We start from the raw sequence: 111,454 nt of genomic DNA, 5'->3' as shown, positions 1-111,454 counted from the left end.
CGTGGAGCTATTACTGGCGCACGCTGGTGGCCGGCCTGTCGGACAGGTACCGCTGCATCGTGCCGGACCACATTGGCATGGGCCTGTCGGACAAGCCGGACGACAGCCGCTATGAGTACACGCTGCAGTCGCGCGTGGACGATCTTGATGCGCTGCTGAAGCACCTGGGCATCACCGGCCCGGTGACCCTGGCCGTGCACGACTGGGGCGGCATGATCGGCTTCGGCTGGGCGCTGTCGCACCACGAGCAGGTGAAGCGCCTGGTCGTGCTCAACACCGCTGCCTTCCCGATGCCGGCGGCGAAGAAGATGCCGTGGCAGATCGCGCTGGGTCGCCACTGGAAGATCGGCGAGTGGATCATCCGCAGCTTCAATGCGTTCTCGTCCGGGGCCTCTTGGCTTGGCGTGGAGCGCAGGATGCCGGCCGATGTGCGCCGCGCCTACGTGTCGCCGTACAACAGCTGGGCCAACCGCATCAGCACCATCCGCTTCATGCAGGACATCCCGCTGTCGCCGGCCGACAAGGCCTGGTCGCTACTGGAGCGTGCCGGCAAGGCATTGCCTTCGTTCGCCGACCGCCCGGCCTTCCTCGGCTGGGGCCTGCGTGACTTCGTGTTCGACCATCATTTCCTGAAGGGTTTCCAGGCCGCACTGCCGCAGGCCCAGGTGCATGCCTTCGAGGACGCCGGCCACTATGTGCTGGAAGACAAGCACGAAGTGCTGGTACCGGAGATCCGCGCGTTCCTGGACAAGAACCCGATCTGAGAGGTGTGCCGACCAACGGTCGGCACCCACAAGTGGAAGGTATGGGTGGGTGCCGACCGTTGGTCGGCACACCGGATTATGCGGCGACCGGTGCCTGCGGCGGCGAGGACGGGCTGTTGCCGTTGTCGTCCGGATGATCGTCGTCATTGTCGGCGTCATCGCGCCAACGCCAGTTGGCCGGCGTCAGCGGATCCAGGCCATAGGCAATGCGCGCCTTGTCGCACTGCGGGCTGGCCTTGCCGTATTCCCACGATGCATCCACCTCACGGCACACGCTGGGCCGGTTGGGGTGGATCGTGCAGCGTGAATACACGCCGATCTGCGCATCCAGCGCGACGCAGCGCACCGGCTTGGAATGGGTGCCGCGCATGCACAGGCGGTGCGGATCCAGCACCTCGGTGAGCTGATGCGGCACGCCGCCGGGGGTGACCTCGTCCGATTCCATCCAGTGGAAGGCCACGCGGTACTGGGTGCAGCAGGCGCCGCAGGTCATGCAGGGATGTTGCATGGGCAAGCCGCCTCGGGCGGCAGTCGGAATCAGGAACGAGGGAGCGGATTTTCCACGAAGTGGGCCGCCGCGCAAGAAATTCCGTAAGCGGCGACAATGAACGGATGAACCGACCCTGCAATATCGCCGCACGGCTGCCTGAACTGGCGCGTGAACGCCCCGACCAGATCGCCATCCGCTGCCCCGGCCGCCGCGGCGCCGGCAACGGCATGGCCGCCTACAATGTCACCCTCGATTACCGTCAGGTGGACGCCCGCAGTGATGCCATGGCCGCCGGCCTGGCCGGTTACGGGATTGGCCGCGGCGTGCGCACGGTGGTGATGGTGCGGCCTTCTCCGGAGTTCTTCCTGCTGATGTTCGCGCTGTTCAAGCTGGGCGCAGTGCCGGTGCTGGTCGATCCGGGCATCGACCGGCGCGCACTGAAGCAGTGCCTGGACGAGGCGCAGCCGCAGGCCTTCATCGGCATTCCGCTGGCGCATGTGGCGAGGCTGGTGCTGCGCTGGGCGCCGTCGGCCACCCGGCTGGTGACGGTCGGCCGCCGCCTCGGCTGGGGCGGCACCACGCTGGCCACGCTGGAGCGCGCTGGCGCCAGCGCTGGGCCGATGCTGGCCGACACCGATGGCGAGGACATGGCGGCGATCCTGTTCACCAGCGGCTCCACCGGCGTGCCCAAGGGCGTGGTCTACCGCCACCGCCACTTCGTCGGCCAGATCCAGTTGCTGGGCAGTGCCTTCGGCATGGAAGCGGGTGGGGTGGACCTGCCGACCTTCCCACCGTTCGCGCTGTTCGACCCGGCGTTGGGCCTGACTTCAGTGATCCCGGACATGGACCCGACGCGGCCGGCGCAGGCCGACCCGGGACGCCTGCACGATGCGATCCAGCGCTTCGGCGTGACCCAGCTGTTCGGCTCGCCAGCGCTGATGCGGGTGCTGGCCCGGCACGGGCGGCCACTGCCGACGGTGACCCGGGTGACCTCGGCCGGGGCACCGGTGCCGCCGGACGTGGTCGCCACCATCCGCAGCCTGCTGCCGGCCGATGCGCAGTTCTGGACCCCCTATGGCGCCACCGAGTGCCTGCCGGTGGCGGTGGTCGAAGGCCGCGAACTGGAGCGCACCCGTGCGGCGACCGAGGCCGGTGCCGGCACCTGCGTGGGCAGCGTGGTGGCCCCCAACGAGGTGCGCATCATCGCCATCGACGACGCACCGCTGCCGGACTGGTCGCAGGCGCGCGTGCTGGCGGTGGGTGAAGTGGGGGAAATCACCGTGGCCGGGCCGACCGCCACCGACAGCTACTTCAACCGACCGCAGGCCACCGCGGCGGCGAAGATCCGCGAGACGCTGGCCGACGGCAGCACCCGCGTGGTGCATCGCATGGGCGACGTCGGTTATTTCGATGTGCAGGGCCGCCTGTGGTTCTGCGGGCGCAAGACGCAACGCGTGGAAACCGCGCGCGGGCCGCTGTACACCGAGCAGGTCGAGCCGGTGTTCAACACCGTGGCCGGCGTGGCGCGCACGGCACTGGTCGGCGTCGGCGCCGCCGGCGCGCAGGTGCCGGTGCTGTGCGTGGAGCTGCAGCGCGGCCAGTCCGACAGCCCGGCGCTGCAGGAAGCGCTGCGTGCGCACGCAGCCGCCCGCCTGCCGGAGGCCGGCCTGCAGCACTTCCTGGTGCATCCGGCGTTCCCCGTCGATATCCGTCACAACGCCAAGATCGGCCGCGAAAAGCTCGCCGTCTGGGCCAGCGCCGAACTGGAGAAGCGCGCATGAAGATCCTGGTCACCGGTGGCGGTGGTTTCCTTGGGCAGGCGCTGTGCCGCGGGCTGGTCGAGCGTGGCCACCAGGTGCTGGCGTTCAACCGCAGTCATTACCCGGAACTGCAGGCGATGGGCGTGGGCCAGATCCGCGGTGATCTGGCCGATGCGCAGGCGGTGCTGCATGCGGTGGCCGGCGTCGATGCGGTGTTCCACAACGGCGCCAAGGCCGGCGCATGGGGCAGCTATGACAGCTACCACCAGGCCAACGTGGTCGGCACCGACAACGTCCTCGCTGCGTGCCGCGCGCATGGCATCACCCGGCTGGTCTACACCTCCACGCCCAGCGTGACCCATCGTGCCACCCATCCGGTGGAAGGCCTGGGGGCTGACGAGGTGCCGTACGGCGAAGATTTCCAGGCGCCGTATGCGGCCACCAAGGCGATCGCCGAACAGCGCGTGCTGGCCGCCAACGATGCAGCGTTGGCGACGGTGGCGCTGCGTCCGCGCCTGATCTGGGGCCCCGGTGACCAGCAGCTGGTGCCCAGGCTCGCCGAGCGTGCGCGGCAGGGACGCCTGCGCCTGGTCGGCGAAGGCAACAACAAGGTCGATACCACCTACATCGACAACGCCGCGCTGGCGCACTTCCTCGCCTTTGACGCCCTGGCACCGGGCGCTGCGTGTGCGGGCAAGGCCTACTTCATCTCCAACGGCGAGCCGTTGCCGATGCGCGAGCTGGTGAACAAGCTGTTGGCTGCGGTGGGTGCGCCATCCGTGGACAAGGCGATCAGCTTCAAGACCGCCTACCGCATCGGCGCCGTCTGCGAGCGGCTGTGGCCGCTGCTGCGCCTGCGCGGCGAGCCGCCGCTGACCCGCTTCCTGGCCGAGCAGCTGTGCACGCCGCACTGGTACAGCATGGAACCGGCGCGCCGTGACTTCGGCTACGTGCCGCAGGTCAGCATCGAAGAAGGGCTGCGCAGGCTGAAGGCTTCATCTGCTGCATAGATCGCCATCACTGGTTGCACACCGCAGGATCGGGAGGATGGACCCACGCCATCCAAGGCTCGACCACCCGCGAGGAGCGCCATGCTGCACTACGCCATCATCTTCTTTGTCATCGCCATCATCGCCGCCGTTCTGGGTTTCTCCGGAATTGCCGGCGCCGCAACGAACATCGCCTGGATCCTGTTCGTGGTGTTCCTGATCCTTGCGGTGATCTCGATGTTCCGCAAGCGAGGCTAGCTGGTAGTGCCGGCCGCTGGCCGGTATCGCTTTCCGCAGAGTCGAGCCATGCTCGACTCTGCGGGCGATAACAACGCTATACAGCGCTCTGCAGTTCGCGATCGGCTTCATGGCGCTCCAGCGCCAGCTCGATGAGGCGGGTGATCAGCGTGGTGTAGTCCACGCCGCTGGCACCCCACAGCTTCGGGTACATGCTGATGCGGGTGAAGCCGGGCAGCGTGTTGACCTCGTTGATGATGATGTCGCCGCCCGCGGTGAGGAACACATCCACGCGCGCCATGCCGGCACACTCCAGCGCCTGGTAGGCCCGCAGCGCGGTCTGCTGGATCCGCGCCTGGGTTGCGGCATCGATATCCGCGGGTACCACCACTTCGGCACCATCGGCGTTGATGTACTTGGTGGCGTAGGCGTAGAACTCGTCGTGCACCACCACCTCGCCGCACAGGCTGGCCTGCGGATGTTCGTTGCCCAGCACCGCGCACTCGATCTCGCGGCCGATCACCGCCGATTCCACCAGCACTTTGTGGTCGTAGCGCAGCGCCAAGGCCAGCGCTTCGGCAAAGCCCGCCGCATCCTTGACCTTGCTCACGCCTACCGACGAGCCTTGGTTGGCCGGCTTCACGAACAGCGGCAGGCCAAGCTGGGCGATCACCGCATCGACATCCACTTCCGCCACCTGCTGGCGGCGGATGCACAGCCACGGCGCCACCTGCAGCCCGGCGTCGCGCAGCAGGCGCTTGGTCACGTCCTTGTCCATCGCCACTGCCGAGCCCAGTACCGGCGAACCGACGAAGGGCAGGTTGGCCATGCGCAGCAGGCCCTGCAGCGCGCCGTCCTCGCCCAGCGGCCCGTGCACGATCGGCAGCACCACATCGATCTGCGCCAAGGCGCTGGCCGCATCGCACGGCTGCAGCTGCCCCTGCTCGGCGCCCGGGCGCACCACCAGCGACGTGCCGGACCGATGCAGCGCGATGCGCGAGGGATCTTCGGCATTGATCAGGAACGTCTCCGGCTGGCTCAGGTGCCACTGCCCCTGCTTGTCGATGCCGACCAGCACCGGCTCGAAGCGCTCGCGATCGAGCGCATCGAGGATGTTCTTCGCCGACTGCAGTGAAACTTCGTGCTCGGAAGACTTGCCCCCGAAGATGATGCCGACCCGGGTCCGTGCCATGGGGAATGCGATGTCCTGTGCGTTGCGTGACCCCATAGCATGAACCTTCATCGGCCTTCCGCGTGAGGCACAGATGAACCAGAAATCCATCCACGCATGGCGATCTACCGTGTCGACCAAGGTCGACACCCACCAACAACAGCAGGAACCTGTCGAACGCGGGGTGGGTCCGGTTGCGGGGGCGTGAGCCGCATGGGCCCGAGGCATGCCTCGGGCGGGTTGGGCAGGATGCCCAACCCCGGTCTTGCCGTGTGCGCAGGACAGCGCACACGAGCAAGCGGCGACCGAGCTTACATGGGTGAGGGCGCTTTGCTTGCGAAGCACTGCTTCGCAAGCGCCCGAACGCACAGCCGCCCGCGGCTGGGCCGGGCCCCGGAGGGGGACTTGCAGCGTCCCCCGCAACCGGACCCACCCCGCCATCCCACGGACAGCCCGCTTTTGATGTTGATCTTGCCGGCCAGCGGCCGGTGCCTCTGCGGGTGCCGGGCGGCAGCCCGGCCCAAGCCCCCCACCCACGCAGGTAGAATGCGCCCATGGCTCTTTCCCTGCTCAAGTCCCTCAAGCCGGTCGCTGGCCGCGCCCTGCAGATCGCCCTGAACCGCGCGCTGGCGCTGGATCCGGATACCCGCCATGCCCTGGCCAGCCTCGATGGCCGGCACATCGATCTGACCCTGGAAGCGCCGTCGCTGGCGATGCGCATCAGCGTCGACGGCGACCAGCTGCGGGTCGGCCCGGTGGATGCGCAGGAAGCCGACCTGGCCGTGCGCAGCAGCCTGGCCGGCGTACTGGCGCAGCTGCCGCTGCTGGCCAACGCACGGCGCGGCGAGTCCAATAACAAGGGCCGTGTACGCGTGGCCGGTGACGCCGAACTGGCGCGGCGCCTGCAGCAGCTGGCCAAGGGCTTCGATCCTGACTGGCAGCAGCCGTTCGTCAGCGTATTCGGCGAGGTACTGGGCGTGCAGGTCGCCAACACCCTGCGCAGCGCCCTGCAGCACGCGCGCCAGGGTGCGATCGACCTGGCCCACAGCGCCGCCGAATTCATCACCGAGGAATCGCGCGACGTGGTGCCGCGTGCCGAGCTGGATGCCTTCCATGATGATGTGGACGTGCTGCGCGATGACGTCGAGCGTCTTGGCGCGCGCGTGCAGCGCCTGCGGGGTGCCGCATGAAGGCCGTGCTGCGGGCGAGCCGCATCGGCCGGGTGATCCTGCGTTACCGCCTTGACGACCTGCTGCAGGGCACGCCGGCCGAGCGTTGGCTGCGCCTGGCCAAGCCGTTCGTGCCGCGTGCCTCGGCCGACATCGCCGCACAGTCGCGCGGTGCACGCCTGCGCCTGGCGCTGCAGGACCTCGGCCCGATCTTCGTCAAGTTCGGCCAGATCCTGTCCACCCGCCGCGACCTGGTGCCGCCGGACGTGGCCAACGAACTGACCCTGCTGCAGGACCGGGTCAAGCCGTTCGACGGTGACACCGCGCGTCGCATTGTCGAGGAAGCGCTTGGCCTGCCGGTCAGCGAGGCGTTCGCCAGCTTCGATACCGAACCACTGGCCTCGGCTTCGATCGCGCAGGTGCATGCGGCCACGCTGGCCGATGGCCGGCAGGTGGTGGTCAAGGTGCTGCGCCCGGGCATCGAGAAGCAGATCGATGCCGACATCGCCCTGCTCAACTCGCTGGCCGCGCTGGTCGAGCGTACCCATCCGCGTGCCGACAAGATCCGACCGCGCGAAGTGGTGGCCGAAGTCGAGAACACCCTGGCCGCCGAGCTGGACCTGCAGCGCGAAGGCGCCAATGCCAGCGTGCTGCGCCGCTTCTGGGAGAACAGCGACGACCTGTACGTGCCGGAAGTGATCTGGAGCCATACCGCCGAACGCGCGCTGACCCTGGAGCGCGTGTGGGGCATCCCGTCCGACGACATCGCCGCGCTCGACAAGGCGGGCATCGACCGCAAGGCACTGGCTGCCAAGGGCGTGCGGGTCTTCTACACCCAGGTGTTCCGCGACAACTTCTTCCATGCCGATGCGCACGCCGGCAACATCTGGGTCGACACCGATCCGGCCCGCCGCGCCAACCCGCGATTCATCGCGCTGGACTTCGGCATCATGGGCCAGCTGTCGCAGGAGGATCAGTACTACCTGGCCGAGAACTTCATGGCCATCTTCAACCGCGACTACCGCCGCATCGCCGAACTGCATGTGCAGGCGCGCTGGATGCCGGACAACGTGCGCATCGATGATCTGGAAGCGGCTGTGCGTTCGGTGTGCGAGCCGTACTTCACCCGCCCGCTGTCGCAGATCTCGCTGGCCGAAGTGCTGATGAAGCTGTTCCGCGTGGCGCAGCGCTACCAGCTGACCCTGCAGCCGCAGCTGATCCTGCTGCAGAAGACCCTGCTGAACATCGAAGGTGTCGGCCGCCAGCTGGATCCGCAGATCGATATCTGGGCGGTGGCCAAGCCGGTGCTGGCGAAGATCCTGCGCGAGCGCTACAGCCCACGCCGGGTGGTGCGCGAGATCGGCAAGCGGTTGCCGGAAATCATGACCCACGCACCGGACATGCCGCGCCTCGTACACGCCTGGCTGACCCAGCAGGTGGAGGGGCGCCACGAGCTGGCGATGCGCTCGCGCGATCTGGTTGCGCTGGATGCCAGCGTGCAGCGCCTGCAGAAGCGCGCGGTCGGCGCGATCACCGGCGTCGGCCTGCTGGCCATCGCCGCGCTGATGTACGTGCTGCAGCCGCCGGGCTGGTACTGGGGCGACCTGCCGATGTGGAGCTGGGTGTCCGGTGCCGTCGGCGCGCTGGCGCTGGCGCGCGCGTGGTGGAGATAGACCCGGTGCTGCAGACGCTGAAGAACGAACTGATGCACTTCGGTGCTGAAAACGACGCGCATGAAACCGAGCGCGCTCGGCGCATGCTGAACATCACGCCGGATACCGGTGAATTCCTGTCGGTGCTGGTGCGTTTCGGCACCGCACGCCGGGTACTGGAAATCGGCACCTCCAATGGCTACTCCACGCTGTGGCTGGCCGAAGCCGCCGCCGCCATCGACGGCCACGTGACCACGCTGGAAGTCGCCGAGGACAAGGTGGCGATGGCGCGATCCACGTTCGCGCGCAGCGGCTTGGCCGCGCACATCACCCTGGTGCATGGCGATGCCGGGCAGTGGTTGGCAGAGGCCGGCGAAGGCTGCATCGACCTGCTGTTCCTGGATTCGGACCGCGGGCAGTACGCCGGCTGGTGGCCGCAGCTGCGCCGCGTGCTGCGGCCAGGGGGCCTGCTGGTGGTGGACAACGCCACGTCGCACGCGGAAGAGATGAAACCCTTGTGCCTGCTGCTGGATGCCGATCCGGACTTCAGCACCAGCGTGGTGCCGGTGGGCAACGGCGAATTGCTGGCCGTGCGCAACGGCTGACCGCCGCGCCACACACCCGGGGTCAGATCCCTTTTCCGCAGGAAAAGGGATCTGACCCCGATCAGGGCGCCCGTATAATCCCGCGGTGAGTACCGAACCTGACACCCTCGCCGCGGTCGAGACTGAAACCGCGCCCCTGCAGCTGCTGCACCTGGATGAGCGCCTGGCCGTGGTCAACAAGCCTGCCGGGCTGATGGTCCACGACAGCAAGCTGGCCCGTGGCGAAGATGATTTCCTGGCCGACCGCCTGCGTGAGCAGCTGGGGCGGCCGATCTTCCTCGTGCACCGCCTGGACCGGGCCACCAGTGGCTGCCTGCTGCTGGCCTTCGACCGCGAAACTGCAAGTTCGCTGGGCAAGGCACTGATGGGTGGCGAAGTGGCCAAGGACTACCTGACAGTCTGCCGAGGCTGGCCGGCCGAGCTGTCCTGGCGGGTGGACCATGATCTGGACGGCGGGCCGGGCAAGCCGGTGAAGAAGCCGGCGATCACCGATTTCCAGCGCCTGGCCACTGGCGAGCTGTCGGTGCCGGTGGGCGAATTCAGCAGCTCGCGCTACGCGCTGCTGCGCTGCCAGCCGCAGACCGGACGCTTCCGGCAGATCCGCCGTCACCTCAAGCACCTCTCGCATCACATGATCGGCGATACCAGCCACGGCGATGGGCGCCATAACCGCATCTTCCGCATGCAGGGCGTGCACCGCATGCTGCTGCACGCCGAGCGCCTGCGTTTTCCGCATCCGGAGGGCGGCAACGTGGATGTCAGTGCGCCGCTGGACCGCCAGTTCCAGAAGGCACTGGACCTGTTCGGCTGGCAGGTGGACGACGCCTGATGCTGCTGCGGTAAGCCGAGCGTGGGCTCGGCTCTACAGCCAGCGGCCGGGCATGGCCCGGCGCACCCTGCTATTTCTTTTCCGGCTCGTTGACGATCGCTTCCAGGTCTTTCTGCAGGTCCGCAAATAGCGGCTGCATGCGCGCCTGGATGGCCACCATCACGTTCTGCATCAGTGCCGGGGTCTTGTCCAGCAGGCTCTGGCCTGCCGCGCTCTCGTAGAACTCGGCCATCGCCAGCACGTCTTCCTTGCTGAACGTCTTCTTGTACAGGTCCACGTACATCGGCCGCAGCTGCTGCCACGACATGGCCTGGCGCAGGGTCTGGCTGGTCCGCGCCTGGATCCGCTTCAGCTGTTCCTGCTGCTGGGCGGTGAGCTGGCGCTGTGCGGCCACCTGCTGGAACTGCTGCTGCTGCATGGCTTCGATCTGCGGCACCATGGTGTCGATCATGCTCTGCGCGCGCGAGGCCGACAGCAGGCGGTTGATGTCGCCGTCGGTCGGCGGGGCGGCCAGGGCCGGGACGCTGGCCGTGGCCAGTGCCAGCAGCAGGGCGGCGCGGCGCAGCAGGGACGGCAGGGAGGGTGCGAAGCGGGTCATGCGGGCTTCCTGCGGTACATGGGACCGCCAGCATACCTGCAGCCCAGGCGAAGGCGGCGTGTTCGGCGCCTGATCGGCGGCATACGGGGCGCGATGGCGCACTCCACCACGTGGCTGCCGCTACAATGCGCGGATGGGCAGTGGACCGGTCACCATCAGCGCGCAGCTTGAAATCCCCGACGGCGAGATCGTCGAGCGGTTCGTGCGCGCCAGTGGCGCCGGCGGCCAGAACGTCAACAAGGTGTCCACTGCGGTGGAACTGCGTTTCGACGTGGCCAACTCGCCCTCGTTGCCCGAACCGTTGCGCGCGCGGCTGTTGGCGCGGCGTGACCGGCGCATGACCGGCGAAGGCGTGCTGGTCATCGACGCGCAACGTTTCCGCACCCAGGATCGCAATCGCGAGGATGCGCGCGAGCGGCTGGCGGCCTTCATCCAGGCCGGGCTGAGCGTGCCCAAACCGCGCAAGGCCACCAAGCCGACCCTCGGGTCGAAACTGCGTCGTCTGGACGCCAAACGCGGGCGCGCGCAGATCAAGCGCGGGCGCTCATCACGTGACTGGGAGTGATTGCTTGAACAACCCGACTTCGTTGCTGCCGGCCGTGCCGCCGCAGATGCCGCAGGTCAAACCCAACGCCTTCCTGCGCTGGCTGGCGCGCTGCACCCTGCGCATGGGGGGCTGGAAGGTGACCGGCACCCTGCCTGACATCCCCAGGCTGGTCTTCATCATCGCCCCGCATTCGTCCAACTGGGACGGGCTGTGGGGCATGGCGGCGAAGATCGCGCTGGGCATGAAGGTGAAGGTGCTGGGCAAGGCGTCGCTGTTCTGGTGGCCGCTGGGCCCGTTGCTGCACCGGCTGGGCGTGATTCCGCTCGATCGCAGCTCGCCACAGGGCACGGTGGGCCAGGCGGTGGACCTGCTGCGCAACAACGAGAAGATGTGGTTCGCCATCACCCCCGAGGGCACCCGCAAGGCGGTGAAGGACTGGAAGGCCGGCTTCCTGAAGATCGCCCGGATGGCCGACGTGCCGATCCTGACTGCGTATTTCCACTATCCGGAAAAGACCATCGGCATCGGTCCGTTGTTCACCCCGAGCGGCGACGATGTGGCCGACATGGCTGCCATCCGCGAGTTCTACCGGCCCTGGATCGGCAAGACCCGCGGCACGGTCTGAGCCGGCCGCAGGACGCCGCATAGACGCCACGTCCGGCACATGCCGGGCGAGCGCGACAGGAGTAGGGTGGAGGGCTGGTATCCATACCGTCTGCCCAAGGAGCGTTTTTACATGTCGCGTACCGTAGTCCTGGCCGCCGCCATCAGCCTGGCGCTGGCGGCCTGTTCCGGCAAGGAGTCCACCCCCGTGTCCGATGCCCAGAAGACCCCGGCCCAGCAGCCGGCCGAAGCCTCCACCAATCCGCTGCTGAGTGCCAGCACGCTGCCGTTCCAGGCCCCGCCGTTCGACAAGATCAAGGACAGCGACTACCTGCCGGCGTTCGAAGAAGGCATGCGCCAGCACCTGGCCGACGTGCGCAAGATCGCCGACAGCAGCGAGCCGGCCACCTTCGACAACACCATCGTGGCGATGGAGCGCAGCGGCGAGACCCTGACCCGCGTGTCGCGCATCTTCTTCGGCCTGGTCCAGGCCGACACCAACGATGCGCGCCAGAAGATCCAGGAAGAAGTGGCGCCGAAGCTGGCCGCGCACCAGGATGAGATCAACCTCGATCCGAAGCTGTTCGCGCGCGTGAAGTCGCTGTACGACCAGCGTGACACGCTGGAGCTGGACCCGGTTCAGAAGCGCCTGGTCGAGCACTATTACGATGGCCTGGTGCGCGCCGGTGCGCAGCTGTCCGACGCTGACAAGGCGACCCTGCGCAAGCTCAACGTGGAAGAGACCACGCTCTCCACCCAGTTCCACACCCGCCTGGTGGCCGCGACCGCCGCTGCGGCTGTTGTCGTTGACGACAAGGCCAAGCTGGCCGGCCTGGACGAGGGCGCGATCAACAATGCTGCGGCCGCCGCCAAGGACCGCAAGCTGGATGGCAAATTCCTGCTGCCGCTGCAGAACACCACCCAGCAGCCGGTGCTCGGCTCGCTGAGCGATCGCGACCAGCGTGCCGCCGTGCTGAAGGCCTCTGAAACCCGCGCCGAGCGCGGTGATGCCAACGACACCCGGGAGACCGTGCAGCGCCTGGCCCAGCTGCGTGCGCAGAAGGCCAAGCTGCTCGGCTTCGACACCTTCGCCGACTACCAGCTGGGCGACCAGATGGCCAAGACTCCGGCGGCCGCGCTCAAGCTGCTGACCGACACCGTGCCGGCCGCCACCGCCAAGGCGCGCGCCGAGGCCGGTGAGATCCAGAAGGTCATCGACGCGCAGAAGGGCGGATTCCAGGTCGCCGCTTCGGACTGGGACTTCTACGCCGAGCAGGTGCGCAAGGCCAAGTACGATCTGGACGAGTCGCAGATCAAGCCGTACTTCGAACTGGACAACGTGCTGCAGAACGGCGTCTTCTACGCCGCCACCCAGCTGTACGGCATCACCTTCAAGCCGCGCACCGACATTCCGACCTACAACCCGGACATGAAGGTGTACGAAGTGTTCGACAAGGACGGCACCTCGCTGGCGCTGTTCTACACCGACTACTTCAAGCGTGACAGCAAGTCCGGTGGCGCCTGGATGGACGTGTTCGTCGAACAGGACGGCCTGACCGGTGCCAAGCCGGTGGTCTACAACGTCTGCAACTTCACCAAGCCAGCTGCCGGCCAGCCGGCGCTGATCAGCTTCGACGACGTCACCACGATGTTCCATGAGTTCGGCCATGCGCTGCACGGCATGTTCTCGAACGTGAAGTACCCGTCGATCGCCGGCACCGCCACCTCGCGTGACTTCGTCGAGTTCCCGTCGCAGTTCAACGAGCACTGGGCACTGGACCCGAAGGTGTTCGCCAACTACGCCAAGCACTACAAGACCGGCGAGGCGATGCCGCAGGAACTGGTCGACAAGATTCTCAAGGCGCGCAGCTTCAACCAGGGCTATGCGACCACCGAGTACCTGTCGGCCGCGCTGCTCGACCTGGCTTGGCACACGCAGAAGGCCGATGCGCCGCTGCAGGATGTCGGTGCCTTTGAAGCCAGCGCGCTGAAGAAGTTCAAGGTCGACCTGCCGCAGGTGCCGCCGCGTTACCGCACCACCTACTTCGACCACATCTGGGGTGGTGGTTACTCGGCCGGTTACTACGCCTACTTCTGGGCCGAAGTGCTGGACCATGACGCCTACCAGTGGTTCACCGAACACGGTGGCCTGACGGCGGCCAACGGCCAGGAGTTCCGCGACAAGATCCTCTCGCGCGGCAACAGCGTGGAGCTGTCGACCCTGTACCGCGATTTCCGCGGCAAGGACCCGTCGGTGGAACCGCTGCTGAAGTTCCGCGGGCTGAAGTAAGAAACAGAAAGCGGCGGGGGCAACCCCGCCGTTTTTCTTTGTGTAGAGTCGAGCCCATGCTCGGCTGGCTTTTTCTGGAGACGCAGCCGAGCATGGGCTCGGCTCTACACAAGCGGATCACGTCCCCACGTGCACCCGGTTGGCCTGCTCGGCCAGGCCCAGGTGATCGAGCGCGATATCCAGCGCCAGCACATAACTCTGCGCGCCATACCCAGCAGCAATGCCCAGGCGCTGGCCGACACCGGCCGGCAGGCACGGTTCGGCCACTGCGCCGTCGTCATGCACCTCTACATACGCGTTGTGCAGATAGGGCAGCAGCCGCTGCAGGCGCAGACTGTTGGCACACGCACCCGGATCGAGCAGCGTCACCTCGCCACGGCTGTGGTCGGCCACGCGCAGCGCATCGAGCAGTTCCTGTTCCGAACCGCAGGCGCGGATCGCCACGCTGGTGCCGGCGTCGATCGCGCGATGCACCAGCGACTTCAGGACCGGTGCCGGCAGCGGCATCGCGGTGCGGATCAGGGCGCCGGCCGCTTCCGGGCCGCGGATGATGAAGATCGACATGACTCAGCTCTCCTGCGCCAGGCGGCGGCCGACAATGGCCAGCGACAACGGGTAACCGGCCTGCTGGCTGCGCTGGTCGACCACCACGGCGGCGGGGCCGTGCTGCAGGCGCAGGCGTGCATCCAGACCAGGTTCGCTGGGCGCCTGCAACTCGATGTACTGCGCCGGTAGCCGTTCCAGCGCCGCCTGCAGCGCGCCACCTTCGGCCTGCCATTGCGCCTCGTCGGCGGCACCGACATCCAGCAGTACCCAGTCGGCCGAGCGCGCCTGCGGTTGGCAGAGGCACTGGCGTACCTCGGACAGGCTGGCACAGTCACTGCAGAGCACGCGATGGCCGGCCAGCTGTGCCGGCAGTTGGGGACGCGGTGCCGACGAAGAGGCGTGGCGGATCACCAGGAGGGTCATACAACACCTTGCGGAATGCGCCGTGTGGCGCGGTGGGCACACGATGCGCGTGCTGCCCGTAAAGGTGCGATGCCGGCGGCCGGACCGGGGCGTAAAACCTGCGTAACCCTTCATGTAGAGCCGAGCCTACGCTCGGCTGCTCTGCGCCCCAGTCGGGCAACCTCGACCCTACAAAGAACAAGCCGAGCGTAGGCTCGGCTCTACAGGAGCGCGGCGCGGGAACCTCTTGCGCCCGGATGTGGTCTGATGCAGCCACCACCCAACCGGAGCCTGTCATGGATGCTGTTGCCCGCCCCCCCTTTTCCCAACGCGCCGTGGCCTGGCTGAAGAAGGAGGCATTGCCGCTGCTGGTGATGCTCGGCCTGCTCGCCGCCGCCCGCGATACCCTGGCCAACCATTACGTGGTGCCGAGTGGTTCGATGCAGCCGACCCTGCAGCCCGGCGACCGGGTGGTGGTGGACATGCGCGCCTACGGTCTGCGTCTGCCGTTCACCAACACGGAACTGATGGCGACCGGCACCCCGCAGCGTGGCGAGGTGGCGGTCTTCGACTCACCGGCCGACGGCACCCGCCTGATCAAGCGCGTCGCGGCGGTGGCCGGTGACCATGTGCAGATGCGCGAGGGCCATCTGAGCATCAACGGGCAGCCGCTGCAGATGGCCGACCTGCAGGACGTGGAAGCCTTCGGCGAGCGACGCGCCCGCCTTGATCTGGACATGGGCGGCGGTCCGGACATCGCCGACCTGGTGGTGCCGGCCGGCAAGGTGCTGGTGCTGGGTGACCACCGCGGCAACAGCTTCGATGGCCGCTTCTTCGGCTTCGTCGACGCCGACAAGCTCTACGGCCGCGCGGTGGCGGTGTACTACCGCCGGGGCGACGGCTTCGAGTGGCAGCGCCTGTAAGCTGAATTGATACTTCTCGTATATCAATCATGACCTATCAGGTTATGGATCGACTGGATAGACGGGCCTAGTCTGAGGCCCGTTCCCTCCCACGCTTGGCCGCCCCTACCGGCCCATCGATCCCATGACTGGCGAAACCGCGGCGGCCATCGAACGCCGCCCCCCCACTGTCGATCCCAGCGCCGAGACCCGCATTCAGCAGGGCACACCGGCCTTTCGTCGCACCGCGCTGGCGCTGTTCCTGGCCGGCTTTTCCACCTTCGGCCTGCTGTACACGGTGCAGCCGCTGCTGCCTGAGTTCAGCCGTCACTTCGGCGTGTCCGCCGCCGGCAGCGCGATGTCGTTGTCGCTGACCACCGGCACGCTGGCGGTGGCAATGCTGTTGGCCGGCCTGCTGTCCGACGCGGTCGGCCGCCGCCCGTTGATGATCGTCGCGTTGCTGGCCTCGGCCATGCTGTCGCTGAGCTCGGCGCTGGTCGATGACTGGACCACGCTGCTGGTATTGCGCACGCTGCTCGGCCTGGCGCTGAGCGGCGTGCCGGCGGTGGCGATGACCTACCTGGTCGAGGAAATGGACAGCCGCGCGCTGGGACTGGCGATGGGCTTGTACATCGGCGGCAACGCCATCGGTGGCATGAGCGGACGCCTGCTGGCCGGCATCATCGCCGACCACTGGGGCTGGCGCTGGGGTATCGGCGTGGTCTCGATCATCGCGGTGGCCAGTACCGTGCTGCTGTGGCTTCAGCTGCCGCCGTCGCGCCACTTCCATCCCCGTCGTGACGGCCTGCGCCGGTTGCCGTCGCGCTGGCGCCTGCTGTTCGCCGACCCGGGCCTGCCGTGGCTGTTCGCCACCTCGTTCGTGCTGATGGGCGTGTTCGTCACCCTCTACAACTACCTGGGCTACCACCTGCTGGCGCCACCGTACCACCTCAGCCAGACCGTGGTCGGCCTGATCTTCAGCGTCTATCTGGTGGGCACCTTCAGTTCGGCGTGGATGGGCCAGCAGGCAACGCGCTACGGGCGCGGCCGCATCCTGTCGATCTCGTTCGCGTTGATCGGCGCCGGCATCGCACTGCTGGCAATGCCGTGGCTGAGTGCGATGGCACTGGGTATCGCGCTGGTCACGTTCGGCTTCTTCGGCGGCCACTCGGTGGCCAGCAGCTGGGTTGGCAGCCGCGCCGGTACGATGCGCGCCGAAGCCTCGGCGATGTATCTGTTTGCCTATTACCTGGGTTCGAGTGTGCTTGGTGGTTTAGGCGGCCTGGCTTATGCGGCGTGGGACTGGCTGGGTGTGTGCCTGTTCGCCGCCGTGCTGACCCTGATCGGCGGTGGCATTGTCTGGGCGCTGCAGCAGCGCGCCCCGCAGCCGGTGACGGCGTGAACCAACGTGTACGGTAGTGCCGGCCGCTGGCCGGCATGCCGGCCCCTGTGGGGTTGCCGGCCAGCGGCCGGCACTACCCGGGTGGAGTGCACGCCTACCCCTCGGCGAACGCTCCGCGCAGCAGCGTGGCGAAATTGCGGATCAGCGGCGTTACCCGTTCGCGGTGCCAGGCCAGCTGCACTTCCGAATGCGCGCCAGCATCGGCCAGTGCCACGAAGCGCGATCCTTCCACGCGTATGTGATCGCATGAAGACGGCAGGATCGCCGCACCCAGGCCCGCAGCGGCCAGGCTGATCAAGGTCGATGCTTCACCGGCTTCCTGCACGATGCGCGGCGTGAAGCCCGCCGCTGCGCACAACGCGATCATGTGGTCGTGGATGCCCGCGCCGGCGCTGCGGCGGAACGCTACGAACGGCTCCTGCGCGAAGTCGCGCAGCGACAGCGTGCCCTGCTTCGACAGCCTGCGCAGGGCAGGGTGGTCGGCGTGCACGATCAGCGCCAGCGGGTCGACGAACAGGCTGTGCGCCACCAGTTCCGGCGGCAGCGCGCGCTTGCGGATGATGCCCACGTCCAGTGAACCGTCGAGCAGCGCGTCAATCTGCTGCAGCGTGTTCATCTCGCTCAGCTGCAGCCGCACCTGCGGGTACTGCTGACGGTAGCGCAGGATCGAACGCGGAATCTGCGGTGACAGTGGCGTGGCGCGAGTCAGACCGATATGCAGTTCACCCTGCTCACCACGCTGTGCACGCTGTACCTCGTCCACGGCCGTTTCCACCTGCTGCACGATGGCGCGTGCACGTTCCTGCAGCAGCTCGCCCGCAGGCGTCAGCTGCACGCGGCGATGGCTGCGCACGAACAGGCGCGCGCCAATCAGTTCTTCCAGCTGGCGGATCTGCTGGCTGAGCGGCGGCTGTGACATGCCCAGCCGCTCCGCCGCCTGGCCGAAGTGCAGCGTATCGGCGACAGCGAGGAAGTAGCGCAGGTGGCGCAGTTCAATGGACATGGGGCCAGTTTATTCATCGTCAGCCGGAAATGAATCAGAGATGGGATCCGATCCCGTGCCGACCAACGGTCGGCACCCACCAACAGCAGCTGGCACCAACAGCAGCGACCAACTGTCGAAGGCGGGGTGGGTCCGGTTGCGGGGGTCACTTCAGGACGGGTTTACGGCGTCCCCCGCAACCGGACTCACCCCGCCATCCCACGGATAGCCGGCTTTTGCTGTTGCTTCGGCTTCGGCGGGTGCAGGGCGCAGCCCTGCCGAACACCCCTCACCGCTCCGAATGCCCGCTCTGATCGTAATCGCGCGGGCTGAACAACTCCGGCTGGATCAGCTCGATGAACGCCCGCGCCTGCGCCGACAACGCCTTGCCCCGGCGCACGATCACCCCGTAGCTGCGCTCGGGGAACCAGCGCTTCATCGATCGCGCCGCCAGCCGCTCGTGGTCGGCCTCGTTCAGGCACAGCGCCGGCACGATGGAAATGCCCATGCCCATCGCCACGTACTGCTTGATCACTTCCCAGCCCCCCACCTCCAGCGCCACGGTGTAGGCGATGCGGTGGCGCTGGAACACCTGGTCCACCAGCCGGTAGGTGATCTGCCGCTTCGGCGGCAGCACCAGCGGATAGCGCGCAATATCGGCCAGCTCCAGCTCGCCGCCCTTGGCCAGCGGATGATCGTGCGGTGCGATCAGCACCTGCTCGAAGCGGTAGGCCGGGGCGTAGGTCAGGTCGGCCGGCACATCGGTCATCGAACCGATCGCCAGGTCGGCGGCATCCTCGCGCAGCAGGTCGGTGCCGTCGGCGCTGATCGCGTTGTGCAGGGTCAGGCGCACGTCCGGATGGTGCAGGCGGAAGCGTTCGACGATCTTCGGCAGCAGGTACAGGATGGTCGAACTGTTGGCGGCGATGTTGAGCTCGCCCGCGTCCAGGCCGCGCACCTTGTCGCGGAAGCGCGCCTCCAGCCCGTCCAGGTTCTCCACCAGCGGCTGTGCCATCTCGTACAGCAGCTGGCCCTCGCGGCTGGGCACCAGGCGCCGCCCGCTGCGCTCGAACAATGGCACCCCCAGCTCCCGTTCCAACGCCTGCAACTGCAGGCTGATGGCCGGCTGGCTGACGAAAAGTGCCTCAGCCGCCCGTGAGACCGAGCCCAGGCGCACGGTCTGGCAGAACGCGCGCAGCGGCTTCAGCCGGTCGGATTTGTAGGAAAAACGCGGACTTGGCGCGGTGCGTGTGCTCATCGTGTAACGAGTATTAGCACAACTTATGTAAAACATTGCAAAAACTGTTTTGCCAAATACTGAGGCCCGGCGGCACCGTGGAGACGTTCCCCCACCGCTGGAGTCGCCTCATGTCCGCCGTCGCTTCCGCCGTTCCCACCCCCGCCACCAAGGCCACCCCCGGCATCGCCCTGGCGACCCGCGTGGCCGGCCAGGACACCGTGCTGCCGGCGCCGCTGCTGGCCCTGCTGGTGTCGCTGCACCGCGCGGTGGAACCGGGCCGGCAGGCGAGGCTGCAGGCCCGCCGTGAACGCCAGGCGTTCTTCGACCAGGGCGGCCTGCCGGACTTCCGTGAAGACACCACTGCGATCCGCAGCGGCGACTGGCGCGTTGCGCCGCTGCCGGCCGCGCTGCAGGACCGCCGCGTCGAGATCACCGGCCCGACCGACCCGAAGATGGTCATCAACGCGCTGAACTCCGGCGCCAAGGTGTTCATGGCCGACTTCGAGGATTCGACCTCGCCGACCTGGCGCAACCTGCTGGCCGGACAGCAGTCGCTGGCCGCCGCGGTGCGTGGCGACTTGGAATACACCGCCCCCAATGGCAAGCACTACACGCTGCGCCCGTACGACGAGCAGGCGGTGCTGATCGTGCGCCCGCGTGGCTGGCACCTGGACGAGAAGCACGTGCGCATCGACGGCCAGTTCCTCGCCGGTGGCCTGTTCGACGCAGCGGTGTTCGCCTTCCACAACGCCCGCACCCTGCAGGCGAAGGATCGTGGCCCGTACTTCTACCTGCCCAAGCTGCAGAGCATGGAAGAGGCGGCGCTGTGGGAAACCGCGCTGTCGCACATCGAAGGGATGCTCGGCCTGCCGCACGGCCAGATCAAGGTGACCGTGCTGATCGAAACGCTGCCGGCGGTGTTCGAGATGGACGAGATCCTGCACGCACTGCGTGACCGCATCGTCGGCCTGAACTGCGGGCGCTGGGATTACATCTTCTCGTACCTGAAGACCTTCCGCCGCCACGCCGACCGCGTGCTGCCCGAACGCGGTCAGGTGACCATGACCCAGCCATTCCTGAAGGCGTATTCGGAACTGCTGATCCAGACCTGCCACCGCCGCGGTGCGCATGCGATGGGCGGCATGGCCGCGCAGATCCCGATCAACAACGATGCCGCTGCCAACGAGCAGGCGATGGCCCGCGTGCGCGCCGACAAGCTGCGTGAAGTCAGCGCCGGCCACGACGGCACCTGGGTCGCGCACCCGGCGCTGATTCCGGTGGCGATGGCGATCTTCGACGAGCACATGCCCGGTGCGAACCAGCACAGCGTGCTGCGCCAGGATGTGCGCGTCGGCCGCGACGAACTGATCGCGCGGCCGCCGGGCACCATCACCCGCGCCGGTTTCGAAGGCAACGTGGAAGTCTGCGTGCGCTACCTGGCCGCCTGGCTGGATGGCAACGGCTGTGTGCCGATCCATCACCTGATGGAGGACGCGGCCACCGCCGAGATCAGCCGCAGCCAACTGTGGCAGTGGCTGCATACGCCGGGCCAGCAGCTGGACGATGGCACCGCGATCGACCTGGCCCTGCTGGATTCCACCCTGGCGCAGCTGCCAGCACGGCTGGGCGATACCGCCGCGCTGCCCGGTGGCGCGCGCATCAGCGAGGCCATCGCCCTGCTCGGCGAACTGAGCCGCAGCGACGAACTGACCGATTTCCTGACCCTGCCGGCTTACGCGCGCATCGATTGACCGACTGCCCGCAAACCCGCCGTTTCCCTCCCCGCTGCACGCACGAACCGAACTGGAGAAAGACATGAGCAAGCTGCCCACTGCCGAACAGATCCAGCACGACTGGGATACCCACCCGCGTTGGGAAGGCATCCAGCGCAACTACAGCGCCGCCGACGTGGTGCGCCTGCGCGGCACCGTCCACATCGAGCATTCGCTGGCCCGCCTGGGTGCCGAGAAGCTGTGGGCGTCGCTGCATGAGCGCGAGTTCGTCAACGCGCTGGGTGCACTGACCGGCAACCAGGCCATGCAGCAGGTCAAGGCCGGCCTGAAGGCGATCTACCTGTCCGGTTGGCAGGTGGCGGCCGACGCAAACCTGGCTGGCCAGATGTATCCGGACCAGTCGCTGTACCCGGCCGATTCGGTGCCGGCGGTGGTCAAGCGCATCAACAACACGCTGCTGCGCGCCGACCAGCTGCACCACGCCGAAGGCAAGGATGACATCGACTTCCTGCAGCCGATCGTGGCCGATGCCGAGGCCGGCTTCGGCGGCGTGCTCAACGCCTTTGAACTGATGAAGGCGATGATCGAGGCCGGCGCCGCCGGCGTGCACTTCGAGGACCAGCTGGCCTCGGTGAAGAAGTGCGGGCACATGGGCGGCAAGGTGCTGGTGCCGACCCGCGAGGCGATCGAGAAGCTCAACGCCGCACGCCTGGCCGCCGACGTGATGGGCGTGCCGACCCTGCTGGTCGCGCGCACCGATGCCGAAGCTGCGGATCTGCTGACCAGTGACATCGACGGCAACGACAAGCCGTTCACCACCGGTGAGCGCACCGTCGAAGGCTTCTACAAGACCCGCAACGGCCTGGACCAGGCGATCAGCCGCGGCCTGGCCTATGCGCCCTACGCCGACCTGGTGTGGTGCGAGACCGGCAAGCCGGACCTGGAATTCGCGCGCAAGTTCGCCGAGGCGATCCATGCGAAGTTCCCGGGCAAGCTGCTGGCCTACAACTGCTCGCCCAGCTTCAACTGGAAGAAGAACCTGGATGACGCCACGATTGCGAAGTTCCAGCGCGAGCTGGGCAGCTACGGCTACAAGTTCCAGTTCATCACCCTGGCCGGATTCCATGCGCTGAACTACGGCATGTTCAATCTGGCCCACGGCTACGCACGCCGCCAGATGAGCGCGTTCGTGGAACTGCAGGAAGCCGAGTTCGAAGCGGCCGAGCGCGGCTTCACTGCGGTCAAGCACCAGCGTGAGGTGGGTACCGGCTATTTCGATGCGGTGACCCAGGCGATTCAGCAGGGCCAGTCGTCGACCACCGCGCTGACCGGCTCGACCGAGGAAGAGCAGTTCCATGGCGGGCGCAGCGAACGCGCCGCGTGATCCGGTAGTGCCGGCCGCTGGCCGGCAACCCATCGATGTTTCCGAAGCCCATGCAGTTGCCGGCCAGCGGCCGGCACTACCGGGCACCGGGTGATCAGGGTGGCCAGGGAAGGGCCAGACAACGCCGGCCGGTCGGGGGACCTGCCGGCGTTGTTGTATCGATGCAAGGGGCAGCCAGCGGGCAGCGTCAATCAGGCGCACCCCGGGTTCCGGCAACTTGGCCGAAACCCTGTGAAACCCGGCATCGAATTGATACAGCAGGGGTTTTGCCCGGGCGCCCGTGACCAGAACGGGCCACCACCGATCTTCACATCAATCAAGATCGGCAGAGCGGTCAAAATGAGATAGGGCGCACACTTTAAAGCGGTGCTATGCTCCGCGGCTCACCAGGGGACGCTGGCGGCGGGTGCAGGGAATGACCGGCAGGGGTGCGGCCGAGAACAGTGATGTGACGACAGGTATCGCCCGGGTGGCGATGGCCGAGATCGTGCACGCGCTGTTGTCAGATGCCGAGGTGGCATTGTTTGCCAGATTCGCCCGCGCATGCAAGCTCCGTGCCGGACAGTGGCTGTTCCAGCGTGGTCACCGCGGCGAGCGCATGTATGTGATCCTCGAAGGCCAGATCGAACTGGACTTCGGCGAGGACCTGGTGATCAAGACACTCGGGCAGCATGAGTTCTTCGGAGAACTGGGCCTGCTGGTCGGCGACCACCTGCGCAGCGCGAGCGCGCGCGCGCTGGTCGACTGCGATGTGCTGGAACTGGGGCCGGCTGATTTCCACCGGCTGGTCGAATCCAATCCGGGCCTGGTGGCCTATTTCCTGCGCCGCACGATCATGCGCGTGCTGGCCAACGAACAGGCCCTGATCAGCCAGCTGCGCCGGCGCAACCACGATCTGGAAACCGCGCTGGACAACCTCTACATCACCACCCACCAGCTGACCCACACCCGCGAGCTGGTGCGTACCGATGAACTGACCGGCCTGCACAACCGCCGTGGCCTCACCCTGTACCTGCAGGAGTGCCGCGAGCGTGCCGAGGGGCCGCCACAGGCGCTGCTGCTGATCGACTGCGACCGCTTCAAGCAGATCAACGACCGCCACGGCCACCAGGCCGGCGACCGCGTGCTGCAGAGCATGGGCAACATCCTGCGCTCGATGGCTGGCGAACAGGATCTGGCCTGCCGGCTTGGCGGCGATGAGTTCTGCCTGATGCTGCGCCGTGGCAACCGCGAGATCGTGCAGCACGCTGCCGAGTTCATCCTCAGCGCGGTGCACGGCCTGCTCGAGCGCAGTCACGGCACGCCGCATGTAAGCCTGGTCAGCATCGGAGCCAGCCTGTTGGATGCCGACGCGGGCTGGAGTGAGTGGTATGCCAGCGCCGATCGGGCGCTGTACCGGGCCAAGCGTGATGGCGGCAACTGCCTGCGCTGGGTGGATGATCCGGACGGCCAATAGGGAGATGCAGGCGATGAATGGCGACAACGGAACGTCAGCCCCGCATAGCCCACAGCTACGCGCCCTGCTGTTCACTGATCTGTGTGATTCGCTGCAGCTGGTCGAGCGGATCGGCGACGTGGCGGCGGCGAGCCTGTTCCAGGAACACGACCGCCTGGTGCTGGTGCTGCAGCACCGCTGGAATGGCCAGCTGATCGATCGTTCGGACGGCCTGTTCATGCTGTTCGAGCGCGCCATCGATGCCCTGGGCTTCGCCCTGGACTACCAGCGTGAACTGCATGCGCTGGGCCAGCAGCGTGCGATTGAACTGCGCGCGCGTGCCGGCCTGCATGTGGGCGACGTGCTGACCTGGGAAAACAGTGCCGAGGCAGTCCGCGCCGGCGCCAAGTCGATGGAAGTGGAAGGCCTGGCCAAGCCGATGGCGGCGCGCCTGATGATGCTGGCCCGGCCCGGCCAGATCCTGTTGTCGGCGGTAGCCGAATCGCTGACCCGCCGTGCCACCGATGCGTTGGGCGAGCGCGGCACGCGCCTGTTGTGGAAGTCACACGGGCGCTGGCGCTTCAAGGGCGTGCCGGTGGTACAGGAAGTGATCGAAGTGGGCGAGATCGGCTCCGCACCGCTGCGCATGCCGCGTGCCAATGCCAAGGCCCGCCGCGACCTGCCGTTGTGGCGGCAGCCGCTGGTGCTGGCCGCCGAAGGCCTGGTGCTGGCGGTGGCGGTGCTGGGCGGCTGGCTGCTGCTGCGGCCGGAACCGGCGATCGCGTTCGCCGAGCGCGACTGGGTGGTGCTCGGTGATGTCGACAACCTCACCGGCGACTCGATCTTCGACGACTCGATGCGGCACGCGATCCGGATCGCGCTGGAGCAATCGCGCTACGTGAACGTGCTGTCGGAGGGCAAGATCCGCGAAAGCCTGGAAATGGCGCGGCTCTCGGGCGATACCCGGCTCAGCCGCGATACCGCGGCCAACGTGGCGGTGCGGGAAGGCGCGCGCGCCGTGCTGCTGCCGACGGTGCGGCAGAAGATCGGTGGCTACGAGCTGGCCATCGATGTCGCCGCACCCGGCAGCGGCCAGGTGATCCAGACGTTCACCGCCACCGTGGATCGATCCGACCAGATGGTGTTCGCGGTGGACGACGTGGTCGGGCGCCTGCGTCGCGGACTGGGCGAATCGGTGGCGAGCCTGGAACAGTCGTTGCCGCTGCCGCGGGCATCGACCCAGGACCTGCGCGCACTGCGAGCATTCGCGCTGGCGGAGAGTGCACTGGGCCAGCGTCGCTTCGAGGAGGCGCGCAACCTGTACCAGGCGGCGATCGATATCGATCCCGGTTTCGCCCTGGCCTACATGGGCGTGGCCAAACTGCATGCGCGCGTCGAGGAAGGGCGGCGTGCACGCGAAGCCATGCAGCATGCGCTGGACCTGCAGGATCGGCTGCCGCCACGCGAGCGGCTGTACCTGAAGGCCTGGATGGCCGAGCTGGAGCCGGGTGGCTGGGCGCTGGAGCAATGGCGCACGTTGGCCAAGGTCTATCCGGATTCGTTCGCGGGGCTGTCCAACACGTCCTGGTACCTGCTGCAGGCCAACCAGTTCAGCGAGGCCGAACCCTATGCGCGTGCGGCCGCAGTACCGCAGGATCCGCTGCGGCTGTATCCGCTGGTCCATCTGGTGCGGATACAGATCGCTGCCAACCAACCGCAGCTCGCTGCCGAAACGCTGGCCCAGGCGCAGGTCCTGCGCGGTCGCGATGATGCCGATGAGACCGGCGTGGATGTGCTGGTGGCGCAGGGACAGTACGCGAAGGCCGCGCAGCTGTTGCCGCAGATCCACGCCAGTGATGGACTGCAGGAGCGGATGAAGCTGCGTGCGCAGTTGTTGCTGGCTGCTGCGCAGCGCGATTGCGCGGCCATGCAGCAGGCGATACGCGAAGATGCAGCGGCGCCGACGCTGATCGACCTGCAGGTGCAGCAGCGCCTGCAGCACGCCAGCGTGGCGGCGCTGTGCCCGAGCGCTGACCGTGCCGGGCTGCAGGCCATTGCGGCGCTGCTGCAGCCGATGCTGCAGGAGCGTGATGATCCCATGCTGCATGCCCGTGGCCTGCAATGGCTGGCACTGGTCCACCTGGCGCAGCGGCAGGGCCAGTTCGAACTGGCCAGGCGCTGGCTGGACGAGCAGCGGCCCCTGCTGCGCAGCCTGCGCAGTCCGGTCGCGGACCGCTGGCTGCGCATCGTCAGCGCCATGGACGAACTGCAGATGCAGCGGCCCGAGGCTGCCCGCACCCTGATCGAGCCGATGCTCGATGGCAGCGAGCCGGTGCAGGCACACGTCGTGCTGCTGCTCGCGGTGCGCGCACAGGGCAATGAAGCCGCGGTACGCCGCCAGCAGGCCTGGCTGGCCCAACATCGCGGCCAGGCCATTGCCGAGGTCACCGCCATGCAGGTCTGGCAACCGCTGAACGTGCATGACGTCTCCACGTGGGCTACGCCGGCCACGGCCGGCGCGCCCTGATGGCGGGTCAGCCGTCGATGCGCTCGCCGACCTTGCCGGCTTCGAAGCAGAACACCACGGTCATGGCCGCCACCGACCCGGACAGGTGGGCCTGCAGCCCGTCACGCACCTGGCTCAGCTCTTCGACCGAGGCCAGGGTGCCGATCTTCATGCAGTCGTTCTCGCCAACGGCACCGTCCAGCCCGATCGAGGCCAGCGCCTTGGCAGGCGACGCGGTGAAGTGGCTGCGGAAGTCGTCATTGCCGATCAGGTGGTCCAGCAGGAGGCTGGCGTCTGCGGCGGAAAGGCGGGGATGGGTGCTCATGGGGATCGTCCGTAGGTGGAGTGTCTCGTATCGGCCGCGACAGCCTGCCATTGAGGGCCGCGCTGTGCACATCGCTAAAGTTGGCCGCGCCGCGGTCGTTGCTGCTATGCCGGTTGTGCGGCAGAAGGAAGGAAACCCATGCGCCTGCGCCGCTGCGCCAGCCTGATGTTCGAGCCCCGCGAGGCGGTCACCCTGGACCTGCGCGCGATGCTGGCCGGCCACGCCGAGATGGACAGCCAGATCAGCTGGGTGGCGCTGGCCGCGCATCTGGACCAGCCACTGCCGGTGGATGCCGAGGAGCGCCAGCTGCTGGGCGAGCTCAGCGCGCACCGCTGGAGCGAACCGCCCGCCGATGCCTCCCCGGCGATGCTGGCCCGCCTGGTCGAGCAGGGCCTGCTGCTGACCGACCCGCCGAGCGAGGTGGGGCACCAGCTGCGCGACGAGGCGCTGCGGCGCAGCCAGTGGTGGCCGCTGGCTGCACTGGCCCATCGCCATGCACGCTGGCAGGCCGTGGACAGCGTGGAGGACATGCGCCGGCAGGGGTTGGACACCGCTGCCGGCCTGCGCCAGCGCCTCGGGCCGCCGCCGCCGGTGGTGCAGCCCATGCAGGGCGACTACCAGCCGCTGCCGCGCAGCGAAGAGGCCGCGTTCGACGCACTGCTGGCGCGCCGCACCACCTGCCGCAATTTCGACCCGCAGCGCGCGCTGCCGCTGCCGTTGCTGGCCCAGGTGCTGCAACGCACGCTGATGGCGCACGCGGTGCAGAAGGTCGAGCGCGATACCGAGTTCCTGAAGAAGAACGTGCCTTCCGGTGGCGGCCTGCATCCCACCGAAGGCTTCCTGCTGGTGCAGAACGTGGAAGGACTGGCACCGGGCCTGTACCACTACCACCCGGTGCAGCACGCCGTGCTGCCGCTGCCCTCGCCGCCGCCTGATGCATTGCCCGCGCTGGCACGGCGGATGCTGTCCGGTCAGGCGTGGTTCGCCGATGCACCGGCGCTGCTGGTGCTGGCGCCGCGCTATGACCGCTGCTTCTGGAAGTACCGCAACCACGCCAAGGCGCATCGTGCGGTGACGCTGGATGTCGGCCACATCTCGCAGCTGCTGTACCTGTGCGCGACCGAGCGCGGCCTGGCCGCCTTCGTCACCGCAGCCATCAACGATGCCGATGTCGATCGCGCCTTCGGCTTCGATGGCATCGGCCAGAGCGCGATGGCCATCTGCGGCCTGGGCTGGCGCAGTGCCACATTGGACACGGCCGAATTCGATCCCGCTGGTCGGGTGACGGCGGGCGACGACCGCTGAGCGACCGTCGCCCCGGCGTTCACGCCGCTTCGAAGTCCACCAGCACCGCGCCGTCGTTGACCTGGTCACCGGCCTTGGCGCGGTAGCCCTTCACCGTGCCGTCGGCCGGCGCCTGCAGGGTGTGCTCCATCTTCATTGCTTCCAGCACCACCAGCGGCGTGCCGCGCTTGACCTCGGTACCGGCGGCGACCAGCGTGGCCACGATCTTCCCGGGCATCGGTGCCAGCAGGCTGCCGGCATCGGCCACGGCGTGGTCCGATTCGCTCACCGGATCATGCAGGGTGAAACGGTGCTGGCCGTCGGTGCCGAACAGGTACAGCTGGTCACCCTCGCGCAGCAGCTGCAGTGTCCAGCGGCGCCCGCCCAGCTGTACCGCCAGCCCGCGCACATCGGCGGTGCCGATCACCTGCACGGGTGCCGCGTCATCGCACTGCACGCGCCAGCCATCGGCCTGCGCCCACACCTTCAGCGTGTGCCGGCATTCGCCCTGCTGCAGCGGCAGCACGCGCGGCGCGGGCGCGCCAAGGCGCCAGCCGTCCTGCGCCTGCCACGGCGAATGCGGGTCGCGCGCGTCGCTGGCTGCACCTGCAGTAGTGGCCACGGCGGCCACCGCCGCCAGCAGCCACAGCGCATCATCGCTGTCACCCACCCGGGCCAATGCGGCCTGCTCGCGCTCGATCAGCGCGGTATCCAGCTTGGCGTGGGTAAACGAATCGGTGTTCACCAGGCGGCGCAGGAAGCCGGCATTGGTGGTCACGCCCACTACCTGGCAGTCGGCCAGGGCCTGGCTCATGCGGCGCAGCGCGGCGTCGCGGTCCACGTCCCAGACGATCAGCTTGGCAATCATGGGATCGTAGTACGGCGTGATGCTGTCGCCTTCCTCGACACCGGTATCCACGCGCACATGAGTCGACGGCGCCGGCAGGCGCAGGCGGCGCAGGAGGCCGGTGGACGGCAGGAAACCACGGTCGGCGTCTTCGGCATACAGCCGCGCCTCGATGGCGTGGCCGTGGATCGCCAGCTGCTCCTGGCGCAGCGGCAGCGGCTGGCCCGAGGCTACGCGCAGCTGCCACTCCACCAGGTCGGTGCCGGTGATGTACTCGGTGACCGGATGCTCGACCTGCAGGCGGGTGTTCATTTCCATGAAGTAGAAATCGCCGTCAGGGCCGGCGATGAACTCCACCGTGCCGGCACCGACGTAGCCCACCGCGCGCGCGGCATCGACCGCGGCCTTGCCCATCGCAGCACGACGTTCGGGGCTCATGCCGGGGGCGGGCGCTTCTTCCAGCACCTTCTGGTGGCGGCGCTGCACTGAGCAGTCGCGCTCGAACAGGTAGACCGCATCACCGTGGCTGTCGCCGAACACCTGGATCTCGATATGGCGCGGGCGCTCGACGTACTTCTCGACCAGCACATGGTGGTTGCCGAATGCCGAGGCGGCCTCGCGCTGGCAGCTGGCCAGTGCATCGACGAAGTCCTCGCTGCGTTCGACCTTGCGCATGCCCTTGCCACCGCCACCGGCGCTGGCCTTGATCAGTACCGGGTAGCCGATGGCATCGGCCTGCGCGCGCAGGAACGCCGGCTCCTGCTGGTCGCCGTGGTAGCCCGGCGTCAGTGGCACACCGGCCTTGGCCATCAACGCCTTGGCCGCGCTCTTGTCACCCATCGCGCGGATCGCGCTGGCCGGCGGCCCGATGAAGGTGACGCCGGCGGCGGCGCAGGCATCGGCGAAGTCGGCATTCTCGGACAGGAAGCCGTAACCGGGGTGGATCGCCTGCGCGCCGGTCAGGCGTGCGGCGTCGAGCAGGGCGTCGCCGCGCAGGTAGCTCTCACGCGCGGCGGCCGGGCCGATGTGGATGGCCTCGTCGGCCAGGCGTACGTGGCGTGCATTGCGGTCGGCATCGGAATACACCGCCACGGTGGCGATGCCGAGGCGGCGGCAGGTGGCGATGACGCGGCAGGCGATTTCGCCGCGGTTGGCGATCAGGACTTTGGTGAACATGGCAACAGGCTCGGTCATGGCACGGGTTACATGCGGAACACGCCGAAGCGCGTCTGCTGCGGGGCGGCGTTGAGGCTGGCCGACAGCGCCAGCGCCAGCACCCGGCGGGTGTCGGCCGGATCGATCACGCCGTCGTCCCACAGGCGCGCGCTGGCGTAGTACGGGTGGCCCTGCTGCTCGAACTGGTCGCGGATCGGCGCCTTGAACGCGTCTTCCTCCGCTGCCGGCCACTGGCCGCCCTTGGCCTCGATGCCATCGCGCTTGACCGTGGCCAGCACGCTGGCGGCCTGTTCGCCACCCATCACGCCGATGCGCGCGTTCGGCCACATCCACAGGAAGTTGGGCGAATAGGCGCGGCCGCACATGCCGTAGTTGCCCGCACCGAACGAGCCACCGATCACCACGGTGAACTTGGGTACCTTGGCGCAGGCCACCGCCATCACCAGCTTGGCCCCGTCCTTGGCGATGCCGCCCTGTTCGTACTTGCGGCCGACCATGAAGCCGGTGATGTTCTGCAGGAACACCAGCGGGATGTTGCGCTGGGTGCACAGCTCGATGAAGTGCGCGCCCTTCAGTGCCGACTCGGAGAACAGGATGCCGTTGTTGGCGATGATGCCGATCGGGTAGCCGTTCAGATGGGCGAAGCCGGTGACCAGCGTTGCGCCGTAGCGCGGCTTGAATTCGTCGAAGCGCGAGCCGTCCACCAGTCGCGCGATCACTTCGCGTACGTCGTAGGGCTTGCGCGTATCGGCCGGGATCACGCCGTACAGTTCGTGCGCTGGCAGCAGCGGTTCTTCGCTGGCCTGCACCGCCATCGCCGGTTCCGGCTTGCGCCAGTTGAGCTGGGCGATGATCGCGCGCACCCGTGCCAGCGCCTGCAGGTCGTTGTCGGCCATGTGGTCAGCCACGCCGGAGATGCGCGTGTGCACATCGGCACCACCCAGTTCCTCGGCCGTCACCACTTCGCCGGTGGCCGCCTTCACCAGCGGCGGGCCGCCGAGGAAGATCGTGCCCTGCTCGCGCACGATCACCGTCTCGTCGCTCATCGCGGGCACATAGGCACCACCAGCGGTGCAGCTGCCCATCACGCAGGCGATCTGCGGAATGCCCTGCGCCGACAGGTTGGCCTGGTTGTAGAAGATGCGGCCGAAATGGTCGCGGTCGGGAAAGACTTCGTCCTGCAGCGGCAGGAACGCGCCACCGGAATCGACCAGGTAGATGCACGGCAGGTGGTTCTGCTCGGCGATCTCCTGCGCGCGCAGGTGCTTCTTCACCGTCATCGGGTAGTAGGTGCCGCCCTTGACCGTGGCATCGTTGGCCACGATCACGCATTCCACGCCGCTCACGCGGCCGATGCCGGCCACTACGCCAGCGGCCGGCACGGCGTCTTCGTACATGCCGTGCGCGGCCAGCGGCGCGATTTCCAGGAACGCGCTGCCCGGGTCGAGCAGGGCGTCGATGCGGTCGCGCACCAGCAGCTTGCCGCGCGCGGTGTGCTTGGCGCGTGCGGCTTCGCTGCCACCCAGCGCGGTGCGGGCGAGGGTGGCATGCAGGTCGTCGACCACGGCCTGCATGGCCGCGCGGTTGCTTTCAAACGTTTCGCTGCCCGGTTGCAGCTGGGTGCTCAATACGGTCATCGCAGTGGCCTTACAGGGTGCGCTGGAACAGTTCGCGGCCGATCAGCATGCGGCGGATCTCGGACGTGCCGGCGCCGATCTCATACAGCTTGGCATCGCGCCACAAGCGGCCGGTCGGGTATTCGTTGATGTAGCCGTTGCCGCCCAGGATCTGGATCGCCTGACCGGTCAGCCAGGTGGCCTTCTCGGCGGCGTACAGGATGGCACCGGCGGCGTCCTGGCGGGTGGTGCGGCCCTGGTCGCAGGCGCGTGCCACGGCATAGACATACGCGCGGCAGGCACCCAGGCCCACGTACATGTCGGCGATCTTGGCCTGGATCAGCTGGAAGCTGCCGATCGGCTCGCCGAACTGGTGGCGCTCGTGCACATACGGCATCACCACGTCCATGGCCGCGGCCATCAGGCCCAGCGGGCCACCGGACAGCACCACGCGCTCGTAGTCCAGGCCGGACATCAGCACGCGCACGCCACCGCCAACCTGGCCCAGCACGTTCTCTTCAGGAATCTCGCAATCCTGGAACACCAGCTCGCAGGTGGGCGAAGAACGCATGCCCAGCTTGTCCAGCTTCTGCGCGGTGGAAAAGCCCTTCATGCCCTTCTCGACCAGGAACGCGGTGATGCCCTTGGCGCCGGCCTCCATGTCGGTCTTGGCATAGACCACCAGCACGTCGGCATCCGGGCCGTTGGTGATCCACATCTTGTTGCCGTTGAGCACGTAGCGGTCGCCGCGCTTGTCCGCGCGCAGCTTCATCGACACCACGTCCGAACCGGCCCCCGGCTCGCTCATCGCCAGCGCGCCGACCAGGCTGCCGTTGCACAGTCCGGGCAGGAAGCGCTGCTTCTGTTCTTCGTTGCCGTTCTTGCGCAGCTGGTTCACGCACAGGTTGGAGTGCGCGCCATAGGACAGGCCGATGCCGCCGGAGGCACGCGAGATTTCCTCCATCGCCACCACGTGGGCCAGGTAGCCCATGCCGGTGCCACCGTATGCTTCTTCCACGGTGAGGCCGAGCAGGCCCTGTTCGCCCAGCTTCGGCCACAGCGCCAGCGGGAACTGGTTGCTGGCATCGGCCTCGGCGGCCAGCGGCGCGACCTCGGCGGCGGCAAAATGGGCCACGCTCTGGCGCAGCAGGTCGATGTCTTCGCCAAGATCGAAGTTCAGGGATGGCACGTGCATTGTGGTGGCTCCACGGCGGGATGGCAGGAATGGACGCACCCGGCGGGGGAGTGGGCGGCGGTCTGCAGGACCGTCACCCACACGGGCGATGGCCCCAGCGTAGCGGGGTTCGGGTAAGAAGTGAATACGAATTCAAAAATTGAAACTAGAATCAGAACATGGCCTATAAACGCTCTGCATTGATGGAAGAACGCCTGGCGGGCGCCCGTGAACGGATCCTGCTGGCCACCCGCGCGCTGGTCGCCACTGGCGGCTGGCGCAATGCCCCGGTGACTGCGGTGGCAACCCAGGCGGGGGTGTCCACCGGCCTGATCTACCGGCATTTCCCGTCCAAGGCAGAGCTGTTCGTGGAAGTCCTCAATGCCGCCGTGGCCCACGAGGTCGCGATCATGGAGCGGATCGCCAGTGGCCCGGAGGCGGCCAGCGAGCGGCTGCGGCTGGCGATCACTGCCTTCGTCCGCCGTGCCCTGGCCGGGCCGGGGCTCGCGCACGCCTTCATCGTCGAACCGGTCGACCCGGATGTGGAAGCCGAGCGCATGCGCGGTCGTCGCGCCTTCGGCGACGTGTTCCTGCGGCTGGTGGAGGAGGGCGTGGCGGCCGGTGAGCTGCCGGCGCAGGACGCGCATGTGGCCGCTGCGTGCCTGGTCGGCGCCTTCACCGAAGCGATGGTCGGCCCGACCGCACCCAGCCGCGAAGCGCACCGCGACGAAGACGCGCTGGTGGATGCGATCTGCAGCTTCTGCCTGCGCGCGATCGGCGCCCCGGCAATCCGGTAGCGCCGGGCCATGCCCGGCGGCTGTTGCCATCCTCGACCGTTGTTGCCGCGCTTCGCGCTCGCCGGGCACGGCCCGGCGCTACCCGCATGCGGCCACGGCCGCATGCTGCGCCGCATCAGCAGTGACGCCTGTTGTCGCACGCAAAGTGCGTTCTATACTCGGCCCATCACGCAGTCGCTCAGCCGTGGTCCAACGACTATCAGCCAGGGGTAACGAAGAGTGCGGAATTACGATCTGGAGTTCCTGAAACGCTTCTCCATGGTGATCGCGCTGCTGGCGACCATCACCCTCGGCCTCATCCTCCTTGCCGCCTACATCCACACCCGGATTCCGCCCGAGGTGTCGCCGACCGCGGCCAAACGCACCGAACAGCGCATCTCGCCGACCGGTGCAGTCTACGCCGGCAGCACCGGCGCCGCCGCGCAGGCTGCCGCCAAGGCCGCCGCGCTGGCCAAGGCCGCGTCGCAGGTGGCCTACGGCGGCACCAAGGATGGCAAGGTGATCTTCGACAACCTGTGCACCGCCTGCCACACCACCGGCGTGGGCATGGCACCGACGCTGGACCATTCGCACTGGGACAAGCGCATCGCGCAGGGCAAGGACACGCTCTACAAGCACGCCATCGAGGGCTATACCGGCCCCGACGGCGGCATCATGCCGCCCAAGGGCGGCAACCCGGCACTGACCGAAGAACAGATCCATGCCACCGTGGACTGGATGCTGGGCAACCTGAAATAGCCGCCGCAACGCGCCGCTTCCTGTAGAGCCGAGCCCACGCTCGGCTGCTCTGCGCACGGTGTGGCCAGGCGCAGCCGAGCGTGGGCTCGGCTCTACCACCTACTGAGCTTTGCCCACCGAGGCCTGATCGCTCATATGCCCCCGCTGCGCAGGCGGCGTTTCGCATTTCAGGGTTAGTCTGTGCGCCTCTTCCATGGAGTCGCCCGTCGATGCGCCGCCGTTCCCTCGCCCTTGCCCTGTCCCTGCTGCTGCCGGCCAGCGCCTTTGCCCAGGCCCAGCCGCAGGTCGCGCCGGTCGCGGCGCCCGCCGCGCGCAGCAGCGCCACCGTGGTGCTGACCGCCGCGCCGGCCGACTGGCGCGCGCTGGATGGTCAGCGGGTGCGCATCGCCGCACCGCTGACCCTGGCCGGTACCGACGGCCTGGAGCGCTTCGGCCAGCTCACCGTAGCCTTCGATGGTCGCCTCTGGCAGCCGACCGAAGTGGCCGCGCCGGGTACTGCCGGCTATGAGCAGGTGATGGCCGACAACCAGCGCCGCCGCCTGGTGCTGGAAGATGGCAGTGATGCCCGAGACCCCGCCAGCGTGGCGTACCTGCCGGGCAGCCCCGTGCTGCGCACCGGCATGCAGCTGCGCGACGTGCAGGGCATCGTGCGCATGGACGCGCAGGGCCATCCGCGCCTGCAGGTCGAAGGTGTGCTGAAACTGCCGGAACTCAGGCGCCCGGCGGTGCCGACGGTGCCGGGCAGCCTGCACGTGGCCGCCTTCAACCTGGAGAACTTCTTCAACGGTGATGGCCAGGGCGGCGGCTTCCCGACCCTGCGCGGCGCCCGCACGCTGGACGAGCACAAGGCGCAGGTGGCCAAGCTGGTCGCCACGGTCAACGCGCTGGGCGCCGACGTCGCCGCGCTGATGGAGCTGGAGAACGACGGCTACGGCCCGCAGTCGGCCATCGCCGAACTGGTCGATGCGCTCAACCGTGACCGCGGCGCGCAGGGCGACTGGCGCTTCGTCGATGCCGGCAACGGCCCCGGCGACAACCCGATCCGGGTCGGCATCATCTACCGCAGCTCACGCCTGCAGCCGGTCGGCACGCCGGCTACGTTGACCGGCGGCCCATTCGTCGAGCACAGCCGCGTGCCGCTGGCGCAGGCCTTCCAGGGCAAGCAGGGCGCGCCGTTCGTGGTGGTGGCCAATCACTTCAAGTCGAAGGGCTGCCGCGACGCCAGCGGCGCCGACGCCGATCGCAACGACAACCAGGGCTGCTGGAACGCCACCCGCATGACCTCGGCGCAGCAGCTGCATGCCTGGCTGCAGACGGATCCGACCGGTACCGGTACAAAGGACGCGGTGCTGCTCGGCGATTTCAATGCCTACGCGATGGAAGACCCGATCCGCACCCTGCACGACCTGGGCTGGCAGGACGCGTTCAAGGTCGCCAAGGCCGAGCATCCCTACAGCTACGTCTACAACGGCTACACCGGCCGCCTCGACCACGCGCTGCTGAGCCCGGGCATGGCCAGGCGCCTGCGCGGTGCCGCCGAATGGCACAGCAATGCCGATGAGCAGGACGCCAGCGGTTATCAGGGCCGCAACGTGCAGGGCCCGTGGCGCAGCTCCGACCACGACCCGCTGCTGCTGGGTTTCGACAGATAGGGTTCGCCGGGGATCTGCTCTGGGAGCGACCTTGATCGGCACGGATCCTGCTGTTGCTTTTTATCCTCCAGTCCGCCTTCAAGCGAGCCGAGAAGCGCAGGGTACCGGTGCACAGCACCGGCTCGCGGCTGGCGGCGCGTTTCTTTTGGTCACTTTTCTTTTCGCGCGAAAAGAAAAGTGACATCCCTCCGCGGGCGCGGAAATGGCCCGCCGCGACCAATGCTCACCCCCAGGCGATCAGTCCGATCGCCAGCACCGCCAGCGCCAAACCGGCACGGTTCCACTTCGTGGTGGCCTCGCCGAAGGCAAACACGCCCACCAGTGCACCCAGCACCACCACGCCGATGTTCATGCCTGCGAACACGGTGGCCGGGTTGTCCGGCATCGACTGGTGCGCATGCACATAGAACAGGATGTTGCCGCCATTGAGCAGGCCCAGCAGCGCGCCTGCGCCCAGGTTCCGCCAGGCCAGCCGGCTGCGGCCACGCGCATGCCGCCACAGCTGCAGGGCCAGCATCAGCACGAAGGCCACGCTGAAGCTGGCCAGCACCGCCGCCATCGACGGCGTGCCGGACAGCGCCACCTGCTTGAGCAGCACGTCCACCACCGCAAACCCGGCCCATACCCCCAGCAGCCAGCCCCAGCCGCCGGGCGAGGACGCGACCACCGGCCCGCGTGGGCGCAGGCTGATCGCCACCATCGCCAACAGGCCCAGGCCGAGCCCGGCCAGCTTCCACGGCGTGGCGGTCTGGCCGAAGAACAGGAACGCGGCGGCCAGTGACAGCAGCAGCGACAAGCGCTGCGCCACGTCACTGCGGACGATGCCGGCCACCGCCACCGCTCGGCCCAGCACCAGGAAGATCGACGGCAGCACCACCGCCAGCGCCAGCAACGACAGCCACGGGGCATGTGGCGCGCGCAGCGCATCGAGTGGCGGCCGCAGTACCGCGGCGGTGAGCGTTGCCGCCACCAGATAGTTCCAGGTGACCATCTGCGCGACATCCAGCTGGCGGCGTCCAGCCACCTTCAACACCACCGAAACCAGCACGCTGCAGATCACGGCCAAAGACAGGTAGAGCATGGGGCGGGCACAGGGCAGGGGCGGGGGACGGTATCATGGTGCCATGCACAAGCCCTCGTTCCCCGTCGCCCCCGGCGAAACCGCCTGTCTCCAACTGGATGGCCCGGCCGGCCCGCTGGAAGTGGTCGTCGACCTGCCCAAGGCCGACGCGCCGGTGCAGCCGATCGTGGCCATCGTCTGCCATCCGCTGTCCACCGAAGGCGGCACCCTGCACAACAAGGTGGTCACCATGACCGCCACCACCCTGCGCGAGCTGGGCATCGCTACGGTGCGCTTCAACTTCCGCAGTGTTGGCGCGTCGGCCGGTGAGTTCGACCACGGCGTGGGCGAGCAGGATGACCTGAAGGCGGTCGCCGCCTGGGTGCGCAGCCAGCGCCCGCACGACCGCCTGTGGCTGGCCGGTTTCAGCTTCGGCTCGTTCGTGTCGCTGAAGGCCGCTGCCGCGCTGCAGCCGGAAGCGCTGATCTCGATCGCGCCACCGGCCGGCCGCTGGGACTTCGATGGCATCGTGCCGCCGGCGCGCTGGCTGGTGATCCAGGGCGAGCAGGACGAGATCGTCGACCCGCAGGCTGTCTACCAGTGGCTGGACACGCTGGAGTTCCCGCATGAGCTGGTGCGCATGCCCGAGACCAGCCACTTCTTCCACCGCAAGCTGATCGACCTGCGCGGCGCACTGACCCACGGCGTGAAGCATTGGTTGGGCGCGGCGGCATGAGTGCAACCGAGTTGACCCCGTCGCAGCGGTACGCGGAAGGGGTCGCCCGTGGTGACTGGCAGGACGACCCGGCCCAGCATGCAGCGCTGGCCGAGCTGGACCGCATCCACCTGGGCCTGCTGGACAGTGCCGAGGACGGTTGGCTGGACCGCCTGTCCGCGTTCTGGAAGAAGCCCGAGCCGGTGAAGGGCCTGTACTTCTGGGGCGGCGTCGGCCGCGGCAAGACCTTCCTGGTCGACCTGTTCTACGACGGGCTGCCGATCAAGCAGAAGTACCGCACCCACTTCCATCGCTTCATGCGCAGCGTCCACGAGCGCCTGCGTGAGCACCAGGGGCAGAGCGACCCGCTGGCGAAGATCGCCCAGGAGTGGCGCAGCAACCTGCGCGTGCTGGTGCTGGACGAATTCTTCGTCACCGACATCGGTGATGCGATGCTGCTGGCGCGGCTGCTGGAGCGCCTGTTCGCCGAAGGCGTGACCCTGGTCACCACCTCCAACACGGCGGTGGAGAACCTGTACCTCAACGGCCTGCAGCGCGAGAGCTTCCTGCCGGCCATCGGCCTGTTGCAGCGCTTCTGCGTCGAGCTGTACGCCGAAGGCACCGAGGACTACCGGATGCGCGCGCTGACCCGCTCGCCGGTGTACCGCGCACCGTTGGCCGCCGACAGCGACGACTGGCTGGCCACGCGCTGGAGCGAACTGAGCGGCGGCCAGCCGGCCAAGCCCGGCAACATCGAGATCGAGGGCCGCAAGATTCCGGTGCGCGGCCGTGGCAAGAGCATTGCCTGGTTCGATTTTGCCGCGCTGTGCGAGGGCCCGCGCGGGCCCTCGGACTACATCGAGATCGCGCACGAGTTCAACACGGTGCTGCTGGGCGGCATTCCCGCCTTTGATCGCCTGAATGAGGATGCCGCGCGCCGCTTCGTCAACCTGATCGACGAGTTGTACGACCGCCACGTCAACCTGGTCTGCACCGCCAGCACCTCGCCGGTCGAGCTGTACACCGGCCAGCGCCTGCAGGGCGCCTTCGAGCGCACCGCCTCGCGCCTGATCGAGATGCAGAGCGCCGAGTACCTGGGCACCCCGCACCGGGCGTGAGGGTAGTGCCGTTTGTAGAGCCGAGCCCACTCTCGGCTGCTTTTCGGCACATCATTCAAAAGCAGCCGAGCGTGGGCTCGGCTCTACAACAGCACGGCGCGGCTATCGGGTGGGCGCAACCGCGCTCCCAACGGCGCCCATCCGGCCCGGCCGACACATGCGGCCTCGCGTCGCTGCCCGGCGGGTGATCCCGACGTCCACCGGATGCCCACCACCTATCCACAGGGTTGTCCCTAGCCAGTTTCATCACTGTCATGTGAAGCTGTCATTGTTCCGTTTCCGCAGCGCGTTGTACCACCGCAATGACGCCTTTCGGGCTTGACTGCGCAGCCCGTTCCGGCAGGTCTGAAGCGTCTGATCAGGGCGCCGATGGCACGATCCTTGCGGCGCAAGGGATTGCCGAATTTCACTACATTTGGCGTTGACGGACCCCACTACCCCCACTATCTTGTGGCCGTCGGTCGCAGCAACCCCAGGTCTGGGGGCTGGCAGCAATACCTCCCGCGATCGTCAACGGCAGTGGCAGGCGCAGGGTCTCATCCCCTGCGACGCCGTCCTGCCATCCTGGGCCGTCATGTCCCGGGTTGCGTCACCCCGATGCATCGAGCACCCCCAATCACGCCAAGAGGACATACGCCGTGAGCACCGAATCCAGCGCCACCATCGAGAAGGAAAGCGAATTCCTGTTGACGTCGCCGCCGACGGCCAACGCGATGAGTGTGACCAAGCGCAACGGGACCACCGAGCTGGTGGACCTGAACAAGATCGTGCGCGCGGTGCAGCGTTCCTCCGAAGGCCTGCACGCCGTCGATCCGATGCGCGTGGCCACCCGCACCATTTCCGGCCTGTACAACGGCGCTACCACCCGCGAGCTGGACGAACTGTCCATCCGCACCGCCGCCCTGCTGATTGGCGAAGAGCCCGAGTACGGCCGCCTCGCTGCGCGCCTGCTGGCCAACTACATTGCCAAGGAAGTCTCGGGCCAGGAAATCTACGCCTTCTCGCAGTCAGTCAGCCGTGGCCATGAAGTCGGCCTGATCAACGACCGCCTGCTGAACTTCGTGCAGACCAATGCGCGCAAGCTCAACGACGCCATCGACATCTCGCTGGATCTGAACTTCGATTACTTCGGCCTGCGTACCCTGTACGACCGTTACCTGCTGCGCCATCCGCACACCCGCAAGGTGATCGAGACCCCGCAGCAGTTCTTCCTGCGCATCGCCAGCGCGCTGAGCGAGGACGTGTCCGAGACCCTGGCGCTGTACAAGCGCATGGGCAACCTGGACTACCTGCCGTCCAGCCCGACCCTGTTCAACTCCGGCACCACCCACGAGCAGCTGTCCTCGTGCTTCCTGCTGGACTCGCCGCAGGACTCGCTGGAGTCGATCTATGCCAAGTATGGCGACATCGCCCAGCTGTCGAAGTTCTCCGGCGGCATCGGCGTCAGCTACACCCGCGTGCGTTCGCGTGGCTCGCTGATCAAGTCGACCAACGGCCACTCCAACGGCATCGTGCCGTGGCTGAAGACCATGGATTCGTCCGTGGCCGCGGTGAACCAGGGCGGCAAGCGCAAGGGCGCAGCCTGCGTGTACCTGGAAACCTGGCACGCCGACATCGAGGACTTCCTCGAACTGCGTGACAACACCGGTGACGAAGCCCGCCGTGCGCACAACCTGAACCTGGCCAACTGGGTGCCGGACCTGTTCATGAAGCGCGTCGAGGCCGACCAGGAATGGTCGCTGTTTGATCCGCGCGTCGTGCCGGAGTTCACCGACCTGTTTGGCGAAGCCTTCGAGGCTGCCTACCTGCAGGCCGAAGCCCAGGGCAAGGCCAACCGCACCATCTCCGCGCGCAAGCTGTACGCCCGCATGATGCGTACGCTGGCCGAGACCGGCAACGGCTGGATGACCTTCAAGGACAAGTGCAACCGCGCCAGCAACCAGACCCTGCGTCCGGGCAACGTGATCCACCTGTCCAACCTGTGCACTGAAATCCTGGAAGTCACTTCCAACGATGAAACCGCAGTGTGCAACCTGGGTTCGATCAACCTGGGCAACCACTTCGACGAGCACAACGAGTTCGACTTCGAGAAGCTGGCCGAGACCGTGCGCCTGGCCGTGCGCCAGCTCGACCGCGTCATCGACCTGAACTTCTACCCGATCGAAACCGCCCGCCGCGCCAACCTGCGCTGGCGTCCGGTCGGCCTGGGCTGCATGGGCCTGCAGGATGTGTTCTTCCGCAAGCGCCTGCCGTTCGACAGCGCCGAAGCCCGCGCGCTGTCGAAGAAGATCGCCGAAGCGATCTACTTCCACGCGCTGGAAACCTCCTGCGAGCTGGCCCAGGAACGCGGCAAGCACCCGTCGTTCAACGACACCCGTGCCGCCAGCGGCGAACTGCAGTTCGACGCCTGGAACGTGGTGCCGGAGGACACTGCGCGCTGGGATGCCCTGCGTGAGCGCATCAAGGAACACGGCCTGCGCAACTCGCTGATGATCGCGATCGCGCCGACCGCGACCATCGCCTCGATCGCCGGTTGCTACGAGTGCGTCGAGCCGCAGGTGTCCAACCTGTTCAAGCGCGAGACCCTGTCCGGTGACTTCCTGCAGGTCAACCGCTACCTGGTCAACGAGCTGAAGAAGCTGGGCCTGTGGACGCCGGAAATGCGCGATGCCATCAAGCTGGCCGAAGGCTCGATCGCCGGCGTGGCGCAGATCCCGGAAACGCTGCGCGAGGTCTACCGCACCGCGTGGGAACTGCCGATGCGTTCGCTGATCGACATGGCCGCCGAGCGTGGCGCCTTCATCGACCAGTCGGCCTCGCTCAACCTGTTCATGGAAAGCCCGAACATCGGCGCGATGTCCTCCATGTACATGTACGCCTGGAAGCAGGGCATCAAGACCACCTACTACCTGCGTTCGCGCCCGGCCACCAAGATCGCCAAGACCACGGTGAGTGCCGCCGCACCGGCCAAGGTGTTCAGCCCGGACGAAGCCATCGCCTGCTCGCTGGAAAACCCGGAAGCCTGCGAGGCCTGCCAGTAACACACCGCGCGGTGGGTGCCGACCGTTGGTCGGCACTCGAGCACCTCGCACCTGTAGAGCCGATCCATGCTCGGCTGCAGCACGGAAACACCAAGGTAGCGCCGGGCCATGCCCGGCGTTTTGACCCGAGAATTCAAGGAAACACCCATGGCCGACAAGCCCAAGCAGATGCTGCTCGATCCCGGTTTTGAACTGACCCTGCGCCCGATGCGCTACCCGCAGTTCTATGACATGTACCGGAATGCGATCAAGAACACCTGGACGGTGGAAGAGATCAACTTCCAGATCGACATCACCGACCTGCACAGCAAGATGTCGCCGGGCGAGCGCCACCTGATCCACCGCCTGGTCGCGTTCTTCGCCACCGGCGACTCGATCGTGTCCAACAACCTGGTGCTGAACCTGTACCAGCACCTCAATGCGCCGGAAGCGCGCATGTACCTGTCGCGCCAGCTGTATGAAGAAGCACTGCACGTGCAGTTCTACCTGACCCTGCTCGACAACTACCTGCCGGACCCGGAAGAGCGCGCCAAGGCGTTCTCGGCGGTGGAGAACATCGACTCGATCAAGAAGAAGGCCGATTTCTGCTTCAAGTGGATCGACTCGATCCAGGACCTGACCCGCATCGAGACCCGCGAACAGCGCCGCCAGTTCCTGCTCAACCAGATCTGCTTCGCTGCCTGCATCGAAGGCCTGTTCTTCTTCGCTGCCTTCGCCTACGTGTACTACTTCCGTTCGCGCGGCCTGCTGCCGGGCCTGGCTTCGGGCACCAACTGGGTGTTCCGCGACGAAAGCGCGCACATGGAGTTCGCCTTCGAGTCGGTGCGCGTGGTGCGTGAGGAAGAGCCGGACCTGTTCGACGACGAGATGAAGCAGCAGGTCTACGACATGTTGGCCGAAGCCATCGAATGCGAAGTGCAGTTCGCCGAGGACGTGCTGTCCGGCGGCGTGGCCGGCATCTCGACCCGTGACATGCGCCAGTACCTGCAGCATTGTGCCGATCAGCACTTCGCCAAACTGGGCATGGAAAAGAAGTACAACGTGCGCAACCCGCTGCCGTTCATGGAACTGCAGGACGTGCAGGAACTGACCAACTTCTTCGAACGCCGCGTCTCGGCCTACCAGGTCGGCGTGCAGGGCGAAGTCGCCTTCGACATGAACTTCTGATCGAACCGGTCAGGCCCGTCGCAACGAAAAACCCCGGCCAATGCCGGGGTTTTTTGTTGCGCGCCTGGCTTTTGTAGAGTCGAGCATGGCTCGACTCTACAAAGCGCTAGCGCCGTCCTTCCACCGCCATGCGCACCGCCAACCCGGCCAGCACCGTGCCCATCAGCCAGCGCTGCAGCCTCTGCCAGGTGGGGCGCGCGGCCAGGAAGCCGGCGATGCTGCCGGCGGCCAGCGCGATCAGGCCGTTCACGCTGACGCTGACCAGGATCTGGGTGCAGCCCAGCACGATCGACTGCATCAGCACGCTGCCTTCGCCATCGGGATGCAGGAACTGCGGCAGCAGCGACAGGTACATCACCGCCACTTTCGGGTTCAGCAGATTGGTCAGCAAGCCCATCGTGAACAGTCTGCGCGGGCTGTCCTGCGGCAGCTCGCGCACCGCGAACGGCGAACGGCCGCCGGGCTTCAGCGCCTGCCACGCCAGGTACAGCAGGTACAGCGCGCCACCGATGCGCAGCGCCTCATAGGCGAACGGCACGGTCATCAGCAGGGCGGTGATGCCCAGTGCCGCGCACAGCATGTAGAACACGAAGCCCAGCGCCACCCCGCCCAGCGAGATCAGCCCGGCGAGCGGCCCCTGGCAGATCGAGCGCGAGATGACGTAGATCATGTTCGGCCCGGGCGTGAGCACCATGGCCAGCGAAACCAGCGCAAAGGCCAACAGGTCGGAAAGTGCGGGCATGGGCGGTCCTGGCAGTGGGCGTGGCGCAGTGTAGCGTCGCCTGCACGGGGCCTGGCTTAAAATTGACGGACCCCACACCGAAGCACCCCCATGACCCCGATCCCCGAAACCGTGCCGCCCACCGAAGTGCGCATGGCCGAAATCGTCTTCCCCAACCACACCAACCACCTTGGCACCCTGTTCGGTGGCCAGGCATTGGCGTGGATGGACAAGGCCGCCTTCCTGGCCGCCGCCCGCTATTCGCGCCGCACCGTGGTGACCGCGCGCAGCGACCAGGTCGACTTCAAGCTGCCGATCCGCATCGGCCAGATGGTGGAAACCATCGGCCGCATCGTCGAAGTCGGGCGCAGCTCGATGAAGGTCGAGGTGGAACTGGTCGCCGAGGACCTGCACAGCGGTGAGCGCAAGCTGTGTACCCGCGGCCACTTCGTGATGATCGCGCTGGACGAGGACGGCCACCCGATCGCGGTGCCGCCGCTGCCGGCCGCCTGAGCCGGCGCTTGCACGGGCGCTGCGGCGCCCCCATCTGGCAGCCATGACCTCGCCGCTGACCGACTTCATCGACCACGCCCAGCGCCTGTTCGTGCTGACCGGCGCCGGTTGCAGCACTGCCTCGGGCATTCCCGACTATCGCGATACCGACGGCCAGTGGAAACGCACGCCGCCGGTGACCTACCAGGCCTTCATGGGCGAGGCGGCCACCCGCCAGCGCTACTGGGCGCGCAGCCTGCTGGGCTGGCCGCGCTTCGGCCTGGCGCGGCCCAACGGCACCCACCAGGCCCTGGCTGCCCTGGAAAGCCGCGGCAAGCTGCAGCTGCTGCTGACCCAGAACGTGGACGGCCTGCACCAGCGCGCCGGCAGCCACAAGGTGATCGACCTGCATGGCCGCCTGGACCGGGTGCGCTGCATGAGCTGTGAGCGCCGCAGTGGCCGCGAGGATTTCCAGCAGCGGCTGCTGGAGGCCAATCCGGGCTGGGATGCGCTGGATGCCGGTATCGCGCCCGATGGCGATGCCGATCTGGAGACCGATTTCTCCACGTTCGTGGTGCCCGATTGTCCGTACTGCGGCGGCCTGCTGAAGCCGGATGTGGTGTTCTTCGGCGAAAACGTGCCGCGTGAACGCGTGGCGGCGGTGCACGATCACCTGCAGCAGGCCGACGCCGTGCTGGTGGTGGGCTCGTCGCTGATGGTCTATTCCGGCTTCCGCTTCGTGCAGGCGGCCGCGAAGGCAGGGTTGCCGGTAGCGGCGCTGAACCGAGGCCGCACCCGAGCCGACGACCTGCTGTTGTTCAAGGATGAGCGGGACTGCGCTGAAGCGCTGGCCACGTGGGCTGCGCGCTGAGCCGAGCACGGGCTCGGCTCTACAAGGGGCGAGGGCTTCTGTAGAGCCGGGCGCACGCTCGGCTGCTGCAGGTCACGCGAAACAGCGATCCATCCAGATGGTTGATCCGCGAGCCGCGCAGCGGTGCAATACGCACCCCCTACGTCGTTCATCACCGTCTTGAGCCAGCTGTTCTCGCCGATCTCGTTCGGCCCCCTGACCCTGTCCAACCGCATCGTCATCGCGCCGATGTGCCAGTACTCCGCCGAAGACGGTCGCGCCAGCGACTGGCACGCCATGCACCTGGGCAACCTGGCGCAGTCCGGCGCCGGCCTGCTGATCCTGGAAGCCACCGCGGTCGAGCCGCGCGGCCGCATCAGCTGGGCCGACCTGGGCCTGTGGGATGACGGCACCGAGGCCGCGCTGGCACAGGTGCTGGCCAGCGTCCGCCGCTGGTCGCCGATGCCGCTGGGCATCCAGCTCGGCCACGCCGGTCGCAAGGCCTCGGTGAAGCGCCCGTGGGACGGCGGCGGCCAGCTACCGGCCGATGATGCGCGTGGCTGGGCCACGGTGGCGCCGTCGCCGCTGCCGTTCCATGCCGCCGATCCGGCACCGCAGGAACTGGACGAGGCCGGCATCGCCGAGGTGATCGCCGCCTTCGCCGCCAGTGCGGTGCGCGCCGAGCGCCTGGGCTTCGAGCTGATCGAGCTGCATGCCGCGCACGGCTACCTGCTGCACCAGTTCCTGTCGCCGCTGAGCAACCGCCGCACCGATGGCTATGGCGGCTCGCTGCCGAACCGCCTGCGCCTGCTGGTGGAGGTGTTCGACGCAGTGCGTGCGGCGGTATCGGACAGGATCGCCGTGGGCGTGCGCATTTCCGCCAGCGACTGGGTCGAGGGTGGCTGGGATCTGGTGCAGAGCGAAGCGCTGGCCCAGGTGCTGGACGCGCGCGGCTGCAACTTCCTGCACGTTTCCAGCGGTGGCCTGGACGAGCGCCAGAAGATCACCGTCGGCCCGGGCTACCAGGTGCCGTTCGCCGCGGCGATCAAGGCCAAGGTACGCATGCCGGTGATCGCGGTGGGCATGATCACCGAGCCCGAGCAAGCCGAATCGATCCTGCGCCATCGCCACGCCGATGCGGTAGCGCTGGCACGCGGCATCCTCTACGACCCGCGCTGGCCGTGGCACGCTGCTGCCGCATTGCGCGACAGCGTGGAACCGGCACCGCAGTACCTGCGCTGCGAGCCGCGCGAGGCGCGTGGCGTGTTCAAGGCGCGCTGAGGCTCACACCCGCCAGGCCGGCGCCATGCCGGCCTGCAGGTGCTCGAACAGCGCGCGGATCTTGGCGGTGAAATCGCGGCGGTCGCTGACGCAGAAGTAGACTTCCATCGGTTCCGGGCGCCACGCGGTGTCGGCGCCGAACACCGCCTGCAGGCGGCCATCGCGCAGGTACGGCTCGGCCACGAATGCGGCGAGCCGGGTGGTGCCGGCACCGGCCGCCGCCAGCGTCGCCAGCGCATCGATGTCATCGCAGACCATGCTCGGTGGCAGCGCGGCGTCCACGCGCTGGCCGTCCTTCAGCAGGCCCCAGCGCAGCGGCCGGCCATCGGTCGGGAAGCGGTGCAGCAGCCCGCGATGGCGATCCAGTTCGGCGGGTTCCTGCGGCGTGCCATGGGCCTGCAGGTAGGCCGGCGCGGCACAGAACACGAACGGCACGCGCGCCAGCTGCCGTGCGACGACGCCGTCTTCCAGCTGCGCGCCGATGCGGATGCTGGCGTCCACCGCTTCAGGGCCATGCTGCACGGCGCGGTCGGTCAGGCGCAGCTCCAGCTGCAGCTGCGGGTAGCGTTGCTGCAGCGACGGCAGCAACGGTGCCAGCACGTGGCGACCGAACGCGCTGCTGCTGGCGATGCGCAGCGGCCCCGCCGGTTCGATGTCACCGGAGGTGACCATCGCCTGCGCGCGCGCCAGGTCGGCTTCGATGTGGCGCACCTGCGCCAGGTACAGCGCGCCGGCCTCGCTGAGGGCGAGTTGGCGCGTACTCCGGTTCAGCAGCCTTACGCCCAGATGCGCCTCCAGCCGGTGGATGTTCTGGCCGACTGCGGTGGCGCTGATGCCAAGGATGCGGGCCGCGGCGGCAATGCTGCCGGTCTCTGCGGTGCGGGTGAAGCTGCGGATCAATTGCAACAGGTTCATGACCGGCCAGCTTGCCACGGGATCGGCCAAGTATCGCTTGGGACAGAACCAAGCCCTTCGCTTGCATCGGTGACCATCGCTCCGATCGACACCCTGCTGGCCTACACTGTGGCGATGCGCCCCGACTCCATCCTCACCCTGTCCTGCCCGGACCGTACCGGCATCGTCTACCGTGTGTCCGGCCTGTTGTTCGACCACGGCTGCAACATCCTCGACGCCCAGCAGTTCGGCGACGAGGAAAGCGGCCGCTTCTTCCTGCGCGTGCATTTCGACCGCGACGCCGGCCTGCCGCTGGAGACCGTGCATGCCGCGATGGCCAAACTTGCCGAAGGCTTCGGCATGGACTGGCAGCTGCATGACGGCCGCCGCCGGGCACGCCTGCTGGTGCTGGTCAGCAAGCAGGGGCATTGCCTCAACGACCTGCTGTTCCGCGCCCACAGCGGCCAGCTGAAGGTCGACATCGCGGCAGTGGCGTCCAACCACGCCGACTTCGCGCCATTGGCCGCGTCCTACCAGGTACCGTTCCACCACTTGCCGGTGACCGCCGATACGCGTGCGGTGCAGGAGCAGCAGATCATCGACCTGGTCGAGCGTGAGCGCATCGACCTGGTGGTGCTGGCGCGCTACATGCAGATCCTGTCACCCACGCTGTGCCGTGCGCTGGCCGGCCGTGCGATCAACATCCACCACAGCTTCCTGCCCAGCTTCAAGGGCGCGCAGCCCTATCACCAGGCGCACGCGCGCGGGGTCAAGATCATCGGTGCCACCGCGCACTACGTCACCGAGGATCTGGACGAAGGCCCGATCATCGAACAGGACGTGGCCCGCGTTGACCACGCCATGGCGCCGCGCGAGCTGGTGCGGCTGGGCAGCGACACCGAATCGCTGGTGCTGGCACGCGCGGTTCGCCGCCATGTGGAGCACCGCATCCTGCTCAATGGGCATCGCACGGTGGTGTTCCGGTAATCGCCCATCCCGCGTCCGCCGGGCATGGCCCGGCGCTACCGAATCCTGATTTCATCCAATGAAAAGCCCCCGGTTCGGCCGTCCCGCGATCTGTAGGGGGGCGTAGTTAGGGGGCTGGATGAATCGATTGTGTTGTTGTGGGCAGGAGCGCGCAAGCGGCATAAGCGACGTGCGCGGTAGCGCCGGGCCATGCCCGGCGGTCACGCCTCAGACGATCGCGATCCCCGCCTTGCCCAGCGCTTCGCGCACCATCGCGTCGTTGGCTTCGGTCACCGGCCGGGTCAGGTCCCACAGGAACTTCACCCGGAAGCCGGATTTCACCGCGTCCTGCGCGCTCCACAGCACGCAGTAGTCGCGTGCCAGGCCGCACACGTGCACTTCGCGGATGCGGCGCTCATGCAGCCAGCCGGCCAGGCCGGTAGCCGGGCGCTCGCCATCGGGGCCGTGGTTCTCGCGGAAGGCGCTGTACGAATCCACCTGTGGGCGGGTGCCCTTGCGCAGGATCAGGTCGGCCACGGTCCAGTCCACGCCCGGGTGCAGCGCGGCGCCATCGCTGCCCTGCACGCAATGGTCGGGCCACAGGGTCTGTGGCTGCGCGTGCAGCAGGATGGTCTCGAACGGTCGCTTGCCGGGGTGCTGGCTGGCGAACGAGGCGTGGTCGGCCGGGTGCCAGTCCTGGGTCGCCACCACGGTGCGGTAGCGGCGCTGCGCCAACAGATCGGCAATCGGTGCCACCAGCGCATCGCCCTGGTCGCAGGCCAGCGCACCGCCCGGCATGAAGTCCGGCTGCAGGTCGATCACCAGCAGGGCGACATCGGCGGGCAGGACAGTCATGGCAGATCCACTACATCAGAAAGGGCGACCAGCGTGGCCGCCCCATGCCTGCACGTCAATCGCCCTGCGGCGCCTCAGCGTCCTGCCCGTAGTACAGCAGGCCGATCCGGATCCGCTCGCGGCCGTTCTCTCGGCGATGGCGGTTGGCATCGCGCAGCGAGTACACGCAGCCGCAGTACTCCTGCTGGTAGAACTGCTCGCGCTTGCTGATCTCGATCATGCGGCTGGCACCGCCGCCCTTGCGCCAGTTGTAGTCCCAGTACTGCAGGCCTTCATAGCGCGACGCCGCACGGATGCCGCAGTCGTTGATCTGCGCCATGTTCTTCCAGCGCGAGATGCCCAGCGACGAACTGATGGTGTCGTAGCCGTGCTCGTGCGCGTACAGCGCGGTGCGTTCGAAACGCATGTCGAAGCACATCGTGCAGCGGATGCCGCGCTCGGGCTCGTTCTCCATGCCACGCGCGCGGCTGAACCAGTTGTCGGTGTCGTAGTCGCAGTCGATGAACGGGATGCCGTGCTGCTCGGCGAAGCGGATGTTCTCCTGCTTGCGCAGCTCGTACTCCTTCACCGGGTGGATGTTGGGGTTGTAGAAGAAGATCGCGTAGTCGATCCCGGAAGCGGTGATCGCCTCCATCACTTCGCCCGAGCACGGCGCGCAGCAAGAATGCAGCAGCAGGCGCTTGCCATCGGCGGGCAGGGTCAGGGTGGGGCGTTGGAACTCGGTCATCGTGGCGTGCGTCAGGGCGTGGGAGCGGTCTGGCCGGTTACCGTGAACAGGACGCGCGCGGCCACGCCGCCTGCGCATGCAGGCTGGCGATGGCCCCGGCACCCTCCCCGCGGAGAGTCCAGGTCGAATCAGGGGACGGTCGTGTCCCCCGGCCGGGGCCGGTATTCGGGCTGATGGACACGGGCCGCAGCCCACCTACTCCCTGCCGCTTCCCAGGCGCGAGCCCAGTGCTGTTGGCAGGATTCGTTTCCATTCACCGCTGCGGGGCAGCTCCGGAATGGGCGCACGAAGCGCCTTCACCGGATTCCCGTTTAACTCCCTGCCGCCATCCAGCCACGGCAGGGATACCTTCGGCGTGTGCAAGGTGGACCTGTTGGTGGCGCCGGTCAAGAGCGCAGGGTCTGGAGCCCGTTGCGTGGCAACGGGCGCTGGCCCCGGGATACGCGGTCAATGCCCCGCCGCAGCCCGCGTGCGGATCTCATCCAAGCGCTGGTCGTGCAGCAGGCGCCCGTTCTCCCACACGGTCACCATCGCATCCTCGAAGCCGGTCGGCAGCGCCTCGTCACCGCTGGGAGGCAACGCCACCGTGTGCAGGCTGCCGTCATCCAGGCGCCGCAGCAGGCGCATGCGGCCACGCTTGCTGGTCTTGCCGGCATCGGTGACCGGGTCCTTGTAGACGTCGATCCACGCACCCTCGACCCGTGCTGCCGAGCACTTCAGCGCGAACTTCTGGGTGTCGCGGTCCAGCCGCTGCAACAGCGCGCCGCCCATGCCGAAGGCCACGTTGTCGGCCGAATAGCCGTCGCCGGTGATGCGCTGCAGGATGGCGCGGATCGTATCCGGGGTGATGCCATCGCCCTGGATCACCCGCACGTGGTTGAGTACGCGGTAGCCCTTGCCGTTGAGGGTATGGCCGAACGCTTCATCCAGCCGGCGCAGGCTTTCGGCCACCACCTCCACCGGGTCACCCGAGTCGGGGCGGACGACCAGGGTGGCGCCCGAAGCGATCACTTCATCACGCAGCGTCGTGCCCCAGTGCTCACTGATCGCGCGGTAGATGTCATAGCTGTCCGACACCACTGCCACGATCGCGCCCGGCTTGCCGAACTGGCGCAGCATGTTGCGGTAGGCGTCCACTTCGCGCTCGCGGCCCCAGCTGGTGATGGTGCTGTGCTCGGCGGCAGGAATCGAATAACCGGCCATTGGCGCGTGATAGTGCGCGCGGGCCAGGCACAGGGCCGATACGGTGTCGGTGCCGAGGAAGTTGACCAGGTGTGCGGCACCACCCAGCGCGGCCGATTCCAGGCTCGATACACCGCGGGCGCCGAAGTCGTGCAGCTTGAACGGCAGCTGCCCCTGCGGATCGTCGCTGGTCTGCTGCAGGAACGCAGCAATGGTCTGCCGTGCATGCCAGCTGATGGTGGCCACGGTGACCGGGTACCACACGCGCAGCAGCAGCGTTTCCAGGTACGACGGCACCCAGAACGCAGCCGGGTCGGTCGACTCGACGGTCATCAGTGCCTGGTGGGTGGGTACCACGCTGCCCTCGGGCACGGCACGGATGCGCACCGGCAGGTGGCCGCCGAGCCGATCGACGATATCGCGCCAGCCGGCTTCGTTGAACGGCTCGCCATGGGCGGCGAATACCGCAGCAGCGTCGTCGATGTCAGCGTGGGTGACCGGTCGTGCCAGGGCGTCCTTGAGGATCGCCTGCAGGCCGAAGAACACCGTGCGATCGTGCAGGCCGCCACGTGATTCCACGTAGAAGAACGTGGCATCGGTACCCGGCGGGTACTGCAGCCAATGGCTGGCCTTGTAGCTGTCGGTGTTGAGGAGAAGGTTATCGAGGTAGTGCATGACGGAAGCTCCTTCGCGTCGAGTGACACCAGCGGTCTATCCGCCGGTGGGGAGAGCCGGGCAGGTCAGCCGCGGCCGAGGAAATACTCCAGGATGTGCAGGTGGTCTTCGAACAATTGCGGGCCCATGTCCAACGCCTCACTCACCGGTATCCAGCGCGCCTTGTCGGCGTCGTCGCCACCGCGCACCGGCGGCAGTTCGCCGGCCGGGAATTCGAAGTGGAAACCGTGGGTGATGGTGCGGCCGCGCTGGCTGCGGTCGGGGTGGTCGAATACCTGCTGGCCCTTCAGCGAACCCTTCAGCACCGGCAGCGGAATCTTAAGGCGGGTTTCCTCGCGCAGTTCGCGCAGGCAACTGTCCAGCAGGCTCTGCTCCTGGCCAACGAAACCGCCGGGCAGCGCCCACAGGCCCTTGCCGGGCTCCGAACGGCGGCGCACCAGCAGCACGTGGCCCGAATGCACCACCACCGCATCGGTGGTGACGAAGGTGGGCGCGTAGGGCGCATCCTTCCAGGCGGCCTTGTACTGTTCGATGAAGCGGTACTCGGCCACCAGCTGGGCATACGCAGGCGCGCTTTTGCGGAACGCTTCGAGCATGTCGTACACCGGCGCCGGCACATTGCCACGCAGCATCAGCAGCGCGCCGTGGAAGTCGATGTCGCCGGCTTCGAACAGGTAGCGCCGCAGCTCGGTGGCCGACAGGGTGGCGGTGTGCTGCACGTCCACCAGCGGCCATTGCGGGAACTCCCGCAGGTAGTAGCTGGAAGCATCCTTGTCCATGCCGATCAGGCCCACCTTTGCATCAGCGGCGGCACCGTCGTTGCGCAGGGCGTCGGCCACCTGGCGCTGCACATTGGCGATCCACTGTGCTTCGTTGTACAGGTGGTCACGCAGCGGGCGGATCAGCAGGCGGTCGGTGTGGCCATCGAGGGCGGCCTGGATCATCACGGCGCGTTCGGCCACGGTCCAGGGATTGCGGAGGCTGCGGGGGGTATCGGCAGAGCCGACCAGGAAGATCAGCTTGCGGGCCCGGCTCAGGGCCAGGCGGGCAACGGCGGCGTGGCCGTTGTGGAAGGGCTCGAATCGCCCGATGAAGACGAGATAGTCGAATTCCATGAGAATCCCTCATGTCGTTGTGGCAGCCGCGGGTCTGTCCCTTGGCTTGCTGCAGATGCTACGCCGATGGTGGAGCCGGTCAAGCCTGCAGGCCTGCCATCGGCTGAACGCCGCAGATTCCTGCCCGGACTGCGGTGGTGTTCTCAGGCCCTGAGAAGCCGCTGCGCCATACTGGCATCCACGCGGCGGACGGTAGGCTCGGGGGCAAGACGGTGGCGGACAAGTACTGCGATCTGGTCATGAAAGGCGGCATCACCAGCGGCATCGTGTACCCCAATGCGGTACTGGCGCTGGCACGCGAGTATCGGTTCAAGAGCATCGGCGGCACCTCTGCCGGCGCCATCGCTGCGGCGGTGGCGGCTGCGGCGGCATACGGTGATCGGCGCCAGCAGGCCGGCGAGCACCTGCCCGGTGATGCCGGTTATGGCGGGCTGTCGGCGGTGTCGGCGCAGTTGTCGCGGCGCGGGTTCATCTACAGCCTGTTCCAACCGGCGCGGGGCGCGCGTGCGGCCTATCGGCTGCTGGTGGTGCTGACCGGCAATGCCAGCTTGCCGCACAAGCTGCTGTGCCTGGCGGTGGCGGTATTCGAGATCGCGCCGCTGGAAGTGCTGGTGTCGCTGGCGCTGCTGCTCGGCCTGGGCGGGTGGGGCGGTGGCTGGAGCGGCGTGGCCGCGACGCTGCTGCCGTCGCTGCTGTGCGCCTACGGTGCAGGCGTGGCCGGAGCCGCGCTGCGCGTGGCGCGCGTGGCCCGGCGCAACCTGCTGGGCCTGTGCAGTGGCCTCGGTCGCGATGCACGTAACCCGGCATTGACCGAGTGGCTGCACGAATGCCTGCAGCAGTTGTCCGGCAAGCCGCTGGATGCACCGCTGACCTTCGCCGACCTGCACGACGCGCCGCGCTATGCCGGCGAGCCGGACAGCCCGCATGCGATCAGCCTGCAGATGATCACCACCTGCGTGTCGCACAACGAGCCGCGTACGCTGCCGCTGGGTGGCGCGCAGTTCTGGTTCCTGCGCGAGGAATTCGAGCAGCTGTTCCCGGCCAGCGTGGTGCAGTGGCTGGTGACGCAGGCCGGCCCGCCGTTGGAGGTGGAAGGGCGCCGGTACTACCACCTGCCGCAGGGTTCGAAGCTGCCGGTGCTGGTGGCCACGCGCATGAGCCTGAGCTTCCCGTTGCTGATCAGCGCGGTGCCGCTGCATGAGCCCTCGCGCCGCGAACGCCGCTGCGAACCCACTGCACCTGCCGCCGACGAGGAACATAACGTGGCCGACAGCATGGAAGGGCTGACCAGCGCCGGGCAGACCTGCGGCCCGGTGATCACCGCGTTCCGCATCTGCTGGTTCTCCGATGGCGGCATCAGCAGCAACTTCCCGATCCATCTGTTTGATGCCGCGCTACCGCGCTGGCCGACCTTCGCCATCAACCTGGTCTACCCGCAGCATGCCGAGGACGTGGGCCGCGGCAGTGATGGCCGACAGGCGCTGGAACGTGCCGTGTTCCTGCCCACCGAAAACCGCCACGGATGGCAACGGCATTACCAGTCCATTGCCACGCCGCTCGCCGCAGCCGAGCTGGGGCGCTTCCTGTTCGCAGTCGTGGCGACCATGCAGAACTGGCGTGACCTGCTGCAGGCACGCGCGCCGGGTTACCGCGACCGTATCGTGCACGTCAGCCTGCAGGGCGACGAAGGCGGCATGAACCTGGACATGCCGCAGGAGGTGCTGACCCGCATCGCCGACAAGGGCAGCCTGGCGGGCGCGCGCTTCTGTTCGTTCTCGTTCGGGAACCACTACTGGATCCGCTGGCGCAACCTGGCCTCGGCCTACCAGCGCTACACGTTGGAAGTGGCGCGTACCGACGACCCGGCGCAGCAGGTGCTGGCCTATCGCGCGGCGTACTCGATGGTTGCCCGTGGCGATCCGGCACCGCCGTCGTACAAGCTGGGCTCGGAAGACAAGCGTCGCGGCTCGCAGCTGCTGTGGGCGCAGATGGTCGAGCAGGGCCGCACCTGGGAAGACCTTGGCCCGGACCTGACCGACGGCGCACCGCGCCCGCTGCCGCAGATGAAGGTGACGCCGATCTACTGAGCGCGATCAATACAATCGTGCTTCATGTTGCAAGGAGCTGTGGATGTCTGCCCGCCAGGAACTGCTGGATCTGCTTGAACGCCTCGATACTCGCGACCCGGAACACCTGCCGGTGGTGCCACTGGCTGCGTACTTCGAAGGCAATGATTCCGAAGAATGCATCGCGCCCAACCAATGGGGTTTCGGTCGCCCGCCGATTGCCGAGCTGTACGCGCGCCTGGCCGTGATCGCAGCGAAGCCTGAAGTGGAAGGCGTGTACGTCGGCCTGCACCAGGACTGGGGCAGTGCATTGGAAGACGACAGCGAATGGCCTGCTGCCGAGAACGTGCATGTGCTGACCAGTGCCGACGTCGAGACCGTGGAAGGCTGGCTGCAGGGTCTGGAATGCGACGGTGTGGGCGAAGGCTGGCCGTACGGCGAGCACGTCGACGCCCCCAAACCCTCGGAAGGCCACCGCGTACTGACCGTGTTCTGGGACTAGTAGATCCACGCCACGCGTGGATGCATTTCGCGCACCGCGAGAATGTGCCCAGCAAGGTGGACACCTACCAATGGCGGTATTCGGATGGGGTCAGATCCCGTTGCGTCGCAACGGGATCTGACCCCGTGCTGTTCCCACCGCTCGCGAAGAACTTTCGAAGGCGGGGTGGGTCCGGTTGCGGGGGCGTGAGCGCCATGGATGGCGCGACCGAGCTTACATGGGTGAGGGCGCTTTGCTTGCGAAGCACTGCTTCGCAAGCGCCCGAACGCACAGCCGCCAGCGGCTGGGCCGGGCCCCGGAGGGGTACTTGCAGCGTCCCCCGCAACCGGACCCACTCCGCCATCCCACGGAAAGCCCGCTGTTGCTTTTTAGGTTGCCGGCCAGCGGCCGGCACTACCGCAGGTGCAGGGCGTAGCCCTGCCGAACCAACCCTACCGGCCCGGCAACTGCGCGAACGCGCGCTGCATGCAGTCCTCGCGCGGGCACACCCGGCAACCCGGCCCGATCGATACCGAATTGCCCGGGCTCTGCACATCCAGCCCCAGTGAATACACCAGCCGCTCGGCATGCTGCAGATCGCAGCCCAGCGCCACCGCGAAGGTCTTGCGCGGCTGGCCATGGCCCACCGGGCCACTGCTGACCTGCCGTGCCAGCCAGAAATGGCGGCGGCCATCGGGCATGCGCGCGGTCTGGGTAAGGATGCGGCCTGGCTGGTTGAACGCCTCGTAGACGATCCACAGCGGGCACGAGCCACCCACCTGCGAGAAATGGAAGTCGGTGGCCGAATGGCGCTTGGATACGTTGCCCGCGCGGTCCACGCGGATGAAGAAGAACGGCAGGCCGGGCGCACTGCGCCGTGCCAGCGTGCTCAGCCGGTGGCAGACCGCCTCGAAGCCGACGCCGAACTGGTGCGCCAGCAGTTCGATGTCGTAGCTGCTGGCCTCGGCCGCACGCAGGAAGCGCATGTAGGGCATGACCAGCGCGCCGGCGAAGTAGTTCGAAAGACCCACCCGCGCCTGCGCGACGCGCGCGTCATCGGTGAAGCCCGCACGCGCCACCACCGCGTCGATCTGCGGCAGGTAGCCGTGCAGGGCCAGTTCGGCGGCCATCTGGAACGCCTGCTGGCCTGGCTCCAGGTAGTCCGGCAGCCACAACCGGCGCGTGCCGGCATCGTAATGGCGCTTCTCGCGCCCGGCCTGCAGTGCGGCCACTTCCACCAGCACGCCGTGGCGGTCGGCCAGCAGCTGGCGCAAGCGCGGCGCCACATGCCCAGGCGATAGCCCCCACTCGGCGAACAGGCGCTCGGCCAGTTCGTCCAGCTCGGGAATATGGTTGTGCATGCGGTTGAAGAACTCGCGCACCTGGTCGCCGGCCGGCAGGGTGCTGCCGGCGCCGGGCTCGCCCAGCTGGAACTCCAGCGCGGCGGCATGCTCGCGCAGTGCCAGGTGGCGGCGGTGCAGGTCCAGCAGCGCACGGCTGACCTGCGGCAGGTTGCCCGCCAGGGCGCGCAGTTCGGTGGCACTGACTTCGGCCAGGCCCAGGTCGCGCAGGGTCTCGCCCAGCGCTTCCTGCAGCGCGGCGGGCTCATCTTCGTCGAACAGCGCCGAAACATCCCCGAGTACCTGGCCCAGCTTCTTCTGCACGGCCGGGGTCAGTGGACGCTTGTTGCGCTCAATCTGGTTCAGGTAGCTGGCCGACAACCCCAGTGCCCGCGCCAGGTCAACCTGGCTGTAGCCGCGCTGTTCGCGCAGCCGCAGCAGGCGCAGGCCGAGTTGCCGCTGGGGAGCTGAGGGATTCACAGAATTAACAGGAATCGTGGGGCGTGTTGGCCAGATTAAGCGGATTCAGCCCGGAAATCGAGGTGGATGCTGTGAATAATGCCAAGCATCTTTCGCACCCTGTGGGATTGTCGTCATGACTGTTGCAGCGCCCCGTATCCGCATGCTGATCGATGGCCAGTTCGTTGAATCGGCCACCTCCCACTGGCAGGACGTGATCAATCCGGCCACCCAGGACGTGCTGGCCAAGGTGCCCTTCGCCACCACCGGCGAAGTGGACGCCGCCGTCGCCGCCGCCAAGGAAGCCTTCAAGACCTGGCGCAAGACCCCGATCGGCACCCGCGCGCGCATCTTCCTGAAGTACCAGCAGCTGATCCGCGACAACATGAGCGAGCTGGCCCACATCCTCACCGCCGAACAGGGCAAGACCCTGCCCGACGCCGAAGGCGATGTGTTCCGCGGCCTGGAAGTGGTCGAGCATGCGGCCGCCATCGGCAACCTGCAGCTGGGCGAGCTGGCCAACAACGTGGCCAATGGCGTGGACACCTACACGATCATGCAGCCGCTGGGCGTGTGCGCCGGCATCACACCGTTCAACTTCCCGGCGATGATCCCCCTGTGGATGTTCCCGATGGCGATTGCAACGGGCAACACCTTCATCCTCAAGCCGTCCGAGCAGGACCCGATGGTCACCATGCGCCTGGTCGAGCTTGCCCTGGAAGCCGGCATTCCGAAGGGCGTGCTGAACGTCGTCCACGGTGGCGAAGAAGTGGTCAACGCGATCTGCGACCACCCGGACATCAAGGCCGTGTCGTTCGTCGGTTCCACCCGCGTCGGCACCCACGTGTACAACCGTGCCTCGCTGGCCGGCAAGCGCGTGCAGTGCATGATGGGCGCCAAGAACCACGCCGTGGTGCTGCCCGACGCCAACAAGGAACAGACCCTCAACGCGATGGTCGGTGCGGCCTTCGGCGCCGCGGGCCAGCGTTGCATGGCCGCCTCCACCCTGGTGCTGGTCGGTGAAGCGCGCAACTGGGTGCAGGATCTGGTCGAAAAGGCCAAGACCCTGAAGGTGAGCGCCGGCACCGTGTCCGGCACCGACGTCGGCCCGGTCATTTCCTGCAGCGCCCGCGAGTGCGTGGAAGGCCTGATCGCCTCGGGCGTGGAGCAGGGCGCCAAGCTGGTGCTCGATGGCCGCAGGCCGCAGGTGGATGGCTTCGAGAAGGGCAACTTCGTCGGTCCGACCATCTTTGCCGGTGTCACCACCGACATGCGCATCTACCAGGAAGAAATCTTCGGGCCGGTGCTGGTCATCCTCGAAGCGGAGACGCTGGAAGACGCCATCGCGATGGTCAACAGCAACCCGAACGGCAACGGCACCGCACTGTTCACCCAGTCCGGCGCGGCCGCGCGCAAGTTCCAGGAAGACATCGACGTCGGCCAGGTCGGCATCAACGTGCCGATCCCGGTGCCGGTGCCGCTGTTCTCGTTCACCGGTTCGCGCGCCTCCAAGCTGGGCGACCTGGGCCCGTACGGCAAGCAGGTGGTGCTGTTCTACACCCAGACCAAGACGGTCACCGCGCGCTGGTTCGATGACGAAACGCTGAGCCACGGCGTCAACACCACGATCAGCCTGAAGTAACGGCAGGAGCAGCCATGAGCCACTCGATGACGACGGAACTGGAAGAAGCGCAGCAGGCGTACCGCGAGGCAGCGCGCGACTTCGCACTGGCCGAACTGGCACCGCACGCCGCGCGATGGGATGCGGAGGGCATCTTTCCGCGCGAGGCGATCGCCAAGGCCGGTGAACTGGGCTTCTGCGGTCTGTACATGGACCCGGAAGTGGGCGGCAGCGGCCTGAGCCGGCTGGACGCCGCCGTCGTCATCGAGGAGCTCGCCAACATCGATCCGTCGACTGCGGCCTACATCAGCATCCACAACATGGCCTCGTGGATGGTGTCCACGTGGGGCCAGCCAGCACTGCGCGATGCGTGGGGCACTGACCTGTCCTCGGGCAACAAGCTGGCCTCGTACTGCCTGACCGAACCGGGAGCCGGTTCCGATGCGGCCTCGCTGAAGACCACCGCCGTGCGCGACGGTGACTTCTATGTGCTGAACGGCTCGAAGGCCTTCATCTCCGGCGCCGGTGCCACCGAACTGCTGGTGGTGATGGCACGTACCGGCGGTGCCGGCGCCGGCGGCGTCAGCGCCATTGCAGTGCCGTCGGACCTGCCGGGCATCAGCTTCGGCCGCAAGGAAGAGAAGATGGGCTGGAACAGCCAGCCCACCCGTGGCATCACCTTCGAAAACGTCCGCGTGCCGGTCAGCCACCTTCTGGGAGAGGAAGGCGGCGGCTTCAAGCTGGCGATGAAGGGGCTGGATGGTGGCCGCATCAACATTGCTGCCTGCTCGCTGGGTGCCGCGCAGGGCGCGCTGGATGCCGCGCGCCGCTACATGGGCGAGCGCCGCCAGTTCGGCAAGGCGCTGGCCGAGTTCCAGGCGCTGCAGTTCAAGCTGGCCGACATGGTCACCCAGCTGGTGGCCGCGCGGCAGATGGTGCACACCGCCGCACGCAAGCTCGATGCCGGTGCCAGCGATGCCAATGTCTGGTGCGCGATGGCCAAGCGTTTCGCCACCGATGCCGGTTTCAACGTCTGCAACGAAGCGCTGCAGATCCACGGGGGCTACGGCTACATCCGCGAGTACCCGATCGAGCGCCTGCTGCGTGACTGCCGCGTGCACCAGATCCTGGAAGGCACCAACGAGATCATGCGGGTGATCGTTGCCCGTCACCTGCTCAACACCGAAGAGGAACTGCGATGAAGGATTGGCGTACCCAGGAGCACGTGGGCCTGAAGGTGGAGGTCGATGGCCACACCGCCGTGGTTACCCTGCACAACCCGCCGGCGCACACCTGGACCGTGCACAGCCTGTCGGCGCTGCGCGACCTGGTCGGCGCGCTCAACGCAGACCGCGACATCTACGCGCTGGTGATCACCGGTGACGGCGAGAAGTTCTTCTCCGCCGGTGCCGACCTCAACCAGTTCGCTTCCGGCGACAAGGCCGCAGCGCGCGAAGCCGCGCGCCGTTTCGGCGAAGCCTTCGAGGCGCTGTCCGGTTTCCGTGGCGTGTCGATCGCCGCGATCAACGGCTACGCGATGGGCGGAGGCCTGGAATGCGCGCTGGCCTGCGACCTGCGCATCATCGAAGACCACGCCCAGGTGGCGCTGCCGGAGGCCACCGTCGGCCTGCTGCCGTGTGCTGGTGGCACCCAGAACCTGCCGCGCCTGGTCGGCGAGGGCTGGGCCAAGCGCATGATCCTGCTGGGCGAGCGCATCAATGCCGAGACCGCGCTGCGCATCGGCCTGGCCGAAGAAAAGGTCGGCAAGGGCGAAGCCAAGGCACTGGCGCTGGAATGGGCGAAAAAGGCCGGCAAGCAGAGCCCGACCAGCATCGCCGCCTGCAAGACGCTGGTACAGGCCACCCGCACCGGCACCCACGCCTCGGCGCTGGTGGCCGAGCGCGAAGCCTTCGTCGATCTGTTCGACACCGCCGACCAGGTCGAGGGCGTGACTGCCTTCCTGGAAAAGCGCGCTGCGCAGTGGAAGAACGCATGAGCACCGACACCGCTGCCGACGACGCACCGGTGCTGTTCGAGGAGCGCGTGGCCGGTAACGGCATGCGCATCGGCATCGCCACGCTCAACGCGCCGCGCACGCTCAATGGCTTCTCGCTGCCGATGGCACACCTGCTGCTGGAGCAGTTGAACGCCTGGGCCGACGACGACGGCATCGCCATGGTGGTGCTGCAGGGTGCTGGCGAGAAGGCGTTCTGCGCTGGCGGCGACCTGCACAGCCTGTACAAGGCCATGGTCGCCTTCCGTGAGGCCGGCCGCAGCGACATCCGCGGGAACGACTACGCCGCCGAGTTCTTCGACGTCGAGTACCGCGTCGATTACCTCATCCACACCTACGCCAAGCCGATCCTGTGCTGGGGCCACGGCATCGTGATGGGCGGCGGTATCGGCCTGATGTCCGGCGCCAGCCATCGTGTGGTCAGCGAGCGCTCCAAGCTGGCCTTCCCGGAAATCACCGTTGGCCTGTTCCCTGATGTCGGTGGCAGCTGGCTGCTGCCGCGCGTGCCGGGCAAGGGCGGGCTGTTCCTGGCCCTGACCGGGGCGCTGCTCAACCCGGGCGATGCCATCTACGCTGGCCTGGCCGATGTACATGTGCCCGAAGAGCGCCGCAGTGCGGTGTTCGATGCGCTGCTGCAGGTGGCCTGGTCCAGTGAGCCCGCACACAACCACGAACGCCTGACCCATCTGCTGCAGTCGCATGCCAGCGATGCCGCCACCGGTCCGCTGCTGGCCAACGCGGCGCAGGTCGATGCGTTGTGCGAAGGCGATGACCTTGAAGCCATTGTCGCGCGCATTGCCGGCCTGCAGACCGATGATGCGTGGTTGCAGGCGGCACAGAAAACGCTCGCCGCCGGGGCACCTGGGTCAGCACGGTTGTCGTACGAGCTGCAGCGCCGCAGTGCCGGCCAGGATCTGGCCGCAATCTACCGCCTGGAGTACATCGTCGCCCTGCATTGCGCCGCCCATGGTGATTTCGCCGAAGGCATCCGCGCGCTGCTGATCGACAAGGACCGCAATCCGCAGTGGAACCCGGCCACCCTGGCCGAGGCCACCGGTGCGTGGGCCGACACCTTCTTTGCTTCCCCCTGGGCCGCTGCCGCGCATCCGCTGGCCGACCTGGGCACTCCCCTTGTTGAAAGGAGCCTTGCATGAGCCGCATTGCATTCATCGGGTTGGGCAACATGGGTGGCCCGATGGCCGCCAATCTGGTCAAGAACGGCCACACCGTGCGCGTGTTCGATCTGGTCCCGGCCGCGGTGCAGGCCGCCGTCGATGCCGGTGCCAGCGCGGCGTCGTCGGCACGCGATACCCTGGCCGATGCGGAGGTCGTGATCTCGATGCTGCCGGCCAGCCGCCACGTTGAAGGTGTGTACCTGGGCGATGACGGCATCCTCGCCGCGATCCCGGCCGGTGCACTGGTCATCGACTGCAGCACGATCGCACCGGCCAGTGCCCGCAAGGTTTCCGAAGCGGCCGCCGCGCGTGGCCTGCAGATGATCGACGCGCCGGTCTCCGGCGGTACCGCTGGCGCCCAGGCCGGCACCCTGACCTTCATCGTCGGTGGCGAAGAGGACGCGCTGGAACGCGCTCGCCCGGTGCTGCAGGCGATGGGCAAGAACATCTTCCATGTCGGCGCCAGCGGTGCCGGCCAGGTCGCCAAGCTGTGCAACAACATGGCGCTGGGCGTGATCATGGCGGTGACCGGTGAAGCCATCGCACTGGGCGTGGCGCACGGGCTGGACCCGAAGGTGCTGTCGCAGATGATGGCGGTCAGCACCGGCCGCAGCTGGGCCACCGAAGTGTGCAACCCGTGGCCGGGCGTGCTGGAAAATGCGCCGGCCTCGCGCGGCTACAGCGGCGGTTTCGGCAGCGATCTGATGCTGAAGGACATGGGCCTGGCGGTGGAAGCGGCGATGAGTGTCGGTGCCTCGATCCCGCTGGGCGAAGTGGCGCGCAACCTGTACTCGATGAACCACCAGGCCGGCCGCGGCAAGCTGGATTTCTCCAGCGTCGTGCAGCTCATCACCAGCGACCGGTAACCGGTCGCTGGTCCGCGCATTCCACCTTATCCCCGCGCCGTTGGCGCACCCCCTTGAACAACAAGGGGGCTCTCCTCCAGAAGGATGGATGCGCGCCGTAGCGAATGCGTCCCCGGCCGCGTGCCGGGGACCACCCGAGGTGGGATGGGCGGATGTTCGGTTTCGACCGGCATCCGCCCATTTTTTGCACCGCGCGCGGGTAGTGCCGGCCGTTGGCCGGCAGCACCGCATCAGGCAACGATCAGCGTTACATCAATATTGCCGCGGGTGGCGTTGGAGTACGGGCACACGACGTGTGCCTTCTGCACCAGTTCTTCCACCTGCTCGCGCGGCACGCCCGGCACGTTGATGGTCAGCTCGGCCTCGATGCCGAAACCGGTCGGGATCTGGCCGATGCCGACCTTGCCGGTGACGGTGGTGTCGGCCGGCAGCGCGACCTTGGCCTGGCCGGCGACGAACTTCAGCGCGCCCAAGAAGCAGGCCGAGTAGCCGGCGGCGAACAGTTGTTCCGGGTTGGTGCCTGGGCCGCCGGCGCCGCCCAGCTCGCGGGGGGTCGACAGCTGGATGTCCAGCACGTTGTCGGAGGAGACGGAACGGCCTTCGCGGCCGCCGGTAGAGGTGGCCTGGGCGGTGTACAGAACCTTTTCGATGGACATCGGGATGCTCCTGGTCAGTGGGTGGGTGTTGCGTTGGAGCCTACTTTGCCCGCTTTCCGCGTACGTTGGGTTGCAACGCGTACGAAAAACTTGATCGATCGTCCTGCCGGCCTAGATCGTCCACTCGCGGTCGGTGGTGAACATGATGGTCAGCCAGCGGTCCGGCGAGGCCTCGCCCAGGGCTTCGCCGATCTCTTCGCGCAGCCGGTCCCATTCCACCAAGGGCCGCGGCGGGTCGTCTTCCGGCACCACAAAGAACAGCTCGATCTGCTCGCCACGCCCCACCTGCGCGACGTAGCTGCGGTGCTCAACGAAGCCGTGCCTGGCCACGATCGCGCGTGCCACCGCATCCACATGCGCCTGCAGTTCCGGCGGGGTGACCAGCAGGATGCCGGCCAGCGCCCGGCGCACGGTGCCGAGCGGGGCGATCATCACCAGCACGCAGACGAAGGCGAGGATGGCCGGGTCGATGTACGGCCCGACCCAGGCCCAGGACGTGCCCTGCACCAGCACGCCGCCGAGGAAGGCCAGCAGGTAGCAGGCCGACATGCTGGCCGCGATCACCCAGTTTTTCGCATCCAGTGCGATGAACTCCGAGCCGATGCGGCGGTTGGCGCGCAGCACGAACCAGGCCAGCGCACCTTCGCCGACGATCGACAACCCGGCGAAGGCGATGGCCGGACCGAGCGCGATGTGGCGGCCGCCGGACATCAGCGCGTCGACCGCATTGACCAGCGCATACAGCGCAGCGCCGATCATCAGCGTGCCGCTCACCCCCAGCACGATCGGCTCCAGGTGCCAGAAGCCCATGGTGAAGCGCTGGTTGAGCCGCGACTGCAGCGCGTCGGTGCTGGTGGACAGTGCGATCAGCCGCGCGACCAGCAGTGACAGCCAGGTCATCACCACATCGATCAGGCCGTAGATGCCGTCGAAGATGATCAGCGAGGAATTGGCCAGCAGGCCGAACACTACCGCTGCCGCGGCCAGCAGCAGTGAGCCTGCGATGGACAGGCGCAGCACGCCTTGTTCGGTGGCGGGATCGAAGAACTGTGCGTGGTCGGTGGCCATGGCGCGATTGTAGAGCGGAGCCATGCTCCGCTGCCGTTGCGGACTGTCGACGCTATCCCTTGGCAGCCCTGTGCCGTAGACTGCGTCCCTCCCACGTACCGATTCCCGCCTGCAGTGATCACGCCACCCTGACCCTTGCCGCATCTCGGCAGCCGGCCCGCCCGGCTCAGGAACCCGCGTATTTCCACTGCAGCGCCATGCGGCCACGCCCGCGTGCGCGCGGAGTTTTTCCATGCAAACGTCCTACCCCCTGCGCCAGCAATGGCTCGGCAACATCCGTGGTGATCTGCTGTCCGGCATGGTCGTCGCCCTGGCCCTGATTCCCGAGGCCATCGCCTTCTCGCTCATCGCCGGCGTCGACCCCAAGGTCGGCCTGTACGCCGCGTTTTCCATCGCGATGGTCACCGCCATCGCTGGCGGCCGGCCGGGCATGATCTCCGCCGCCACCGGTGCAATGGCGCTGGTGATGGTCGACCTGGTCAAGGACCATGGCCTGCAGTACCTGTTCGCCGCCAGCATCCTGGCCGGCCTGCTGCAGGTGCTGGCCGGTGTGTTCAAGCTTGGGTCGCTGATGCGATTCGTCTCGCGCTCGGTCATCACCGGCTTCGTCAACGCGCTGGCGATCCTGATCTTCCTGGCGCAGATGCCGGAACTGATCGGCCGCGGTCCCACCGTCTACGTGCTGTGTGCCGCCGCACTGGCGATCATCTACCTGCTGCCGCGCCTCACCCGCGCTGTGCCTTCGCCGCTGGTGGCAATCGTCGTGCTCACCGCCGTAGTGATCGGCTTTGGCGTGGACGTGCGCAGTGTTGGTGACATGGGCCAGCTGCCGGACAGCCTGCCGCAGTTCCTCATCCCCGATGTACCGCTCAGCTGGGAAACGCTGCGCATCCTGCTGCCGGTGTCGGCCACGCTGGCCGTGGTCGGCTTGCTCGAATCGATGATGACCCTGCAGATCGTCGAGGACATCACCGAGACGCCCAGCGAGCGCAACCGCGAATGCGTCGGCCAGGGCGTGGCCAACACGGTCACCGGGTTCCTCGGCGGCATGGCCGGCTGCGCGATGATCGGCCAGTCGGTCATCAACGTGACGTCTGGTGGCCGCGGCCGCCTGTCCTGCCTGGTGGCCGGCGTGCTGCTGCTGGTGCTGGTGGTGTACGGCAGCGACCTGGTGCGGCAGATCCCGATGGCTGCGCTGGTGGCGGTGATGATCATGGTCAGCATCGGCACTTTCAGTTGGCGCTCGCTGCGTGACCTGCGCACGCATCCGCGCAGTTCCTCGGCCGTGATGTTGCTGACCGTGGTGGTCACCGTGGCCACCCACGACCTGGCCAAGGGCGTGCTCAGTGGCGTGCTGCTGTCGGCGCTGTTCTTCGCCCGCAAGGTCGGCCGCATGCTGGAGGTGCAGCGCGAGGATGCCGGAGACACGCAGGTCTACCGCGTACGCGGGCAGGTGTTCTTTGCGTCTGCCGGCCAGCTGGGCGCGGCGTTTGACTACCAGCACGTCGCGCCGAAGGTGCAGATCGACCTGCGTGACGCCCACCTGTGGGACCTGACCGCAGTGGCCGCGCTGGAACGTGCGCAGGAAAAGCTGGCCGCGCATGGGGCGGAGGTGGTGGTGGTGGGCCTCAATGTGGCTAGCCAGACGCTGATCGAACAGGTGGGCGGGCGCGCGGGCGGGCATTGAGGCTTACGCATCCTGCTTCTGCGACGAGGTGCACGCATTCTGAATCCGGTCAGGCATCTGAAATCCACGCTCGCGTAGCATGCGTTTCCTGATGGGGCCGATGGACGGCCCCGCGTTGACGGGCCACGCGCCTGGATGCCAAGGAGATGCAAGCAATGCAGGGAATAAACCACCTTCCAGCGGCCCCCCGTGAAACGTTCGGCAAGGCTGGGGCCATCGCCCTTGCGCTGGCCTTTGGCCTCAGCCTGGCGGCATGCCAGGCCAAGAGCCCGGAGGCGGATACGGCAGCTGCCCCCGCGGCCGCCGCGCCGGCCACTGCATCGCTGCCCGCCACTGCAGAGCCTGCACGTGCCGCACCTGCCACGACGGTGGCCGATGCCGATGACCAGGACATGCCGCCGCAGCGCCCGGATGATTCCTACAACAAGGCGACGTTGCGGCCGCAGTATGCTGCATGCGTGAGATCCAGCGGCGGCGAGACATCGGCACTGCAGGCGTGTGGTGATGACGAGCTTGCTTGGCAGGAGCAGCGGCTCGAGCAGGCTTTCATGAAGATCGTTGACGGCCCCGATGGCAAGGACAAGGACAGGCTGATGGACGAGCAGGCTGCCTACATGTCCGATACCAATCGCTACTGCAGCTGGAACCCTGCCGAAGACGGGCAGGGGCAGATGCTGGACGCGCAGTCCTGCCGGATCAATCGCACCGCCAACCGTGCCGATGTGCTGCAGGCACTGACCTCAAAGTAAATCCCCCGCAAAGGAGTGCAGGAAGATGGATGTTGTGACCCAGGCAAAGCAGGCAATGGACAGCTGGCATCGCGGCCAGACGTCGGCGCATTTCGAAACCGGAGGTCGTGGCCCCGGCCACGTTTCCACCGGCAGGGGCGACCATGGTGGCGTGTCGTATGGCAGTTACCAGTACGCCACCAACGTTGGCGGCGTGGACGAATACGTCGCCGCCTCGCGCTATGGCAACCGCTTCAACGGCCTGCAGGCAGGAACCCCGGCCTTCACCGAACGCTGGAAGGAAGTGGCGGCGGCCGATCCGGCAGGGTTTGCCAGGGACCAGCACGACTTCATCCAGCACCAGTACTACGACGTGCAGATGGGCCGCCTGAAGGATGTAGGCATTGATCTTTCCGGCCGTGGTCCGGCCGTGCAGGACGCGCTGTGGAGCACCTCGGTGCAGTACCGCGGCATGACACGTTCGGTGTTCCAGAAGGGTCTCCAGCAAGCCTACAGCGAAGACTTCAAGCTGGCTGAGCTGAGTGACGAGCAGATTGTCCGCGCGGTGCAGGACTACAAGCACGCCAACGTGCAGTCGCACTTCCAGAGCTCGCCCACCCTGTGGGATTCGCTGCGTGATCGTGCGCTCACCGAGAAGAACGCGCTGGTCGGGCTGGCGCGCTACGACCAGGTCAACCAAAACCCCGAGGCTTACCGGGGCAAGGATTACCAGCAAGCGTTCGGTGAACCTGAGCCGGGCCAGCGCGGGCAGCGCGCGGCCGCATCGGCGATGGCCGACGGCGTGCTGGCACCCGGCGAGCACGGTACCGAGGTCCAGGCCCTGCAGGCCAAGCAGTTCCAGGCCAACAACGGCCTGGACGACGATGGCAAGGCAGGCCGCAAGACCCTGGCGCAGGTCGATGCCCCCAACGCGGTCAAGGCCGGTACCCCGCCGGCGGCACCGGCCCGGGCCGAGCCCGCAGAGCCGGCCAGCATGCGCGACCCCGGGCACGCCGACAACGCGCGCTTCGGCCAGGCGCTGGGCAAGCTGCAGGCGCTGGAGCAGCAGCGTGCCCAGGCCGGCCTGAAGCCACTGTTCGCCAACCCGCAGGAGGTTGAGCGGGCGGCCGGCCAGCTGGCGTACGAAAGCAAGGTGTCCGGGATGCGCCAGATCGACCACGTCGTGGCCCGCCCCGACGGCACCGGTCTGTTTGCGGTGCAGGGCGAGCTGGGCGACCCGGCGGCGCAGCGGACCTTCGTCGACCGCCAGCAGGCGGTATCGCACTCGGTCGAGGCCAGCAGCCGGCAAAGCGAAGCGCTGGACAGCCAGTTCAACCAGCGTGCGCAGGAGCAGCAGCAGGAACAGGTGCGCAACCGCGGGTTGTAAGCCACGCGGCGACCCCGGGGCCGGTCGAGCGGCCAGTCCCGGCGCCACCCGCCGCCGTTCAGCCGTCCGGTGTAAACTATTGATCTCACTGGCAATGCCAGTCTCCCCGATCAACACCCCGATGACGTCCGCCACCGCCCGTTACGCCGATTCCCTGCGCCTGTCCGTGGCCCCCATGATGGACTGGACCGACCGCCATTGCCGCGTGTTCCACCGCGTGCTGGCGCCGGGTGTGCGCCTGTACACGGAAATGGTGCACGCCAATGCGGTCATCCACGGCGATCGCGAGCGCCTGCTCGGCTTCGACCGCAGCGAGCAGCCGCTGGCGCTGCAGCTGGGTGGCAGTGATCCGGCCCTGCTGGCGCAGGCCGCACGCATCGCTGCCGAGTGGGGCTACGACGAGGTCAACCTCAACTGCGGCTGCCCATCCGACCGCGTGCAGGCCGGCCGCTTCGGCGCCTGCCTGATGCGCGAGCCGGCGCTGGTGGCCGACTGCGTGGCGGCGATGGTCGACGCGATCGAGATCCCGGTGACGGTGAAGTGCCGCCTGGGCGTGGACGAGGACAACGACTATGACGTGTTCGCCGCCTTCGTCGACCGCCAGGTCGCCGCCGGTGCGGCGATGGTGGTGGTGCATGCGCGCAATGCCTGGCTGAAGGGCCTGTCGCCGAAGGAGAACCGCGAGGTTCCGCCGCTGAAGTACGACTGGGCCTACCGTCTGAAGCAGGAGCGCCCGGCGCTGCCGGTGGTGCTCAATGGCGGCCTGGCCACCATCGAGGCGGTGCAGGCGCAGGCCGCGCACGTCGATGGCGTGATGCTGGGCCGCGCGGCCTACCACGACCCCTACCTGCTGCATCAGCTGGAGGCGCTGCAGACCGGCGCCCCGCTTCAGGCCCGCGGCGACCTGCTGCGCACGCTGCGTCCCTACGTGGAAGCGCGCCTGGGCGAAGGCCTGGCGCTGAAGCACATCACCCGCCATCTGCTCGGCCTGTTCCACGGCCAGCCCGGTGGCCGCGCGTTCCGCCAGGTGCTGAGCGAGGGCGCACACCGCCCGGGCGCCGACTGGAGCCTGGTCGAGCAGGCGCTGTCGGTCACCGAGCGCGAAGCCGATCGCGCTGCAGCGTGACCGCAGTCACATTCCTGACTTGACAAGGGACGGCGATTCGTTCCGAATGTTCACCTAGCTGAACATCGCAGGGCTGCGACCGGAAAAGTTCAGACCGGATTCACTGCCCCAAACCAAGAATTTGCAAAGGATTTGTAAAGCGCCGGGTCCCGAACCCGGCATCCGGATTTACGACTTTTGAACGAATCGCCGTGCTCGGCTAGGATCGCATCGATGTCTTCCGCTCCCTTCCATTGCCGCATTGCCCTGGCCACCTGCGTGGTGCTGTCGGCTGCGCCGCTGTCTTCGGCGCTGGCGCAACAGCCGCCGCGCGGCGAGCAGGCACGGGCGGAAATGATGGATCGGGGAGAGCGCGGCAACCGTGGCGACGAGCGTTCGCTGTCCGATGCCGTGCGCCGCGTGCAGCGCAGCACCGGCGGCCACATCCTCGGCGCCGAGCGCGTGCCGTTCGATGGTCGTGATATCAACCGGGTGAAGTACATGGACGACCGGGGCCGGGTCCGCTACATGGACGACCCTGCCCCGTCGCGTTCACAGCCGCGCACGCCGCGGTCGGATATGTCATCACTACGCGGCGATAACCCCTGAACAGGGATAGTCGTCGCTATCAACCCGTACCCCACAGGCCTCCGGGCCACACCCAGGACACTAGGGAGAGTTCATGCGTATCCTTCTGGTCGAAGACGAAGCCCCGCTGCGTGAGACCCTGGCAGCCCGGCTCAAGCGCGAAGGCTTTGCCGTCGATGCTGCGCAGGACGGCGAGGAAGGCCTCTACATGGGGCGCGAAGTTCCGTTCGATGTCGGCATCATCGACCTCGGCCTGCCCAAGATGTCGGGCATGGAGCTGATCAAGGCCCTGCGTGACGAAGGCAAGAAGTTCCCGGTACTGATCCTGACCGCGCGTTCGAGCTGGCAGGACAAGGTCGAGGGCCTGAAGCAGGGCGCCGACGATTACCTGGTCAAGCCGTTCCACGTCGAAGAGCTGCTGGCCCGCGTCAACGCGCTGCTGCGCCGCGCCGCCGGCTGGAGCAAGCCGACCCTGGAATGCGGCCCGGTCGCTCTGGACCTTGCTGCCCAGACGGTCAGCGTGGCCGGCAGCAATGTCGACCTGACCAGCTACGAGTACAAGGTGCTGGAGTACCTGATGATGCATGCCGGTGAACTGGTCTCCAAGGCCGACCTCACCGAACACATCTACCAGCAGGACTTCGACCGCGACTCCAACGTGCTGGAGGTCTTCATCGGCCGCCTGCGCAAGAAGCTGGACCCGGATGGCGAACTGAAGCCGATCGAGACCGTGCGCGGTCGCGGCTACCGTTTCGCGATCCCGCGCAACGAGGGCTGAGCCGGCTCACCCTGGCGATAACACGATGTCCGGCCGTCTGTGGTTCTTCCGACGCTGGCGGCCGCGCTCACTGCAGGCGCGCCAGATGCTCGCCGCGTCCGTGGGCCTGGTCGCGTTCCTGGCGCTGGCAGGCTACGCGCTCGACGCCGCCTTCGCCGATACGGCGAAGGCGAACCTGCGTGAGCGCCTGAAGAACTACGCCACCTCCTACGCGGCCGGCATCGACTTCACCCGCGACCGCTCGCTGTACATCCGCGAGCAGCCGCCGGATTCGCGCTTCGACGTACCCGGCAGTGGCCTGTACCTGCAGGTGGTGATGCCGCACGGCAAGGGCAATTCGATGTCCGCCGAAGGCCCGATGCTGCCCACCGTGGGCGGCGGCCTGCTGGCACCGCGCCAGGAAGTGTTCGAAGGCCCGCTGCCGATGATCCAGATCGATGGCAGCCAGGGCTCGGTGTACCGCTATGGCCTGGGCCTGGTGTGGGGCGCCGACGCCGACCCCGCCACTGAATTCCCCTACACCATCTATGTGATGGAAGACTCGCGCGCGCTGGGTGCGCAGCTGCGCGTGTTCCGTGGCCGCGTCTGGTTCTACCTGGGCGGCATCGGCCTGATCCTGCTGCTGCTGCAGACCGTCATCCTGCAGTGGAGCCTGCGCCCGCTGCGCCGCGTGATCACCGAGCTGACCAAGGTGCAGCGCGGCGAGACCGAGCGCATGAGCGAGCGCCACCCGCGCGAGCTGGAACCGCTGACCGACAGCATCAACGCCTTCATCGAAAGCGAGCGCGAGAACCTCGAGCGCCAGCGCAATACCCTTGCCGATCTGGCGCACAGCCTGAAAACGCCAATCGCGGTACTGCGCACGCAGATGGACAGCGGCGCCGGAGACGGTGCGCTGCGCGAAGAACTGGACGTGCAGCTGCAGCGCATGAACAACCTGGTTTCGTACCAGTTGGCACGCGCGGCCTCGTCGGGCCACAAGCTGTTCTCCGCGCCGCTGCCGATCGAGTCCAACGCCGAGGAAATCGTGCGTGGCCTGGAAAAGGTCTACGCCGCCAAGGGCGTGCTGTGCGAATTCGATATCGACCCGGCCGCGCGCTTCCACGGCGAACCGGGTGACCTGCAGGAACTGCTCGGCAACCTGCTGGAGAACGCCTTCAAGTGGGCCAACCGCCGCGTGCTGTTGACCGCGCAGCCGCTGCCGGCGCCGAACGCGCGCCGTGCCGGCCTGCTGCTGGCGGTGGACGACGATGGCCCGGGCATCGCCCCGGATGACATCGGCAAGGTGCTGCAGCGTGGCGTGCGTGGCGACGAGCGCGTGCAGGGCCACGGCATCGGCCTGTCGATCGTGCAGGACCTGATCAAGGACTACCGCGGCGAACTGACCGTGGGCCGTTCGGCCGAACTGGGTGGCGCCCGCTTCGAAGTGCGCTTGCCGCCGGGGCCGTAAACCTCGTTGATCGGTAGTGCCGGCCAGCGGCCGGCACTACGGCATTTCGATCTTCGGCGGCTCGCCGTAGAACCGCCGCAGCTGCGCGGCCACTTCCGGCAACGCCTGCTGCAGCAGATCCGGTGCCGAGAAGTGGTACTCGCTGGCCACCGCGAAGAACTCCTCCGGCGCCTCGGCCGCATACGGATCGATCAGCGTCTCTTCGCCTGCGTCCACCTGCGCACAGAAGGCATCGTAGGCGCGCTGGAACGTGGCCGCCCACTCGCGCTGCCATTGCCGCGGCAGCGGCGGTGTGCCGTCCATTGCACCATCCAGCGCATCGAGCTTGTGCACCATCTCATGCACCGCCACGCAGTAGCCGTCGTGCGGCGCGGCCAGGTCGGCCTGCACATCGGCCCAGGACAGGATCAACGGACCACTGTCCCACGACTCGCCGATCAGCTCGTCATCCCACTCGTGCAACACGCCGGCCGCATCCATGTGGCTGCGGTGCACGCGGAACGCATCCGGGTAGACGATCAGCTGCGACCAGCCTTCCAGCCCCACTTCGCCGAATTCCAGCAGCGGCAGGCAGCACAGTGCGGCCAACAGCACGCCATCGCCAGCCTGCAGTTGCAGTTCACCGACAGGGGTAATGGCCTTCTCATGCAGGAAGCGCGTGGCCAGCACGTGCAGTCGCGCGCGGCGTTCGTCGTCCAGGCCGTGCAGCCAGGCCGCACGGCGGCAGGCGTCTTCCCAAAGCGCATCGTCGATCGGCCGCGGCGAGGGCCGCAGCCACTGCAGCAACGACTTGATCAGCGGAACATTCCCGGCAGGTAGCTGTGCCACTTCGGCGCACGGATGCGCTGCAGCACGTCGTCGTCGCTGCCGCCGCCCCCGGTGCTGGTGGCACTGCCGGCCGCAGGGCGTACCGGTGCCGGCTTGGTGGTCGCAGCCGAGGCGGTCGCGGTCGGCGCGCGCTGCGAGGCGGCATCACCGTTGGAGGACACGCAGGCGCCCCGGCTGTCGTCCAGCGCTGCCGTTGCAGACGCCGCGAAGGGCATCATCAGCAGGATCAGGCAATGGGCATAACGGCGCATTGACGACATCCACGTTAAGGGAGGGTGAGTTCCCGATTCTAGCCCGAACCCGGCGCCCCGTTGGAAGCCCCGGCGGAACCCAGCGTGGCAGGCGTCGCTGGCGGCTTTCCCGCATAATTCCTTCCTGACTTCGTGGAAGCTGCCGTGGACGATCGCCAATTGCTGGCCAAACTCGCTGCCGGTCGCCTGTCCGGCGACGCCCTGGCCCGAGAGCTGGGCCAGACCCGGGCGGCTGTTTGGAAGCGTATTCAAGGGCTTAGGGCCGCAGGTGTGGACATCGAGGGCCGTGCTGGCGAGGGCTATGGCCTGACCCGCCCGGTCGACCTGCTGGACCCGGTGGCGATCCGCGCCGGCCTGCCCGCCGATGCCCAGGCCCTGCTGCACGACCTGCAGGTGGCCTGGACGGTGGACTCCACCAACGCTGAATTGCTGCGGTGCAGCGCGCCCCAGCGCGGGGTCAGCGTGCTGCTGGCCGAACGCCAGACCGGTGGCCGCGGCCGTCGTGGCCGCACCTGGGCCTCGCCGTTGGCCGCGCATATCTACCTGTCGGTGATGCGCCTGTACTCCGGCGGCCTGGGCCGCCTGGCCGGGTTGAGCCTGGTGGCCGGCATCGCCGTGGCCGAAGCGCTGCACGATCTGGGCTACACCCAGGCGCAGTTGAAGTGGCCGAACGACCTGATCGTCGATGGCAAGCGCAAGCTGGTCGGCCTGCTTGCCGAGGGCGGTGGCGAATACGCCGGCCCGGCGCGCGCGGTGATCGGCATCGGCATCAACACCCACATGCCGCCGTCGTTCGGCGAGCAGATCACCCAGCCGTGGGTGGACCTGGACACGTTGGCCGGCAAGCCGGTGGACCGCAATGGGGTGGTTGCTGCCGTGCTGGCGCGTCTGCTGCCGGCGCTGGAAGAATTCGATCGCGAAGGCCTCGCTCCGTTCCTGCCGCGCTACGCTGCGTTCGACATGCTGGCCGGCCGCGAAGTGCGCGTGGAACTGGACGGGCAGTGGCAGCACGGTACTGCGCTTGGCTTGGCCGATGACGGCGCATTGCGCGTGCGCATCGATGGCCAGGAACGCCTGCTGCACGCCGGCGAAGTCAGCGTGAGGGCGGCATGAGCGATTGGTTGTTCGACCTTGGCAACTCGCGCTTCAAGTTCGCGCCGTTGCAGGGTGACCGTGCCGGTGACGTGCAGGCCTGGGCGCATGGCGCCGAAGGCATGGCCGGGCAGCCGCCGCACAGCCTGCCCAGCGGCCGCACCGCGTTCGTGGCCAGCGTGGCGGCACCGTCGCTGACCAGCGCGATGCTGGACCAGCTGCAGCGCCGCTTCGAGCATGTGCATGTAGTGCGCACCAGCGCCGAATGCGCCGGCGTGCGCATTGCCTATGCCAGACCGGAAAAGTTCGGCGTCGACCGCTTCCTGGCCCTGCTGGCCGCGGCCAAGGCGCAGCGCCCGGTGCTGGTGGTCGGCGTGGGCACCGCACTGACGATTGATCTGCTCGATGCCGACGGCCAGCACCACGGTGGCCGCATCTCCGCATCGCCCACCACCATGCGCGAAGCACTGCATGCCCGTGCCGTGCAGCTGCCCGCGACCGGTGGCGGCTACAGCGAGTTCGCCAACGACACCGCCGACGCGCTGGCCTCCGGCTGCGATGGCGCTGCGGTGGCGCTGATTGAACGCAGCGCACAGCACGCGCACACGCTGCTGGGCGTGGCACCGTCGCTGCTGGTGCACGGTGGCGGCGCACCGGCGCTGATGCCGTTGCTGCCCGCTGCCGATTACCACCCCTCGCTGGTGCTGGATGGCATCGCCCGCTGGGCGGTGCACCAGCCCGCGCGCTAGTATCCGCGCATGCTGACCCGTGCCCTGATCGTCGTACTGGCCATTCTCAATCTCGGTGTCGCCTGCTGGTGGCTGCTGCGCGATGCGCCACAGAAGCCTGCGCCGCCACCGCAACCCGCTGGCGTGGCCGAGCTGCGCTGGGTGCCCGGTGGCGTGGATGCCAATGCCGCAGCCGAGGCCACTGCCACCGCCCCGACCGCACCGTTGATGGAGCGCGAACCGGCGGCGAAGACCGCGGTGGCTGCGACGCCCGCGCCCGTTGCGCCGGCAAAGCCGGAGATCGCCAGGCCGCAGACGGCTGACGCTGCGCCGGTTGCTGACGCTGCCAAGCCGGGAACACCGCCTGTACCCGTTCCGGCACCGGAGAAGCCCGTCACCCCGCCCGCGGCCGCCGAGCCGCCGCGGTGCGTCGCGCTGGGCCCGTTCGCCGACCGTGCCGCCGCGACCAGCGCGCAGGGCAAGGCCGGCACGCTGCTCAGCCAGGTGCGCCTGCGCGAACAGCCCGCTGCCAGCGGCAGCGCCCGTTACCGGGTGCTGCTGCCGGCCGCCGCCAACCGCGACGAGGCACAGGCCACCGTGAAGCGCATCGTCGCCGCCGGTCTGAGCGACTACTACATCATCAGCCAGGGCGAGGAGGCCAACGCCGTGGCGCTGGGCCAGTACCGCAACCGCGAAGGCGCCGAGCGGCGCATGGCGGCGGTGCAGGCTGCCGGGTTCCAGCCGCGCCTGGTGACCAGCGGCGACGCCGGCCAGTGGTGGCTGGAAGGGCAGCTGGCGGCAGGCACGCAGCGGGCCCAGGCCCAGCAGCGCAGCGGGGCAGCACAGAGCCGGTCGCTGGAATGCGCAAGGTTGCGCTAGAATCCCCGGACCGCGGCCCTGCCGCCGGTGATCCACCCATGCCGCTTTAGCTTAGTTGGTAGAGCAACTGTCTTGTAACTCGGACGCGGTTGTTGTGGCGGCAGGCAGGAAGGCTAAGCGCGGTAAGGCTTTAGGCCCGCCAGCGCGTAGACTGTGGGGCAAGCCGGACACGGTTTGAGCAAGAGAAGTACGACATCGCCGCTTTAGCTCAGTCGGTAGAGCAACTGATTTGTAATCAGTAGGTCGTCCGTTCGATTCGGACAAGCGGCACCAAACTCGGGCGGACCGTCAGTTCTCCCAGATCACCTCATAGCCTAAGTACTCGCTTAGAACGCCTCGGATCATGACGGCTTCTGCTCCAATGGCCATGTACCTGTACCGGCCTTCTTGGACGGTGATCCAGCCCATTGAATACGCTTCGTCTGCGATCAATAGGCGTTGCATAGCCCTGCTTCCCACCTCAGGCCACACCGAACTATCTGGCGGGGTCTCAAAGTGTTCGCGTTGAGCTTCTGAAAGAGTCGGGAGAGGCAAGATCGAGAGGTGGCTGGGAGCACTCAATTGAGGTTCGTTGAGCTCATAGGCCGCATGGCACCGCGCCAACTTCAAAACGACCTGTCGGACTCTGGCCTCATCAGGCATCCACACTAGCGGTGCATCTTCCCCAGGCTCCGTCTGGATCTTGGACGTCTCGATCAACCGTCTAAGCTTGCTATTTCGCCGTAAGGCTTTTGCGATCTTCTCGCGTCCGAGCGATGCAGGTTCAGTCGTTCCGCAAATGACACATTCAACGAAGCAAGCCAAGTACTCTTCATCGGAGGACAGCTGGTTGTTGCATTCGGTGCAACTGGGCAGCGTGGGGCGAGTAGGAGGGTACGGAATGTCTAAGAACACTTTTGAAGGCGCGTGATCCAGCGATTCCGTTGAACCCCCACAGTGGACGCAAAAACCTGTCTGGCGAATGTCACCAAAGCTGGAAAGCTTTTGCATTTTGTCGGTCCGAGGTGACTTTTATCCAGATGGTGCTTCAAGTAAGTCGGACCTGCCATCCCCGTAGTCAGCGCCCCTTCGCGCTGCTCTTTCTGGACTTCGGTTCCAGCTTGGCCGCGCGTTGCTCCAGGTACTCGCCCAGCAGGCCGAGCGGCGGCACGCCGAGTGCCTCGGCGAACTCGACCAGTTCAACGGCGTCGATGCGCCGCTCCCCACGCTCGCACTTGGACACGAAGGTTTGCGTGTTCCCCAGCCGCTCGGCCAAGTCGATCTGCGACACGCCCGCCCGCTTGCGGGCCGCCTTCAGCACGGTCAGCAGTAGCTGGTAGTCGGGGTTGTGGGTCGATTGGGTCACCGCACGCTAGAGTCCGTATTGGATTAGTCCAAAATAGACTATTTACTAGAGTTGCTTAGGGGGAGTGCATGAAGCGAATAGGGGTTCTTCTGGTCGTCCTGGTGGTCCTAGCTTGGGTCGGATCGAAGCTGGTGCCGCGCAGCGAGCCCGCTGTCGTCGCCGCGCCCGCAGCAGTGGTCGAGGCGCCGCAGAAGCAGGCCCAGCAGCCAGAGGCAACGAAGGCCGAGCCGGAACGACCCATGACGGCCGCGGAGAAGAAGGCGCAGCAGGAGAAATGGTTCGGCGGCGAGACGATCGTGGCGGCAGAGCGCGCGGTGAGGGGCGAGCTGAAGGACCCGGACGCCGCGCAGTTTCGGGACGTGCGCGCCAACTACACAGAGGAGTTCGGCGTGGTCGCCTGCGGTCGGGTCAACGCCAAGAACGAGTTCGGCGGGTACACAGGCTTCCGGCGCTTCGTGTCCGGCGGCAAGAGCGTGATCCTTGAGGGTCGAGACAACGTAGCCGACGCATGGGTTGAGGCGTGCCTGTAGCACTTCCACCGAACGGGAGGCGCCTTGCGCCTCCCGAATCATCACTCGGACTTCTGGCCGTTACGCCTCGACTCCACAAGCTCATCGAAGCGCGCTAGCTGTAGATTGAGCAATCGGCTCGGAAGCATTAGTGAGTACATGAACGCGAAGGCCGCGAAGCCGAGATAAAGCGCTTCCAGGCAGGTGACCAGTCGTCCGTCCGGCTCGCGTTTGGCCACGATGGTCGTCAGAAAGACCAACGCAAGCACAATCAAGTAGGAGATGAAAAGCCACTTGTGGCGTACGAGCCGCTGGTAGACGTTGCTCCGCCTGACAGCGTCCGAACGCCACGTGCGTCCTCGATACAGGCCGGGCTCGCCCAAAAGAGTCATCACTGTGATGAGAAAGCCGGCCAGGATCGAGAATACGTTGACGATGACGCCGCGGGCTTCGTCGTTGCCGTGGACGAACGGCTGTCCATACCAGCCGATCACCGCCGAAACGGCGGTGATCGCGGCAAACAGCCCGATTCGGCTCCAGTCAACTTCGAGGCGACGCACGTCATTGCTCCAGCAGGTTCCCCTGCGTTATCTGGTCAAAGTAGGTTCCCATCGCACCCCATACGCTGGTGTGACTGACGGAATTGTCTTTCGTTTCCACCTTCACGCCTGTCTGAAGGCGGATTTCTCCGGAAGTGATGCGCTCATTTTTCTGGGTGACGATCGTGAACTCGCTTACAGGCGTCTCGGTGTCGTCATCAAGTACCGTCTCCGCGAGATCCTCGATAAAGTCCTGAGAGCTCTGGATCGCACGGGTGTTGCCGTCCAGCTTGACCTCAACATTCACGATGAGGTCCTCCAGCGCCTTCTGTTTGGTCAGCGACTGGTCCTTGCCTACTAGCGCGCCGAGCTCATCGCCGAGGGTGCCGAGAGACTTCGCGATCCAGCTTGTACGGCGCGCCTTTGGCAAGCTCAGATCGAAGGCGCCCACGGCCAATTGGATGGACTTGACGCCGTGATCCTGGATCAGTTGCAGCTTGTCCAAGTTGCTGGCAGGAACAAGATCGAAGCCGCTGGACTCGTCGTGAAGTTCTGCTTCCCTGAAAAGCTGGGACAAATACAGAGACGCTTTGCTCTTGCTGATGCCGTGTCCGCAGTACAGGACGTGGTGATCCTTCAGGAACAAGAAGCAGTCCCCGTCCTTGAATTCCTTGCCTTTCGGAGGCGGTTGGGCGCCTTCGTCGTCTTCGGCGGTGGTCGCTTTGGGTTGGAGCGTTGATGCCTGCACGCCAGGAACATATCGCGTGAGGTGCATCAGCGTACGCCCGTTAGAATTGCTGAAGTGCTGAATCCGCACCACGTCGCCGCCTCCGAGCTCGATCTCGGTTGCATCGCAGGTGCTCTTCTTCTTGCGCGCCTTTTTCGCGATCGACTGAAGGTCAAAAGGCTGGTCGTCGCGTCTGGCGCGCAGGTAGTAGACCGTCTTGGTGGTCTGGTCTGCTGGCATTGTCCATTTCCCCCTGTGTTGGCATTCCTGAATGGATATTCAGGGGCGGGAGGTCCGAAGTCAAAAGTCTGCTCTTGCTGCGTCGCAGCGATTAAGACTGCACAGGCTCGCCAAGCAGCCCGTGTCGCGTCCGGGGCCGCGTGGCCTGATACCGAGCAGCCCGGACCGAGCAGGAAGCCCCAGGCTCACCGGGGACCCCGGATACAACGTTGGTGTCGACGCGCGAGCCATCTGGGTACAGTGTGGTTAATCGGGCTGCTGACCAGACTAGCCCGAGGATCGTCGGCAATGGCTATGGCGATCAGAAGTGCTTTCGGTGGCAAGAACAGCCGAGGCCAGCCCAGCATGACGAACTGAGCAGCCCATCCCTGCGACGCACAGCAGGCCCAGTCCCCCGGCGGCATTCCGCCTCCGTGGGAACTTGGAGATGGAGCACGCCTGTGACTACCCCCGAACCCGAGAAGCTCACCCCCGAAGAGCTGGCCGAACTGCACGCCCTCCCCGATGAGGCGATGGTCAAGCCCGAGGAGGCCGCCGCGAGGAGCGACCGCTCACCGTCAGGAAGCACAGCGACAGGCTCCTAGAAGTGCTGCTCAAGTTCCGATACGGCGAGCAGATGGCCGACCGGCTGAGCGTGAAGGTCGAGGACACGGGCCTTTCGGCCAACGCCCTGCTGGCAATGCCCGCCGACGAGCGTGCTCAGTTGGTGGCGCTGCTCTCCAAGTACAACGCGAGTAAGGAGCAGGACGATGAGTGAGAACCTGACTGTGGCCGAGGCGCTGCACAAGGCCACGCAGATCGACGCCATGCTGAGCGCGATCCAAGGCACGGCGCCAGACGCGGTCCAGGCGATGGGCGGGCGCGACGCCCTGGCCCGTCGCAGCGAGATGACCTGCATCGGCCCGGTGCCGCGCCTAGACGCCGAGACTTGGGAGCGAATGTCGCAGGAGTACGAGGGCCGGCGCGAGCATGGCAGCGTCAACCGGGGGAACTAAAGGGCACCTACAAGTTTTGTCGGTGCCCTTGGCGCATCAGAGACTCGCCAAATCGAAATCAGCGGCGGCCGCGCACTTCTTCAAGCTGCCAAGATAAAGCGGCAAGCTGGACGACTTCTCATGCAGGATACGAGCGTACTCGTTCTTCGCAATGTGGTCGGTGGCCTTACGGCTGATCTCCGCGCCCTCATTGAACTCATTGAGATGAATATGGTCTCGGCCGATGTAGATCCCCGCGATGAGTTGCTCCTGCACTTCCGCGGGCAGATTACTCAAGAACCGCTTGGCTTCTTCTTCGGATTTCGGTTGTGCTTGTTCGAGTTGCTTGATTGCATCGTGAATCGTCGTCATTGCATGCGCCCCCTGTGGGTGTTTGTTGAAGTGACGCAGTCGGGGCGGCTTGGGTGCTTTTCAAGGGCGTCCAACAACTGACTACCCATCGAAAGGCGGGGCGAGCCTAAGCCACTGAATCGCAAGCCCCAGTGACGGCGGCACCTTCGAGGGAAACACGTCCGGGAAACGATGGCGTTCGCGGCCAGCGCACCCCGACACATTGAACGCATCCGGTCAGCGCATTGGCGCGCAGACCACCCCGAGGCCGGGGATGCGCTCGTGACAGGCGACCGGAGGACCACAACCCACCGGAGCACACGAGCAATGAAGATCGAACTCAGCGACACCCCTCTCCTCAGCACTCAGCAGATCGGCGAGCTCGCCTCGACCCTGGACCTGCTGCACAGGCGCACCCTCGCCGCGATCGAGCGGCTGAACAAGGACATCGCGACCCGCAAGCAGCAGATCGCCGCGCGCTGGAAGAGCGCCCCCGGCATCGGCATGGCCGGTGAGGTCGCCCAGCTCGTGCTGCTGGACCTCCGCCACCCGGCCCGACGCCGAGTCGGCGGGGAACAGGTAGGGTGTCTTGCGCCTCACGCTGTCGGCCTCGGCCTCGCGGTGGGCGAGCAGGTCGGCGAGCGCCGTCGACAGGGGCAGGTCGAACTTCTTGGACGAGCCGCCCTTCGGGTTCGGGACGTGCAGGTGCCCGTCGCCGAGGTCCGCGCGCCTCGCCTCACACGAGGCCGTCCGGCGCATCCCCGACAGCAGCATGAACAATTGGAGGTCGCGGCGTGCCGGGTTGCCCAGCGACAGCACCGCCTTTCCCCATGCCTTTAGCTTGTCCGGGCTGGCGTCGACCTCGCGCCGTCGCATGCCGTTCATATCCACGTTGCCCACCGGGTTCGGCGGCAGGTCGGGGAACTGGCGCAGGGCGCGGTTGTAGACCGAGCGCAGGACCCGCATGGTGTTGTCGCCCGAGGTGGCGCCGCTCCTCTCGGTGATCCGGCGGTGGCGCTCGCGCACGCCCTGACGGTCTGCGCCGATCTCGGCCAGCGGCCTGTCCAGCCAGTCCTTGAGGTAGTAGGTGACGTGGTACTCGTAGCCGCTGCGGGTCTTGTCGGCCAGCCGCCGGGAGTTCAGGTGCAGGTCCAGCCCCTCCCGCAGGGTGATCCCGCGCGCTCGGGCTCTGCGGCGCTCCTCGTTCGGGTTGGTGCCGCCCCGCATGCCGACCAAGGTCTGCCGTGCGGCGTCCCGGGCCTGCTTGGCGTCCATCGCGGGGTGGTCGCCCAGCTTGGTCCTGACCTGACGCCCGTTGACGAGGGACTGGACGTAGAAGCTGCGCTTGGTGGGGGTAACGATGAGGTAGAACCCCCTCATCTCGGTGTCGGCGTACAGGACCGACTTGCCCGGCTCGGGCCGGGGTACCCTCTCGACGAGGGACTGGGTGATCTTCGACTTCATGTTGGCTCCGGGTAACGGGGCCACGGCTCGGACACGGTTTCGCACCACAAGGTGCCGTGTTCAGACGCGCCGTTTGTGCCCCTGAAGCCTCATTAAGTCGCGGTTTTTCCTCGGTGTAAGCGGCCCCGGACCATCCGATTTCAAATCATGGCAAGCTATCCGCGTGCCGACTTGTAAACAGTAGGTCATCCGTTCGATTCGGATAAGCGGCACCATCCCCGTGAGTCAGCGCCTCTTTGCGCTGCTCCAGGTACTCGCCCAGTGGTTCGAAAGGCGGTACACCCGGTGCCTCGGCAGTCTTACCTTGAGAATGATGGTCCGTCCTGCGCATGGACCTGCTGCGCTGGCTGCTGTTCAAGATTTGCTGCCAATGAATCAGCGCGATGAAGTGACTCCGCTTCAGGCGCGCGAAGCGCGTCCATCGTATTCATGGTTCCACGGCGTTGGGCAGGATCGTCCATCGCTCCCTCGACGATGAATACTCTCTCGCCACGTGCAAGGGACTCTGTCGGGTTGTTCACTACGACGTGGTCAACTCTTGAAAGCCCTTGCTCCTTCGCGAGCACCAGCAAACTCGCGGACATGCGTTGGCTCGACTCATCCCACTGCTTCCCGCTCTCGGCATCCAGGCGTTCCACACCCGCTCTTATCTGCATGTAGAGCGAACGATCGGCATCGTCGAGTTCAGCGACTGAGAAAGCTGTTCGCTGCATTGAGGGTGAGTTGACATTGGCGGCGGTGACTCTTTCCTCGACCGCAGTGCGCTCGGCGTCAAATGCTGGCTCGGGCCTGCGTCGACGTTGCATGGGCGCTATGTGCTGGTCATAGTGCGCGCCATAATAAAGCTCGTACGTCGCATGAGGGCCAACCGACGGAGCCTCCGTCTTGAACACGTCAGCGATCTGACTTAGTGCTTGGTTACGGTTGATCTGCCCTGCCTCGAGTTTCGCCGCAATGGCTCCATACTGCTGGGGGCGATCGCCTGTGCCCGACACGCCAATGTTCGGTCCTCCGGCTGCGGTGATTTCACGCTGGACCTGGACATTGCTGAGCGTGGCAGCTGCTTCTCCTCGCAGCGAGGTGTTCACAAAGGACTGCTTAGACGCTCGATCTGGTTGCTCGGTGAAGAGGTGATGCCCAACTTCATGAGAAAGAGAACGTGCGATTCTGGAGCCTTGCCCGATGGCGTTCTCGTCAATGACGATCTTCACACCGGGAACAAGATAGGTGCCGCCACCGGCTGGCCCCCATTCGACACTCAGGTTGTCGTGATCAGCTTGTGCAAGACCCGCTCGAAGTGTTGGGGATTTGGTCAGAAGCGGTACCAGCGAAGGATCAACCAAAGGCGAAGCAGGACGACGTGTGGCCCCTGGTCGGCCACTCTCCTGCGGCAGTGACAGTGCAAGTTCTTCAGCACGCTCCATGGTGCGGCTCCTTCGCAATGACAGGGATCAGCGCTGACTGATTGATACGTAGGTCAGCGTTTTGTGGTCAAGGGAGAGCCCGAGTACTACCTTGGCACTGTTCACCTGAGCAGACCAGTAAGGGCGGGAATCAGGCGCATCCGGATGGGGTGGATACATGGCGGATTCCTCCCAGATGATTTCCCCGAGCGCGATGCTCGGTGGGGCAACCTCAAAGACCAAGGTCGCGTGCGTAGGATCGTCGGCAGGACTTCTCAGCGTGATGTTCTTGATCTCAAGTCCGCCCAGCATGCCGCGTTCTGCGGTCCGCTCGTCCCTCAAGCCTTGTCGAGTCGGTTCTCCCAAGTGTGTGTGGAGCTGTTCATTCAATGCGTCGACATCATCAAAACGCACCTTGGTCAAACGCTCGATATCGTTCTTGAACCGCTCCATACCAGTTTCACTCCCTGATTCGACGGGCTGTTTCTGATTCAGATGATCGGATGGGCGTGGCGGCGCGGCGATTGAACATGCTGCCAGCACAAGCGCCGGAACAGCGATCGCGAGGCGACGACGCACTGCTATCCAGAGGTGGCGCCGAATTCCACGTTTTGATGAAGAAGCGAGTTTCTCGACCCATGCATCCATGAAAGCGTCTCTCGCGCCAACGTCACGCTCTTGAATCTAGCACAGCGTTTTGTGAGTACGGATCGGGTTTCCGTGAAAAATGAGCTACTGAAAACGCACCCGGTTCCACTTTCCTGTTTGAAAAACGCGGCGTCAGCTGCGAGGGAGGAACATCAGACGGAAGGCCGAGCACACCTCCATGCGCGCAATCCGATAGTTGAAAGACCGTAGCCAGTAGGCTACAGTCCTCCATGAAGATCCAGCGTACCCGTCAGTTCGCGACATGGATTGACGCTCTCAAGGACGTAACCGCACGCGCTCGCATCCTGGCCCTTATCGGTCGGCTCGCTGAAGGCCATCCCGGTGATCACCGCTATCTGGCGGATGGCGTTTCAGAATTGCGTATCGATGCAGGACCGGGTTAACGCGTGTACTACACCCAGCGCGGCAGGCAGTGGGTGATTCTTCTGGTTGGAGGCGACAAGGGTTCGCAGCGGCGCGATATAGAGACGGCCAAGGAGATTGCGCGTTCCCTGTGAGCATCGAACTGGCTGTAGGCGAAACGACTCAATACCGAAGTACCGGAGCTGTCCCATCATGGCCATCAAGAGAAAAGTCGAACTCAAATCATTTGATGTGGCCGAGCATCTTCGGACACCGGAGGAGATGGCGGCTTATCTCGACGCCTGCATCGAAGAAAGCGAGGGCGATTCTGCCTTCATCGCCAAGGCGCTTGGCGATATCGCTCGCGCTCAGGGCATGAGCAAGGTTGCGCGTGCGGCGGGCCTGTCGCGCGAGAGTCTGTATCGCGCACTCTCCGGCGAGCGCAGCCCTGATTTCGCGACCATCCTGAAGGTGACCCGGGCCCTGGGTGTGCGATTGCACGCCAGCGCAGCATAAGCACATGCGCCGATCATGATGCGTCGGCGCGGCGCCGGTCGCAAAGGCGATGGAACGAAAATGAAGAAACCGCCATTCGCTGGTTCTTTCGTCCCAACCCGGTGAGTCAACTCACTGTATGGCGCGGGCAGATCCTTCGATCAATGCCGCACACACACTGCGACCGCAGCAGCCTCAGCTACGCACCTGCAACGCCACATACTCCGCCAGCCCCCGGCAGGCCAGCATCAGCCCCTCGCGCGTGCCGTCGCCGATGTCGTCTTTCTCTTCCCCGTCCACGCGCACGCGCTCGGCGGCGTGGTACAGCTCCAGCAGTGACACCAGGCCCACTGCGGCGCGATCCCGGCGCGCGGCGGCCACGGCCTGGCCGGGTGTGCTGGCGGGCCCCGGCCACGGCTGTCCATCGGCGGCGTCACCGGCCTGGATGCGCTGCAGGCAGCCGGGCAGGTTGATCGGCGCGGGCGCTTCGTTCGCGGCGGCGAAAGCGGCTTCCAACGGCTGGGCCAGTTCAGGTGGCAGGCGCAGAGCCGCCTCGCCGAGGGTGGCGGTCAGGTACGGGTGAGGGGTTCTGGACATGCGGGCATCCTCGTCAGGAACAGAGGTGCCGCCACGGTAGGGTGGCGGGCGATGCGTGGCTTCCAAGACCGGGTCAACGAATCGGCGGGCACGAGGCCCCCACGCACCGCCCGCCGTCGATCGGCTAACGGATTGCCAGCCGGCGCCGCCCCTGAAAGGACGACGCCGGCTGGCAAGCGTATACATCGTTGACAACACGGGCTTGGAAGTCCCGACCACCTTTGCAGGTGGCGATTCATCATGCGCACGTGAAATCCCCGCCTGCCAGTCGTTTGTTTCGATGGCATCGGGAGATCTGAAAGGAAAAATGAATTATCGCGTTTGGCCCGTTTCGGGCATCGCAATGCCAGAAGCGACAGATTGCGCAGTGGCGCCATCAGCGAGAAATCTGCCCGAACCATCGCTGCCGCATGCCCTGAGCTGGCCCACGAAGTAAAGGTGACTTAACAGCCCGGGCAAGGCTCCACAGCTACCATAGCAAACACAAACGCCCGAATGCGCTGCCGGCTTTTTGATTCTCCTCACAGACCATTTGCAGACCTCCGACACATACTGGGGACACATGCCCTTCGGGACCCACCCATGCGTCGCCACGCCCTGCCGCTCACCGTCGCACTGTTGGTCACAACCTTCGCAGCCCCGGCCATGGCCGCCGTGCCGTTCTTCAACGCCAGCTGCCCGGGCGGCATCGATGTTCACGCGGACGATGGCGGGCCGGTCTACGTGCAGGGCCGCGAGACGGCGCTGAAGCGCTTCAACGACCGCTATTTCGAAGCACGTGATGCCAACAGCGGCATCACCCTGTCGATCAGCCGCAACGATGACGGCGCGCCGCAGGTCAGCTACACCGGCCGTGGCGGCGCCAATGGCATCTGCCAAGTCAGCGCCAGCGGCACGCCTGCGCCCGCCGCAAACAGCGCACGCCCTCGCGACGCTGCCGCCGGAGATGCCGCAATACCGCGCGAAGTCACCTGCGAATCCACCGACCAGCAGCTGGTCTCGTGCGATCTGAACACCCGTGGCAACGTGGAAATCGTGCGCCAGCTCAGCCGTACCCGCTGCGAGGAGGGCAAGAACTGGGGCCTGTCGCGGCACTCGGTGTGGGTCAATGGCGGCTGCCGCGCGGTGTTCCGCAATGTGTCCTCGGTGACCACCCCGGCGCCGGCAGGCGATACCGCGTTGGGCGCCTGCAACATGCGCAAGGGCGCGCAGGGCACGCTGGTGACCCAGATGCCGGTGGGCAGCGATTACCAGGAACTGATCATCGATTATCCCGATGGCCGCTTCCTGTGCATGATGCGCAACAACGGTCAGGTGCAGAGCCTGACGCCGGTTCGCCGCCGCGGCGGTTGAGGCGCGGCGGCGGCGTGTCTAAGTGGGCAGCGCGGTGCGCGTTGCCCCGGTCCCGCTACTGCTGGTTCACCGGGTCATTTCCCTTCTTGTAGGAGTACCCGGTGACATCCCAGCCGCCGCCATGGCCGGAAGAGGGTTCCACCCAGGTGAATTCCCACGTCTGGATGGAACCGTCGGGAAGCAGGTTTTCCACCCGGTAGATCTCACCGGGAATGCCCTGGTCTGGCAGTTTTCCAGGTATCGATTCATCCGAGCGTGCAGACGCGCGGCCTACGGAGACTGCCTGTCGTTCCACCTGTACGTTGCCGTAGCCCTGGGGAGCGAACGACGGCTTTACCCGCTGCGCCACCCAGTCGAGTACCTGGCGTGCGCCTGCCGTCTGCATGGGATACGCGTCGGTGGTCACCGTATGCGTGATGCGTTGCGAGGGTGCACTGGCAGCGGCGGGAAACAGTCCGCCCAGGGCAATTGCCAGTACCGCAAGTCCATTGAGTGCATGTTTCATGCGCGTGGTGCTCCATGATTGAAGAAGTGATGCGGCACCTTCAGGGTGCCGACGCAGCCTGGACACAACAACAGCCTTGCGTAAGAGGCGAAACCGACCGGGATGTGAAGCGGGTCGCGGAAGATTGAATGTCTGACGATCCAGCGCTGGAAAGCCTGACCGGTAAGGGCCACCCGTTCCTGGCGATCTTACCCTCGGCCTGCTGCACCGCCGCGAGTGGTGTCACACAGCTCTGGCTAGACTGTGCTTCTTTTTCCGCACCGCAGGAGGCACCCATGGCCCATCCCATCTCCGTATCCCTGATTGGCGTTCCCACCGATGTCGGTGCGGGCCATCGCGGTGCGCGGCTGGGGCCGGAAGCGCTGCGCGTGGCGGGCCTGCCGGAGGCGCTGGAGGCCCGCGGCGTGGACGTGCGCGACGTGGGCAACCTGGATGGCCCGCGCAACCCGTGGACCGCGCCGGTGGAGGGCTACCGCCACCTGGATGAGGTGGTGGCCTGGAACCGCGCACTGATGGAAGCCAGCTACGCCGAGCTGCAGGCCGGGCGCATGCCGATCATGCTCGGTGGCGACCATTGCCTGGGCATCGGTTCGATCACCGCCGTCGCGCGCTGGTGCCGCGAGCAGGGGAAGAATCTGCGCGTGCTGTGGCTGGACGCGCATTCGGACTTCAACACCAGCGATGTCACGCCGTCGGGCAACATCCACGGCATGCCGGTGGCCTGCCTGTGCGGCCTCGGCCCGGACGCGCTGACCCGTCTGGGCGGCAGCGCACCGGCGATCACCCCGGCGCAGATGCACCAGATCGGCATCCGTTCGGTGGACCCGGAAGAGAAGCGCCTGATCAAGACCCACAAGGTGGATGTCTATGACATGCGCTACATCGACGAGAACGGCATGAAGCGTGCCGTGGAAGCGGCGCTGGCCGGCATCGATGAGAACACCCACCTGCATGTCAGCTTCGATGTCGACTTCCTCGACCCCAGCATCGCGCCGGGCGTCGGCACCACGGTGCCGGGTGGGGTGAACTATCGGGAGGCGCAGCTGGTGATGGAAATGATCGCCGACACCGGGCGCATGGGTTCGCTGGACATCGTCGAGCTCAACCCCTTGCTGGACAAGCAGAATGCCACCGCCGAACTGGCCGTGGACCTGGTCGAGAGCCTGTTCGGCAAGTCCACCCTGATGCGCGACTGACCGCCCCCGCTGAACGGATCGCCGAACCGTTCACGCCCGCTCCACGCCCCTGCCGCCAGATTGCACTTCACGCGGCGGCAGTGGGCATTGGTGCCCTCCCGCCGAGCGAAAGAATCCCATCCGCGAATGAAGCGGTATAGCGGCGAACCCAAGGAGAAGCCCATGAAGCGCGTAGTTGCCCTGATGCTGTTGTCGATGTTCTCGGTGGCCCTGCTGGCCGGTTGCAACACCGTGGCCGGTGCCGGCAAGGACGTGCAGAAGGCCGGTGAAAAGGTTGAGGATGCCGCCAAGGGCCGTTGAGCCTGAAGTGGAACGGAAAGCCAAAAGGCCGGGGATATCCCCGGCCTTTTTTATGCGCGTCTTCCACACCGTTGGCGTGCAGGGGTAGTGAACCATTCAAGCAGGTGAGCGTGCATTTCATTGCCGGTTGACCGGTACTCAACAGCGACTGCGCGAAGCTGGAGCCACGGTAAGAACGCCGTTGCAACCAAGGACTCCCAGCAATGAACAAAGACATCATTTCCGGCAAGTGGTCGCAGCTGAAGGGCAAGGCCCAGGCCAAGTGGGGCGATCTGACCAACGACGATTTCGATGTGGCCGAAGGCAATGCCGAATACCTGGCCGGCCGCCTGCAGGAACGTTATGGCTGGGCCAAGGACCGCGCGGAGAAGGAAGTGCGTGAGTTCCAGGACGCGGTGAGCAAGGACTACCCGGACTACAAGTAAGCGTTTCGGTTTCCCCCACAACACGACGCCCGCACCGTGAGGTAGCGGGCGTCGTGTTGTCTGCGCGGGACGATCAGCGGGCCGGCGGGTCCGGCACGTAGCGGTTGGGGAAGGCCTGCGGTTCGCGCGGCAGGCGCGAGGGCGCATCGACCAGGATGCCGCGCGCACGCAGGTTGCGGGCGCTGTCGTAGCGCAGCTGCAGAACCTGCGCCGGGCTGCGGCTGGCCCGTTCGAAGTCGGTATCGCGCACCGAAGAGTGTTCACGTGCGCCGTGGCCGGTGCCCAGCGCTGGCGCCTGTGACTTGCTGGCATAGCCCTCGATGCGGCTGGCACTGGCGTCGGCGGCAGCCTCGGCTTGCGCGGTCGGTGCCGGCAGCGGCACGCCACGTCGCAGGATCGGCTGCGGGTACCAGCGACGCGCCTCCTCGAACACCGCCACCCCGACCACGATGTTGTCCGGGCGGCCGGTGCGGCTGGCATAGCTGCCGCTGGGGCTGCTGAACACGAACTGCGCCACTTCGTCCTGGCTCTTGCGCCAGCCGGTGATGTCGGCGCGCTGGCCGGGGTTGAGCACGTAGCCGGTCTGCGAGGGATCGGCATCCTCGCCGGAGATGGCGTTGACGCCATCCACCGACAGCACCACCAGCACCCGGCGCGGGCTGTCGTTGTACAGGCGCACGGCGTAGCGGTGGCCGCGCTCGCCGGCCACCCAGCGCTGGCCCTCGGCGGAGTAGCTGCGCAGTTCGGTACCGCGGTCGCGGTCGACCAGGGCCATGCGTACGGGGCCGCCGTCGTACACCGGTGGCGGCATGGGCGCCGGGCGGAAGCCGGCCAGGGGCAGGATCAGCAGCAGGGGCAGCAGGCGCTTCATCGGGCGTCTCCAGCGGGGTTGGGTGAATGAACGCGCCGCGGGCCCTGACGGGGTTGGTGGCGTGCAAGGTAAACTGGCCCCGTTCATCGAAGGTTACCCCACGCAGTCATGACGACCCGAGTCCTTACCGGCATCACCCCCTCCGGCACGCCCCACCTGGGCAACTACGTTGGCGCCATCCGTCCGGCCATCGCGGCCAGCCGCGCGCCGGGGATCGAGAGCTTCTTCTTCCTGGCCGACCTGCACAGCCTGATCAAGTCGCAGGACCCGCAGCGCACCCAGCGCGCGACCCTGGAGATCGCGGCCAGCTGGCTGGCCTGTGGCCTGGACCCGGAACACGTGTGGTTCTACCGCCAGAGCGACATCCGCGAGACCACCGAGCTGATGTGGTTCCTGACCGCCATCGCCAGCAAGGGCATCCTCAACCGCGCGCACGCCTACAAGGCGGCGGTGGACAAGAACCGCGAGGAAGGCGTGGACGAGGACGCAGGCGTCAGCGCCGGCCTGTTCATGTACCCGGTGCTGATGGCGGCCGACATCCTGATCTTCAAGGCCAACCAGGTACCGGTGGGCCGTGACCAGATCCAGCACATCGAGATGGCGCGCGATTTCGCCCAGCGCTTCAACCACGTGTACGGCAAGGAGTATTTCCCGCTGCCGGACGTGGTGATCGACGAGCAGGTGGCGACGCTGGCGGGCCTGGATGGCCGCAAGATGAGCAAGAGCTACCACAACACCATCCCGCTGTTCGTGCCGCGCGAGGAGCTGAAGAAGCTGGTGTTCTCGATCCTGACTGACTCGCGCGCGCCGGGCGAGCCGAAGGACACGGAGGGCTCGGCGCTGTTCCAGATGTACCAGGCCTTCGCGACCCCGGAGCAGACCGCGGAATTCGCCAGGGCCTTTGCCGCCGGCATCAGCTGGGGCGACGCCAAGCAGCAGCTGTTCGAGCGCATCGACAGCGAGCTGTCGCCGCTGCGCGAGCGCTACAACGCGCTGATGGCCGAGCCGGAGAAGATCGAAGCGCTGCTCAAGCGCCGTGGCCAGCAGCTGCGCGAGCAGTTGGCGGCACCGCTGCTGGACGAGCTGCGCTATGCGGTGGGCCTGCGTGACCTGTCCAGTGCCGGTGACATCGCCAGCGAAGATGCCGGCGTGGCCCGCGTGGCGCCGCCGCAGTTCAAGCAGTACCGGGAAAAGGATGGCCGGTTCTACTTCAAGCTGACCGCTGGTGACGGCACGCTGCTGATCCAGAGCGAAGGCTTCGATTCGCCACGTGATGCGGGCCAGCTGATCGCGGTGATCAAGCAGGCCGAGCAGGGCGACCAGCTGCAGAGCGAGCTGTTCAAGCTGGACGCCGAGGTGGACGCGGTACTGGCCGCCCTGGCCGCGCTGCGCGAAGCGGCCTGATCGCCGGGCCTGCCCCTGCCCTTTGTAGAGTCGAGCCATGCTCGACTCGGCTCCGCTTCTGTAGAGCCGAGCCCATGCTCGGCTGTGTAGCAAAGCAGCCGAGCATAGGCTCGGCTCTACAGGGAAGCCCCCCGCCGGCACGACCGTGGCACAGCACCCATGGCATGATGTCCGCGCGCCTCTGGCGCGATGACATGGAGTCTGCGATGGCCTGGTTGTCGCTGCTGCTGTTCCTGCCCTGGTTCCTGCTGCTGGGCAGCCTGTACTGGCTGTTTCCGCGCCAGCCGCGCAGCGCGCGGCGGCGCCTGTTCGATGGCACCACCCTGGTCGTGGCGTTCGCGCTGAGCATCGTGTCGATGCTGTGGGGCTACCGCATTGGCGTGGTGCAGCCCGGCGCCGGCCCGATCTGGCCGCAGGTGCTGGCGGTGCTGTATGCCTATGGCGCGTTCCTGGCGGTGCTGGTGCTGGCGTTGCTGCTGCGGCCGCGATGGCTGGACCGGTAGAGCCGAGCCTATGCTCGGCTGATGCCTGACAGAATGGCAGCCGAGCGTGGGCTCGGCTCTACAGAAGAGCGCCCTCCGACCAAAGCCGCATCGAACCCGGGCCGCATGCGCGCCTACCATGGGCGTCTGTTTCCGAGACTGCCAGGTGCGTGCCGATGACCGCCGACCCCAGCATCCACACCATCGATACCGGTTTCCAGCGCCCGGACTTCGACGCGGCCTACCTGATCGTTGAAAACGGCCGCGCGGCCTTCGTCGACTGCGGCACCGGCCTGTCTGTGCCGGCGATGCTGCAGGCGCTGGCGGACGCTGGCCTGGGCGTGGACGCGGTGGACTGGCTGCTGCTCACGCACGTGCACCTGGACCACGCCGGTGGTGCAGGCCTGCTGATGCAGCAGTTGCCGAATGCGAAGGCGGTGCTGCATCCGCGCGGTGCGCCGCACATGATCGACCCGACCCGGCTGATTGCGGGTGCGACGGCGGTGTACGGCGCCGAAGAGATCGCGCGCAGCTACGGCCGCATCGAGCCGATTCCCGAACACCGCGTGGTGGTTGCCGAAGACGGCCACCGCATCGATCTCGCTGGCCGCGAGCTGGTGCTGCTGCACACGCCGGGCCACGCACTGCACCATTATTGCGTGTGGGATGCGCGCAGCCGCAGCTGGTTCACTGGCGATACGTTCGGCATCTCCTACCGCGAGCTGGACAGCGCGCAGGGTGCTTTCATCTTCCCGACTTCCTCGCCGGTGCAGTTCGACCCGGAGGCAATGAAGGCCTCGATCCAGCGCATGCTGGGCTATGGCCCGCAGGCGATGTACCTGACCCACTACGGCCGCGTGGAGCAGGTGCAGAAACTGGCCAACGACCTGTTCGAGCAGATCGATGCGATGGCCGCGATCGGCCGCCAGTGCGATGGCCGGCCGGACCGTCACCGCTGCCTGCTGGCCGCACTGCAGGCGCTGTCCCTGGAACGTGCACAGCTGCATGGTTGTGCGCTGGACGATGCGGCAGTGACCGCCGTGCTGGCGATGGACATCGAACTCAACGCGCAGGGCCTGGCCTGCTGGCTGGACCGCATCAGCAGGTAGACCCACGCCCTGCGTGGATGACGTGGGCCCAGGCTGCGCCGTGATGTCACGACCACGTTACACTCTGGTGACTTCCAAGCTAGCCGTGGTACTGCCGTGAATCCGATGCGCGTGTTGCTGCTGTCGTCCTGCCTGTTCGTCGGGGGCCTGGCCCATGCGGCCAACGACCTGCCGGGTGGCGGCATCGATCCGCAGGCACTGTCGCGGCATGTGCGCGTGCTGGCGTCGGATGAGTTCGAGGGCCGCGCACCGGCCACCGAGGGCGAAGAGCGCACGGTGCAGTACCTGATCGAGCAGTTCCGCAGCTATGGCCTGCAGCCGGGCGGCGTAGACGGCAGCTGGGTGCAGCCGGTGCCGCTGGTGCGCGCGCAGCTGGAGGGTGAGGCCAAGGCCAGCCTGTCGCTGAAGCAGGGCAAGCGTGCGCTGGCCAATGGCGTGGACGTGACCCTGCAGAGCCTGCAGCCGCGCAAGCGCGTGCAGATCAAGGATGCACCGTTGGTGTTCGTCGGCTACGGCATCGACGCACCGGAACGCCACTGGAACGACTACAAGGACGTGGACCTGCACGGCAAGATTGCCGTGGTGCTGATCAACGACGCCGATTTCGAAGCCGATGCGCCGGGCGCGTTCGACGGCAAGGCGGTGACCTACTACGGCCGCTGGACCTACAAGTTCGAGGAAGCCGCACGCCGTGGCGCCGAGGGCGTGCTGATCGTGCACGAGACCGCGCCGGCCGCCTATGGCTGGGCCACGGTGAAGAGCTCGGGTACCTCGCCGCTGTTCGACATCGAACGCAGCCAGGCCGAGGCGATGGCGCAGCACACGCCGCTGCGCGGCTGGATGCAGCGCGAGCTGGCCGAAGCGATCTTCGCCGACGCCGGCCTCGACTTCGATGCGGAGAAGCGCAAGGCGATGCGTGCCGACTTCCGCCCGGTGGCGCTGGACAACGCCAAGCTGAGCGTGGACTTCGCGCTCAAGCGCGAACAGGTGGTGACCCGCAACGTGGTGGCCAAGCTGCCCGGTGGCGAGCATGCCGACGAGGCGGTGATCTTCTCCGCGCACTGGGATGCGTTCGGTATCGGCCAGCCCGACGCCAAGGGCGACCGCATCCGCCGTGGTGCGATCGACAATGCCACCGGCGTGGCCACGGTGCTGGAACTGGGCCGTGTGTTCGCCGCTGGCCCGCAGCCACAGCGCACGCTGTACTTCGTGGCACTGACCGCCGAAGAGAAGGGCCTGCTGGGCGCCAGCTACTACGCCGCCCATCCGCTGGCGCCGCTGGACAAGACCGCTGCGGTGCTGAACATCGAGATGTTCAGTCCGGATGGCCCGACCCGCGACATCGCCTCGTGGGGCAAGGGCCGGGTGTCGCTGGAAGGCGACCTGGAGCGCGTGGCCAAGGCCCGTGGCCGCAGCTACAGCCCGGACCCGAACCTGGAAGCCGGCTTCTTCTACCGCGCCGACCACTTCGCCTTTGCCCGCCTGGGCGTGCCGGCGATCACCATCGGCCCGGGCCTGGACAAGCTGGACGGTGGCGTTGAAGCCGGCCGCGCGCTGCGCGAAAAGTACTTTGCCGACTGCTATCACCAGGCCTGCGATGCCTGGACGCCGAGCTGGGACCCGAGCGGCCACGCTGCCGACACCCTGCTGGTCTACGACCTGGGCGCCGAGCTGGCCAACAGCCGCCGCTGGCCGACGTGGGAAAAGGAATCGGAGTTCCGCGGCGCGCGCGACAAGAGCGAAGCGGCCCGCCGTTGAGTAATGCCGGCCAGCGGCCGGCACTACCGAAAGAAGGTGGCTTTGCCGGCCAGCGGCCGGCACTACCGAAAGAAGGTGGCTTTGCCGGCCAGCGGCCGGCACTACCCGCGCCGTCGCAGCAGCTTCCACGCGCCCCAGCCGCCGGCGGCGAGCGCGGCCAGATAGCACGCCGCCATCGTGCGCAGGCCGACCAGCGGCCCCGCGTTGACGCCGCGATGCAGCCGCAGGTGCAGCGAGCTGTGGCCGCTGCCCAGGTCCATCGCCAGCTGCAGCGCCAGCGCGGCGCAGAACACCAGCAGGGCGACCCCGAACCCCGTGCGCGGCCACGTGGCCTGCGCGTTGGGGCGGCGCAGCACCCAGGCCAATGCCGTGACTGCGGCCAGCGTCACCGCGATCCACATCAGCGCGGTGGCGGGAGACGTAGCGGCCACCGGCATTGCACCAGTGGCCGCGATCAGGGCAACGCGCTTACTTGCGGGTGCCGTCGAGCCAGTTCGGGCCCTTGTTGGTAAGGAAGAACACATAGACCACCAACGATACCGCGATCGTGGCGGTCACGTAGATGGCGAACCAGTCGACATGGCCGGTCTTCAGCGCGCCCTGGTACAGCAGCGGGGCGGTGCCACCGAACAGCGAGTTGGCCAGCGCGTAACCCAGGCCCACGCCCAGTGCACGCACGTGGGTGGGGAACAGCTCGGCCTTCACCACCGCGTTGATCGAGGTGTAGCCGGTGAGGATGACGAAGGCCAGCGCCAGGGTCAGGAAGGCCAGGGTGGCGTCATGCTGGTGCGGCAGCTGGGTGATCAGGTACCAGCTGTACAGCACGCCGCCGACGCCGAAGAACACCAGCAGGGTCTTGCGGCCGATGATGTCCGACAGCCAGCCGCCGACCGGTTGCAGCACCATCAGGAAGGCCAGCACGCCCAGGTTGATCAGGGTGCCGGTCATCGGGTCGTTGCCGGCGAAGGCGCTCTGGATCATCTTCGGGCCGTTCACCGAGTAGGTGTAGAAGGCCACGGTGCCGCCAGCGGTGATCAGGAAGCACAGCAGCAGCGGCCGCCACTGGTGCACGAACAACTCGTACATCGAACCGGACTTCTTTGCCTTGCCCTCGCGCGCGGCCTCGATGGACGACTCCGACAGCGATTCGTCCATGCCCCGGCGCAGCCAGAACACCACCACCGCGGCGATGCCACCGATACCGAAGGCGATGCGCCAGCCCCACTCGGAGATCTCCGGCTTGCCCCAGAAGGTCAGCATCAGCAGCAGGGTCAGCTGGGCCAGCACGTGGCCGCCGACCAGGGTGACGTAGTGGAACGAGGACAGGAAGCCGCGACGGCCCGGAATGGCGGCCTCGGACATGTAAGTGGCGCTGGCACCATACTCGCCGCCAGTGGCGAAGCCCTGCAGCAGGCGCGCGAACAACAGGATCACGGCGGCCCAGATGCCGATGCTGGCGGCGGTGGGGGTGATGGCGATGAGGAACGAGCACAGCGCCATCAACGTGACCGAGACGGTCAGCGCCAGGCGGCGGCCGTGGCGGTCGGCGAAGCGGCCGAAGAACCAGGCGCCGATCGGGCGCATCAGGAAGGTCGCCGCGAAGATCGCCCACACGTACAGGGTGGAGTTCTTGTCGTCCGGCGAGAAGAACTGCGATTCGAAGTACACGGCGAACACCGAGTACACGTAGACGTCATACCACTCCACCAGGTTGCCGGCGGAGCCTTTGAGGGTGTTGGAGATCGACCGCCGCAAGGCGGCACGGTCGTTCGCGGGGACAACAGGTTGGGACGTGGTGCTCATCTGGGTGGAAATCCTCGATGCGGCGCGTCCGTGCGCAGGGAAAACGGCGTCCGGTCTTGGGGCGGCGCGGCCGGGCAGCCTTCTTGGTACTGCATCGGCCGTCAACACGGGGTAGCAGACCAGAGCAGGGTGCATGGATGGATGACAGCGTGCCACCGTATGGGGTCCCGGACCATACTCAAAACGTCCTAGAATCCGCCTTCCCCCGGCTCCCTGGTGTGTCATGTCGGCTCCCCCCTCTTCGTCTGCGGCTGCCCCCCGGGGTGGCCTTGTCGCGCTGGCACTGCTGCTGGTCTACGTGGTCTGGGGCTCGACCTATCTGGGCATCGCCAAGGCCCTGCACGGCGGCGCACTGCCGCTGACGATGGTCTCCGGCAGCCGCTTCATCATTGCCGGCGGCCTGATGTTCCTGGCCTTGCGCCTGTTCTGGAAGCTGCCGAACCCGACGCTGCGGCAGTGGCGCAACCTGGTCATCATGGGCGTGACCATGCTGGTGCTGGGCAACGGCATGGTGGTGCTGGCCGAGCGCGAAGTGTCCTCGGGCCTGGCCGCCACGGCGGTGGCCTCGGTGCCGCTGTGGATGGCGCTGTTCTCGGCGCTGCGCGGGCAACATGCCAGCCGTGGTGAGTGGCTGGGCATCGCCATCGGCTTCCTCGGCGTGGTCTGGCTCAACGCCGGCAGCAGCCTGACCGGCTCGCCGACCGGGCTGGTGCTGCTGCTGATCGCGCCGATCGGCTGGGCGTTCGGTTCTGTGTGGGCACGCGGCCTGGACCTGCCGGGTCCGTTCATGACCGCGGCCGGGCAGATGATCTGCGGCGGCGTGCTGCTGGTGCTGATCGGCCTGGCGGTGGGCGAGCGCCCGACCACGCTGCCCGATACCGGTGGCCTGCTGGCAATGGCCTATCTGTGCGTGTTCGGCTCCATCGTCGCGTTCACTGCCTACGTGTGGCTGCTGCAGAACGTGCGCCCGGCGCTCGCGGGCAGCTACGCGTATGTCAATCCGGTGATCGCGGTGCTGCTGGGCGCGCTGCTCAACGGTGAGCGCTTCGGTTGGCGCGACCTGCTGGCCATGGCGGTGATTCTTCTGGGTGTGGTGGTGCTGACAATGGCAAGGACGAGAAGGAAGTGAGCATGGACGAGAAGGAACAACGCCGGGGCCTGCTGGTCACCGCATCCACCTTCGTGATCTGGGGCCTGGTGCCGGTCTACTGGCACCTGCTCAACGAGGTGCCCTCGTTCCAGATCATCGCCCACCGCATCATCTGGAGCACCGTGCTGGTGCTGGGCTGGCTGTTGATCAGCGCACGCCTGGGCTGGTGGCGGAAGATCGCCGCGCAGCCGCGCGCGCTGCCGATCCTGCTGGTGTCGAGCCTGACCATCGCGTTCAACTGGGGCCTGTACATCTGGGCGGTCAACGCCGGTCATGTCATCGAGACCAGCCTGGGCTACTTCATCAACCCGCTGGTGAACGTGCTGCTGGGCGTGCTGGTGCTGAAGGAACGGCTGCGCCGGCTGCAGTGGGTAGCGGTGGCAATGGCGGCGGTGGGCGTGGCCTGGCTGACCATCGATGCAGGTACGCCACCGTGGATCGCGCTGGGCCTGGCCTGTTCGTTCGGCCTGTATGGCCTGCTGCGCAAGCTGGTCTCGGTCGACCCGGTGGCCGGCCTCGGCGTGGAGAGCATGTACCTGTTCCTGCCGGCGCTGGCGTTTGCGATCTGGGCCGAGAACGGCCACGGCGGTGCGTTCTTCCATGGTTGGGGGTGGCGCAACGACCTGCTGCTGATCTTCGGCGGCGCGGTCACCGCCGTACCGCTGATCGGCTTCGCCTATGGCGTGAAGCGCATTCCGCTGTCGCTGGTCGGCATCCTGCAGTACATCGCGCCAAGCCTGCAGCTGCTGCTGGGTGTGTTCTTCTTCCATGAGACATTCGACACTGCCAAGGCGATCGGGTTTGCAGCGATCTGGGCTGGCCTGGTGCTGTTCGTCGGCGACAACATCCGCACGATGCGCGCCAAGCGCTAGCGCCGGCGGGGATCCGACCCCGCTTCCACGCAAAAAAGAACGGCGCCCCGAGGGGCGCCGTTCTGCTTCCATCCACGGCCAGGAGAGAGGGATGGCCGTGGCGGGAACGCGGTTGCAGGCTTAGAAGCGCTGCTGGTACTTCATGTACATGAAGCGGCCGATGTCGAAGCCACCGTAGTAGGTGAAGCTGCTGTTCGGCTGGCTGTACATGATCGGACCCTGGTGGTTGAACACGTTGTTCACGCCCAGCGACACGGTGCCATCCCACGGCAGGCTGTAGCGCACCTGCAGGTCGTGGAAGGTGTTGGAGCCCACCTTGTTGGTTGGCGAGGCGCTGGTGTACGACGAGTTGAAGCCCGGCATGTTGCATTCGTCCATGTACGAGCACTTCTCCTTCATGCTGGAGTAGTAGCGCGCGGTCCAGCCGATGCCGAGGTCGCCGTACTGCCAATCCAGGTTGAAGGTGGAACGCACGCGGAAGTCGCCGGCCCAACCGGTACGCTGTTCCACCGGGGTGGTGGCGGCGCTGTCGTTGCGCTGCTCCAGGTAATCGGTATAGGTGGTGTTCCAGTTGACGGCGAACTTGCCGAACGCGGTTTCCGGCAGGCGGTAACGCACGTTGATGTCATAGCCGGCGGTTTCGCGGTAGCCCGCGTTGACCAGCGAGCGGTCCAGCGAGTTGACTTGGCCGTTGCTGCCACGAGTGAAGCGGCCACAGGCAGCATCCGACGCCTGCACGTAGCACTGTTCCAGGATGTTGGTGGCCGACTCACCGACGATGGCGTTGTCGATGCGGATCTTCCACCAGTCCAGGCTGACGTCCAGGCCCTGCACGAAGTCCGGGCTGTAGACCAGGCCCACGGTCCAGGTCTTGGCGGTTTCCGGCTTCAGGTCCGGGTTGGAACCCGAGCTGAAATCGGTGGTGGCCTGCTGGCCGGGCTTGGTGGCCACGCTGCCATCGCTGTTGAGCTGGCGGAAGTTGGCCGGCACCTTCAGCGCCTGGCAACGGGCAGCGACGGCCGGGCTGGTGGCGGCGGTGCCGAAGGAGGTATCGCACGGGTCGGTGAACGAGTCGCGGCTGCTGACGGTGCCGCCGTACAGGTCATCCACGGTCGGCGCACGGAAGCCGGTGCCGTAGGTGGCGCGCACCAGCAGGCTGTCGATCGGCTTCCACTTCAGGCCGAACTTGCTGTTGGTGGTGGAACCGAAGTTGTTGTAGTCCGAGTAGCGACCGGCCACGTCCAGCGACAGTTCGCGGGCGAACGGCAGGTCGGCCAGCAGCGGCACCTGCAGTTCCAGGTAGACCTCGTTGAGCGAGTAGTTGCCGCGGGTCGGCTGGCCGCTGGTGCCGGCGATCTCGCCCTTCTGCACCTTCATGTCCGGCGTGTAGCTGGCCTCCTCGCTGCGGTGCTCGAAGCCCATCGCGGCCAGGATGTCGCCGGCCGGCAGGGTGAACAGCGAACCGGAGATGTTGCCGCTGGCGACCTTGGTGGTGCTCTGCATCTTGTCGACGAAGCGGGTGAACAGGTAGTCCTGCACGTCCTGGTTGCTCAGCGAGCCCGGGCCGGTGTAACCCATCGGGGCGGCCGGGTTCCACGGCACGCAGCCGGTGATAACCGCGCCCGGCGCACCGCAACGGGCCACGTTTCCGTCCATGAAGGACGGGCCGACGGCCAGGTTGACGTGCGGCTGGTACATGCTGCCGCTACCGATGCGCTCGCCTTCGTTGCGGTTGTACATGTAGTTGATGTTCCAGTCCCAGTACCGCGAACCGGTTTCGAAGCTGCCTTCCAGGCCGATGCTGGCGCGCTTGGTTTCCAGGTTGTTCTCGGTGCCGCGCGGCAGTTCCTCGGTGCGGTGCGCGAACAGCGCATCCTGGCCCCACAGGTTGAACGCGCTGTCCTTGGACAGGGCGGCACGGCTGCCATTGCGGGCCTGCGCGGCGCTGACCGAGTACGGGTAGCCGGCCAGGTGCTTGGTCGACTCGCGCTTGCTGTACAGCGCGTCGGCGACGATGCGCAGGTTGTCAGTGATCGAGAAGCCACCGTTGGCGAACACCGAGGTGCGCTCCAGGCCGGTCAGCAGGCTCATGTTCGACTTGGTGTTGGCACCATCGGCCGGGTCCGGCGCATGGAAGTTGCCGGCCTTGCTCGGGTCGCCGCCCGGACCCACGGTCAGGTTCTTGCCACCGACGGTGACGTAGCCCCACGGCGTGTTGCCGTTGAGGCCATCGTTCGGGTGGCGCGGGCCGTTGGTGTAACGGCTGAACTCGCGGTCCTTGCCCAGCACCTCGTCTTCCTTGGTGCGCTCGGCGCCCACGCTGAACCAGCCGCGTTCGAAGGTCTTGCCGAAAGTCGCGCTGTAGGCGCGCTTCTGGCCGTCACCCTGGCCGTACTGGCCGACATAGACGCTGGCTTCGCCACCATCGAAATTCTTGCGGGTGATGATGTTGACCACACCGGCGATGGCATCGGAGCCGTACAGCGCGGAGGCGCCGTCGGTCAGCACTTCCACGCGCTCGACGATGGACGACGGGATCGAGGCCAGGTCGGAGTAGCCGCCGGCACTGACGCCCATGCGGCGGCCGTCGATCAGCACCAGGCTGCGTTCCGGGCCGAGGTTGCGCAGGCTGACGTACATGCCGCCGAAATCGCGCGAAGAAGTCAGCGACGAGGCGCGGCTCATGCTCGGCGCACCGGCGGCAGGAATGTCCTGCAGGATGTCGGCGACGTTGACGTAACCCTTCTTCTCGATCTCGGCGCGGTTGAGCGCGACCACCGGCTGTGCGGTTTCGACACTGGCCTGGCGGATGCGCGAGCCGGTGATTTCGATGCGGTCGAGGTTGGTAGGGGTATCGCCGGCGCTCTGTGCGAAGGCGGGGGCGGTGCAGCTGGCGGCCAGCGCGATGACGATCGCGTTGCGCAGCGGATTGGTTTTCAGGGACATCCGTGAAATCTCGTGTTTCAGTAAAAACATGCGCCCGTTCTATGGGCGCGTGGGGTGCTGCAAACCAACGTGGGGGGCGCGATTCTAGAATGTTTCCATTCGTAACTGTTTGTCTCGACGCCGCTGGAAGTGCGCGAAGATGAATCGCAACCAACAATCCACAGATGCACTGTGCGCAGCGTCACGCGCGCTGCGTTTGCGATGAGCAGAGGCATCGATAGCGGCGGGTTTCCTGCAATCTGTAGCAGTGCATGTGCGCAGGCATCCATCCACGCATGGCGTGGATCTACTGCATCGAGATCGGGGTCAGATCCCTTCGCGTAGCGAAGGGATCTGACCCCGCCAACGAAAAAGGGACGGAGCCTTCGCTCCGTCCCCTGCGTGATGCGCAGTCCACCGCTGCATGATGCTCAGGTTTCGCGCAGCGCCGTGGTGATCGGCAAACGCGCCGCGCGCAGCGCCGGGAAAAGGCCGCCGACCAGGCCGATGCCCAGTGCCCATTTCAGGCCGGTCCACAGCAGTTCCGGTGATACGTGGAACTTGAACACCACCGCGCTGAAGTTGCTGCCGATGGTGGACACGCTGTAGCCATTGAACAGCAGCCATGCAACCGCACAGCCGAGCAGGCCACCGAGCAGCGCCAACAGCATCGTTTCCAGCATCACCGCCGTCACCACCGGCAGGCCGCGGAAGCCGATCGCACGCATGGTGGCGATTTCGCGGGCGCGCGTGGCCACGGCCGCATACATGGTGTTGAGCGCGCCGAACACCGCACCGACCGCCATGATCGTGCCGATCACCTTGCCCAGGATGTCGATCAGCTTGGTCAGCCCGCCGCCCTGCTTGCTGTAGTAGACGCGGGTGGTTTCCACGTCCAGCTTCAGGCGTGGGTCGGCAGCGACGGCCGCCTTGAACTGATCGAAGCCGGCCTTGCCATCGGTACGCACGCTGATCGACTGCCAGGCACTGCGCTGGTAGGTGGTGGCCAGCGTATCGGCGTCGGTCCACAGTTCCGAATCATGCGCATCGCCAGTGGCGAACACACCGACCACGGTCCAGGTCTGGTTGCCCAGCGTCAGCGTCCTACCGACCTCCATGTCGCGGAACTGGCCCTTGGCGCCCTGGCCGACCACGATCTCGCGCAGCCCGGTGGCGAACTTGCGGCCCTCAACGATCTTGACCTTGTCATGCACCGCCCACGCCTGCGGGCCGACGCCGCGGAACTGGGCGTTGACGTCGGTGCCATCGGACTTGGACACCAGGTTGACCACCTGCGACAGTTCCGGTGACAACAACGGCCGGCCCTGCGCATCGCGGCTGATGCCGGGCAGGGTGGACAGCATGGGTACCTGCTCGCGGGTGATCACCGAGTTGGTCTCGGCCTGCGAGCCACCGCGCAGCACGATGGCAGTGGTGTCATCGCCGGTGTTGTTGAGCGTGGCCTGGAAGCCTTCGCCCATCGCCAGCATCGCCACCAGCACGCCGACCACGCCGGCAATGCCGACCACGATCACCGAGGACGCGCCCCAGCGTTGCGGCAGGCTGGCCACGCCGATGCGGGTGGCGGCCAACGCCAGCCGTCCACCGCGGGTCAGCAGCAGCCACAGCGTTACCAGCACGGCCACGGCCAGCACGCCAAACCACGGCAGCCCGATCCACAACACCAGGCCGATCGCAAGCAGCAGCACGGTTACGCCGTTGCCCAGCCATTTCTTGAGCTTGTTCATCTGCAATCCTCCTCAGCGGCCGGCCAGTGCATCGACGATCTTCAGGCGCTTGGCACGCAGCGCGGGCAGCAGCCCGACGATGATGCCGATCACTACGATCAGGCCCAACCCCATCAGCCAGGTCGGCGTTGGTACGTGTGGCGGCAGCATGCCCATGCTCTTCGGGCCGATCGCCGGCAGGATCAGGGCGGCCAGGCCCATGCCGATCAGGCCACCGAGGCCGATCAGCAGCACCGATTCCACCATCACCAGGGTCAGCACGGTGCTGTCCTTGAAGCCCAGCGTTTTCAGCGTGGCCAGCTCCGGCACGCGCTCGCGCACGGCCTGCGCCATGGTGTTGCCGGTCAACAGCAGCAGGGTGAAGAACACCGCGCCCATGATCGAGGTGACGATCATGCCGATATCCGCGAACTGCTTGACGAAGGCCTGCTGGAACGCCGATTCGGTCTGGGTCTTGGTCTCGTGGTCGGAGTTGGCCGAGATCGCATCGATCGCCTGTGCCACCCGCGAAGAGTGGTCCGGGTTGTCCAGCGTCACCGTGTACCAGCTCACCTGGTTCTTGATGTAGTCGTTGGATTCGTCGAAGTACTTCCAGTTCATCATCAGCTGGCGTTCTTCATTGGCGGCCAGCGCGCGGTCCTTGGAGCGGTAGACGCCCTTGAGCACCAGTGGCCAGTCATTGCTGCCGCCACGCGGGAAGATCGTCGCCTGCAGCGGGATGGTATCGCCGATCTTCCAGCCGAACTGCTTGGCCAGGGTTTCGCCGACGATGGCGCCGGTGCGGGTCTGCTTCCAGTCCTCCAGCTGTGCCGGATCGATCTGCAGCTCGCGGTAGACATCGAAGTAGTTGGGTGACACCGAGAAGTTCGGGAAGAAGTTCTTCGGGTCCTGGTAGATGCCACCAAACCACATGCCATAAGCCACGTCACGGACACCGGCTACCTGGCGCACCTGTGCTTCCAGCCGGATCGGCAGCGACTGGGTGATCGACAGCCGCGAGGCCACGATCAGCCGGTTGGCACCTTCCACGCTGCCACCCGACGAGAACGCCACCCGCACCGAATCGAGCATGCCGAACAGCAGGAACGCGGCCACCACCGACAGCAGGGTCAGCAGGGTGCGGGTACGGCTGCGGAACAGCTGTGCCCACACCAACGAGAAGTATTTCATCGCTGTGGCCTCCGTCAGTGGGCCAGCGGCGCGTCGGCCAGCTCGCCCTTGTCCAGGTGCACCGTGTGCGTGGCGTACTCGGCGGCCTTCGGGTCATGGGTGACCATGATGATGGTCTTGCCGTGCTCGCGGTTGAGCTGCTGCAACAGGCCGAGGATCTCCTCGGCCGATTGGCGGTCGAGGTCGCCGGTCGGTTCGTCGCAGATCAGGAAGGTCGGGTCGGAGACGATCGCGCGGGCGATCGCCACGCGCTGCTGCTGGCCGCCGGACAGTTCATTCGGGCGATGGCTGCGGCGGTCGGCCAGGCCCACCAGGGTCAGCGCGATCTCGGCATTGCGGCGGCGCTGCGCCGCGCTGAGGTGGGTCAGCAGCAGTGGCAGTTCCACGTTCTTCTGCGCGGTCAGCATCGGCATCAGGTTGTAGAACTGGAACACGAAGCCAACGTGGTGGCTGCGCCAGGTCGACAGCTGGCTACCGCTCATCTGGTCGATGCGCTCGCCTTCGATGCTGATTTCGCCGCCACTGGGGTTGTCCAGCCCACCGATCAGGTTGAGCAGGGTGGTCTTGCCCGAGCCGGACGGGCCCATCAGCGCAACGAAGTCGCCGCTGGCGATGTCCAGGTCGATGCCGTGCAGCACCTGCACTTGCTCGGGGCCACGCTGGTAGGTCTTGGTGATGTTGCGCAGTGAAACCAGGGTCGACATGGGTGGTTCTCCACGGAAGGCGGGAAACGGGGAAGCGCACCTGCGGTGGCTGCGGGCGTGCGTCGAGCGGTGTTGCCGGCGGCGCCCATGGGCGCCAGGCCGTTACTGCGCTTGTTTCTGTTGCACCTTGGCGCCATCGCGCAGGGTGTCCGGCGGGTTCACCACCACCGGCTCACCTGCGCTCACGCCCTTGAGGATCTGGCGGTCCTCGCCCATCGCCTGGCCGGCCTCGACCGTGCGCTGCTGCACGCGGTTCCCGTCACCCAGCACGAAGGCCACCGAGGCACCGTCGCGCTGGACCACGGCGCCGCCCGGCACGCGCACGCCCTGCGGCTTGGCTGCGGCCTGCGGCTGCGCCTGTTCCAGGAAGCTGACCCGCACGCCCATCTCCGGCACGATGCGCGGGTCTTTCACCTTCAGCGCCACGCGCACCTTCACCGTGGCCTTGCCGCGGTCGGCGGTGGGGATGATGGCGATGACCTCGCCGGGAATCTTCCACTCCGGATAAGCGTTGAGCGTGGCTTCCACCGGCATCTTCGGTTGCACGCGGCCGATGAAGGCCTCGCCGACCTCGACTTCGATCTCCAGCGAGTCCATGTCGACGATGGTGCCGATGCCGGTACGGGTGAAGCCACCACCCGCCGACAGCGGCGAAACGATCTCACCGGGCTGCGCCGCCTTGGCGGTGACCACTCCGGAGAACGGCGCGCGCACGATGTTGTTGTCCACGCCCAGATCGGCGATGGCCAGCTGGTCGTTGGCAACCTTGACGTTGCGCTGCGCGGTATCCAGCTGCGCACGCAGGCTGTCGCGCTGGGCCACGGCCTGGTCGTACTGCGAGCGCGAGACCAGCTGCTGGCCAACCAGCGCCTGCAGGCGGCTGGCTTCGGCGGCGGTCTGCCTCTGCTGCGCCTCCAGCCCGGCGACCTGGCTGCGTGCGGCCTGCAGCTGCGAGGCGTACAGGCTGCGCTGCGCGTCGGCATCGATCGGGTCGAGCGTGGCCATCACCTGGCCAGCCTCGACCCGCATGCCTTCTTCGATCATCACCTCGCGCACCTTGCCGGTGATCTTGGCCGATACCGTGGCCATGCGCCGGGCGACCACGTAGCCACTGGCGTCGAGCACCGAGCTGCTGGCGCTGCCCTGCTGGATGGTCACGGCGGGAGCGGTTTCCACCTCTACGGCCGGTGCGCGACCGAACAGGTAGGCCACGGCCGCGGCGACCAGCAGCACGACCACGATGATCGCGATCCACAACCCGCGGCGGCCACCGCCATTGCCTCCGGCGGCCGGCGGCGGCGACTTGCGGTCGATACGGAGTTCCTTCAACAGCTCGGCAGAAGCGTTCATTCGTTCCATCACATGCGTTCGGGCGGGTGTGGCCGGAAGCGCGGACGACGGCGGTTCCGGCGGTGGAGCGTGCGGCACAGCATGAAGGCAGGCACAGCGAAGACGGCAGTGACAGCTGTCATCCGATGACACTGACGGCGGCAACTGCGAAATGTGACCACGGCGGCACAGGATGGCAACGTTCCCGCTACCGGTACTGCCCATGGATCCGATCGCCCCATTGCCGGCCCGCCGCAGCGGCGCCGCCAAGCGTACCGTGATCTGCGCTCGGTTGCGCCGGTGCCGCCCAGCCGACGGTGGCGCCTGCGCGCAGGCGGCTGAACTGGCATGATCGGCGGCGATCGTCCCCGCCTGGAACCGCCCGTGCCGTCCATCTGGCTTGCCTCGCTGCTGCGCCCCGCGCCCGACTCGGCGGTGGCCGAGACGCTGCGCCGGGGAAAGTCCCCCTGGGGCGAGGCAATCCACCTGCTGTGGTCAGTGTGGATCTTCCTGACGCCCTTGCTTGGCCATGGCTTCACCCTGCGCTGGCTGCTGCTGACGCTGGCCAGCTATCCGGTGTTCCTGCTGCTGTACGCCAAGGTGATGGTGGCGCCGCGCCATCACGCTCCGCGCTATGCCCTGGGCCTGATCGCGATGTCGCTGGTGCTGCTGCCCTGGTACCCGTCTGGGCTGACCTACTTCGTGTTCGGCTGCGTGCTGCTGCGGGTGAGCGGTCGCGGCGGCTGGTGGCAGTATCTGCTGCAGCTCACTGGTCTGAACCTCCTGTTCTGCAGCCTCGCCCTGCTGTTCCAGTACCCGTGGCAGAGCCTGGTCTGGATCCCCGCCGTGTCCTATATCGTCGGCCTGGTCGTGAACGTGGAGGCACTCAACCAGCAGAAGGATGCGGCACTGCAGCTTTCGCAGGACGAGGTGCGGCGGCTAGCAGCCACCGCCGAGCGCGAACGCATCGGCCGCGACCTGCACGACCTGCTCGGCCACACCCTGTCGCTGATCACGTTGAAGCTGGAACTGGCGCGCAAGCTGCACGACCGCGGTGATGCACGCGCGCGGCAGGAGATCGGCGAGGCCGAGGCCATCGCCCGCGAGGCGCTGGCGCAGGTCCGAAGTGCGGTCACCGGTATCCGCGCCAGCGACCTGGCCGGCGAGCTGGCATCGGCGCGGCTGCTGCTGGAGTGCCAGCAGGTCCACCTTCAGTACGCTCCACCACCGGCGATGCCGGTGGATGTCGAACGCGGGCTGGCACTGGTGCTGCGCGAGGCCGCGACCAATATCGTGCGCCATGCACAGGCGACGCAGGCACGGGTGGAGTTCATGCTGGAGGGACGCATGCTGGCGATGCAGATCCGCGACGATGGTCGTGGCGGCGTGCAGGCGGAGGGCAATGGGTTGTGCGGCATGCGCGAACGCGTGGCCGCCCTGGGTGGAAGCCTGCAGGTGCAGTCCGCAAAGGGCGAGGGCACGGTGCTGACCGTGCGCGTGCCACTGGCCGCTGCGACCACACCGCTGCCGCCAGGCGTGCCGCCGTCGCTGGTGCAGGACGGTGCCGCATGATCCGCATCCTGCTGGCCGAAGACCAGGCGATGGTACGCGGCGCACTGTCGGCGCTGCTGGGCCTGGAAGCGGATATCGAAGTGCTGGGCAGCGCCGCGGACGGCGAAACCGCGTGGCGCATGCTGCAGCAGCTGCAGCCGGACATCCTGGTGACCGACATCGAGATGCCGGGCCTGTCCGGGTTGGAGCTTGCACAGCGCATCGCGCGTCACGAGCTGCCGATCAAGGTGGTGATCGTGACCACCTTCGCCCGCGCAGGTTTCCTGCGCCGCGCGCTGGAAGCCGGCGTGCTGGGTTACCTGCTGAAGGACGCACCGGCCGAGAACCTGGCCGAGGCACTGCGCAAGGTGAAGCAGGGCATCCGCGCGATCGACCCGCAGCTGGCACTGGATGCGTGGTCGCAGGCCGACCCGCTGACCGACCGCGAGCGTCGCGTGCTGCGGCTGGCGGGTGAGGGCCGCACCGCCAGCGAGATCGCCGAGCAGTTGGGGCTGTCGGACGGCACGGTGCGCAACTATCTGTCCGAGTGCATCGGCAAGCTGGGCGTGGCCAATCGCATTGAGGCGTACCGGCTGGCGCGGCAGAAAGGGTGGTTGTAGCGGCGCCTTGCGTTTCCCGGTGATGTCATTTCCGCGACCGCGGAGGGGTGTCACTTTCTTTGCGCGCAAAGAAAGTAACCAAAGAAACGCTCCGCCGGCCGCGAGCCGCCGCTACGCGACGGTTCCCTGTGCTCCTCGGTCCGTCGAGGTACGGCGCGGGAACTCGCTGCGCTCAGACACCCGCGCCTCTTCGCCCTCGCCGGACCTGCGGTGCTCGGCTCGCTCAAGGCGGACTTGAAGGTCAAGATCAACAGCAAGAGCATCCACGCATGGCGTGGATCTACTGGGTGCAGCTTCTGCCTTTGACGTTGGTTCCGCCTTTTAGCGAGCCGAGCATCGCAGGGGAATCAGGGGCGCAGAGGCGCCGATGTCTGAGCGCAGCGAGTTCGGCGCCGGCCCCTGATTCACCGAGAAGCGCAGGGTACCGGCGCATAGCGCCGGCTCGCGTTCTGGCGGCGTGTTTCTTTGGTTACTTTCTTTGCGCGCAAAGAAAGTGACACCCCTCCGCGGTCGCGGAAACGATCCGCCGGGAACTCCCGGCGAACCCGATCATCACTCCTTCCCGCGCGCCATCGCCTGGAACACCCCGTCCCGCCGCACCCACAGGTGGAACAACGCCGCACCCACATGCATCAGCACCGTGGCGAACAACACATAGGCCAACAGGCTGTGCGCATTGCGCAGCGCGGCATACAGCGCCGGGGTATGCGGCACGATCGGCGGCAGGTGCAGCCCTCCCCACAGCACGATCGGGTATCCGCCGGCCGACAGCATTGCCCAGCCGATCAACGGCATCGCCAGCATCAGCGCGTACAGCATCCAGTGCGAGGCCTTGGCCGCTACCCCCTGCCAGACCGGCAGGTCGGCAGGCAGCGCCGGTGGGCGATGGCGCAGCCGGTTGTACAGGCGCAGCAGCGCCAGCAACAGGATCGCGATGCCCAGTGGGCGGTGCAGGTCGATCAGCGCGGGACGCAGGTGCAGCGAGGCGACCATGGTCACGCCGATGAACAGCATGGCGACGATCATCAGCGCCATGGACCAGTGCAGCACCCGCGCCAGCAGGTTGAAGTGGCCGTTGCCGGTGCTCATCGTGCGGCCTCCTTCGGTTGTTCGACGTTGCCGCTGGCGCGCTCGCGTTCACGGCGGTTGAAGGACTGCGAGTACACCGCCGAGCGGGCCGCCAGGATCGGATCATTACTGCCGCGCACCCCACTGGGCAGGATCAGCGGATCGAAGTTGATCTGGCCGCAGGCGCCTTCTTCCTGCGACTGCATGCGGTCCAGGCTGAGTACGCCCGCCACTACCTGGTCACGCGACTCGGGCCACGGCACCGACGGATCATCGATGGCATCGCCGGGCTCGGCGGTGGTCACGATCAGGTTCCAGCGCACCGGGCCGCGGGCCAGGCGCTGCTGCAGTTCCTGGCTGAGGAAATCGACGCTGGCCTGCTTGCGCGCTTCCGCATCCATCTCCACCACCGGCGCCAGCGGCTGCCAGCGCCAGCGCACCGCACGCTTCTGGCCCTGCGCATTGGTGAACCAGAAACTGTTGACGCTGTTGAAAGTGGTGTCGGCCCAGCTGCTGGTCCATGGCGCTGTCTTCGCCCACTGCTGGAACGCCTGCGCACTGGGGTATTTCGCCAGCACTGCCGCCATCTTCTGCGGGTCCGGCTTGCCGGTGGCCGGGTCGGGAATCGAGGCGCGCGTCTGCTCGTAGAACGCCTCGGCCGTGGGTACCGCGAAGAACGGGAAGCTGTTCATCGCCATGCGCCATTCCTGGCCATCATCGCTGACCATCTGCACCGCCAGGCTGCGCACGCGTGCGGTGTTGTCGGCGCCGTAGGGGTCGCCGCCACCGATTGACAGGCGGCCCATCACCGGCACCCGCGTCTGCGAGAACACCCGGGCACTGGACAGGGTAGGGGCCTGCGCGCTGGGTTCGAACCAGCCGCTTACGCAGATGCCCTTGCTGTGTGCACGGCGGAAGCCCGGATGGGCCGGGCCGGTGGCCTCGATGGTGTCGGTGAAGCGCTGCGCGGTGAGGCGGTCGCCCATCCAGCCGGCCAGCCAGGCGAAGGCCAGCACCACGGTTCCCAGGATGAGCGCGATCAGCGCGATCCAGAGCAGGGGGGAATGCTTGCGCGGTGCGCCCGGCGTCTGGCCGGAACGGGTGTAGCCGAAGAGCGACATGGTCGGAGTCCTGCCTTCACGGAGCGTGTGGGTGGTCGACCCACACATCCTCGCAGAACCCGGCCGAGGCCGAAATTCAATTTTTCGTCAGATTTGCCGGGGACGGCGTGCCGACCAAGGTCGGCATCCACCCGATCAGCTGTAACGCGCCTTCAGCATCGCCCAGGCCGAGCGCAGCGCCAGCGCTTCGCCACCGGCCGGACGGCCCGGGCGTTCGCCGTCGTTCCAGGCGTACACGTCCAGGTGCGCCCAGCGCTGGCTGTCTTCCAGGAAGCGCTCCAGGTACAGCGCGGCGGTCACCGAGCCGGCCATGCGCGAACCGGCATTGGCCAGGTCGGCGATGCCGCTGCTCAGATAGCGCAGGTAGGGGCGCCACAGCGGCAT

107 protein-coding genes, 1 tRNA gene and 1 riboswitch (2 of these 109 cut by a window edge) are annotated in these 111,454 nt (G+C 66.9%); of the genes, 64 read left to right on the top strand and 44 right to left on the bottom strand.

Annotated elements, in window-relative coordinates:
* Positions 1–764 carry the 3' portion of an alpha/beta fold hydrolase gene (locus AC5P5V_RS04955; protein WP_134969505.1) on the top strand. Its footprint begins 127 nt before the window's first position, so 764 of the gene's 891 nt are visible here — the last part of the coding sequence; its start codon lies off the left edge, out of view; it ends in the stop codon at positions 762–764.
* Positions 765–840: 76 nt separating this feature from the next.
* Here the strand turns inward: AC5P5V_RS04955 and AC5P5V_RS04950 are convergent, their stop codons facing one another.
* Positions 841–1,272 carry a YkgJ family cysteine cluster protein gene (locus AC5P5V_RS04950; RefSeq protein ID WP_134969504.1) on the bottom strand — a complete coding sequence of 144 codons (432 nt, stop codon included), beginning with the start codon at positions 1,270–1,272 and terminating at the stop codon, positions 841–843.
* Positions 1,273–1,376: 104 nt separating this feature from the next.
* Between AC5P5V_RS04950 and oleC the strand changes: the two genes are divergently transcribed.
* The 3 genes from oleC to AC5P5V_RS04935 all read left to right on the top strand — a co-directional run bounded on the left by oleC (position 1,377) and on the right by AC5P5V_RS04935 (position 4,261).
* Positions 1,377–3,035: an olefin beta-lactone synthetase gene (gene oleC, locus AC5P5V_RS04945; RefSeq protein WP_231352454.1), complete on the top strand. Its 1,659-nt coding sequence runs from the start codon at positions 1,377–1,379 to the stop codon at positions 3,033–3,035.
* Positions 3,032–4,024, top strand: coding sequence for a 2-alkyl-3-oxoalkanoate reductase (oleD, locus tag AC5P5V_RS04940; protein WP_134968814.1), 993 nt, complete (start codon positions 3,032–3,034; stop codon positions 4,022–4,024). The genes oleC and oleD overlap by 4 nt, the downstream gene beginning before the upstream one ends.
* An 81-nt stretch (positions 4,025–4,105) precedes the next feature.
* Positions 4,106–4,261, top strand: coding sequence for a DUF1328 domain-containing protein (locus AC5P5V_RS04935; protein ID WP_005407633.1), 156 nt, complete (start codon positions 4,106–4,108; stop codon positions 4,259–4,261).
* A 76-nt stretch (positions 4,262–4,337) separates the two neighbouring features.
* Here the strand turns inward: AC5P5V_RS04935 and ddlA are convergent, their stop codons facing one another.
* Positions 4,338–5,432, bottom strand: coding sequence for a D-alanine--D-alanine ligase (gene ddlA / locus AC5P5V_RS04930; protein WP_134968813.1), 1,095 nt, complete (start codon positions 5,430–5,432; stop codon positions 4,338–4,340).
* 533 nt (positions 5,433–5,965) lie between these two features.
* On the opposite strand from ddlA, the gene AC5P5V_RS04925 reads away from it, so the two are divergent.
* From AC5P5V_RS04925 to AC5P5V_RS04910, 4 genes are all read left to right on the top strand, one after another.
* Positions 5,966–6,601, top strand: a complete 636-nt coding sequence (locus AC5P5V_RS04925) for a ubiquinone biosynthesis accessory factor UbiJ (protein ID WP_005420772.1) — start codon at positions 5,966–5,968, stop codon at positions 6,599–6,601.
* Positions 6,598–8,253 carry a ubiquinone biosynthesis regulatory protein kinase UbiB gene (gene ubiB / locus AC5P5V_RS04920; protein WP_061479344.1) on the top strand — a complete coding sequence of 552 codons (1,656 nt, stop codon included), beginning with the start codon at positions 6,598–6,600 and terminating at the stop codon, positions 8,251–8,253. The genes AC5P5V_RS04925 and ubiB overlap by 4 nt, the downstream gene beginning before the upstream one ends.
* 32 nt (positions 8,254–8,285) lie before the next feature.
* Entirely contained in the window at positions 8,286–8,837 is a 552-nt protein-coding gene (locus AC5P5V_RS04915; RefSeq protein ID WP_061479392.1) for an O-methyltransferase, read from the top strand.
* A gap of 85 nt (positions 8,838–8,922) precedes the next feature.
* Positions 8,923–9,666, top strand: coding sequence for a pseudouridine synthase (locus AC5P5V_RS04910; RefSeq protein ID WP_082783368.1), 744 nt, complete (start codon positions 8,923–8,925; stop codon positions 9,664–9,666).
* Between the two features lie 70 nt (positions 9,667–9,736).
* On the opposite strand, the gene AC5P5V_RS04905 is transcribed toward AC5P5V_RS04910, so the two are convergent.
* Positions 9,737–10,264: a DUF2059 domain-containing protein gene (locus AC5P5V_RS04905; RefSeq protein ID WP_134968812.1), complete on the bottom strand. Its 528-nt coding sequence runs from the start codon at positions 10,262–10,264 to the stop codon at positions 9,737–9,739.
* Between the two features lie 133 nt (positions 10,265–10,397).
* Between AC5P5V_RS04905 and arfB the strand changes: the two genes are divergently transcribed.
* The 3 genes from arfB to dcp all read left to right on the top strand — a co-directional run bounded on the left by arfB (position 10,398) and on the right by dcp (position 13,704).
* The gene (arfB, locus tag AC5P5V_RS04900) at positions 10,398–10,829 is read left to right on the top strand and encodes an alternative ribosome rescue aminoacyl-tRNA hydrolase ArfB (protein WP_005420755.1); all 432 of its coding nucleotides are present in this window, start codon (positions 10,398–10,400) and stop codon (positions 10,827–10,829) included.
* Positions 10,830–10,833: 4 nt separating this feature from the next.
* Positions 10,834–11,436, top strand: a complete 603-nt coding sequence (locus AC5P5V_RS04895) for a lysophospholipid acyltransferase family protein (RefSeq protein WP_049413619.1) — start codon at positions 10,834–10,836, stop codon at positions 11,434–11,436.
* Positions 11,437–11,547: 111 nt separating this feature from the next.
* A complete protein-coding gene (gene dcp, locus AC5P5V_RS04890; RefSeq protein ID WP_134968811.1) occupies positions 11,548–13,704 on the top strand; it encodes a peptidyl-dipeptidase Dcp in 2,157 nt (718 codons plus the stop codon).
* A 117-nt stretch (positions 13,705–13,821) separates the two neighbouring features.
* Here dcp and AC5P5V_RS04885 read toward each other — a convergent pair whose 3' ends face one another.
* Both AC5P5V_RS04885 and AC5P5V_RS04880 read right to left on the bottom strand, forming a co-directional pair.
* On the bottom strand, positions 13,822–14,268 hold the full coding sequence (locus AC5P5V_RS04885; protein ID WP_004153636.1) for a 3-dehydroquinate dehydratase: 447 nt from the start codon (positions 14,266–14,268) through the stop codon (positions 13,822–13,824).
* A 3-nt stretch (positions 14,269–14,271) separates the two neighbouring features.
* On the bottom strand, positions 14,272–14,673 hold the full coding sequence (locus AC5P5V_RS04880; protein ID WP_061480257.1) for a hypothetical protein: 402 nt from the start codon (positions 14,671–14,673) through the stop codon (positions 14,272–14,274).
* Positions 14,674–14,948: 275 nt separating this feature from the next.
* Here AC5P5V_RS04880 and lepB point away from each other — a divergent pair, with 275 nt between their 5' ends.
* Together lepB and AC5P5V_RS04870 are read left to right on the top strand one after the other, a co-directional pair.
* Positions 14,949–15,575 carry a signal peptidase I gene (gene lepB, locus AC5P5V_RS04875; protein WP_005420745.1) on the top strand — a complete coding sequence of 209 codons (627 nt, stop codon included), beginning with the start codon at positions 14,949–14,951 and terminating at the stop codon, positions 15,573–15,575.
* Between the two features lie 124 nt (positions 15,576–15,699).
* Positions 15,700–16,956: an MFS transporter gene (locus tag AC5P5V_RS04870; RefSeq protein WP_061480258.1), complete on the top strand. Its 1,257-nt coding sequence runs from the start codon at positions 15,700–15,702 to the stop codon at positions 16,954–16,956.
* A gap of 94 nt (positions 16,957–17,050) precedes the next feature.
* Here the strand turns inward: AC5P5V_RS04870 and AC5P5V_RS04865 are convergent, their stop codons facing one another.
* Together AC5P5V_RS04865 and AC5P5V_RS04860 are read right to left on the bottom strand one after the other, a co-directional pair.
* Entirely contained in the window at positions 17,051–17,959 is a 909-nt protein-coding gene (locus AC5P5V_RS04865; RefSeq protein ID WP_061480259.1) for a LysR family transcriptional regulator, read from the bottom strand.
* 268 nt (positions 17,960–18,227) lie between these two features.
* Complete coding sequence (locus AC5P5V_RS04860; protein WP_061480260.1) at positions 18,228–19,196, bottom strand: LysR family transcriptional regulator; 969 nt, start codon at positions 19,194–19,196, stop codon at positions 18,228–18,230.
* Between the two features lie 110 nt (positions 19,197–19,306).
* Here AC5P5V_RS04860 and aceB point away from each other — a divergent pair, with 110 nt between their 5' ends.
* From aceB to AC5P5V_RS04840, 4 genes are all read left to right on the top strand, one after another.
* Positions 19,307–20,929 carry a malate synthase A gene (gene aceB, locus AC5P5V_RS04855; protein ID WP_231352463.1) on the top strand — a complete coding sequence of 541 codons (1,623 nt, stop codon included), beginning with the start codon at positions 19,307–19,309 and terminating at the stop codon, positions 20,927–20,929.
* A 64-nt stretch (positions 20,930–20,993) separates the two neighbouring features.
* Positions 20,994–22,295: an isocitrate lyase gene (aceA, locus tag AC5P5V_RS04850; protein WP_111201766.1), complete on the top strand. Its 1,302-nt coding sequence runs from the start codon at positions 20,994–20,996 to the stop codon at positions 22,293–22,295.
* Between the two features lie 415 nt (positions 22,296–22,710).
* Positions 22,711–23,751: a GGDEF domain-containing protein gene (locus tag AC5P5V_RS04845; RefSeq protein WP_061480263.1), complete on the top strand. Its 1,041-nt coding sequence runs from the start codon at positions 22,711–22,713 to the stop codon at positions 23,749–23,751.
* 13 nt (positions 23,752–23,764) lie between these two features.
* Positions 23,765–26,257, top strand: a complete 2,493-nt coding sequence (locus AC5P5V_RS04840) for a putative peptide modification system cyclase (protein WP_231352465.1) — start codon at positions 23,765–23,767, stop codon at positions 26,255–26,257.
* A 7-nt stretch (positions 26,258–26,264) separates the two neighbouring features.
* Here AC5P5V_RS04840 and AC5P5V_RS04835 read toward each other — a convergent pair whose 3' ends face one another.
* Positions 26,265–26,561, bottom strand: coding sequence for an NHLP-related RiPP peptide (locus AC5P5V_RS04835; RefSeq protein WP_005420725.1), 297 nt, complete (start codon positions 26,559–26,561; stop codon positions 26,265–26,267).
* Between the two features lie 138 nt (positions 26,562–26,699).
* On the opposite strand from AC5P5V_RS04835, the gene AC5P5V_RS04830 reads away from it, so the two are divergent.
* Positions 26,700–27,866 (top strand): putative peptide maturation dehydrogenase, encoded by a 1,167-nt coding sequence (locus AC5P5V_RS04830; protein ID WP_061480265.1) that lies wholly within the window; start codon positions 26,700–26,702, stop codon positions 27,864–27,866.
* Between the two features lie 19 nt (positions 27,867–27,885).
* On the opposite strand, the gene AC5P5V_RS04825 is transcribed toward AC5P5V_RS04830, so the two are convergent.
* From AC5P5V_RS04825 to AC5P5V_RS04815, 3 genes are read right to left on the bottom strand one after another with little or no spacing between them, the layout of a single operon-like run.
* Positions 27,886–29,868 (bottom strand): acetyl-CoA carboxylase biotin carboxylase subunit, encoded by a 1,983-nt coding sequence (locus AC5P5V_RS04825; RefSeq protein ID WP_231352466.1) that lies wholly within the window; start codon positions 29,866–29,868, stop codon positions 27,886–27,888.
* A gap of 26 nt (positions 29,869–29,894) precedes the next feature.
* Positions 29,895–31,505, bottom strand: coding sequence for a carboxyl transferase domain-containing protein (locus AC5P5V_RS04820; protein ID WP_134969390.1), 1,611 nt, complete (start codon positions 31,503–31,505; stop codon positions 29,895–29,897).
* Between the two features lie 10 nt (positions 31,506–31,515).
* Positions 31,516–32,679 carry an isovaleryl-CoA dehydrogenase gene (locus AC5P5V_RS04815; RefSeq protein ID WP_014035590.1) on the bottom strand — a complete coding sequence of 388 codons (1,164 nt, stop codon included), beginning with the start codon at positions 32,677–32,679 and terminating at the stop codon, positions 31,516–31,518.
* 158 nt (positions 32,680–32,837) lie between these two features.
* On the opposite strand from AC5P5V_RS04815, the gene AC5P5V_RS04810 reads away from it, so the two are divergent.
* The 3 genes from AC5P5V_RS04810 to AC5P5V_RS04800 all read left to right on the top strand — a co-directional run bounded on the left by AC5P5V_RS04810 (position 32,838) and on the right by AC5P5V_RS04800 (position 35,845).
* Positions 32,838–33,455: a TetR/AcrR family transcriptional regulator gene (locus tag AC5P5V_RS04810; RefSeq protein ID WP_061480267.1), complete on the top strand. Its 618-nt coding sequence runs from the start codon at positions 32,838–32,840 to the stop codon at positions 33,453–33,455.
* 219 nt (positions 33,456–33,674) lie between these two features.
* Positions 33,675–34,193, top strand: coding sequence for a c-type cytochrome (locus tag AC5P5V_RS04805; RefSeq protein ID WP_005407662.1), 519 nt, complete (start codon positions 33,675–33,677; stop codon positions 34,191–34,193).
* Positions 34,194–34,402: 209 nt separating this feature from the next.
* Entirely contained in the window at positions 34,403–35,845 is a 1,443-nt protein-coding gene (locus tag AC5P5V_RS04800) for an ExeM/NucH family extracellular endonuclease (protein WP_061480268.1), read from the top strand.
* Between the two features lie 223 nt (positions 35,846–36,068).
* Here AC5P5V_RS04800 and AC5P5V_RS04795 read toward each other — a convergent pair whose 3' ends face one another.
* Positions 36,069–36,926 (bottom strand): EamA family transporter, encoded by an 858-nt coding sequence (locus AC5P5V_RS04795; RefSeq protein ID WP_061480269.1) that lies wholly within the window; start codon positions 36,924–36,926, stop codon positions 36,069–36,071.
* Positions 36,927–36,969: 43 nt separating this feature from the next.
* Here AC5P5V_RS04795 and AC5P5V_RS04790 point away from each other — a divergent pair, with 43 nt between their 5' ends.
* The 4 genes from AC5P5V_RS04790 to AC5P5V_RS04775 all read left to right on the top strand — a co-directional run bounded on the left by AC5P5V_RS04790 (position 36,970) and on the right by AC5P5V_RS04775 (position 42,946).
* Positions 36,970–37,641 (top strand): alpha/beta hydrolase, encoded by a 672-nt coding sequence (locus AC5P5V_RS04790; RefSeq protein ID WP_061480270.1) that lies wholly within the window; start codon positions 36,970–36,972, stop codon positions 37,639–37,641.
* Positions 37,638–38,738 (top strand): cell division protein ZapE, encoded by a 1,101-nt coding sequence (gene zapE / locus AC5P5V_RS04785; protein ID WP_061480271.1) that lies wholly within the window; start codon positions 37,638–37,640, stop codon positions 38,736–38,738. Before AC5P5V_RS04790 ends, zapE begins: the two co-directional genes overlap by 4 nt.
* Before the next feature lie 638 nt (positions 38,739–39,376).
* The gene (locus AC5P5V_RS04780; RefSeq protein WP_061480272.1) at positions 39,377–41,779 is read left to right on the top strand and encodes a ribonucleoside-diphosphate reductase subunit alpha; all 2,403 of its coding nucleotides are present in this window, start codon (positions 39,377–39,379) and stop codon (positions 41,777–41,779) included.
* A 147-nt stretch (positions 41,780–41,926) separates the two neighbouring features.
* Entirely contained in the window at positions 41,927–42,946 is a 1,020-nt protein-coding gene (locus AC5P5V_RS04775; RefSeq protein ID WP_005420683.1) for a ribonucleotide-diphosphate reductase subunit beta, read from the top strand.
* Positions 42,947–43,052: 106 nt separating this feature from the next.
* Here AC5P5V_RS04775 and AC5P5V_RS04770 read toward each other — a convergent pair whose 3' ends face one another.
* Entirely contained in the window at positions 43,053–43,688 is a 636-nt protein-coding gene (locus tag AC5P5V_RS04770; protein ID WP_061480273.1) for a LysE family translocator, read from the bottom strand.
* Between the two features lie 90 nt (positions 43,689–43,778).
* Between AC5P5V_RS04770 and AC5P5V_RS04765 the strand changes: the two genes are divergently transcribed.
* From AC5P5V_RS04765 to AC5P5V_RS04755, 3 genes are all read left to right on the top strand, one after another.
* Positions 43,779–44,180: an acyl-CoA thioesterase gene (locus AC5P5V_RS04765; protein WP_021203756.1), complete on the top strand. Its 402-nt coding sequence runs from the start codon at positions 43,779–43,781 to the stop codon at positions 44,178–44,180.
* Between the two features lie 43 nt (positions 44,181–44,223).
* Positions 44,224–45,030, top strand: a complete 807-nt coding sequence (locus AC5P5V_RS04760) for an NAD-dependent protein deacetylase (RefSeq protein WP_231352467.1) — start codon at positions 44,224–44,226, stop codon at positions 45,028–45,030.
* 159 nt (positions 45,031–45,189) lie between these two features.
* Positions 45,190–46,290, top strand: a complete 1,101-nt coding sequence (locus AC5P5V_RS04755; protein ID WP_072167307.1) for an NADH:flavin oxidoreductase/NADH oxidase — start codon at positions 45,190–45,192, stop codon at positions 46,288–46,290.
* A gap of 3 nt (positions 46,291–46,293) precedes the next feature.
* Here AC5P5V_RS04755 and AC5P5V_RS04750 read toward each other — a convergent pair whose 3' ends face one another.
* On the bottom strand, positions 46,294–47,205 hold the full coding sequence (locus AC5P5V_RS04750) for a LysR family transcriptional regulator (RefSeq protein WP_231352469.1): 912 nt from the start codon (positions 47,203–47,205) through the stop codon (positions 46,294–46,296).
* A 114-nt stretch (positions 47,206–47,319) separates the two neighbouring features.
* Here AC5P5V_RS04750 and purU point away from each other — a divergent pair, with 114 nt between their 5' ends.
* On the top strand, positions 47,320–48,171 hold the full coding sequence (gene purU, locus AC5P5V_RS04745; protein WP_061480748.1) for a formyltetrahydrofolate deformylase: 852 nt from the start codon (positions 47,320–47,322) through the stop codon (positions 48,169–48,171).
* A 207-nt stretch (positions 48,172–48,378) separates the two neighbouring features.
* Here the strand turns inward: purU and pncA are convergent, their stop codons facing one another.
* From pncA to AC5P5V_RS04725, 4 genes are all read right to left on the bottom strand, one after another.
* Entirely contained in the window at positions 48,379–49,005 is a 627-nt protein-coding gene (pncA, locus tag AC5P5V_RS04740; RefSeq protein ID WP_134968612.1) for a bifunctional nicotinamidase/pyrazinamidase, read from the bottom strand.
* A gap of 55 nt (positions 49,006–49,060) precedes the next feature.
* Positions 49,061–49,732 (bottom strand): epoxyqueuosine reductase QueH, encoded by a 672-nt coding sequence (locus AC5P5V_RS04735; protein ID WP_061480745.1) that lies wholly within the window; start codon positions 49,730–49,732, stop codon positions 49,061–49,063.
* A 139-nt stretch (positions 49,733–49,871) separates the two neighbouring features.
* A riboswitch (cobalamin riboswitch) is annotated at positions 49,872–50,085 on the bottom strand.
* A gap of 94 nt (positions 50,086–50,179) precedes the next feature.
* Entirely contained in the window at positions 50,180–51,589 is a 1,410-nt protein-coding gene (locus AC5P5V_RS04730; RefSeq protein WP_134968611.1) for a nicotinate phosphoribosyltransferase, read from the bottom strand.
* 65 nt (positions 51,590–51,654) lie between these two features.
* Entirely contained in the window at positions 51,655–52,704 is a 1,050-nt protein-coding gene (locus AC5P5V_RS04725) for a bifunctional nicotinamide-nucleotide adenylyltransferase/Nudix hydroxylase (RefSeq protein ID WP_265329993.1), read from the bottom strand.
* A gap of 239 nt (positions 52,705–52,943) precedes the next feature.
* On the opposite strand from AC5P5V_RS04725, the gene AC5P5V_RS04720 reads away from it, so the two are divergent.
* The gene (locus tag AC5P5V_RS04720) at positions 52,944–54,791 is read left to right on the top strand and encodes a patatin-like phospholipase family protein (RefSeq protein ID WP_231352473.1); all 1,848 of its coding nucleotides are present in this window, start codon (positions 52,944–52,946) and stop codon (positions 54,789–54,791) included.
* 43 nt (positions 54,792–54,834) lie between these two features.
* Positions 54,835–55,272, top strand: a complete 438-nt coding sequence (locus AC5P5V_RS04715) for a YfbO family protein (RefSeq protein ID WP_134968609.1) — start codon at positions 54,835–54,837, stop codon at positions 55,270–55,272.
* A 431-nt stretch (positions 55,273–55,703) separates the two neighbouring features.
* On the opposite strand, the gene AC5P5V_RS04710 is transcribed toward AC5P5V_RS04715, so the two are convergent.
* Positions 55,704–57,071 (bottom strand): helix-turn-helix domain-containing protein, encoded by a 1,368-nt coding sequence (locus tag AC5P5V_RS04710; RefSeq protein WP_134968607.1) that lies wholly within the window; start codon positions 57,069–57,071, stop codon positions 55,704–55,706.
* Between the two features lie 115 nt (positions 57,072–57,186).
* Here AC5P5V_RS04710 and AC5P5V_RS04705 point away from each other — a divergent pair, with 115 nt between their 5' ends.
* Genes AC5P5V_RS04705 through mmsB form a run of 5 tightly spaced genes read left to right on the top strand, consistent with a single transcriptional unit; the run spans position 57,187 to position 62,726 of the window.
* Complete coding sequence (locus tag AC5P5V_RS04705; RefSeq protein ID WP_495215818.1) at positions 57,187–58,692, top strand: CoA-acylating methylmalonate-semialdehyde dehydrogenase; 1,506 nt, start codon at positions 57,187–57,189, stop codon at positions 58,690–58,692.
* A 14-nt stretch (positions 58,693–58,706) separates the two neighbouring features.
* Entirely contained in the window at positions 58,707–59,873 is a 1,167-nt protein-coding gene (locus AC5P5V_RS04700) for an acyl-CoA dehydrogenase family protein (protein ID WP_061478831.1), read from the top strand.
* A complete protein-coding gene (locus tag AC5P5V_RS04695; RefSeq protein WP_061478830.1) occupies positions 59,870–60,667 on the top strand; it encodes an enoyl-CoA hydratase in 798 nt (265 codons plus the stop codon). The genes AC5P5V_RS04700 and AC5P5V_RS04695 overlap by 4 nt, the downstream gene beginning before the upstream one ends.
* On the top strand, positions 60,664–61,839 hold the full coding sequence (locus AC5P5V_RS04690) for an enoyl-CoA hydratase/isomerase family protein (protein ID WP_134968606.1): 1,176 nt from the start codon (positions 60,664–60,666) through the stop codon (positions 61,837–61,839). Before AC5P5V_RS04695 ends, AC5P5V_RS04690 begins: the two co-directional genes overlap by 4 nt.
* Positions 61,836–62,726 carry a 3-hydroxyisobutyrate dehydrogenase gene (gene mmsB, locus AC5P5V_RS04685; protein WP_005420650.1) on the top strand — a complete coding sequence of 297 codons (891 nt, stop codon included), beginning with the start codon at positions 61,836–61,838 and terminating at the stop codon, positions 62,724–62,726. Before AC5P5V_RS04690 ends, mmsB begins: the two co-directional genes overlap by 4 nt.
* 230 nt (positions 62,727–62,956) lie before the next feature.
* Here mmsB and AC5P5V_RS04680 read toward each other — a convergent pair whose 3' ends face one another.
* Together AC5P5V_RS04680 and AC5P5V_RS04675 are read right to left on the bottom strand one after the other, a co-directional pair.
* Entirely contained in the window at positions 62,957–63,382 is a 426-nt protein-coding gene (locus AC5P5V_RS04680) for an organic hydroperoxide resistance protein (protein ID WP_061478828.1), read from the bottom strand.
* Positions 63,383–63,493: 111 nt separating this feature from the next.
* Positions 63,494–64,474: a cation diffusion facilitator family transporter gene (locus AC5P5V_RS04675; protein ID WP_134968605.1), complete on the bottom strand. Its 981-nt coding sequence runs from the start codon at positions 64,472–64,474 to the stop codon at positions 63,494–63,496.
* Positions 64,475–64,682: 208 nt separating this feature from the next.
* Between AC5P5V_RS04675 and AC5P5V_RS04670 the strand changes: the two genes are divergently transcribed.
* The 7 genes from AC5P5V_RS04670 (at position 64,683) to AC5P5V_RS04640 (ending at position 72,173) form a co-directional block, all read left to right on the top strand.
* Positions 64,683–66,137, top strand: coding sequence for a SulP family inorganic anion transporter (locus AC5P5V_RS04670; RefSeq protein WP_134968604.1), 1,455 nt, complete (start codon positions 64,683–64,685; stop codon positions 66,135–66,137).
* 155 nt (positions 66,138–66,292) lie between these two features.
* Positions 66,293–66,886: a lysozyme inhibitor LprI family protein gene (locus AC5P5V_RS04665; protein WP_134968603.1), complete on the top strand. Its 594-nt coding sequence runs from the start codon at positions 66,293–66,295 to the stop codon at positions 66,884–66,886.
* Between the two features lie 25 nt (positions 66,887–66,911).
* Positions 66,912–68,252: a VgrG-related protein gene (locus AC5P5V_RS04660; protein ID WP_231352475.1), complete on the top strand. Its 1,341-nt coding sequence runs from the start codon at positions 66,912–66,914 to the stop codon at positions 68,250–68,252.
* Positions 68,253–68,346: 94 nt separating this feature from the next.
* Entirely contained in the window at positions 68,347–69,378 is a 1,032-nt protein-coding gene (gene dusA / locus AC5P5V_RS04655; RefSeq protein ID WP_134969358.1) for a tRNA dihydrouridine(20/20a) synthase DusA, read from the top strand.
* A 213-nt stretch (positions 69,379–69,591) separates the two neighbouring features.
* Positions 69,592–69,966 (top strand): hypothetical protein, encoded by a 375-nt coding sequence (locus AC5P5V_RS04650; RefSeq protein WP_005420623.1) that lies wholly within the window; start codon positions 69,592–69,594, stop codon positions 69,964–69,966.
* A 73-nt stretch (positions 69,967–70,039) separates the two neighbouring features.
* Positions 70,040–70,723, top strand: coding sequence for a response regulator transcription factor (locus AC5P5V_RS04645; RefSeq protein ID WP_004136763.1), 684 nt, complete (start codon positions 70,040–70,042; stop codon positions 70,721–70,723).
* A 25-nt stretch (positions 70,724–70,748) separates the two neighbouring features.
* A complete protein-coding gene (locus AC5P5V_RS04640; RefSeq protein WP_053498753.1) occupies positions 70,749–72,173 on the top strand; it encodes an ATP-binding protein in 1,425 nt (474 codons plus the stop codon).
* A 36-nt stretch (positions 72,174–72,209) separates the two neighbouring features.
* On the opposite strand, the gene AC5P5V_RS04635 is transcribed toward AC5P5V_RS04640, so the two are convergent.
* Both AC5P5V_RS04635 and AC5P5V_RS04630 read right to left on the bottom strand, forming a co-directional pair.
* Positions 72,210–73,001, bottom strand: coding sequence for a M90 family metallopeptidase (locus AC5P5V_RS04635; RefSeq protein ID WP_181357928.1), 792 nt, complete (start codon positions 72,999–73,001; stop codon positions 72,210–72,212).
* Positions 72,968–73,252, bottom strand: a complete 285-nt coding sequence (locus AC5P5V_RS04630) for a hypothetical protein (protein WP_049412595.1) — start codon at positions 73,250–73,252, stop codon at positions 72,968–72,970. Before AC5P5V_RS04630 ends, AC5P5V_RS04635 begins: the two co-directional genes overlap by 34 nt.
* 144 nt (positions 73,253–73,396) lie before the next feature.
* Between AC5P5V_RS04630 and birA the strand changes: the two genes are divergently transcribed.
* The 4 genes from birA (at position 73,397) to AC5P5V_RS04610 (ending at position 76,224) form a co-directional block, all read left to right on the top strand.
* Positions 73,397–74,365, top strand: coding sequence for a bifunctional biotin--[acetyl-CoA-carboxylase] ligase/biotin operon repressor BirA (birA, locus tag AC5P5V_RS04625; RefSeq protein WP_061478836.1), 969 nt, complete (start codon positions 73,397–73,399; stop codon positions 74,363–74,365).
* Positions 74,362–75,093, top strand: coding sequence for a type III pantothenate kinase (locus AC5P5V_RS04620; RefSeq protein WP_061478782.1), 732 nt, complete (start codon positions 74,362–74,364; stop codon positions 75,091–75,093). Before birA ends, AC5P5V_RS04620 begins: the two co-directional genes overlap by 4 nt.
* 9 nt (positions 75,094–75,102) lie before the next feature.
* Positions 75,103–75,951 carry an SPOR domain-containing protein gene (locus tag AC5P5V_RS04615; RefSeq protein ID WP_231352477.1) on the top strand — a complete coding sequence of 283 codons (849 nt, stop codon included), beginning with the start codon at positions 75,103–75,105 and terminating at the stop codon, positions 75,949–75,951.
* Positions 75,952–76,148: 197 nt separating this feature from the next.
* Positions 76,149–76,224: transfer RNA gene (locus tag AC5P5V_RS04610), tRNA-Thr, on the top strand.
* Between the two features lie 15 nt (positions 76,225–76,239).
* Here AC5P5V_RS04610 and AC5P5V_RS04605 read toward each other — a convergent pair.
* Both AC5P5V_RS04605 and AC5P5V_RS04600 read right to left on the bottom strand, forming a co-directional pair.
* The gene (locus AC5P5V_RS04605; protein WP_308141447.1) at positions 76,240–76,941 is read right to left on the bottom strand and encodes a hypothetical protein; all 702 of its coding nucleotides are present in this window, start codon (positions 76,939–76,941) and stop codon (positions 76,240–76,242) included.
* A gap of 67 nt (positions 76,942–77,008) precedes the next feature.
* Positions 77,009–77,296 carry a helix-turn-helix domain-containing protein gene (locus AC5P5V_RS04600; RefSeq protein WP_134969117.1) on the bottom strand — a complete coding sequence of 96 codons (288 nt, stop codon included), beginning with the start codon at positions 77,294–77,296 and terminating at the stop codon, positions 77,009–77,011.
* 68 nt (positions 77,297–77,364) lie between these two features.
* Between AC5P5V_RS04600 and AC5P5V_RS04595 the strand changes: the two genes are divergently transcribed.
* Positions 77,365–77,826 carry a hypothetical protein gene (locus tag AC5P5V_RS04595; RefSeq protein ID WP_134969118.1) on the top strand — a complete coding sequence of 154 codons (462 nt, stop codon included), beginning with the start codon at positions 77,365–77,367 and terminating at the stop codon, positions 77,824–77,826.
* 41 nt (positions 77,827–77,867) lie between these two features.
* Here AC5P5V_RS04595 and AC5P5V_RS04590 read toward each other — a convergent pair whose 3' ends face one another.
* Both AC5P5V_RS04590 and AC5P5V_RS04585 read right to left on the bottom strand, forming a co-directional pair.
* The gene (locus AC5P5V_RS04590) at positions 77,868–78,365 is read right to left on the bottom strand and encodes a hypothetical protein (protein WP_134969119.1); all 498 of its coding nucleotides are present in this window, start codon (positions 78,363–78,365) and stop codon (positions 77,868–77,870) included.
* Position 78,366: 1 nt separating this feature from the next.
* The gene (locus AC5P5V_RS04585) at positions 78,367–79,311 is read right to left on the bottom strand and encodes a hypothetical protein (protein WP_134969120.1); all 945 of its coding nucleotides are present in this window, start codon (positions 79,309–79,311) and stop codon (positions 78,367–78,369) included.
* 586 nt (positions 79,312–79,897) lie between these two features.
* Here AC5P5V_RS04585 and AC5P5V_RS04580 point away from each other — a divergent pair.
* Positions 79,898–80,068, top strand: a complete 171-nt coding sequence (locus AC5P5V_RS04580) for a hypothetical protein (RefSeq protein ID WP_231352478.1) — start codon at positions 79,898–79,900, stop codon at positions 80,066–80,068.
* Positions 80,061–80,306 (top strand): hypothetical protein, encoded by a 246-nt coding sequence (locus tag AC5P5V_RS04575; RefSeq protein ID WP_134969121.1) that lies wholly within the window; start codon positions 80,061–80,063, stop codon positions 80,304–80,306. Before AC5P5V_RS04580 ends, AC5P5V_RS04575 begins: the two co-directional genes overlap by 8 nt.
* 36 nt (positions 80,307–80,342) lie before the next feature.
* Here the strand turns inward: AC5P5V_RS04575 and AC5P5V_RS04570 are convergent, their stop codons facing one another.
* From AC5P5V_RS04570 to AC5P5V_RS04555, 4 genes are all read right to left on the bottom strand, one after another.
* On the bottom strand, positions 80,343–80,657 hold the full coding sequence (locus tag AC5P5V_RS04570) for a hypothetical protein (protein ID WP_134969122.1): 315 nt from the start codon (positions 80,655–80,657) through the stop codon (positions 80,343–80,345).
* 216 nt (positions 80,658–80,873) lie between these two features.
* Positions 80,874–82,100 carry a site-specific integrase family protein gene (locus AC5P5V_RS04565; protein ID WP_308141446.1) on the bottom strand — a complete coding sequence of 409 codons (1,227 nt, stop codon included), beginning with the start codon at positions 82,098–82,100 and terminating at the stop codon, positions 80,874–80,876.
* 299 nt (positions 82,101–82,399) lie between these two features.
* The gene (locus AC5P5V_RS04560; RefSeq protein ID WP_134969123.1) at positions 82,400–83,524 is read right to left on the bottom strand and encodes an XVIPCD domain-containing protein; all 1,125 of its coding nucleotides are present in this window, start codon (positions 83,522–83,524) and stop codon (positions 82,400–82,402) included.
* 27 nt (positions 83,525–83,551) lie between these two features.
* Positions 83,552–84,151, bottom strand: coding sequence for a hypothetical protein (locus AC5P5V_RS04555; RefSeq protein WP_134969124.1), 600 nt, complete (start codon positions 84,149–84,151; stop codon positions 83,552–83,554).
* 230 nt (positions 84,152–84,381) lie between these two features.
* Between AC5P5V_RS04555 and AC5P5V_RS04550 the strand changes: the two genes are divergently transcribed.
* Both AC5P5V_RS04550 and AC5P5V_RS04545 read left to right on the top strand, forming a co-directional pair.
* Positions 84,382–84,555 (top strand): type II toxin-antitoxin system RelE/ParE family toxin, encoded by a 174-nt coding sequence (locus AC5P5V_RS04550; RefSeq protein WP_269217113.1) that lies wholly within the window; start codon positions 84,382–84,384, stop codon positions 84,553–84,555.
* 172 nt (positions 84,556–84,727) lie between these two features.
* Positions 84,728–85,030 (top strand): addiction module antidote protein, encoded by a 303-nt coding sequence (locus AC5P5V_RS04545; RefSeq protein WP_005420598.1) that lies wholly within the window; start codon positions 84,728–84,730, stop codon positions 85,028–85,030.
* Positions 85,031–85,204: 174 nt separating this feature from the next.
* Here AC5P5V_RS04545 and AC5P5V_RS04540 read toward each other — a convergent pair whose 3' ends face one another.
* Complete coding sequence (locus AC5P5V_RS04540) at positions 85,205–85,606, bottom strand: hypothetical protein (protein ID WP_164229725.1); 402 nt, start codon at positions 85,604–85,606, stop codon at positions 85,205–85,207.
* A gap of 582 nt (positions 85,607–86,188) precedes the next feature.
* On the opposite strand from AC5P5V_RS04540, the gene AC5P5V_RS04535 reads away from it, so the two are divergent.
* The gene (locus AC5P5V_RS04535; protein WP_134969508.1) at positions 86,189–86,959 is read left to right on the top strand and encodes a DUF3011 domain-containing protein; all 771 of its coding nucleotides are present in this window, start codon (positions 86,189–86,191) and stop codon (positions 86,957–86,959) included.
* Positions 86,960–87,014: 55 nt separating this feature from the next.
* On the opposite strand, the gene AC5P5V_RS04530 is transcribed toward AC5P5V_RS04535, so the two are convergent.
* A complete protein-coding gene (locus AC5P5V_RS04530) occupies positions 87,015–87,464 on the bottom strand; it encodes a hypothetical protein (RefSeq protein ID WP_049412576.1) in 450 nt (149 codons plus the stop codon).
* 275 nt (positions 87,465–87,739) lie between these two features.
* Here AC5P5V_RS04530 and rocF point away from each other — a divergent pair, with 275 nt between their 5' ends.
* The 3 genes from rocF (at position 87,740) to AC5P5V_RS04515 (ending at position 89,385) form a co-directional block, all read left to right on the top strand.
* Positions 87,740–88,660 carry an arginase gene (gene rocF, locus AC5P5V_RS04525; RefSeq protein ID WP_005420594.1) on the top strand — a complete coding sequence of 307 codons (921 nt, stop codon included), beginning with the start codon at positions 87,740–87,742 and terminating at the stop codon, positions 88,658–88,660.
* A 162-nt stretch (positions 88,661–88,822) separates the two neighbouring features.
* Positions 88,823–88,960, top strand: coding sequence for an entericidin A/B family lipoprotein (locus tag AC5P5V_RS04520; protein ID WP_005407710.1), 138 nt, complete (start codon positions 88,823–88,825; stop codon positions 88,958–88,960).
* Positions 88,961–89,163: 203 nt separating this feature from the next.
* Positions 89,164–89,385 carry a CsbD family protein gene (locus AC5P5V_RS04515; protein ID WP_004153772.1) on the top strand — a complete coding sequence of 74 codons (222 nt, stop codon included), beginning with the start codon at positions 89,164–89,166 and terminating at the stop codon, positions 89,383–89,385.
* Between the two features lie 73 nt (positions 89,386–89,458).
* On the opposite strand, the gene AC5P5V_RS04510 is transcribed toward AC5P5V_RS04515, so the two are convergent.
* Positions 89,459–90,256, bottom strand: coding sequence for a hypothetical protein (locus AC5P5V_RS04510; protein WP_134969265.1), 798 nt, complete (start codon positions 90,254–90,256; stop codon positions 89,459–89,461).
* A 108-nt stretch (positions 90,257–90,364) separates the two neighbouring features.
* Here AC5P5V_RS04510 and AC5P5V_RS04505 point away from each other — a divergent pair, with 108 nt between their 5' ends.
* The 4 genes from AC5P5V_RS04505 (at position 90,365) to AC5P5V_RS04490 (ending at position 95,009) form a co-directional block, all read left to right on the top strand.
* The gene (locus AC5P5V_RS04505) at positions 90,365–91,660 is read left to right on the top strand and encodes a tryptophan--tRNA ligase (RefSeq protein WP_065196031.1); all 1,296 of its coding nucleotides are present in this window, start codon (positions 90,365–90,367) and stop codon (positions 91,658–91,660) included.
* A 206-nt stretch (positions 91,661–91,866) separates the two neighbouring features.
* On the top strand, positions 91,867–92,163 hold the full coding sequence (locus AC5P5V_RS04500; RefSeq protein ID WP_134969267.1) for a hypothetical protein: 297 nt from the start codon (positions 91,867–91,869) through the stop codon (positions 92,161–92,163).
* A 155-nt stretch (positions 92,164–92,318) separates the two neighbouring features.
* Entirely contained in the window at positions 92,319–93,251 is a 933-nt protein-coding gene (locus AC5P5V_RS04495) for an MBL fold metallo-hydrolase (protein WP_134969266.1), read from the top strand.
* A gap of 105 nt (positions 93,252–93,356) precedes the next feature.
* On the top strand, positions 93,357–95,009 hold the full coding sequence (locus AC5P5V_RS04490) for a M28 family metallopeptidase (RefSeq protein ID WP_134969268.1): 1,653 nt from the start codon (positions 93,357–93,359) through the stop codon (positions 95,007–95,009).
* Positions 95,010–95,110: 101 nt separating this feature from the next.
* Here the strand turns inward: AC5P5V_RS04490 and AC5P5V_RS04485 are convergent, their stop codons facing one another.
* Together AC5P5V_RS04485 and AC5P5V_RS04480 are read right to left on the bottom strand one after the other, a co-directional pair.
* Positions 95,111–95,446 (bottom strand): hypothetical protein, encoded by a 336-nt coding sequence (locus tag AC5P5V_RS04485; protein ID WP_231352479.1) that lies wholly within the window; start codon positions 95,444–95,446, stop codon positions 95,111–95,113.
* Between the two features lie 31 nt (positions 95,447–95,477).
* The gene (locus tag AC5P5V_RS04480; protein WP_005420583.1) at positions 95,478–96,812 is read right to left on the bottom strand and encodes an MFS transporter; all 1,335 of its coding nucleotides are present in this window, start codon (positions 96,810–96,812) and stop codon (positions 95,478–95,480) included.
* 223 nt (positions 96,813–97,035) lie between these two features.
* Here AC5P5V_RS04480 and yedA point away from each other — a divergent pair, with 223 nt between their 5' ends.
* Both yedA and rarD read left to right on the top strand, forming a co-directional pair.
* Positions 97,036–97,941 (top strand): drug/metabolite exporter YedA, encoded by a 906-nt coding sequence (gene yedA / locus AC5P5V_RS04475; RefSeq protein WP_061478769.1) that lies wholly within the window; start codon positions 97,036–97,038, stop codon positions 97,939–97,941.
* Complete coding sequence (rarD, locus tag AC5P5V_RS04470; protein WP_134969088.1) at positions 97,938–98,834, top strand: EamA family transporter RarD; 897 nt, start codon at positions 97,938–97,940, stop codon at positions 98,832–98,834. Before yedA ends, rarD begins: the two co-directional genes overlap by 4 nt.
* Before the next feature lie 120 nt (positions 98,835–98,954).
* Here rarD and AC5P5V_RS04465 read toward each other — a convergent pair whose 3' ends face one another.
* The 5 genes from AC5P5V_RS04465 to AC5P5V_RS04445 all read right to left on the bottom strand — a co-directional run bounded on the left by AC5P5V_RS04465 (position 98,955) and on the right by AC5P5V_RS04445 (position 106,731).
* Positions 98,955–101,780: a TonB-dependent receptor gene (locus AC5P5V_RS04465; RefSeq protein WP_134969087.1), complete on the bottom strand. Its 2,826-nt coding sequence runs from the start codon at positions 101,778–101,780 to the stop codon at positions 98,955–98,957.
* Positions 101,781–102,190: 410 nt separating this feature from the next.
* Positions 102,191–103,507: an ABC transporter permease gene (locus AC5P5V_RS04460; RefSeq protein WP_061478766.1), complete on the bottom strand. Its 1,317-nt coding sequence runs from the start codon at positions 103,505–103,507 to the stop codon at positions 102,191–102,193.
* Positions 103,508–103,519: 12 nt separating this feature from the next.
* Positions 103,520–104,677, bottom strand: coding sequence for an ABC transporter permease (locus AC5P5V_RS04455; RefSeq protein WP_061478765.1), 1,158 nt, complete (start codon positions 104,675–104,677; stop codon positions 103,520–103,522).
* A gap of 14 nt (positions 104,678–104,691) precedes the next feature.
* Positions 104,692–105,381 (bottom strand): ABC transporter ATP-binding protein, encoded by a 690-nt coding sequence (locus AC5P5V_RS04450; protein ID WP_134969086.1) that lies wholly within the window; start codon positions 105,379–105,381, stop codon positions 104,692–104,694.
* A gap of 102 nt (positions 105,382–105,483) precedes the next feature.
* Positions 105,484–106,731, bottom strand: coding sequence for an efflux RND transporter periplasmic adaptor subunit (locus AC5P5V_RS04445; protein WP_231352481.1), 1,248 nt, complete (start codon positions 106,729–106,731; stop codon positions 105,484–105,486).
* A 327-nt stretch (positions 106,732–107,058) separates the two neighbouring features.
* Between AC5P5V_RS04445 and AC5P5V_RS04440 the strand changes: the two genes are divergently transcribed.
* Both AC5P5V_RS04440 and AC5P5V_RS04435 read left to right on the top strand, forming a co-directional pair.
* A complete protein-coding gene (locus AC5P5V_RS04440; RefSeq protein ID WP_111201147.1) occupies positions 107,059–108,282 on the top strand; it encodes a sensor histidine kinase in 1,224 nt (407 codons plus the stop codon).
* The gene (locus AC5P5V_RS04435; RefSeq protein WP_231352482.1) at positions 108,279–108,881 is read left to right on the top strand and encodes a response regulator transcription factor; all 603 of its coding nucleotides are present in this window, start codon (positions 108,279–108,281) and stop codon (positions 108,879–108,881) included. Before AC5P5V_RS04440 ends, AC5P5V_RS04435 begins: the two co-directional genes overlap by 4 nt.
* Before the next feature lie 552 nt (positions 108,882–109,433).
* Here AC5P5V_RS04435 and AC5P5V_RS04430 read toward each other — a convergent pair.
* From AC5P5V_RS04430 to AC5P5V_RS04420, 3 genes are all read right to left on the bottom strand, one after another.
* Entirely contained in the window at positions 109,434–109,970 is a 537-nt protein-coding gene (locus AC5P5V_RS04430; protein ID WP_005420561.1) for a cytochrome b, read from the bottom strand.
* Positions 109,967–111,070 carry a catalase family peroxidase gene (locus AC5P5V_RS04425; protein ID WP_134968601.1) on the bottom strand — a complete coding sequence of 368 codons (1,104 nt, stop codon included), beginning with the start codon at positions 111,068–111,070 and terminating at the stop codon, positions 109,967–109,969. The genes AC5P5V_RS04430 and AC5P5V_RS04425 overlap by 4 nt, the downstream gene beginning before the upstream one ends.
* Positions 111,071–111,205: 135 nt before the next feature.
* On the bottom strand, positions 111,206–111,454 hold the 3' portion of the coding sequence (locus tag AC5P5V_RS04420; protein ID WP_134968600.1) for a leucyl aminopeptidase family protein. Its footprint extends 1,119 nt past the window's final position; only the last 249 of its 1,368 coding nucleotides appear in the window; its start codon lies off the right edge, out of view — the gene reads right to left on this strand; its stop codon occupies positions 111,206–111,208.

This window comes from Stenotrophomonas sp. YJH_SMC_130 (assembly GCF_059369035.1).
Note: the sequence above shows the minus strand (reverse complement) of the source record. Positions and strands in the feature narration are given on the sequence as shown.

Coding starts and splice junctions, on each gene's coding strand:
- AC5P5V_RS04490 (WP_134969268.1), top strand. CDS start 93,357: ATGCGCGTGTTGCTGCTGTCGTCCTGCCTGTTCGTCGGGGGCCTGGCC.
- AC5P5V_RS04445 (WP_231352481.1), bottom strand. CDS start 106,731: ATGAACGCTTCTGCCGAGCTGTTGAAGGAACTCCGTATCGACCGCAAG.
- AC5P5V_RS04650 (WP_005420623.1), top strand. CDS start 69,592: ATGTCTTCCGCTCCCTTCCATTGCCGCATTGCCCTGGCCACCTGCGTG.
- AC5P5V_RS04515 (WP_004153772.1), top strand. CDS start 89,164: ATGAACAAAGACATCATTTCCGGCAAGTGGTCGCAGCTGAAGGGCAAG.
- AC5P5V_RS04835 (WP_005420725.1), bottom strand. CDS start 26,561: ATGAGCACCCATCCCCGCCTTTCCGCCGCAGACGCCAGCCTCCTGCTG.
- oleC (WP_231352454.1), top strand. CDS start 1,377: ATGAACCGACCCTGCAATATCGCCGCACGGCTGCCTGAACTGGCGCGT.
- AC5P5V_RS04465 (WP_134969087.1), bottom strand. CDS start 101,780: ATGTCCCTGAAAACCAATCCGCTGCGCAACGCGATCGTCATCGCGCTG.
- AC5P5V_RS04620 (WP_061478782.1), top strand. CDS start 74,362: ATGAGCGATTGGTTGTTCGACCTTGGCAACTCGCGCTTCAAGTTCGCG.
- arfB (WP_005420755.1), top strand. CDS start 10,398: ATGGGCAGTGGACCGGTCACCATCAGCGCGCAGCTTGAAATCCCCGAC.
- AC5P5V_RS04795 (WP_061480269.1), bottom strand. CDS start 36,926: ATGCTCTACCTGTCTTTGGCCGTGATCTGCAGCGTGCTGGTTTCGGTG.
- AC5P5V_RS04865 (WP_061480259.1), bottom strand. CDS start 17,959: ATGTCCATTGAACTGCGCCACCTGCGCTACTTCCTCGCTGTCGCCGAT.
- dcp (WP_134968811.1), top strand. CDS start 11,548: ATGTCGCGTACCGTAGTCCTGGCCGCCGCCATCAGCCTGGCGCTGGCG.
- AC5P5V_RS04595 (WP_134969118.1), top strand. CDS start 77,365: ATGAAGCGAATAGGGGTTCTTCTGGTCGTCCTGGTGGTCCTAGCTTGG.
- purU (WP_061480748.1), top strand. CDS start 47,320: ATGCGCCCCGACTCCATCCTCACCCTGTCCTGCCCGGACCGTACCGGC.
- ubiB (WP_061479344.1), top strand. CDS start 6,598: ATGAAGGCCGTGCTGCGGGCGAGCCGCATCGGCCGGGTGATCCTGCGT.
- AC5P5V_RS04690 (WP_134968606.1), top strand. CDS start 60,664: ATGAGCACCGACACCGCTGCCGACGACGCACCGGTGCTGTTCGAGGAG.
- AC5P5V_RS04485 (WP_231352479.1), bottom strand. CDS start 95,446: ATGCCGGTGGCCGCTACGTCTCCCGCCACCGCGCTGATGTGGATCGCG.
- aceA (WP_111201766.1), top strand. CDS start 20,994: ATGAGCAAGCTGCCCACTGCCGAACAGATCCAGCACGACTGGGATACC.
- AC5P5V_RS04435 (WP_231352482.1), top strand. CDS start 108,279: ATGATCCGCATCCTGCTGGCCGAAGACCAGGCGATGGTACGCGGCGCA.
- AC5P5V_RS04830 (WP_061480265.1), top strand. CDS start 26,700: ATGCGCCTGCGCCGCTGCGCCAGCCTGATGTTCGAGCCCCGCGAGGCG.
- AC5P5V_RS04810 (WP_061480267.1), top strand. CDS start 32,838: ATGGCCTATAAACGCTCTGCATTGATGGAAGAACGCCTGGCGGGCGCC.
- AC5P5V_RS04675 (WP_134968605.1), bottom strand. CDS start 64,474: ATGGCTCCGCTCTACAATCGCGCCATGGCCACCGACCACGCACAGTTC.
- AC5P5V_RS04870 (WP_061480258.1), top strand. CDS start 15,700: ATGACTGGCGAAACCGCGGCGGCCATCGAACGCCGCCCCCCCACTGTC.
- AC5P5V_RS04520 (WP_005407710.1), top strand. CDS start 88,823: ATGAAGCGCGTAGTTGCCCTGATGCTGTTGTCGATGTTCTCGGTGGCC.
- AC5P5V_RS04555 (WP_134969124.1), bottom strand. CDS start 84,151: ATGGATGCATGGGTCGAGAAACTCGCTTCTTCATCAAAACGTGGAATT.
- oleD (WP_134968814.1), top strand. CDS start 3,032: ATGAAGATCCTGGTCACCGGTGGCGGTGGTTTCCTTGGGCAGGCGCTG.
- AC5P5V_RS04570 (WP_134969122.1), bottom strand. CDS start 80,657: ATGACGACGATTCACGATGCAATCAAGCAACTCGAACAAGCACAACCG.
- AC5P5V_RS04605 (WP_308141447.1), bottom strand. CDS start 76,941: ATGCAAAAGCTTTCCAGCTTTGGTGACATTCGCCAGACAGGTTTTTGC.
- AC5P5V_RS04460 (WP_061478766.1), bottom strand. CDS start 103,507: ATGAACAAGCTCAAGAAATGGCTGGGCAACGGCGTAACCGTGCTGCTG.
- AC5P5V_RS04705 (WP_495215818.1), top strand. CDS start 57,187: ATGACTGTTGCAGCGCCCCGTATCCGCATGCTGATCGATGGCCAGTTC.
- AC5P5V_RS04680 (WP_061478828.1), bottom strand. CDS start 63,382: ATGTCCATCGAAAAGGTTCTGTACACCGCCCAGGCCACCTCTACCGGC.
- AC5P5V_RS04770 (WP_061480273.1), bottom strand. CDS start 43,688: ATGCCCGCACTTTCCGACCTGTTGGCCTTTGCGCTGGTTTCGCTGGCC.
- AC5P5V_RS04700 (WP_061478831.1), top strand. CDS start 58,707: ATGAGCCACTCGATGACGACGGAACTGGAAGAAGCGCAGCAGGCGTAC.
- AC5P5V_RS04935 (WP_005407633.1), top strand. CDS start 4,106: ATGCTGCACTACGCCATCATCTTCTTTGTCATCGCCATCATCGCCGCC.
- AC5P5V_RS04880 (WP_061480257.1), bottom strand. CDS start 14,673: ATGACCCTCCTGGTGATCCGCCACGCCTCTTCGTCGGCACCGCGTCCC.
- AC5P5V_RS04565 (WP_308141446.1), bottom strand. CDS start 82,100: ATGAAGTCGAAGATCACCCAGTCCCTCGTCGAGAGGGTACCCCGGCCC.
- AC5P5V_RS04665 (WP_134968603.1), top strand. CDS start 66,293: ATGCAGGGAATAAACCACCTTCCAGCGGCCCCCCGTGAAACGTTCGGC.
- lepB (WP_005420745.1), top strand. CDS start 14,949: ATGGATGCTGTTGCCCGCCCCCCCTTTTCCCAACGCGCCGTGGCCTGG.
- AC5P5V_RS04925 (WP_005420772.1), top strand. CDS start 5,966: ATGGCTCTTTCCCTGCTCAAGTCCCTCAAGCCGGTCGCTGGCCGCGCC.
- AC5P5V_RS04535 (WP_134969508.1), top strand. CDS start 86,189: ATGCGTCGCCACGCCCTGCCGCTCACCGTCGCACTGTTGGTCACAACC.
- AC5P5V_RS04820 (WP_134969390.1), bottom strand. CDS start 31,505: ATGACCGTATTGAGCACCCAGCTGCAACCGGGCAGCGAAACGTTTGAA.
- aceB (WP_231352463.1), top strand. CDS start 19,307: ATGTCCGCCGTCGCTTCCGCCGTTCCCACCCCCGCCACCAAGGCCACC.
- AC5P5V_RS04500 (WP_134969267.1), top strand. CDS start 91,867: ATGGCCTGGTTGTCGCTGCTGCTGTTCCTGCCCTGGTTCCTGCTGCTG.
- AC5P5V_RS04845 (WP_061480263.1), top strand. CDS start 22,711: ATGACCGGCAGGGGTGCGGCCGAGAACAGTGATGTGACGACAGGTATC.
- AC5P5V_RS04735 (WP_061480745.1), bottom strand. CDS start 49,732: ATGACCGAGTTCCAACGCCCCACCCTGACCCTGCCCGCCGATGGCAAG.
- AC5P5V_RS04765 (WP_021203756.1), top strand. CDS start 43,779: ATGACCCCGATCCCCGAAACCGTGCCGCCCACCGAAGTGCGCATGGCC.
- AC5P5V_RS04905 (WP_134968812.1), bottom strand. CDS start 10,264: ATGACCCGCTTCGCACCCTCCCTGCCGTCCCTGCTGCGCCGCGCCGCC.
- AC5P5V_RS04560 (WP_134969123.1), bottom strand. CDS start 83,524: ATGGAGCGTGCTGAAGAACTTGCACTGTCACTGCCGCAGGAGAGTGGC.
- AC5P5V_RS04725 (WP_265329993.1), bottom strand. CDS start 52,704: ATGGAATTCGACTATCTCGTCTTCATCGGGCGATTCGAGCCCTTCCAC.
- AC5P5V_RS04575 (WP_134969121.1), top strand. CDS start 80,061: ATGAGTGAGAACCTGACTGTGGCCGAGGCGCTGCACAAGGCCACGCAG.
- AC5P5V_RS04715 (WP_134968609.1), top strand. CDS start 54,835: ATGTCTGCCCGCCAGGAACTGCTGGATCTGCTTGAACGCCTCGATACT.
- AC5P5V_RS04670 (WP_134968604.1), top strand. CDS start 64,683: ATGCAAACGTCCTACCCCCTGCGCCAGCAATGGCTCGGCAACATCCGT.
- AC5P5V_RS04425 (WP_134968601.1), bottom strand. CDS start 111,070: ATGTCGCTCTTCGGCTACACCCGTTCCGGCCAGACGCCGGGCGCACCG.
- AC5P5V_RS04775 (WP_005420683.1), top strand. CDS start 41,927: ATGGCCGACAAGCCCAAGCAGATGCTGCTCGATCCCGGTTTTGAACTG.
- AC5P5V_RS04530 (WP_049412576.1), bottom strand. CDS start 87,464: ATGAAACATGCACTCAATGGACTTGCGGTACTGGCAATTGCCCTGGGC.
- AC5P5V_RS04585 (WP_134969120.1), bottom strand. CDS start 79,311: ATGCCAGCAGACCAGACCACCAAGACGGTCTACTACCTGCGCGCCAGA.
- AC5P5V_RS04720 (WP_231352473.1), top strand. CDS start 52,944: ATGAAAGGCGGCATCACCAGCGGCATCGTGTACCCCAATGCGGTACTG.
- AC5P5V_RS04730 (WP_134968611.1), bottom strand. CDS start 51,589: ATGCACTACCTCGATAACCTTCTCCTCAACACCGACAGCTACAAGGCC.
- AC5P5V_RS04505 (WP_065196031.1), top strand. CDS start 90,365: ATGACGACCCGAGTCCTTACCGGCATCACCCCCTCCGGCACGCCCCAC.
- AC5P5V_RS04790 (WP_061480270.1), top strand. CDS start 36,970: ATGCACAAGCCCTCGTTCCCCGTCGCCCCCGGCGAAACCGCCTGTCTC.
- AC5P5V_RS04860 (WP_061480260.1), bottom strand. CDS start 19,196: ATGAGCACACGCACCGCGCCAAGTCCGCGTTTTTCCTACAAATCCGAC.
- AC5P5V_RS04430 (WP_005420561.1), bottom strand. CDS start 109,970: ATGAGCACCGGCAACGGCCACTTCAACCTGCTGGCGCGGGTGCTGCAC.
- AC5P5V_RS04825 (WP_231352466.1), bottom strand. CDS start 29,868: ATGTTCACCAAAGTCCTGATCGCCAACCGCGGCGAAATCGCCTGCCGC.
- AC5P5V_RS04480 (WP_005420583.1), bottom strand. CDS start 96,812: ATGAGCACCACGTCCCAACCTGTTGTCCCCGCGAACGACCGTGCCGCC.
- AC5P5V_RS04885 (WP_004153636.1), bottom strand. CDS start 14,268: ATGTCGATCTTCATCATCCGCGGCCCGGAAGCGGCCGGCGCCCTGATC.
- AC5P5V_RS04540 (WP_164229725.1), bottom strand. CDS start 85,606: ATGTCCAGAACCCCTCACCCGTACCTGACCGCCACCCTCGGCGAGGCG.
- dusA (WP_134969358.1), top strand. CDS start 68,347: ATGCCAGTCTCCCCGATCAACACCCCGATGACGTCCGCCACCGCCCGT.
- mmsB (WP_005420650.1), top strand. CDS start 61,836: ATGAGCCGCATTGCATTCATCGGGTTGGGCAACATGGGTGGCCCGATG.
- AC5P5V_RS04750 (WP_231352469.1), bottom strand. CDS start 47,205: ATGAACCTGTTGCAATTGATCCGCAGCTTCACCCGCACCGCAGAGACC.
- AC5P5V_RS04645 (WP_004136763.1), top strand. CDS start 70,040: ATGCGTATCCTTCTGGTCGAAGACGAAGCCCCGCTGCGTGAGACCCTG.
- AC5P5V_RS04550 (WP_269217113.1), top strand. CDS start 84,382: ATGAAGATCCAGCGTACCCGTCAGTTCGCGACATGGATTGACGCTCTC.
- AC5P5V_RS04510 (WP_134969265.1), bottom strand. CDS start 90,256: ATGAAGCGCCTGCTGCCCCTGCTGCTGATCCTGCCCCTGGCCGGCTTC.
- AC5P5V_RS04800 (WP_061480268.1), top strand. CDS start 34,403: ATGCGCCGCCGTTCCCTCGCCCTTGCCCTGTCCCTGCTGCTGCCGGCC.
- ddlA (WP_134968813.1), bottom strand. CDS start 5,432: ATGGCACGGACCCGGGTCGGCATCATCTTCGGGGGCAAGTCTTCCGAG.
- AC5P5V_RS04440 (WP_111201147.1), top strand. CDS start 107,059: ATGATCGGCGGCGATCGTCCCCGCCTGGAACCGCCCGTGCCGTCCATC.
- AC5P5V_RS04950 (WP_134969504.1), bottom strand. CDS start 1,272: ATGCAACATCCCTGCATGACCTGCGGCGCCTGCTGCACCCAGTACCGC.
- AC5P5V_RS04495 (WP_134969266.1), top strand. CDS start 92,319: ATGACCGCCGACCCCAGCATCCACACCATCGATACCGGTTTCCAGCGC.
- zapE (WP_061480271.1), top strand. CDS start 37,638: ATGAGTGCAACCGAGTTGACCCCGTCGCAGCGGTACGCGGAAGGGGTC.
- AC5P5V_RS04615 (WP_231352477.1), top strand. CDS start 75,103: ATGCTGACCCGTGCCCTGATCGTCGTACTGGCCATTCTCAATCTCGGT.
- AC5P5V_RS04545 (WP_005420598.1), top strand. CDS start 84,728: ATGGCCATCAAGAGAAAAGTCGAACTCAAATCATTTGATGTGGCCGAG.
- AC5P5V_RS04760 (WP_231352467.1), top strand. CDS start 44,224: ATGACCTCGCCGCTGACCGACTTCATCGACCACGCCCAGCGCCTGTTC.
- AC5P5V_RS04640 (WP_053498753.1), top strand. CDS start 70,749: ATGTCCGGCCGTCTGTGGTTCTTCCGACGCTGGCGGCCGCGCTCACTG.
- AC5P5V_RS04455 (WP_061478765.1), bottom strand. CDS start 104,677: ATGAAATACTTCTCGTTGGTGTGGGCACAGCTGTTCCGCAGCCGTACC.
- AC5P5V_RS04450 (WP_134969086.1), bottom strand. CDS start 105,381: ATGTCGACCCTGGTTTCACTGCGCAACATCACCAAGACCTACCAGCGT.
- AC5P5V_RS04660 (WP_231352475.1), top strand. CDS start 66,912: ATGGATGTTGTGACCCAGGCAAAGCAGGCAATGGACAGCTGGCATCGC.
- pncA (WP_134968612.1), bottom strand. CDS start 49,005: ATGACTGTCCTGCCCGCCGATGTCGCCCTGCTGGTGATCGACCTGCAG.
- AC5P5V_RS04815 (WP_014035590.1), bottom strand. CDS start 32,679: ATGCACGTGCCATCCCTGAACTTCGATCTTGGCGAAGACATCGACCTG.
- AC5P5V_RS04695 (WP_061478830.1), top strand. CDS start 59,870: ATGAAGGATTGGCGTACCCAGGAGCACGTGGGCCTGAAGGTGGAGGTC.
- yedA (WP_061478769.1), top strand. CDS start 97,036: ATGTCGGCTCCCCCCTCTTCGTCTGCGGCTGCCCCCCGGGGTGGCCTT.
- AC5P5V_RS04630 (WP_049412595.1), bottom strand. CDS start 73,252: ATGCGCCGTTATGCCCATTGCCTGATCCTGCTGATGATGCCCTTCGCG.
- AC5P5V_RS04915 (WP_061479392.1), top strand. CDS start 8,286: ATGCACTTCGGTGCTGAAAACGACGCGCATGAAACCGAGCGCGCTCGG.
- rocF (WP_005420594.1), top strand. CDS start 87,740: ATGGCCCATCCCATCTCCGTATCCCTGATTGGCGTTCCCACCGATGTC.
- AC5P5V_RS04840 (WP_231352465.1), top strand. CDS start 23,765: ATGAATGGCGACAACGGAACGTCAGCCCCGCATAGCCCACAGCTACGC.